This window comes from Burkholderia sp. MSMB617WGS (assembly GCF_001532025.2).
GTDB classification, from domain to species: domain Bacteria; phylum Pseudomonadota; class Gammaproteobacteria; order Burkholderiales; family Burkholderiaceae; genus Burkholderia; species Burkholderia savannae.
On record NZ_CP013458.1, the window covers coordinates 57,672 to 173,014 of the forward strand.

A 115,343-nucleotide genomic window follows, 5' to 3' on the forward strand; every position below is an offset into this window, starting at 1 on the left:
GTGAATCCGAGAGCGCTGTCGCAACTGAATCTGCGCGAGCCGCCGTTCTGACGCGGCGAGCGAGGCCGTTTGAGTTTCATCGCGCCGATCGCGATCGGGCGCGCCGGCAGACAGGCCGGCCACCGTTGCGGGCCAGGTTCCGAATCCGCTGCGCGAGCGCCGACGCAAGGGCTGCCGTCAGACGCGGCCGGCGCGATTCGCGCCGCACTCCGGCGCGCCGATGTCTGCGCGGGTCGTGGCGAACGGCGCTCATGCCGTTCTCGCGCGGCCCGAGAGCGCCTCGGTCGGCTCGGCAATGCGCGCGTGACACGCGCGGACGTTCTTCGGGCTGGACGGCGCGGGCAGCCGCTTTGCCGGCAGCGCCCGGCATGCGAGCCCGAATGCCGCGTCTCGCGCACGGCGAGCGCAAAGGCTGGGCGATTCGACTTTGTCGCGCGCCTGGTCGCGCGCGGCGAGCCGCGTGGAATCCGGATGCCGCATCAGCGCCGCCGCGCGACATCGTCGCCGTTGCCGCGCGAGCGGTCCTTCGGGACCGGACACGGACATCGCGGCGGCCCTGGGCGGCGCGTCGCGGGCCGCGTCGTGGTCGGCTCGCGCCGGATCGCCGCCGAATACGCCGCTCGGCGCGCGCAATGCAACGCATGCGGGCCGCGACGAAAGCGCGCACGAGCACGCCGCGTGCGCATCGTACGACAAGGCGCGCCGCGCGGTCGCTCGCCGCATCCGAGCTTCGAAGATCCGGCCGCTCGGCAACGGCGCATCCGGCACCGGCGCGTGTTCCCGCGCTTGCAGGAAGTGCGGCGTGGCGTGATCGAAGCGGCCCGCGCGCGGCGCGATGTCGCTGACAAGGCGATATGGGTCCGGGGCTGACCCAACGCGGGGCCTCCCGGCCGCTCGAATGCCGTCGAGCCTGCCTGCGAGTTCGCATGCGATGGATGGGCGCAATGGCGCGACCGGCGAACGTTCGATGAGGTCCGTGCTCATTTTCCTGTCCTTACTCCATACGGTTGAACGGCGGATTCGCTCCCGCCGATGTCGGACGTTTCCGCCGAAGGCCGGGCTTGCGTTCGCGCCGATGTCCTCGGCGGTGCGTGGCGCGACGGCGTGCCGTTTGCAATCGGCACGAGCCGGCTCGTCCGGTGCTGACGAAAGCGAAGTGGCGGCCGGCGGCCCCGCGCGTCGGCCGCTCGACCCCACGTCGACGCAGCTCGGAGAGGCGGATGCGTTGCCCGGCCGCTCGCCGGCGACGCGGCGCGTTGCCCGCCGCGCACGCGCTCGACGCCGCTCGACGAACGCGGCCGTGCCGAGCGCGAACCCATGAACAGACATTGCCTTTCTTTTCTTACCGCGGAAATCGCAATTGTTAGAGACGCGGCCTCCATGTCGCCGCGCGTTCGCGATTTCGTCGTTGGTTGCTGCGTTGACTGTCGTCGGACTTGTCGGCCGCGCGCGTCGTGCCCGTGGGGCCGAAATTTCTAAGAACTCTGATTCAACGGTCGATTCGCGATCGGTACAGTCGAATGAATCCGGATAGGCGATGCGGGTGCGTTGCGCGATTTCGCCGATTGCCGCGACGGCGCGGCGTGTCGGGCGCGTTGCGTTTCGTGCGTGCTTGGGCGCCATCGACGGGAAACACGCGGATGCCGCGCGATTCGTCCGCGAGCGCATGAGCGCAGATGGGCGTGCGTTGCGGGTTGCGGGCCGTCGCGTTCGGCAGCTTCCCGTGCATTACGCGGCAACTGATTTCCCGCGCCATCATTCATCGGCGTTCGCCATGGAGCCGCGCGATACGCGCCGTGCCGACGCTTCCGGCACGGCACGTTCGCAAGCCCGTTATCAGCGTGAAAAGGCCCTGGCCCAATACCGGCACGTGATCGCGGCAGCGGCGGCGTGGCTTTCGGCCGGTTGCTGCAGTTTTGGCGCTCCGGTCCGCCCACACGACGAGACGCAGGGCGAGTGTGCCGCGGCTCGATACCCGCCGGCACGCCCCCTTGTCGCCGCTTCGTTCGTGCTCTCGCGAACATCCGCATGACTCGGGGCCGCCGTGGCGGGCCGCGCCTTCGGCACGCGTTTTTTTCATTCACGACATCTCGTCGGTCTCGACCGACACGCAGGAGGGCACATGCCGTCAGTAGTGGTCGCATACGCACCGAGGAACCGCGATGCCCGGCATTCTGATTGTCGATGATCATCCCGCCATCGGTTTGGCGATCCGTACCGTGCTGTCCGGAAGGCAGGAGTTCGGGCCGATCCGCGAAGCGGCCAACGCAGTCGATGCGATGGCGCTCCTGCGCGAGCACCCCATCGAGTTGGCCATTCTCGACATCGAGATCCCGGGCGGCGACGGTTTCCGTTTGTTGAAGCGGATTCGTGCGGAAGGGCTGAAAACCCGGGTTTTGATTTTTTCCGCGATGGACGAAAAGATCTATTCGGTGCGGGCGAGCCAGGCCGGAGCCAACGGCTTCCTGAGCAAGCGAAACGACATGGCCCAGATCCTCAACGCCGTGAAGACCATCCTGTCCGGCTATCTGTTCTTCCCCGCCGAGGCCGTTTCGGCGCTCTACCACGATCGCGCGCAGGAAGCCGCGAACAGGATCGGCGGGTTGACGAATCGCGAGCTGACGGTGCTGCGCGGGCTCGCGCGCGGATCGTCGAACAGGCAGATCAGCGAGGATCTGTGCATCAGCAACAAGACGGTCAGCACGTACAAATCCAACATATTCGAGAAGCTCGGGGTGTCGTCGGTCGTGGGCTTGGCCGATTACGCGAAAAAGAACGGTCTGATCTGAGAACGATTCGCGGCAAGCCGCACCGCCGATCAATGGCGCAGGCGAGCCTCGTCGACATGAATACGATGTCATCCTGCATTTGGTCGAAGATCGGCCGCGCCGGGCGCCGCAATGCCGTCCGGCTGTCGGCCATCTTGTGTTTCGCGTCGGTTGGCGCTCATGCGGGCACGGCGAACCCGGAATATCCGCCGCGCAAACTGCAGTTGCACAGCATCGAGGACGCCAATCGGCACTTGTCCGCGGAGCCCGGTGATCGGAGCCGACCGCATTTGCCGAGGACGGTGCGGGTGGCGGTCGCGCGCGACGGCGGCGTCCCGTACAACCTGTATCGCGATCGCGACCTGTACGAAGGCGTGACCGCGGATTATCTCCACGTCATCCAGCATGCCGGCGCGCTTCGCTTCGAGATCTGGATGTTCGATACGCGCGCGCAGGCTCGAGCCGCGCTGATGAGCGGCTCGGTCGATCTCGTCGGCGGCGTTCGGCTGGACGCCGATCGGCACCTGCTTCGGTCGCGCCCGTACTTCACGGACCGGCGGGTCGAAGTGCGTGTGCTCGGAGAAAAAGGCCGGATGGATTCCGCGTCGGCGCCGCCGGAAAGCTATGCCGTGACGGCGGACGATTTCGGCAACGCGGCTTTTCGCGCCCGCTACCGGCACGAAAAGATCACGGCCTATCCGACGGCGCTCGGCGCGCTGCAAGCGGTGGCCTATCGCACGGCCGACGCGTTCATCGGCCAGGCCACCGAAGCGAACTACCTGATCGACCAATTGCAGTTGCCGCTGTCGATCACCAATTTCGCCGACGTGGACGCGCCGCCGTTCGTGTTCGCCGCCCGCGCCGCGGACACGGACCTGATCAACCATATCAACGCGGCGCTGCGAGCCATTCCGATTCGCACGGCCGGCGAAATCCAGCGACGCTGGTTCGGTTCGGCGAATCATTTCAAGATCCGTCGAGACCTCGTGCTGACGGAGGAGGAGCGCGAGTACGTGAGGACGCATCGCACCATTCGCTATGCGAGCGCGATCGATCTGCCGCCCTATATGTTCGTCGAGAGCGGCCGCGGAAAAATCACGGGCCTGGGCGTCGACGTCATGGACTTGATCGGCGAGCGCACCGGGCTGAGTTTCCAGCCCGTGTCCTTCGGCACTCAGCGGGAATGCCTCGCGGCGCTCGCGGACGGCAGGGTCGATTTGCTGCCGAACGTCGCGATCGGCGACGCACGCGAGAACTGGATGACATCGACCGCGCCGTATGCGCAGACGCTCTGGGTCATCCTCGTGCGCGCGGGCGATGGCGCTGTCACCAGCACCGCGCATCTTGGCGGCAAGCGTATCGGCATCATGCCCGAGACGCGCGGGTTCCAGCGGTTCAATCCGGAACCGCTCATCGGCGAGCCGCAGCTCGTCGAGGCGCGCGATATCCCGACGCTGTTCCGCATGCTTCTCGACGGCAGAGTCGATGCGATTTCCCTGCCCGGCACCACCGCCAACTATTTCATCGCGCAGTACGAGCTCGCGAGGCTGGTGAAGGCGGTGACGACGGTCAACGAGTCGGTCACCAGCATTGCGATGGCGGTGCGGCGCGACAACGAGCTGTTGCTCGGCATTCTCGACAAGGTGTTTCAGGCAACGCCGCCGGAGGATCTCGACGCCTTGCGGCGCGACCGGATGCGCTACCGCCCGACCAACGTGATCGCCGGTTGGTCCACCATGCAGCGGCAGCGGGTCGTCAAGGCGCTCACGGCGCTGTCCGTCGTGCTGAGCTTGAGCGCGGCCGCGCTCGGCGCGATTCGCTACGGCCAGCGACGCCGCGCGCGCGAGCTGCGCGAGAGGATCGCATTGCAGGATGCGCTGATCAACGCTTTGCCCTTCGCGGTCTACCTGCGCCAGGCGGACGGGCGCGTGGTCAGCTGCAATGCATCCTTCGCCGAGGCCTACGGGTTGCCGCGGGATGCGCTCGGCGACGCCGACGCGCTGCCTGCGTCGACCCTCCGGCAACAGGCATTGAACGCGATGCTCGATGAACTGTTTCAGGCCACGCTGACGGAGCGCCGGGCGCAATTCGCCGACAGAACCTTGGCGGACAACGGCGGCGATTCGGATCTGTTCGTCTGGACGGTTCCGCTCGGGTGTTCGAGCTCGGGCGCCGGTGCCGTGCTCGGCGGCTGGATCGACATCACGCTTCGCAAGCAGACCGAGCGCGCGCTGAAGCAGGCGACGCTCGAAGCGGAGACCGCGAACCGGGCCAAGAGCGCGTTTCTCGCGACAATCAGCCACGAAATCCGTACGCCGATGAACGCGATTCTCGGCTTGCTCGAACTGGAGCTCGGCCTTCCAGGCGCGCCGAACCGGGACACGATCTGGACGGTGCGCGAAACCGCGCAGTCGCTGCTGCGCCTCATCAACGATTTGCTCGACACGTCCAGGGCCGAGTCGGGGCAGCTTCAGCTCGATCCCCGGCCGACCTGCGTCGTGAGCTGCGTCGAGCGGCTGTTGTTGATGTATCGGCGGCTCTGCGCGGAAAAAGGCCTGGCGCTGAACGCCGAAATCGATCCCGGCGTGCCGCAGACGCTGCAAATGGATGGCTTGCGGGTGCGTCAGGTGATCGGCAATCTGCTGGGCAATGCACTGAAGTTCACTGACCGCGGCGGCATCAGCCTGAGCCTGCGATGGCAATCTCGCGACGATTCCCGCGGGACGCTCGAGATCGTCGTGCGCGACACCGGCGTGGGAATACGCGCGGAAGACCAGGCCCGGCTATTTCAGCCTTTTGAGCAGGTGACGGGCGCCGGGGCCGGCCTCGACGGCTCCGGCCTCGGGCTCTGGATCTGCGGTACGCTGGTGGCTCAGATGCGCGGCCGGATCGCGCTGGAGAGCGAGTTCGGCGAAGGCACGCAGGTGCGCGTTTCGATTCCGCTGATGCGAGCGTCGTCGGACGATGCAATGCCGCCGGCGCTGCCGACACCGCGAGACTGGGCGTGCACGCTGCGCGCGCTCGTGGTCGACGACCACGCGCCGAACCGCATGCTGCTGGTGCGCCAGCTGCACGCGCTAGGCTTCGAGGAAACGTTCGAGGCCGGCGACGGCGAGCAGGCGCTCGAACTGCTGGAACGGGAAACGGTGGACGTGATCCTCACCGATTGCTCGATGTCGCGCATGAGCGGCTATGCCTTCACCGCCGCGGTGCGAGCGGACGAGCGATGGCGTGATTTGCCGATCTTCGGATGCAGCGCCGACGCGCGCGCCGAAGCGCATGAGCAGGCGTTGTCCGCGGGCATGACCGCGTTCCTGGCCAAGCCGGTCGGCCTGCTGGATCTGGCGCATGCATTCGATGCACATCTTCGCGGTGCGGTGCTCGTCGCCCCCCGCGCCGCGGAAGCGGCCGCGGACCCGACATCCGATGCGATGGCGCTTGCCGCGCGCCACGCGCTGTATGCGATCGCCGGCAACGACATCGACGCGCGCAACGCGTTGATCGACACGCTCGTGCGGAGCAACGACGCCGATATCCGGGCCTTGCAGCAGGCGATGGACAACGGCGACGTCGAAACCGCGATCCGGACCGCGCATCGCATCAAGGGCAGTTCGCAGATCGTTGGCGCGGCGGAACTCGAGCATGGCTGCGTCCAACTGGAGCAGCGTCTGCGAGAGGACGACACGGCGGCATCGAGGGCGCACGCTGCGCGCGTCGTCGCGCTGTGCGCCGTCTTGCATGCGCATCTGCGCGCATTGCGGCAGCGCGCGATCGCATGAAAGGGCCTGCGCAGGGCAGGACGCCGATCTGACGCCGCGGCTGCATCGACCGAAGGCGCAATGCAGCGCGCCGCGTCGCTCGCTTCGTTCGTCGCGCTGCAATCATGAATCGGCGGCGAGCGGCACGTCGTGTTCGCCGCGTATTGCATCGAATCGCATCGAATCGCCACACGATCCTTCATACCCGAATGCGCGAACCGGTCGCGACGATCGCGGCGATCGCGTGCAGCAATCGCGTTTGCGCGAGATCGTCGCGGCGCGCCGCCGCGCGTCGCGTGACGAAACCACGTTCGATGCGATTCGGCCGGCGCTGCGAAGTTCGGCGACGAACGCGCCTGCGCCCGACGCAATCGGCAACGTGCCGGCCTCGCGCGCGGCCTCGCCGCGCATATCGCGAGCCTGCAGCCTGGAGCGTTGTCGCTCCATCCGGATTTCCGGGCGAGGTCCGGCTGGCCGCTCCGCGTGACGACAATCGATTTCTCCATTGAACGCCGTCGCACGGCGGCCCGCCAGCCGGGCAGATCCGAACAGATTCCATCGAGCCGTGCGGGCAGGACGGCCTTGACCCGAGCCCGGCGACGCCCCGGAAAATTCCGATGCCGTTCTCGGAAAAGCGTCGTCGCGTCTTCCGACGCGGCCTATCGCGTGCGACGGGCCTGAAGAAAAGAATAACGTCCGAGCCATTCAGCACCTGCGCCGACATCGACGGGCATGTGGGACAACCGCTCATTTCACGCCGGCCCCGAATTGGCCGGCGGCACGACTCACACGTTCCTTCATCCGGGATCTCACATGGCAGGCATCACGCTATCGATCGCCGACGATCATCCGATCGTCCTGCACTCGATCAAGCTGCTCGTCGAACCGCAGCCGTTGCTGCAATTGCGGCACGTGTGCAGCAGCGGGCGCGAACTCCTTTCCGCGTTGACTCGCGAACCGACTCATCTGGTGCTGACCGATCTCACCATGCCCGCGCAAGGCGGCTCATACGACGGCCTGGCACTGCTGCGCGCGGTGCGCGCGGCGGCGCCGCGCAGCAGAGTGATCGTCCTGACCGCGCACAGCAACGCCGCGATATTGACGAAGGCGATGCAGCTCGGCGCGCGGGCGCTGGTCGGCAAGGCCGACCCGGCGCACGAAATCATCCGCGCCTGCATGCACGTCCACGCGGGAGCGACGCGCCATTTGTCGCCGGTCATGCGCAGGAACATCGAAGACGGCCAGTCCGCGCACATGCGCAATTGCAACCTGACGCAAAAGGAGCTCGACGTCGTGCGTCTGACGGCGACCGGGCTTTCGTTGTCGGAGATCGCGCTGCAGTACCGGCGATCGGTCAGCACCGTCGCATCGCAGAAATCCACCGCGATGCGCAAGCTCGGCATCCATTCCACGGCGGACCTGATCCGCTACGCCACTGAAAACGGATTGACATGAAAGCGACTCCGAACGCCGCGGCGGCGCGACGCGGCACATCGGCATCCGAAAAAATGGACGAATTGCGATTTTCACCGCGCGCAGCGACGTTCAGACTGCGTGCTTCGAGCGATGCCGACGCAGGCATGAGCGCCGCCGCCGTTTCGCGTTTCTTGCCGCGAGGGCGCTGGGCGCTGCTGTGGTTCGCGTTCGCCGCACCGGCGCCGAGCGCGCATGCGACGACGCTGCCGCAGGCCGTGGCGGCCGCGCGCACGTTCGATGCGGCGATCTCGGCCGCGCGTCACGGCGAGCGGGCCGGCGCGCAGAAGCGTTGGGAAGGGCTCGCCGGGCTGCTGCCGAAGGTGCAGCTCGAGGGCGCGTATACGCGCCAGGATCAGCCGAGCGCGTCGTACGCAGCCGGCGTGCGGCGCCATTACTACGCGATCACGCTGACGCAGCCGCTGTTCGACCTCGGCCGCTATGCCGACTACCAGCGCGGCGCCGCGCAGGCGAGCGGGGCGGAGGTGGAGCTCGCCAGCGCGCAGCAGCAGCTCGTGAGCAACGTTTCCGATGCGTTCTTCGAGATCCTGTATCAGCGCGAGGTGCTGCAGGCCACGCGCGCGGCCAAGGAGACCTTCGGTCAACAGCTCGAGCGTGCGCGCCTCGCGCTGAACATCGGTGAGGGCACCCGGACCGACGTCGACGAGGCTCAGGCCAATTACGACGACGCGCAGGCGCGCGAGATCGGTGCGCTCAACGATCTCGAAACCGCCGGCGGCGCATACGAGCGGCTGACCGGCCTGCGTGCGGCCGAGGTCGATCCGCTTGCCGGCGTATGTCGCTCGCCGCCTTCGATGGCCGAACTGGAGCCGATGCTCGCGCGTGCGGAAGAGGACAACCTCGAAGTCCGCGCGGCCGCGTTCCAGCTCGACGAGGCGCAGGCCGACGTGACGACGGCGCGCGCGAGCCATTTGCCGGTGGTGAACCTTCAGGGCAGCTACGGCGGCAACTGGAGCCGCGCGCAGAACGGCAACGCGCTCGACGAGCTGTTCGGCACGACGTCGAAAACGCGAACGTCGATGATCGGCATCACGGTGACGATCCCGCTGTTCGCCGGCGGCGCGGCGGTGGCCACGTCGCGCGAAGCGTACAGCCGCCGCGCGCAGCGCCGCGATCAGTTCGAGGATGCGCGCCGGCGCGCGCGCCAGGATGCGCGCGCCGCGTTCCTCGGCATCGTCAACGGCGCGGCCAAGCTCAGGGCGCAGCAGCGCGCGGTGGAATCCGCGCGCAGCCGCGTCGAGTCGACGCATTACGGCCGCGAAGTCGGGCTGCGCACCAATGTCGACGAGCTGACGGCGCAGCAGAAGTATTTCGAGGCGGCGCGGGATCTTGCCGATGCGCGCTTTCGCTATATCACCGCGCGGCTGAAATTGTCGGCCGTGCTGGGCACGATCGCTCAGGACGACCTGAACGAATTTGGATGTTTGACCGTCGGCTAGGCGCATGCGGCCCGAGGTTTCATTGATGGATTGTCATGTCTGACTCACTGTTTCGCCCCGAGGCGCTCGAAGCCGGCAAGGGCAAGCTGATCGGCACGGTTGCGCTGTACTCGCCGCCTTACCGCTGGTTGCTCATCGCCATCGTGGCGGTCATCGCCGTTTCCGTCGCGGCGTTCATGGCGCTCGGCACGTATACGAAGCGCGAACGCGTGATGGGGCAGATCGTGCCCACCGCCGGCGTGCTCAATGTCAGCCCGCCCGTCACCGGCACGGTGGAAAAGATCGAGGCCCGCGAAGGCCAGCGCGTGCGCGCAGGCGAGCCGCTAGTCACGGTGTCGGCCGAGGTGACGACTTCGTTGGGCGACGCCCGCGAGATGGTTCGCACCCAGCTCGAGACGCAGCGCGAGCGGCTCCGGAGCGATCTGAGCGGCCAGACGGTGCTGGCCGAGGAAGCGATTCGCGGGCTGAAGGATCGCGCGGCGACATTGGAGGGCCAACTGCGCGAACTTCAACTGCAGCACGCGCACCGCGTGCGCCAGGTGGAGCTCGCCCGCAGCCAGCTCGAGAAGCTGGCGATGATGCGAACTCAAGGCTATGCGTCGAATTCGCAGGTCGATCAGCAGGAAGCCAGCGTGCTCGACGCGGAGGCTCGCCTGCAGGATTCCGTGCGCGCGCGGCTCGACGTGCAGGGCCAGTTGATCCAGGTGCGACAGCAGTTGCGCGAGCAGCCGCTGAATGCACGGCAACGGCGCAACGAAACCGGACGCAAGCTGGCGGAAACCGAACAGGCCATCGTCGAGAACGAAGCGCGCCGCTCCGTCGTGCTGCGCGCACCGGCCGACGGCGTGGTGGGGGCGATGCTGTTCAAGGTCGGCCAGATCGTCAGCGCCGGACAGACCGCGGTGTCGGTGCTGCCCGCCGACGGCAAGCTCGAAGCGCAACTGATGGTGCCGAGCCGCGCCATCGGCTTCATTCATCCGGGGCAGACCGTGGTGCTGCGCTACGAGGCTTATCCCTACCAGAAATTCGGCCAGCAATTCGGCCGGGTGTCGGGCGTGTCGCGCAGCGCGCTGTCGCCGCAGGAAGTCGCGGCGTTGACGGGCCAACCGAACGTGCAGGAGCAGCACTACCGGCTGACCGTCGCGCTGGATCGTCAGGACATCGCGGTCTACGACCGCACGGAGCGCCTGCGTCCCGGCATGGCGCTCGATGCCGATCTCCTGCTCGACCGTCGCACGCTGATCGAATGGGTGCTGGAGCCGATCTACGCGCTCGGCCGTCGCGCGAGCGCCTGAAACCGAACTGTCACGAACCACCGGCTTGCCGCTCGCGGCGCGCATGCCGGCACTGAAATCCGAACGATGAGTATTCTGAATGCCTTGCGCTTTGGCTGGGGACGCCGGCTGCCAGTGATCCTGCAAACGCAAGCGGCCGAATGCGGGCTTGCCTGCGTGGGAATGGTGGCGGGATTCTTCGGCCACGATATCGACATGATGCATCTGCGTCAGCGCTTCACCACGTCGCTCAAGGGCGCCACGCTCGGCGACGTGATGCGCATAGCCCAGCGCCTCGGGCTGGCGTCGCGCGCGCTGCGGCTCGAGCTGGGCGAGCTCGGCCAACTGCGGCGGCCCTGCATCCTGCATTGGGAGATGAGCCATTTCGTGGTGCTCAAGCGCGTCGAGCGCGATCACATCGTCATCCATGATCCCGCGCGCGGCGCGCGCAAGGTGCCGATGGACGAAGTCTCGCGCTGCTTCACCGGCGTCGCGCTGGAATTGCTGCCGACCGCCGCGTTCGAACGCAAGCGCGAGCGCGAATCGATTTCGATGCTGCGGCTGATCGGCAGCGTGCTCGGTGTGCGCTCGGCATTCGTCCAGGTGCTGACCTTGTCCGTCGCGCTGGAGTTGTTCGGCATCCTGACGCCGTTCTACATGCAGTGGGTGATGGATCACGTGCTGGTTTCGTCCGATCGCGATCTCCTGACGCTGCTCGGCATCGGCTTCGCGATGGTGGCGCTGTTCCAGACCGCCATCACGGCGCTGCGCTCGTGGGTCGTGACATGGTTCTCGAGCCTGCTCAGCGTGCAATGGAGCGCCAATGTCTGCGCGCATCTGCTGCGGTTGCCGATGACGTATTTCGAGCAGCGCCATATCGGCGACGTGGTGTCGCGCTTCGGTGCGGTGGGCACGATCCAGAGCACGCTGACCTCGCGTTTCGTCAGCACCTTGCTCGACGGCGTGATGGCCGTCGTCACGCTGGGCATGCTGTTCGTCTACAACCGCACGCTGACCTGGCTCGTGATCGCGCTGTTCGCCGCATACGCGCTGCTGCGCGCCGTCGCGTACCGTCCGTTCCGGCAGGCCAATGAAGACCAGATCGTCTACGCGGCGCGGACCGAGACTCAATTGCTGGAATCGATCCGCGGCGTTCAAGCCATCAAGCTCGCCAACAAGCAGGACGAGCGCGTGGCGATCTACGCCAATGCGATGGTCGAGACCGCGAACAAGGGAATCGCGATCCAGCGCTTGTCCATCGGTTTCTCCGCCGTTCACGGACTGGTTTCCGGTATGGGCCGGGTCGCGCTCGTGTGGCTGGCCGCGCAGCAGGTCATCGACGGCAGCTTCTCCGCCGGCATGCTGGTGGCCTACATCAGCTTTGCGGATCAGTTCATCGGACGCGGCTCCGGCCTGATCGACGCGCTGATCGATTTCCGCATGCTGCGGCTGTACGGCGAGCGCCTCGCCGATATCGTGCTGACGGATGTCGAGGCCGACATGGAAGGGAGCGTCGCGCACATGCCGAGCACGCAACGGGATGCGCCGCCCGCGATCTCCGTTCGCAATTTGCGCTATCGCTACGCGGAAGGCGAACCGTGGGTGCTCGACGGCTGCTCGTTCGATATCGCCGCCGGCGAATCGGTGGCCATCGTCGGCCCCTCGGGGCAGGGGAAGACCACGCTGGCCAAGCTGCTGCTGGGGCTGCTCGAACCTCAGGAGGGCACGATCGCGGTGGATGGCGTCGACATTCGCCACATCGGCTTGCAGCACTACCGCGACCGCATCGGTTGCGTGATGCAGGACGACATTCTCTTCGCGGGCTCGATCGCGGACAACATCGGCTTCTTCGATCTCGAACCGGATCTGGCGCGGATCGAGGACGCGGCGCGGCTCGCGCAGATCCACGACGACATCGCCGCGATGCCCATGGGCTATCAGAGCCTGGTGGGGGACATGGGATCGTCCCTGTCGGGCGGGCAGTGTCAGCGTGTGCTGCTGGCGCGCGCGCTGTATCGGCGTCCGGACATTCTGGTGCTGGACGAGGCCACGAGCCATCTCGACGTCGCACGCGAACTCGCGATCAACGAGGCCGTCAGCGCGATGCCGATCACGCGCATCCTGATCGCCCATCGCCCCGAAACCATCCGCAGCGCGCAGCGGGCCTTACTGCTGGAAAACGGGCGCGCCGCGTTCGTACCGTTGCCCGTCGCGACGCGGTGAGGCGCGCGTCGGACGCGCGTCGCGCATCGGTGCGCATCGGCGTGCGACCGACGAGCCCGCTGACGATTCGAGCCGCCGGCGAACCGGCCTTTCTTTGTTCGCCAATCCACTATTTCAAAAGGAGTATTTCAATGCGTGAACTGACCGTGATGGAACTGGAGCATGTCGCCGGCGCAGGCTTCTGGTCGAGTCTGGGTGCCAGCGTTCTCGGTGCGCTCACGGGCTTCGGCACGGGCTTCTTCAAGGGCGGCGTGACGGGCGGCAGCACGGGCGGCATCGTGGGCGCGGGCATCATTTCGGCCGGCGTCGGTGCAATCGCCGGTGCGATCGTCGGCCTCGTGGGCGGCGCCATTTACGGCCTCATGAACGACTGGGCCCCGACGGCGTCGTGGTTCAACGAGAACATGAACAGCCTGCTCGATCCGACCTATCCGGCACTGAAGTAAATCCGGCGGCCGTCTTGTCCCGCGCGGCGCGACCGCTGCACGCCAAGTGCCGGGGACGAGACGGCTCCGTGCCACAACGTCGGAGTCCAGACGATCCGACGCTAACGAAGGAGCTGAAAATGCGCGAACTCAACTACATGGAAACGGCGAACGTCGCAGGCGCGTGGAGCTGGTCGGATATCACGACGAGCTCGATCATGGCGATGTTTCGTCCGGCGTCGAACGCCGAGCTCACCGTGAGGGAGCCGCCGGAGTTGACGGGCGGCGCGGCCGGATTGGGCGACACCTTCGGCAAGGTTGCCGCGGCGCTGCTCGTCGGCGGCGTACTGCTTGCCGGCGGCATCGGCGCGGGCTTGCTGTCGCTCGCACGTCGCTGATCCGACGGCCTGTCCGCATCGTCCCCCTCGCGCCGCGGCACGCGAGCGCGAGGGGGCATGACGCTGTCGCCGCCGCTGTCTTCTGCGTTGCGCATTTGGACGTTTTGCGATTTAAGGACTCCGAATAATGGAACAGAATGAATCGTTGTCCGCAATGCCACGCATGGCGCGACAACGATCAAACCCTGTTCAATCAAACGGAAAACGTAAATCGAATGAACCAGAAAATCGCCTTCGGCATTCTTTCCGCCGCTCTCGCACTGCCCATGGCCGCTCACGCATCGGACGGCACCATCACGTTCAATGGCGCAATCGAGGCGCAGACCTGCACGATCAGCGTGAACGGCGGTAACCAGGACGCCACCGTTCAGCTTCCGACGGTGTCGGCAAGCACGCTGAGCACGAAGGGCAGCACGGCGGGCGCGACCAACTTCACGATCGCGCTGAGCGAGTGCTCCGGCGACGCCACGCAAGTCCGCGCCTTCTTCGAGGCGGGCCCGAACGTCGACGCCACGAGCGGCAACCTGAACAACAACGGTTCCGCCACGCAAGTGCAGGTTCAACTGCTGAACGCGGACGGCGTCGTGCTGCAAGCGGGCGACGAGTCGCAGCGCAGCAATGCCGCTTCCGCTCTGACGGACGGCGCGGCAACGCTGGTCTACGGTGCTCAGTACTACGCGACCGGCGCCGCCACCGCGGGTGACGTTCAAACTTCGGTGACCTACTCGATCGACTATCTGTAAGCACCGTCGGCGAGGCTCCGTCGTCTGCATGGAGCCTTTTACGACAAGGGGGGCTATTCCAGCCCTCCTTCGTAGGCTGGAATTCACTATGCTCTCATTCAGAACGCCGAAGCGCGGCCGCTCGCGGTTGCATCTCTTCGTCCTTTCCCTTGCCCTTGTCGTCAGCACCGAGGCGGCAGCCAACATCGTTCTGTTCGGCACGCGCGTGATCTATCCCGAGGGGCGGCGCGAAGTGTCCGTGCGCATGAACAATCGGGGCGATCAGCCCGCACTGGTTCAGGCATGGGTCGATCGCGGCGACACGACGGCGACGCCCGACAAGGCGGACGCGCCGTTCGTCATCACGCCGCCGATTTCCCGCGTCGAGCCCGGCAAGGGGCAGACGTTGCGGCTCTCCTTTCTCGGCGACGACGTGCCCGAGGACAAGGAATCGCTCTACTGGCTGAACGTGCTCGACATTCCGCCCAGGCCGAAGGCCGTCGAAGGTGAAAACCTGATGCAGCTCGCCATCCGTTCGCGCGTCAAGATATTCCTGCGGCCCGCGGCGTTGACCGACGAAGGGGCGATGGCCGCCGCGCAACAGGTGCGATGGCAGGTGCAGCGCGACGGCAACGGGCGCGTTCAAGGCGTCTTGGCGAGCAATCCCAGCGCTTACTACGTCAATATTGCGACGGTCGAGATCGGCCCCGAAGGCAAATCCGTCATTGCCGGCGAGGGGGCGATGATCGCGCCGGGCGCGACCCATCTGTTCCGTTTCGCCTCGTCGCTTCCGGCACAGCTCGAGAAGGCGCGCGTGGCGTTCGGCTATATCACCGACTACGGCGGCATTGCACGCGGCGAAAGCACCCTCGGCACGCCCTGACACCCCCGGTTTCGCTCCGCGCCGCGCCTTGCCCCACAGCCGGCGGCGGCGCCCGGCGCGACGCACTTCAACCTTCAGTCACCATGGATATCAATCACTCGGCCCGTGCGAGGGCGGGGCGCGCTCGCGCGCGCCTGCCGGTTCTCAAACCACTTCCCGCAGCGGCGTTGCTGGCCAGCATGAGCGTGGCGCAGTGCGCGTCGGCCGCGAGCGATGGCGCATCCGCTTCCGCGCCGCGGCGCGAGCCGACGGCGACGCTCGCCAGCGCGAGCTTCGATCAGAATTTCCTGCGCTCCGGTTCGGGCGAGACCGTCGATTTGTCCCGGTTCGCCAACGGTAATCCGCTGCTGCCCGGCGAGTACCGCGTGGACGTCTACGTGGCGGATCGCTTCATCGGCCGAGAAACCGTTACCGTCAAGCAGGGCGACGGCTCCGACGGCGGCGCCGCGCGCGTCTGCGTGTCGCGCACGCTGTTCGACCGCCTGGCCATCGACCCCGCACAGGTGCCCGCGGACACGCTCGCGCGGCTGGCCGACGCGGCCGGCTGCGTCAGCATCGAGGCGCTGTCCGACGATGCGCGCGCCAGCCTCGACACAGCGGAGCTGCGTCTCGACGTCAGCCTGCCGCAGGCGTTGATACGCCGCCATGCGCGAGGCTACGTCGATCCGGCGCTGTGGGATTCGGGCGTCACGGCGGGCATGCTGGGCTACAACGCCACCTTTTACCGCAGCGAATCCGGCAACCTGACGCAGCAGTCGGCTTACGTCGGCATCAATGCCGGCTTCAACGTCGGCGGCTGGATGTTTCGCCATAGCGGCTCCTACCAGTGGCGCGAACGCGAACCTTCACGCTACAGCTCGATCCGGACCTACGTGCAGCGCGACATCACGCCGCTGAAGGCGCGCGTGACGTTGGGCGAATCCAATACCAGCGGCGAAATCTTCGACACCTTCGCGTTCCGCGGCGTGCAGCTCGCCACCGACGATCAGATGTGGCCGGAGTCGATGCGCGGATACGCGCCGGTCGTGCGCGGCATCGCGCAAACCAACGCGCGCGTGACGGTGCGCCAGGGCGACGCGGTGCTGTACGAGACCTCGGTTGCGCCGGGCGAATTCGTGATCGACGATCTGTACCCCACCGGCTACGGCGGCAACCTCGACGTCACGGTGACGGAGGCGGACGGCCGCGTGCAGCAGTTCAAGGTGCCTTACGCGTCGGTCGCGCAACTGCTGCGCCCCGGCAGGACGCGCTACAGCGTGGTCGCCGGTATGGTGCGGTACGGCGGGTTGAGCTATCTGCCGAGGGTGATTCAGGCAACCGTGCAGCGAGGCTTGTCCAACAGCTTCACCGCGTATGCGGGAGCCCAGGTCACGAACGACTATGGGGCCGTGCTCGCGGGCGGCGCGTTCAGCACGCCCTTGGGCGCCTTCGCGCTCGACGTGACCAAGTCGTGGGCATCGGCCGCCGGCTTCAGGCGCAACGGCACCAGCGTGCGTGCGACGTACAGCAAGCTGATCACCGCCACCAACAGCAATTTGTCGGTGGCGGCGTACCGCTTCTCGTCGTCGGGCTACATGGACCTGCAAAACGCGCTGCAATACAGCGATCAGGCGCGGCGCGGCACGCTGAGCGATACCTCGTGGGTGACGAGCAGGCCGCGCAATCGCCTGTCGGTCACGGCAAGCCAGGGCTTCGGCTCGCGTGCCGGCAATCTCTACGTCAGCGGCTACAGCCAGAACTTCTGGGACCGTTCGGGCAGCGATACGCAGTTCCAGATCGGCTACAGCAACAATTTCCGCGCGCTCGGCTATACGGCTTCGATCAGCCGCAGCCGCACGTCGCTTGGGCGGATGGAAAACCTCTACATGCTGTCGCTGTCGGTGCCGCTCGGCGGCAAGTCGCGCGCGCCGACGCTCAACATGGCGGTGACCAACGGATCGGACGGCACCAGCGTGCGTTCCACCGTCAACGGCACCGCGCTGAAAGACAGCTCGCTCGATTACAGCGTCGGCGTGACGCGCAATTCGAGCCGCGACGTCGGCGCCAACGGGTCGGTGCTGTACCGCTCGCACTACAGCGCATTGCAGGGCAGCTTCGATGTGGCCGATCGCTACCGCGCGATGTCCGCCGGCGCGAGCGGCATGCTCGTTGCCGATGGCGGCGGCGTCACGGCCTCGCCGTACAACGCGCAGTCGATCGCGATCGTGGAAGCGCCCGCGGCGGCCGGCGCGCGCGTGCTCGGGTATTCGGCCATCGTGCTCGATCGCAACGGCCATGCGGTGGTGCCGTACCTGAATCCGTACCGGCTCAACGAAGTGTCCATCGATCCCAATGGGCTGCCCGACGACGTCGAACTGCTCACGACGCGGCAGCAGGTTGCGCCCCGGAACGGCGCGATCGTCAAGGTTCGCTACGGCACCGTGGTCGGCCGGCCGGTCCTGATCCGGGGAACGCTGCCTGGCGGCAGCGTGCTGCCGTTCGGCGCGTCCGTGGCCGATCCGGACGGCAACGTGGTCGGCACCGTCGGTCAGAGCGGGCGGTTGTACGCGCGCCTCGCCGACGGGCTCGAGAAGCTCGTCGTCAGATGGGGCGAGCGAGACCGCAATGCCTGCACGCTTGCATTGCCCGAGCAGGCGCCCGACGCGCCCGACGGCAAGACCGGTCCGCTGAAACATCTGCAGCGTTTCGACGCGGTGTGTCAGCCGTTCTCGACGGACGCCGATCAGGCCGCATCGATGCACCCGCGCGCGGCGACGCGGACATCGGGTTGACCGTGCGCTCCCGCGGCGGAGATTGCCGCGCGCATGGCGTTTTCTCACGATGATGAAAGGACGATTGTGATCAAGGAATACACACTGAAGCTTGGGCGCACGTCGATGCGGCGCCTGCTGCCGTGGGTGGCGCTGAGCCTGCTCTGCGCCGGCGCGGCGCACGCGACGCAGAACTGTTCGGTAGGCAGCGGCGAAAGCGTCGTGCTGCTCGATTTGACCCAGAAAATCCTGGTGCCGGAAGACGCGCCGATCGGCACCGTGCTGATGAGCGCCCACGGCGTCAGCCGTACGGCTCAATGCATGCTGAACGTCACGTATCCGTTGACGAGCGAGTACGCGTACGTGCGTCGTCCCGATCTGACCACCAGCAACAGGATCGGCAGCGGCCTCGCGATCTACGTGACCTACAACGGCGACCGCGGCAATTCCGCGGCCAACTGGAAGACCGACGTGCTGGTCGACTCGGCGGTCAAGAGCGTTTCGGTGCCGTTCACGGTGGACATCGAACTCGTGAAGATCGGGGAGACGCCCACGAGCTCCGACACCAAGCTGCCGAGCAACTACGTGCACGTGCTCAGCGTGGCGGACCCGAACCAGAACTTGCTGGCCCAGGGCGGCAACGCGATGTACTTCATCAGAGGACTGCAAGATGTCGTGGTGTTTACCAAGAGCACGTGCTCGGTTGTCGGAGACGCCAATCCCGTCGTCAATCTCGGCACGTTCGCGGCCAATGGCCGCTCGGGCCTCGGCTCCGGCATCGGTTCGACATCGCCGTCGCGGGATTTCATGCTGGAGCTCGACTGCAAGCAGGGCAATACCGGCGCGTTTTCGGTCGCGCTGACGTTGGACGGCCAGACCGCATCAGGCTATGACAGCGCCGGCGTGCTGGCGCTGTCGGCGCAGGCGGGCGCGGCGACCGGCGTCGGCGTGCAGGTACTGAAAGGCGATTCCGGCTCTCAGGCGGCCGTGCAGTTCGGTTCTGCCTGGGACGTCACCTCGCGATGGCAATCGGACGGACGAATCCAGCTTCCGTTTTCGGCGCGCTATTACCAAACCGCCGACACCATCACGCCCGGCCCCGCCAACGCCACGGCGACTTACACCATCAGCTACATGTAGCCTCCACGCCCTTCGCCGCGCTATCCGGCGACGTGGTCGGATAGCCGCGGCGGCGATAGGCAGGCCGCGTTTTCGACGCGACGGAGCGCGCGTAATCACATCGCCGCCGCGTGAGCTTCTTTCGCATTTGGGCTGCTTTCGGAGAAGAACCGGTCATCCCTCGTTTCCCCGTCATGCCGGACAAGACGAGAACGCATGGCATCCGCCCATCCGCCCATCCGCCCATTCGAGCGCGAAGCGGTACGGCCGTGCAATGAGCGGCAGGCTTGACGGCAAGGTCCGCCAGGGAGGATCGGATTTGTATTCGCCTGTACCGAACATTACAATTTGGGACCGACTCCAGCTCGGCTTTCGCATTGTCCGGGTGCGAAGCGCCGGGTGCGCGCACGGTCCGATTCCGTAATTGGACCGTGATTCATGCATCAATTCGCTCTGCGAAGCCTATGTCCCATTCATCGAACATGATGCGTCGATTCCGAATGGCTCGAGCCGCGCGCTTCGTGCTGCTTGCTCTCGCCCTGCTGGCCGCCCTGCTCCTCGCGCTGCGCGCCTACGATGTTCGCAACGGGCCCGCGCTCGAACCCTGGCATACCTTCGTGCCGGACGAACTCGACGTCGAGCAACTCGACCGGAGCGGCTGGGACGGCTATTTGCGTCGCGAGGACGCTCTGTTCGAACAAGTCAAAACGCAAGTGAGCGAGCGCTTGCCGCCGGAGGCGCGCGTGCCTTCGAATCGTTATTTCGAAGGCAGTCCGATCTATCCGCCGCACTTCGAGCACGATTGGAACCGTTCTTACGAAATGCTGCCGGCCGGCAAGCCCGTCGGCGCGGTCGTGTTGCTGCACGGCCTGACGGATTCGCCATACAGCCTGCGCCACATCGCGCGGCATTATGTCGAGCGCGGTTTCGTGGCGGTGGGCATCCGGCTTCCGGGGCACGGCACGGTTCCCGCGGGCCTGTCGAACGTCGATTGGGAAACGTGGATGGCGGCGACTCGGCTTGCCGTGCGCGAGGCGCAGCGCCGCGCCGGCCCCGGCAACCCGATTCATCTCGTCGGCTTTTCCAATGGCGGCGCGCTGGCGATGAAATATGCGCTCGACAGCCTCGAGGACAGTCGTCTTGCCCGTCCCGCGCGCATCATCCTGGTTTCGCCGATGATCGGCATCACTCGCTATGCGAGGTTTGCCGGTCTCGCGGCGCTTCCCGCGCTGCTGCCGCCATTTGAGAGGGCCGCGTGGCTCGGCATCGTGCCGGAGTTCAATCCGTTCAAGTACAACTCGTTTCCGGTCAACGGGGCGCGCCAGTCGCATCGCCTCACCAGCGCGCTGCAGCAACAGATCGCGCGCCTCGCGCGCGCGGGCAAGCTGGACGGACTTCCTCCCGTACTGACTTTCCAGTCGGTGCTTGATTTCACGGTCAGCACCCGGGCGATTGTCAGGCGGCTCTATGCGATGCTTCCCGACAACGGCAGCGAACTGGTGGTGTTCGACGTCAATCGGCGCGCGAAATTCGGCGCGCTGATCGATCCGGCATCGACACGGGAACTGTCCAGGATACTGCCGACGTTGCCGGTGAACTACCGGCTCACGACGATCGGCAACGCCGCGGACAAACCGGAGGCGGCGCATGGGGGCGTGGTCGAGCGCACCGTCGAGCCGGGCGATATGGGAGATGCGGGAGATGCGGGAGATGCGGGCACGCACTTCCGTGATCTGGGGCTCCCCTATCCGCCGCAGATTTTCTCGCTGTCGCACGTGGCGCTGCCGTTTCCGCCCGATGACGCGCTTTACGGCTCGCAACCGGCGAATGCGGACAACCCGCGATACGGCGTTTCGCTCGGTGCGCTCGTGCCGCGCGGCGAGCGGGGCGTGTTGACGATCAGCCTCGATTCCATGTTCAGGATTTCGTCGAATCCGTTCTTTTCCTATCTGCTTGCCCGCATCGACGATGCGATTGCCACACCGGCGCGCGTGATCGGCGTTCGGCCCGACGCGACACGGCGCGCGAAAGCTCCGAACGCGATCGCATCGACGGAGCCGGACCCGGACCCGGAATTCGAGGACATGCAGCGACGGGTGGTCGACCTCGAACTGGAACCCGCGACCATTCCCTGATCGCGCGCGGTCATGCGGCGGCCGTCCTGCACGGGCGAGCCGCCCGGCGCTTCCGCCACCTGAATGCACAAGAGACTCGGCGCGATGAATCCGAGCGTCATTTCCGCGCATGCCGAGGCGATTGACGCCCTGTCGCTATCGACCTGCGTCGCGATGGTGATGTTCGCGCTCGGCAAGCCGAGGGTTGGTGCCGTCGCGCTTTTCTCGATCGCCGCGCTACCGTTTCGCATGGAGCTCGCCGCGCCACACGGCGCGGCCCCCCAACGTGCCGAATCACGATGCGTCGGGCGCAGCGAGCGAACGAAGTTGACAGTTGCTGCGTACCTTTTTTGAGCGTTCCTTGGGGCGTGCAGCCCGGTCGCGCGGAGCCTTCGTCATGAGGAACGCATACCGTCAATCTTCGGGCAAGCGAACCGACTTTTTCGAAATACTTCGATTCTCGAATTTCTTACATTTGAATAACCTAGGCTGGGTTCACGTCGTCCAGGTCGCGATCGTCAGGCGGCGGCTACGCGCCGTACGACCGCAATCGGCAAAACTCTTCCGGGCTTCATCTCGACCATCCATCTTGCTTCGAACCGGGAAGGCGCGGCGTGCGAGCGCACCGCCGGGCAAATGGTGCGAGTTTGGCGCTGCGTTTGACGACATGCGACATCTCGCCACCGTATGACGCGAACCAATTATCTTGCCGCCGAGATGAAATCTCGTGGGAGATGGATTGTCATCGGGTTATGGAAAACAAGGCGGGGTTTGAAAAATCAGAGTGTGACGAAATGAACGCGTATCAACGATTTAAAGAGCTGAAAATCGAGCTCGAGGCACGTTTGGCCGAGGAGCGAGCGGCGGCTAGAGAGGCTGTTCTCGCGGAGATAAGGTCTTGTGTCGGCGAGTTTGGTTTTTCCCCGGACGACATATTTTCCGCTGACGGGCAACGTGGCAGGCGAAAGATTCGGGCCAGATATTATGACCCCGTCAGTGGAGCGACATGGTCGGGAGCAGGGCGTGAGCCAACGTGGATTCGCGGCAAGGATCGAACGCAATTTGAATTGCGGTGCAGCGGTACCGATGGGCAAGACGCGTCTTGAATCCGCGCGTACACGCGGCCTGATGCACGATGCAGATCTCGGAGCCGCCGCCGGCGAACACGTTGAATCACGCCGCCCGATAGGGGTGATGCCGCCGCTGGCGGCGTGACGACGCAGTTGCAGGAGCGCATGGCCGGCGCATTCCGCGCATGCCGAAAGAGCAGCGAAATCGGCGCGCGACTCGCGCGTCAAGCGACCGATGCGGCAGTTGATTCCTGCCTTCCTGTACACGCGATGTGCGCGACACGCGACGGCGATCCGGACTTGAGGCGACTTTCACCGGAAGTCGACGGCGAATGATGTCGATGCGCGGCGCGCGCCGTCGAGGCCGCTTTCGCCGCTCTTCGTCAAGCGTGCGCCGCGGCCACGCGGGCTTCGGCGGCGAGGCCGTCCGCGGCGGCGCGCCATCCATGTGCGAGCCGGCAAGCGATCATCAGGAAGAGCACGGCCAGCGCGCGCGCGGGATTGCGAATGCACGCGTCGACCTGTTCGCTTCGGCTTTGCCCGAACACGCACCACAAACAGAAGTGCTCGCAATTGTTGGAGAGCAGCCGGTAATCGCGCTCCCCGAGGCGCGACGTCGCACGATCGACGACATCCGGGCCGGCATAGGCCGCCGATGGATGCGACACGACTTCGACGCCGAAGCCCGCCGCGAATTGCTCGATCGACACGATCTCGACGGGGCCGCCGCGGAGTTTGCCGGAAAGGCCGGCGTAGTGAACCACGTCGCCGTTTCCGATATAGATGCCGTGGTGCGCATAGCCGACGCGTTTCGTCACCAGATGCGCGCCGCTCGGAAGACCGAGTTCGGCCGCGCCGCCTGCGGATTTCGGTCGAATGTGCTGGCTCATCGCGCGCTCCTGACGATCGCGAAGCCGTTCGTCGCGGCCGACGCGGCGGCCGGAACGTCAGCCCGACGCCGCGTGAGCGCCGAACGCTTCGCTTGCTGTCACGGTTTCAGTATTGGCGGCGCGGCGGCGCGTCTCAATCATCCTGGTCGGAGATCGTTGTCCGATGAGTGCGCGAGATGTCGGAAATATCCGACATCGGCGAGAGGATTCGCCGACACTCGAACACGTGTCGGACATGCGCGGCGAGAATCGGCGAATTGCATTGCATGGGTTCGGCCGCGCACGGTTTCGCCGGAGGCGGCCGGCGTGCTTGCACTTGCCCGACCGCCCCGGCGGATGGAGGCAGGCAAGCGAATCGAGCCCGATCGATATGCTTCGCGTCGTGACGATGCGCCCGGGTCCCGCGCGTGCGCGCGACGAGCGACGGACGACGCCGGGCGCTTCCGTGCCGACCCCGCCGCCGAGATTCGTCACGGCGATCGTCGATTGCGCCGGCACGGCGCCATGCGGCGAGCCGATCAAGCGCGCAAGTTCTGCGCACCCGATCGGTGGCGATACGGCAAGCGCGGCGCGTGCGCCACGCGCCGGCGATTCAGAACGCAACCTGCAGCACGACGTCGAACGCGAGCACGAGCGCCGAGCAGATGATGCCGAGCGTGAGATTCGACAGCCGATGCTCGACGTCCGGATGCCGGCCGATCCACGCGATGATGAAGAACAGCCCGTCGAGGACGACTTGCAGCGCGAACACGATCAGCATCAGCGTGAATTCGTAGCCCGCCTGCGACAGCTCGCTGAAATGCCAGCCGTGCCGGCTGACCCAGTATGCGACGCGGTACGCTTCGTAGCCCGCGAGAAGCAGCGGGAACAGATAGGAGACGAAATAGGTCGGCACCGTCGCATGCCGGAGTTCGGGAAAGAAATGATGTCCGGTCCGCATGATGGCCTCCGATCCGTGAATGCGCGCGCATCCCGCGATGCCGCTCACGGTTTCAGCGTATGCATTCCGACAAAGCGCTGATTGACGTGCGTCAATCGGCCGCCGCGGCCGCGCGTGCGCGCGCATCGGGTGGGTTCGGCGCGTTGCCCGCAGACGGGCTGCATCGTCGGTCGCAATCCGCGTCGTGCGGCCTGCCGTGCGCCGCAACGCTTGCGACGCGGGACGAATGCGCGCGAAGAGCGGCGGGCGGGCGATGCCCGCCCGAACGCGGCGTTCGCGAGCAAGGCGCTTGCCTCGGGGCAGGGCATCGGCCGGGACCGTGCGATGCGCGTCGTGTGCGTGCTCGGGCGGCGCGCCGAATCGGCGGTCGAGCCGAGTGCGAGGCCGCGCGAACGGCGGCGGCGGCCGTCGTCGGGCATCTCATTCGTTCGGACCGCTGCGCGACGAGTCAGTCGAGCATTTCGTCCGCATGCATATAGGCGCGGCCGAGCGCGCGGGCGACCGCTTCGTGCGTGACGTGGCCGTCGCAGACGTTCAGTCCGGCGCGCAGATACGGATCATCGGCGAGCGCGCGCTTCCAGCCTTTGTTCGCGAGCGCGATCGCATGGCGAATCGTCGCGTTGCCGAGCGCGAACGTCGACGTGCGCGCGACCGCGCCGGGCATGTTCGCGACGCAGTAATGAACGACGCCGTCGACGACGTAGGTGGGCTGCGCGTGCGTCGTCGCGCGGGACGTTTCGAAGCAGCCGCCCTGATCGATCGCGATGTCGACGACGACCGCGCCGGCGCGCATCTTCGAGACCATCTCGCGCGTGACGAGCCGCGGCGCGGACGCACCGGGCACCAGCACCGCGCCGATCACGACGTCCGCGTTGCGCACCGCATCGTCGATCGCATGCGCGTTCGAATGGAGCGTCGCGATTCGGTTGCCGAAGATCAGGTCGAGCTGGCGCAGGCGATCGACGCTGGTGTCGAGCACGGTCACGCGCGCGCCGAGCCCGACCGCCATCTGCAGCGCGCAAGTGCCGGCGACGCCCGCGCCGAGCACGACGACGTGCGCGGCCGGCACGCCGGGCACGCCCGCCATCAGCAGGCCCATCCCGCCGCCGGGGCTTTCGAGGTGCGCTGCGGCGACCTGAATCGACATGCGTCCGGCCACCTCGCTCATCGGCGCGAGCAGCGGCAGGCCGCCGCCGGGCGCGGTGACGGTTTCGTACGCGATGCAGACCGCGCGCGACTTCACGAGCGCGGCGGCCTGCGCGGGATCGGGCGCGAGATGCAGGTAGGCGTACAGGATTTGCCCGCGCCGCAGCATCGCGCATTCGGCCGGCTGCGGCTCCTTGACCTTGACGATCATGTCGGCGCGCGCATAGACGTCGGCCGCGTCGTCGGCGAGCATCGCGCCGGCCGCCGCGTAATCCTCGTCCCGCAGGCCGATCGCCGCGCCCGCGCTGCGCTGCACAAGCACCTGATGGCCGTGCAGCGCAAGCTCGCGCGCGCCCGCCGGCGTGAGGCCGACGCGATATTCGTAGACCTTGATTTCCTTCGGCACGCCAATCAGCATGATTCGTCTCCTCGGGTGATCGCCCGGCGTCGAGCCGCTGAGCTCGTTACGATCGTCTTGTCCGTGTCGCTGCGTCGATTTCTCGCGGATCGCCGTGCCGTTGCGCGCAGGCCGCAACGGCCGGCGTGGCCGCCGTCGCCGGCCGTTCGTCGTCGCGAAGCGCGGCGGCGGGATTGCCGCGGACATCGCTCGAATGCGCGGGCCGAGGCAACGAATGTTTCGTTGCCGCCGCCGCGCGATTTATCTGCATTCCCGACGAAATGCCGCCGAGGGTCGGCTTGGCCGCCTATGTCCAACTGGCGTTCGGTGCGGCCTGACGTGAGGCGCGCCGCCCGCGCGTTCGCGCCGCGACGGATGCCGCACGCCGCCGGCCGATTCGACGCCGGATTGCGCACATGAATCGTCAACGCATCAATAACGGATTCTAGGTCGAAACGGACGGAAACCTTGCCGCTGCCGCATCGAACCTCGATGCTCGGCCCGACCGCTTGCTTTGCTTCTCGGCGCGCCTGTTTCGCGTTTCGACGGCGGCTCGTCGCCGGCACGGATGCCGCTGCGTCAGGCCGGCTTCGCTTTCAGGCATCGCGAGGGAGCGCCGTCCGGAACGCGCACGCGATTTCGCGTGATGGGCGTTGGACGGCGCGGGCGGCCGATCGGTCAGATCGGTCCGATCGGTCCGATCGGCGACGGAACGATGCGCGTGCCCCGCATCGGCGGCCGCCGCGTCGGGCGGACTCGCGCCGACGACGTTGCCGATCGCCGGTGAACGGCCATGGTTGCCGTCGTTCGTCGACATCGATGTCGATCATCCGTCGCGCGCGACGATCGATGGACGCCGGCCTGCGTTCGATGCGCGGCGCGTCGGCCCGGACGCCGGCAGCGCCGCGACGCCCGGCTTCGACCGTTTCGTCGATGTCGATATCGACATTGGCGCTGGTGGCGGCGTAGGCGCCGGCATCGGCGTCGAGTCCGATCGACGTCGCGCCCATTCGCGCCGCCCCGGCCGCCCTCCGATATCGACGCCCCTTCGCGACGCTCGCGCCGAATTCGTTTCGCTCGACGCCATCTGACGTATAACGAATGGTGGTGTCTGCTCTCCGGGAGGGAGACGATGGACGAAGTCCTTTTCGCAACGGATGGCGCGGTGTGCACGATCACCCTCAACCGGCCCGAGCGCCGCAACGCCGTCGACGGCCCGACCGCTTCGCAGCTGAGCGACGCGTTCGCCCGGTTCGAGGCCGACGCCGCACTTGCGGTGGCCGTTCTGACTGGCGCGGGCGGCAACTTCTGCGCGGGCGCCGACCTGAAGGCCGCCGGCGATCCCGCGCGGCGCAACGCGCTCGACGCAACGGGCGGCGGGCCGGGGCCGATGGGGCCGAGCCGCATGGCGCTGTCGAAGCCGCTCGTCGCGGCGGTGTCCGGCTACGCGGTCGCGGGCGGGCTGGAGCTTGCGCTGCTGGCCGACATTCGCGTCGCGGAGGAGGGCGCCGTCTTCGGCGTTTTTTGCCGGCGTTGGGGTATCCCGTTGATCGACGGCGGCACGGTCAGATTGCCTCGCGTCGTCGGCATGGGGCGTGCGATGGACATGATTCTGACCGGACGTCCCGTCGATGCGTCGGAAGCCAGGGAGATGGGGCTCGCCAACTATGTCGTGCCGAACGGCGAAGGGCTGGCTCACGCGACGCGCCTTGCCCGGCAGATCGCGCAGTTTCCCCGGCAATGCATGTTGGCGGACCGGCGTTCCGCCTACGAGCAGTGGGATTTGCCGCTCGCGCAAGCGCTGCGCCGGGAAGGGGCGGGGGGCGTCCCGGTCGTGCTGGCGGAAGGCGTGGCCGGCGCCGCGCGCTTCGGCGCCGGGCAGGGGCGGCACGGCGCGTTTTCCGACTGAGGCGCGTCGCCGTCCAGCGTCGATAAAGGGGCGGCGATCGAACCGCCGGCGCGCTTTGATACCCGTTCATCGGGCAGGGAGGCGAACATGCCGAGGATTGCGAGAGAGCGTTTCGTCGCGGCGGCGCGCAGGGTGCTCGGCAGCGGGCCGGCCGCGTCGCTCGCGGCGTGCCTGGCGAGCGCGATGCTCGCCGTGGGGGCGGCGCGGGCGCAGCCGCCGTCGTTCGATTCGTACGCCGTCCCGGCCGGCAGCGCGCCGCACGATGTCGCGCCCGCGCCCGACGGCGCCGTGTGGTACACCGCGCAGGCGCGCGGCGCGGTGGGCCGCCTCGATCCGCGCGGCGGCAAGTCCGACTGGGTTCCGCTCGGCGAGGGAGCCGCGCCGCACGGCGTGATCGTCGGCCCGGATCGGGCGGCATGGATCACGGACGGCGGCCTGAACGCGATCGTCCGCGTCGACTCGAAGACGCTCGCCGTCACGCGCTTTCCGTTGCCGAAGGAGCGGGCGAACGCCAATCTGAACACGGCCGTCTTCGACACGCGCGGGCATCTGTGGTTTACCGGGCAAAGCGGCATCTACGGCGAGCTCGATCCGGCGAGCGCCCGCATGCGCGTGTTCGATGCGCCGCGCGGGGCCGGGCCGTACGGCATCTGCGCGACGCCTGACGGCAGCGTGTATTTCGCGTCGCTGGCCGGCAACTATCTCGGCCGCATCGATCCCGCGAGCGGCGCGGCGCAGGTGATCGAGCCGCCCACGCCGAATCAGGGCGCGCGCCGCGCGTGGGCCGATTCGACGGGGCGCGTGTGGATCAGCGAGTGGAACGCCGGAAAAGTGGGCGTGTTCGATCCCGCGACGCACCGATGGCGGGAATGGCGGCTGCCCGGTGAGCATCCGCATGCGTACGCGATATTCGTCGACGACCGCGACATCGTCTGGCTCAGCGAATGGCGCGCGAACGCGCTGGTGCGCTTCGACCCGCGCGCCGAGCGCTTCGACGTGTTGACGCTGCCGCGGCCGCACGCGAACGTGCGCCAGATGATGGGCCGTCGGGGAGAGGTCTGGTTGTCCGAATCCGGCACCGATCATCTGCTGCGCTACCGGTCTCGCGCGGCGGGCGACGGAAGCGACTGACGGCGTGCGCCGCCGCCGGAACGGCGCTCGATCGAGTCGCGGGGGCCCTGTCCGGGCTTTTGCGATGCTCGACGGCAACCCGGCCGCTCCCCGGCCGCGCCATGTGCCGACGTTGCCGCGCGCCGCGCATCGCTCGGGGCGACGCGCGGCTTCGCATGAGCATGAGCATGGATGCGTCGGATCGCGGATCGCGCATCGACGATTCTCCCGGCGCTGCATGAAGAGCCGGCGGCTCGCGGAGCGCGAGACGGCCAAACGCTGGCGGCGCGATGAACCCGCGCCGATCTCGACCCGCCCCGTCGAGAACGCGCAGCGCGAAGCCGGCCACGCGCACCGGCCTCCGCCTCGCACAAGACTTTCCACAAAAGCGAACAAACTTGTTCCGATTATTTCGCTTTCTGCGTCGGCTTGCTCCTCTTACCCTTGCCGTACCCGATTGCGCGCCGTCGCCCGCCGCCGGCATTCGCACGCGCAATCGAGATGACAATCGAAACCGGAGACATCACGTGTCGCAAGCCCGCCCCCTTGCAACTGCCCCCTATGCCCGGCCGGCCGGGACCTTCGCCCGCCTTCGCTCCATCTTCAGCGGCTCGGTCGGCAACCTGATCGAGTACTACGACTGGTACGTGTATTCGGCGTTTTCGCTGTACTTCGCCAAGGTCTTCTTTCCGGCGGGCAGCCAGACCGTGCAGCTCCTCAACACGGCGGCCATCTTCGCGGTCGGTTTCGTCATGCGGCCGATCGGCGGCTGGCTGGTCGGCCTGTACGCGGATCGCAAGGGGCGCAAGGCCGCGCTGCTGATCTCGGTGCTCGCGATGTGCGTGGGTTCGCTGATCATCGGCTTGACGCCCGGCTATGCCACCATCGGCATCGCGGCCCCGGTTCTGCTGGTTCTCGCGCGGCTGCTGCAGGGGTTGAGCCTCGGCGGCGAATACGCGAGCTCGGCTACTTACCTGAGCGAAATGGCCGACAAGACGAACCGCGGCTTCTATTCGAGCTTCCTGTTCGCGACGCTGTCGCTCGGCCAGCTGCTTGCGATGGCGGTGCTCGTCGCGCTGCAGCAGTTTTTTCTGAGCGCCGCGCAACTGGAAAGCTGGGGCTGGCGCATTCCGTTCCTGATCGGATCTCTGGCGGCGGGCGTCGCGATCTTCCTGCGCCGCAACATGGAAGAAACGGAATCGTTCGAACAGCATCGGCTGGGCAAGCGCAGCCGCACGCCGGTCGCGGAGCTGTTCAGGCACAAGCGCGAATGCCTGATCGTCGCGGGCCTGACGCTCGGCGGCACGGTCGCGTTCTACGCGTACACCACGTACATGCAGAAATTCCTGGTCAACAGCGCGGGGATGAGCAAGGCGGACGCGTCGATGGTGTCCGTCATCAGCCTGATCGCGTTCGTGCTGATGCAACCGGTGTTCGGCAGCCTGTCGGATCGGGTCGGCCGCCGTCCGCTGCTGATCGCCTTCGGCGTGCTCGGCTCGGTGTGCACGGTGCCGATCTTCAACGCGCTGACGACGGTCTCGACCATGGGCGGCGCGCTCATGCTGATCTCGGCCGCGCTCTTCATCGTCAGCCTGTATTCGTCCGTCAGCGCGGTCGCCAAGGCCGAGCTTTTTCCGGTCGGGATTCGCGCGCTGGGCGTGGGCTTGCCTTACGCGATCACGGTGTCGCTGTTCGGCGGGACCGCCGAATACATCGCGCTGTGGACCAAGAGCATCGGGCACGAAACCTGGTTCTTCTGGTATGTGTCCGCGTGCGTGCTGGTGTCGCTGCTGTGTTATCTGTGGATGCCCGATCCCAAGCAGGTGTCGCGCATCGATCAGGACTGAGTCGGGCCGCGGCGCATGTGATGGCGCGAGCGCGACGAATGTCCGCACCGGATTTCGCCGCTCGCGCATCACGCGGTTTCGATGCGCCGCGAGGGCGATCGCGGCGGACTCACCCGAGTCGGCGACCGTGAAGCGGCGCGGCGGGCAACGGGCGCGCCCGGCGACTCGGCCAGCCGACGCGCACGCGCGACGGGTTCCGCCCAGCTTGCGCAGGGTTCTTCTCACGCAACGAGGACGTAGCGATGACCGGACTTTCCCGCTTTTCCACCGCATCTGCGTGCGCGGCGCCGCTGCCGGATATCGAGCCGCCGCGCTTTGCAATGCCGCGCGGCGCGGTCGACACGCATGCGCATGTCGTCTCGGCCGACCCCGCCTACCGGATGGTCGACGATCGCAGCTACACGCCGCCGCCCGCGCCGGAAGAGAAGTATCTCGCGATGCTCGACGCAACCGGGATGACGTACGGGGTGCTGGTGCAGATCAGCGTGTACGGCACCGACAACCGCTACATGCTCGAGGTGCTCGGCCGGCATCCGCGGCGATTGCGCGGCGTCGCGGTGGTCGCGCCCGGCGTGTCCGACCGCGAACTGGAGGCGATGCATGCGGCCGGCGTGCGCGGCCTGCGCATCAACGTGCTGTTCGGCGGCGGCATCGGCTTCGCGGCGATGGAGACGCTCGCGCATCGCGTGAACGATCTCGGCTGGCATCTGCAATTCCTCATGGACGTCAAGGCGCTGCCCGAACTCATGCCGCGCATGATGAAGCTGCCGGTGACGGGCGTCATCGATCACATGGGCCATACGCCCGTGGCCGACGGTCTGTCGGCGCCGGGCTTCGTCGCGTTGCGCCATCTGGTGACCGAGCACGGTTACTGGGTCAAGCTCTCCGGCGCGTATCGCATCAGCGAGCGATTCCCGGCCTTCGACGACGCGGCGCCTTTCGCGCGAACGCTGATCGACGATGCGCCCGAGCGCATGGTGTGGGGCAGCGACTGGCCGCATGTGTCGCTCGCGCCGCAGCGCATGCCGAACACCGGCGGCCTGCTCAATCTCGTTGCCGATTGGGCGCCCGACGAGACCGCTCGCCACAAGATCCTGGTGAGCAATCCGGCCCGTCTGTACGGCTTCGCGTAAGAGCGCCCGATAACGGGGGCATGGAGCCATGGAGCCATGGAGCCATGGAGCCATGGAGCAAATGGGGCAATGGGGCAGTGGAGCAAATGGGGCAGTGGGCCGACGGGCCAATGATTCACTGAGGCAATGGGGCCGTGAGGCCACCGGGCGCTTTTCATGCGCCAATCGCCAATGAGGAGGAGACAACACATGAACGGCAACAGCCAGGTGTCGGCGGCCGGCGAAGAACGCTGGTTCGCACGGATGACGGTGGTCGAGAAGCGGACGTTCGTCGCCGCGTTCGGCGGCTGGGCGCTCGATGCGCTCGATTTCATGGTGTTCACGTTCGTCATCGCGACGTTGATCGACGTATTTCACATCGACAAGGCCCAGGCCGGCATGCTGGCGACGATCACGCTGCTGTTCTCGGCGATCGGCGGCTGGCTGGCCGGCATCCTCGCCGACCGCTTCGGCCGCGTCCGCATTCTGCAGTTCACGATCCTGTGGTTTTCCGCGTGCACGGTGCTGATCGGCTTTGCACAAAACTTCGAGCAGATTGTTGTGTTGCGGGCGCTTCAGGGGCTCGGCTTCGGCGGCGAATGGGCGGTCGGCTCGGTGCTGATGGGCGAGATCGTGCGCACCGAATATCGCGGTCGCGCGGTCGGCACGGTGCAAAGCGGCTGGGCGATCGGCTGGGCGGTCGCGGCGATCCTGTACACGCTGTCGTTTTCCATGCTGCCGGAAAATTACGCGTGGCGCGCGCTGTTCTGGGCGGGCGTCGCGCCGGCGCTGCTCGTCGTGTTCATCCGCAGGAAGGTGCCGGAGCCGGAGCTGTTCCAGCGCACGCGCAAGCGCGAAGCGGCAAGCGCGAATCCGATGCCGGCCTGGGCGATCTTTTCTCCCGCTCTCGTCCGGACGACGGCCCTGAGCGCGCTGCTCTGCACGGGCGTCCAGGGCGGCTACTATGCGGTCACGACATGGCTGCCGACGTTCCTGAAGACGGAGCGCCACCTGTCGGTGATCGGCACCGGCGGCTATCTGCTCGTCATCATCGCGGGCTCGTTCGCCGGATACCTGACGGGCGCCCAACTGACCGACCGTCTCGGCCGCCGCGCGAATCTTCTCGTGTTCTCCGTGCTGTCGGGCGCGTGCGTGTTCGTCTATACGCAGCTTCACCTGTCGAACCAGCAAATGCTGCTCCTCGGATTTCCGCTCGGCTTCTCGGCGTCGGGGATCTTCAGCGGCATGGGCGCGTATCTGACCGAGCTTTTCCCGTCCGCGGTGCGCGCGAACGGGCAAGGGTTCGCGTACAACTTCGGACGCGGCATCGGCGCGCTGTTTCCGAGCCTGGTCGGCTATCTCGCGAAAACGGGCGGCCTCGGCACGGCCATCGGCATGTTCGCGGGCGGGGCCTATGTGATCGTGCTGATGGCGGCGCTGCTGCTGCCCGAGACGAAAGGGCGCGAGATTTCCTGACGCGAGCCGCCGTGCGCCCGCTCAGCGAAAATCCGCATGCCGCCGCACCAGCGCCAGCATCGACGGAATCAGCCCGCGCATGTCGCCGCGCCGCCACTGGAACGCATAGTTGAGCGGCGACAGCGGCGGCTCGCTCGTCAATTGCACGAGGCCGCCGCCCGTTCGCGCATCGGCCCAATCGGCGGGCAGGAAGCCGATGCCGACGCCTTCGCGCAGCATGCCCGCCACCGCGCTCCAGTTGTTGCAGGTGATGCGTCGCGGATGGTCGATGCCGCAGGCGAGCAGCCATTCGTCGAGGATGCGCGTGACGCCCGAGCCGGAAGGCAGAATGACGAGCGCATGGCGCGCGATCAGCTCGGGCGTCAACGTGCGTTCGCCGTCGACCAATTTCTCCGCGGCCATCCACGCGAACCGCGCTTCCGCCACCGGCTGCGACAGGATGCTGCCGCGCGACGAACGGCCCGCGACCACCGCGAAATCGAGTTCTCCCGCATCCACTTTCTCTTCGAGCGCCGCGCCGACGTCGACATACGGCTCGAGGATCAACTGCGGATGCAGTTTCTGAACGGCCGCGACCAAGCGAGGCAGCCAGGTCAGCGCCGACAGCTCGCCGACGCCGAAGCGCAGGCGGCCCGTCAATCCCTTGTCTTCCGCGAACGCGTCCTGCAACGCCGCGACGGCTTCCAGAACGCGAACGGCGGCCGGCAGCAGCGTTTCGCCGTCCTCGGTCAGCACGGCGCGGTGGCCGCTGCGGTCGAACAGCGTGCGTCCCACAGCCTGCTCCAGTTCGTTGATCCGCTTGGACAACGAAGAGATCGACAGGTGAAGCCGCTGCGCCGCCGTCGAGAAATTGGCGCAGGTCGCCGCCCAATAGAAGGCGTCCAGTTGCTTGAGCGTCGGAGTTGCCATGGTTCTTCGCTTTTATCGAACGATTTCGTTTGAAGATTATCGCTTTTTATCGATACATCGGCTGCATAGAATGGCAGCGTCGCATCAGGAAAGCCCATAGATGAGCACCCTTACCTCTCCCATCGCGGAAGACGGCCGGCCTGCGGCCAGCACCGGCAAGCCGCCGCGCGTCCTGCACGACGTGCTGAGCCTGCAAGACTTCGAGGCCAAGGCGCGCCGCGCGCTGCCGCGCCCGATCTTCGGCTACGTCAGCGGCGCGGCGGAAGACAACCGCACCCGCGACGACAACCGCGACGTGTTCGACGAATACGGTTTCGTCACGCGCGTGCTGTGCGACGTTTCCCGGCGGCAGCAGACGGTGGAATTGTTCGGGCGGCGCTATGCGTCGCCGTTCGGCATTGCGCCGATGGGCATCTGCGCGCTGTCGGCCTATCGCGGCGACGTCGTGCTGGCGCGCGCCGCGCAGCGCGCGGGGATCGCGTCGATCATGAGCGGCTCGTCGCTGATTCCGCTGGAGGATGTGGCCGCCGCCGCGCCGGGTACGTGGTTCCAGGCGTACCTTCCGGGAGATGCCGAGCGCATTCGCGCACTGCTCGAACGCGTGGCGCGCGCAGGCTACCGAACGCTCGTGGTCACCGTCGACATTCCCGTGTCCGCGAATCGCGAAAACAACGTGCGCACGGGCTTTTCGACGCCGCTGCGCCCCGGCGCGCGCCTGCTCTGGGACGGGCTGACGCGGCCGCGCTGGCTGCTGCGCACGTTCGCGCGCACGCTGCTCGCGCACGGAATGCCGCACTTCGAGAATTCCTTTGCGACGCGCGGCGCGCCGATCCTTTCCGCCAACGTGCTGCGCGATTTCTCCGCGCGCGATCACCTCAGCTGGGCGCACGTGCGGCAAATCCGCGAGCAATGGCAGGGCGACCTGGTGATCAAGGGCATTCTCAGCGTCGAGGATGCGCTGATCGCGCGCGACGCGGGCGCCGACGGCGTGATCCTGTCGAACCATGGCGGCCGGCAGCTCGATGGCGCAGCGTCGCCGCTGCGGATCTTGCGCGACGTCGTGCAGGCCGTCGGCGACGATTACCCGGTGATGATCGACAGCGGCTTTCGCCGGGGATCGGACGTGCTGAAGGCGCTGGCGCTGGGCGCGCGCATGGTGTTCGTCGGGCGGCCGTTCAACTATGCGGCGGCCGTGGCGGGCGAGGCCGGCGTCGCGCATGCGATCCGCCTGCTGCGCGAGGAAGTGGACCGCAACATGGCGATGCTGGGGGTGAACGGCTGCGGCGAGCTCACGCCCGACGTGCTGATCCGCAAGCGCTGAGCGCGCCGGGGCACGGCGGGCTGCACGGTCGCATCCGCCGTTACGTCGCACATGATGCGTGCGGCATGGCGGAATGCGACGGCTCGCGGCGCTGCGTGCCGTGCCGTGCCGTGTCGATTCTCACACTGCCGCCGCGATCGCGATTCGATCGTCGGAATTCGGCACAATGCCGCGTCGCATGCGATTCGGCCGCATGCGCCGCCGCTCGGCCTGCGACGTCGCGATCTTTCGGTCGCGAACGCGCCGGGCTGCATCGCTCATCGAGCGTGCCGCGCCGCCGCCGATCGCGCGGCCGCCGCCCAATTCGGATCGAAGGATGAGTCAACCGGCGAATATCGAGACGAACCGTCTGATTCTGCGCCGTTGGCGCGATGACGATGCGCGCGCGTGGGCGGCGTTGAATTCGGACGCCGAAGTCATCGCGTGGCTCGGGCGGCGCGCGCCGATGACGCTCGCCGACGCGCGCGACGACATCGGCCGCTTCGACGCGCATTTCGATGCGCACGGCTTCGGCCCGTGGGCCGTCGAAACGCGGACCGACGGCGCGTTGATCGGCCTTTGCGGGCTTCGTCGCGTGCTCGAGGGCGGGCATCCGATGGCGCCGTGCGTGGAAATCGCGTGGCGGCAAGCGCGCCTTGCGTGGGGGCGCGGATACATGACGGAGGCGGCCCGCGCGGCGCTCGCGGATGCGTTCGGCGATCATCGGCTGGCCGAAGCATTCGCATGGACAGCCGCCACGAATCTTCGATCGCAACGCGTCATGACCCGGATCGGCATGCAGCGCGCGGCCGCGCGCGATTTCGACCATCCCGCGCTTCCCGAAGGACATTCGCTGCGCCGGCATGTCGTGTATTGCATTCGGCGCGAGACATCGCATGCCTGACGGATGCGCGCCGCGGCGCAAGTCACGCCCTGGCGCATCGAACTTCTCGATTCAGCCGACATTCAGCCGATATTCAGCCGATATTCAGCCGATATTCAGCCGATATTCAGCCGATACGAGGCGCGTGCGCGGCCGATCCTGCACGCACGGCTTCGTTCGCGCGCGAGCGCCGCTCGCTGCGCATTGCGCGACCCGGCGCGCGCAGCCGCGCCGTCACCTCAATTGCACCGCGGCGAGAAACAGCACCATGCCGCCGATCGCGCCGTCGAGCACGCGCCATGCGAGCGCCCGCCTGAACCACGGCGCGAGCAATCGCGCGCCGTAGCCGAGCGCGACGAACCAGATCGCGCTGACCGCCATCGCGCCGATCGCGAACGCGCTGCGCGCGCCTTCCGGTTCGCGCGCGCCCGCCGTGCCGATCAAGAGGAACGTGTCGAGATAGACGTGCGGATTGAGCCACGTGAACGCGAGCGTCATCAGCACGATCGGCCATGCGCGCTGCGCGGGCGGCGCGACGGCCGCGCCCGTTGCGTCGAGCGTCCCGTGCCCGGGCTTGAACGCGCGGCGCAGCGCGCTCAGGCCGAACCACGCAAGATACGCGAGGCCGACGTACAGCACCGCGTGAACGAAGGTCGGATAACGCTCGACGAGCACCGATGCGCCGCCGACGCCCGCGCCGATCAGGAGCATGTCCGACAGCGTGCAGAGCAGCACGATCTTGCCGACGTGCGAGCGCATGATTCCTTGCCGGAGGATGAACGCGTTCTGCGCGCCGATGGTGACGATGAGCGATGCGCACAGCATCGCGCCGTGGGAAAAAGCGATCCAGTTCATGTTCGTTGCTGATTCAGGCGATGGACTAATGGAACGAGAGGCGCTAGTCTGCGGTGATCGCCTGAGTAAGAAAAGCTAAATCATCTAATGCGGATTAAGGAAAACTGATGCTCGACTACGCGTTGCTCGATGCGCTCGCCGAAGTGATCCGCCACGGCTCGTTCGAGCGGGCGGCGAAAGCGCTCAATGTGTCGCCTTCCGCGGTGTCGCAGCGCGTGAAGCTGCTGGAGGAGCGAGTGGGCAGCGTGCTCGTCAAGCGCGGGCAGCCGTGCGTCGCGACGACGTCGGGCGCGCTGCTGTGCCGCCACACCGAGCGCGTGCGCATGCTCGAAGCCGAATTGTCGGCGCACGTGCCCGGATTCGCCGGCGCGGCAACGGGGCCGTGGCCGACGCTGCGCGTCGCCGTCAACGACGACAGCGTCGCGACCTGGTTCGTCGATGCGGTCGGCCCGTTTTGCGCGGAGAGCGGCACGCTGCTCGATCTCGTGATCGACGATCAGGACTACACCGCCGAGCGGATTCGCGACGGCAGCGTGCAGGGCGCGGTGACGGCGCTCGCCGAGCCGATCCAGGGCTGCCGTTCGACGCGCCTCGGCCGGATGCGCTATCACGCGGTGTGCTCGCCCGCGTTCCACGCGCGCTATTTCGGCAACGGCGTCAACCGCGACGCGCTGCGGCACGCGCCGTGCGTGATGTTCAATCCGAAGGACAGCCTGCAGGCGCGCTTCATCCGGCGCGTGACGCGCGTGGATCTCGATCCGCCGCAGCACTGGATTCCGCACGTCGCGGGCTACCTGCGCGCGTGCGAGGCGGGGCTCGGCTGGGGCATGTGTCCGGAGCGGATGGTCGAGCGTCAGATCGCCGCGGGCGAGCTCGTCGATTTGTCGGAGGGAAGAAGCATCGACGTCGAGCTCTACTGGCAGAGCTGGCGATTGTCGATCGGCTGGCTGGACGAGTTCAGCGCGGCGCTCAAGGCGAGCGCCGCGCAGTTTCTGGATTGATTCGGCGCGAGGAAAGGCGCGACGGCGGGCGCGGGATTACAGGCGATGCAGGCCGTCGAAATCGACGATGCGCACCGTCCGGCCCTGCATCTCGATCAGGCCGCGCTTGTGGAACTTCGACAGCGTGCGGCTGACCGTCTCGAGCGTCATGCCGAGATAGCTGCCGATGTCCTCGCGCGTCATCCGCAGGTTGAATTCGTTCGGCGAATAGCCGCGCTTCATGTAGCGCGACGACACGTCGAGCAGGAACGCCGCGACGCGCTCCTCGGCGTTCAGCGAGCCGAGCACCATCGTCTGCGACGTTTCGCGAACGATCTGCTCGCTCATCAGCTTGTGCATGCGCAGCTGCATCGTGCCGGCTTCCGAGCACAGCGTCTTCAGCGCGCTGTACGGGATCACGCAGACCGAGCTGTCCTCGAGCGCGACCGCGGTGCGCGGATGCGCGTCGTCGCAGATGCCGTCGAGGCCGAGGGCTTCGCCCGCGAGGTGCAGGCCGGTGACCTGTTCGCGGCCGTCATGGCGCGTCGCGATGGTTTTCAGCGATCCCGAGCGGACCGCGTACAGGTTGTCGAACGAGTCGCCTTCGCGGAACAGCGTCTCGCCGCGTCGAACCGGGCGGGCGCTGCAGATCACGGATTCGAGGCGCGCGAGCGCTTCGGGCGCGAGCCCCTGGGGCATGCAGAGGTGGCGCATCGCGCACGTCGAGCAGTGTGCGGCCTGGCGCGGCGCCCACGTGCTGGTGGCATGGACGGGAGCCGCGGCGGCGGCGGGTCGGGCGACGGGCGTAAGCATGATGGATGACTCTGAGGTTGAATCGGTAAAGCCATTGTCCCATCGCGGGCTAAGCCTGTTTAGCGACAAAACGCCGCGACTCCCCGTGCGATTTCCTTGTTCGGCCGCAACGCGTGGTTGCGGCGAAACATCGCAGCCGTTGCGTTCGATCAGTGTTCCCGATCTTCCGGATGCGCGGCGGCCGGGATCAGCAGCACGGGCAGCGCCGAGTGCCGCACGCACTGTTCGGCGACGCTGCCGAGCACGAGCCGCTTGAAACCGCGGCGGCCATGCGTGCCGAGCACGAGCAGGTCCGCGCCGAACGCTTTTGCGCCTTCGGCGATGAGCGACGGCACGTCGGCGAGCGACGTCGCCTCGCCGATCTTCAGCGCGCCCTTCACGCCGGCTTCGTGCATCTTCTGCGCGAATTCCTTCGCCAGATCGTTGCCCTGCTGAAGCAGTTGCGTGCGCAGGATCGACGGATCGTAGCCGGGCACGTTGTAGTAGATCGCGGCGTTCTCCACGACGTAGAAGGGCTGCAGCTCCGCGCCGCTCGTCCTGGCGATGCCGAGCGCCGCGTCGAATGCGTGGCGTGCCGTTTCGCTGCCGTCGACTGCGACAAGAATGCGCTGATACATGATGTCTCCGTGGTGCGGTTGAGAAAAGATCGGCCGTTCGGCCGGCTGGGTTTGACGACGTCTTTTTACAAAGTAAACGATTACTGACCAGGGCGCAGCGAACTCGATACGCAGCGATCCGGCGCGGCGAAGTAAACGCGGCGCCGGACTTTTCAGGATTCCGTCGGTCGCGGCGGATTTTTTGCGCGCGATCGGCGTATCGGCCGGATCGGTTCGCGTCGCGTGTCGCGGCGCCGTAATAGACTTGGCCGAGCCCCGGGCACGTTCGCCGAGCGGCGCGAATCGATGCTGGTTTGAAACGCGTCGGGCGAGAGCGTTCCCGACATTTCTTACGAGGATCGACGAAGGCCGCGTGCGAGCGCCGAGGCCGCATGCGCAAGGGCGCGGCCGTCGCGCCCGTCCGCCGCCCGTTTCGTTCCGTTTCGTTCCGTTTCGTCCAACCGGAAAAGGAGGACACATGCCGTATGTCGCGCTCGAGGTGTTGACCGAAGACGCCAACCGGTACGCGCTGCCGGACCTGATCGGCGTGGGCGGCGCTTCGCCCGATGTGCCGCATGTCTGCGAGATGCTGCTCGCGGACGCCCAGTGGCCGACGATTCAGGCATATCTCGATCGGCAGGAGCTGCCTTACAAGTTTGCGCGGCCGAGTACCGGGCGCAGAGTCGGGAGGAACAATCCGAGCTGGTAGGGCGGCGGCCGCGGCGAAGCGGGCCGATCGCCGGCCGGTGCGGGCGATGCCGGCGGCGGCGCGGGTGTCGTCGCCGTCGCCGTCGCTATCGCTCGCGCAGCCGATGGGCGGCGCGCCGTCGGCGCAGGACGTATCCGCAAATCGATTCACGCCGGCGCTTGGCGGACGAGCGTCGATCGTCGGCATTTGTTCGGGCCGGCTTCTCGTTCGCCGAGAATCCCGGAAAGCGTTGATTTCCGAAAACGCGCGTGCATTCCGCGGCATGCGCTCATGTCCGCGATTCGCCGTGGCAGATGCCGTTCGCGTCATGTGAACGGATCGTATCCGTCGCGCCACGTCGGCCCCGGGAACCTGCTGCATCGCTTGTTCGCCGCGATGGCGGCGTGCCGCGCCTTATCGTTGCGCGCGGCCTATCCCGCGTTCGCATGCCGGACTCGTTCGCCGCCGGCCCAGCCCGCTCCGCCTGTCCGCGCGCCGATTCGAGCGAAGCGGCGCGCCGCGCCGTCTGGCACGATAATGCGATTCGCGTGTACCCGATCGGCGCGGCCCGTCGAGCCGCCCGATCGCACTGACTCGTCCGATTCACCCGATTCACCCGATTCGCCTGCGGGCGGCGCGCGCGGCATCGCGCCGCCCGCCGCCCTCGGCAGATTTTTCAATCCGGAGGAAGCATGCAGATCACTGGGGAGATGTTGATTGGCGCGACCGCGGTGCGCGGCACCGAAGGCACGATGCGCGCATTCGATCCGACGCACGACGTCGAGCTCGAGCCGGCGTTCGGCGCGGGCGGCGCGGCCGAAGTCGATCGCGCGTGCCGCCTTGCGAGCGCCGCATTCGATTCCTTTCGCCAGGCGCCGCTCGAGACGCGCGCGCGCTTTCTCGAAACGGTTGCCGAGCGCATCGTCGGGCTCGGCGATCAGTTGATCGAACGCGCGCATGCGGAATCGGCGCTGCCCGTCGCGCGTCTCGAAGGCGAGCGCGCGCGCACGGTCGGCCAGTTGCGGCTCTTCGCGTCGGTGGTGCGCGAAGGCCGCTGGCTGAGCGCGACGCTCGATTCCGCGCAGCCCGAGCGCAAGCCGCTGCCGCGCGCCGATCTGCGCTTGCAGAAGATTCCGGTCGGCCCCGTCGCCGTGTTCGGCGCGAGCAACTTTCCGCTCGCGTTCTCGGTAGCGGGCGGCGACACCGCGTCGGCGTTCGCGGCCGGCTGCCCGGTCGTCGCGAAGGCGCATCCCGCGCATCTGGGCACGTCGGAGCTCGTCGGGCGCGCGATCCGGCAGGCGGTCGCCGATTGCGGTCTGCACGAAGGCGTGTTCTCGCTCGTCGTCGGCGCGGGCAACGCGATCGGCGAGGCGCTCGTCGCGCATCCGGCGATCAAGGCGGTCGGCTTCACCGGCTCGCGCGGAGGCGGCATCGCGCTGATGGGCGTCGCCGCCCGGCGGCGCGAGCCGATTCCGGTCTTCGCGGAAATGAGCAGCGTCAATCCGTTCTTCGTGCTGCCCGGCGCGTTGCGCGCGCGCGGCGCGACGATCGCCCAAGGCTTCGTCGAATCGCTGACGCTCGGCGTCGGACAGTTCTGCACGAATCCCGGGCTCGTCGTCGCGCTCGACGGGCCGGACCTGAAGGCGTTCGCCGACGCGGCCGCGCAGGCGCTCGCGCAAAAGGGCGCGCAGACGATGCTGACCTCGGGCATCGCGTCGTCGTACGAGAGCGCGGTCGCCGCGCGCCGTGCGGCGACGGGCGTGAGCGAAGTCGCGCAGGGCGTGCGCAGCGACGCGCGCAACGCCGCGCTGCCCGCGCTGTTCACGACGACGCAAACGCAGTTCGCCCAGGACCCGCGGCTCGAAGCCGAGATCTTCGGGCCGACGTCGCTTGTCGTCGTGTGTCGCGACGTCGGCGAGATGATCGCGCTCGCCGAGCACATCGAAGGGCAGTTGAGCGCGACGCTGCATCTCGAAGACGACGATGTCGAGCTGGCGCGCAAACTGTTGCCGACGCTCGAGCGCAGGGCGGGCCGCATCGTTGCGAACGGGTATCCGACGGGCGTCGAGGTTGCGCACGCGATGGTGCACGGCGGGCCGTTCCCGGCGACCTCGGATTCGCGCAGCACGTCGGTCGGCGCGCTCGCGATCGAGCGCTTCCTGCGGCCCGTCTGCTATCAGGACTTGCCCGCGGCGCTGCTGCCGGCCGCGCTCGCCGACGCGAATCCGCTCGGCCTCTGGCGCTTGCGCGACGGCCAGCTCGGCAGGGAGTGAACGCGATGCGCGAAATCGAATCCAGGCGCTATCCCGATCCGGCCGTGCGCGTGCTCGATCCGCGTTTCGACGCGCTGCGCATCCGGTCGGCGTCCGTCGAATGCCTGTTTCAGGGCGCGCGCTGGGCCGAGGGGCCGGTGTGGTTCGGCGACGGGCGTTACTTGCTGTGGAGCGACATCCCGAACAATCGGCTCCTGCGCTGGGACGAGCAGAGCGGCGCGGTCGGCGTGTTCCGCCAGCCGTCGAACAACGCGAACGGCAACACGCGCGATCGCGCGGGGCGGCTCGTCACCTGCGAGCACCTGACGCGCCGCGTCACGCGCACCGAGTACGACGGCTCGATCACGGTGCTCGCCGAACGCTTCGAAGGCAGGCGCCTGAATTCGCCGAACGACGTGATCGTGAAGTCCGACGGCTCGATCTGGTTCAGCGATCCGGACTTCGGCATCCAGAGCTTTTACGAAGGCGAGAAGCAGGAGCCGGAATTGCCCGAGCGCGTTTATCGGATCGATCCGCACACGAGAGAGCTCGAAGCCGTCGTCGACGGCGTGCCGGGGCCGAACGGCCTCGCATTTTCGCCGGACGAATCGATACTCTACGTCGTCGAATCGAAGGGCCGGCCGCGCACGATCCGCGCTTACGATGTTGCGAGCGACGGCAAATCGGTGCGCAACGAACGCGTGCTGATCGATGCGGGAGAGGGGACGCCCGACGGTTTTCGCGTCGACGCGCACGGCAACCTGTGGTGCGGCTGGGGGATGGGCGCCGACGAGCTCGACGGCGTGCGCGTGTTCACGCCGGAAGGCGACGCGATCGGGCACATCGCGTTGCCCGAGCGTTGCGCGAACGTCTGCTTCGGCGGACGGCACAGGAACCGGCTGTTCATGGCGGCGAGCCATGGCTTGTATTCGCTGTACGTGAACGCGCAAGGGGTGGCGGGCGGTTGAGCGCGGGCGCGTCGCGATGCGCGTGGCTCGCGTCGCGGGGCAGCGCGGTTCGGCCTCCTGCGTTCGGGCGTTGCGCATGCGTTGCGTTGCGTCGCGTCGCAACGCCGTAGGTTGCGCCGCGCCGACGCGCACCGCGTGCAGGTCGGCTCGAGCGCGGCAGCAGGCGGCGCGGCGGCCGTTGTCGAAATCCGGATCGACGCTATCACCGCTTTCCGGGGCAACCGCACATCGATATCGACGCTGGTACCGGTACCGATTTCGCCGATGCCGCGAAAACCGATGACGCCGCATCGACGCGCGCGGCAACTGAGGGCGCGCATGTGCGTTTCGCGGTGAAGCACATGCGTTTCGTGAAGCGTGGTGAAGCGATGCGGCAGCGGCGATCGGCGACGTTTACCGTTCGTTACGCATTGCAAGCCGCGCGAGCGCAACTCCGTTGCGTGCGCGTCGGCTTATCTCGAAAAGATTCGGCATGCGCCGACCGGCGAAAACGCTATGCGTCGCGCCTGCGTGCACATTCAAACGCCCGAATCAAACGATCGGCCCGATTGAATGCGCAGTCGAGCGGGTCTCTTGGCATACGAATGCGAACGCGGCCGAACGGCGCGCCCGTCATGCGGCGGTGACGATCGCCCGGCTTGCGAGCCGATGCCGCATCGGCGGCACGCATCGGCGGCACGCATCAGCGCGCGCCGGCACGCACGCAACGACAACGCCGACATGCACGTCGACATCAACACCGACATCAACGCGGAATCGGCGCGAACTCGACGATGCGACCCGGCCGGCGCGGCGGATGATAAGGCAGCGCAAACTCGTCGGCCGCGCGCGCATCGCGCGACGCGGCGGCGTCGAACCCCTTGTCGACGACGGTATAGCCCGAGCGCAGCGCAAACTGCGGATGATTGCCGGCGGGCCGGCTGTCGAAGCCGGCGAAGCCGTCGGGCGTCTCGGGCATCGCATTGACGAGCGACGCGTTGCTCGTCGTGATCTGGTCAGGAGAAATCGGCCCGCCGCTTGCAATGCGGGCGGCCTCGCGGTTCTTGCCGTCGGTGTCGACGGTGCTGTCGTGCGTCGCGTCGTTGTACAGCTCGACGCTGCGCGGATGCGCGCGGCCGGCGTCGGCGGGCGCCCTGCGTTCGAACGGATTCATCGCGATCATCCTCGCGGCGCGACGCCCGGATCTTGCAAGACCCGTTCCGGGCAAGACGGAAAAGGACGCGCGTGCGAGCGCCGCCGTCGCGCCGCGTGTCACGCTTTCCAAATAATTATTTCAGCTAGAAGACGCGTTTTCTACAGAGTATGATTCTTTTCCGACAAAGCGGTGCGCGACATTTGGCGCACCCGCTTTCGCCCGCATCGGGCGCCGCGGCATCCTTAACGGACGGGTAGCGAAGAAGAAGGTAAAGGGGACTTAAGGTGGGCGGACTTATGCACTCTACGACTACGGCATTCACGCATCGCGGGTACCTGCTGAACTGTGCGCCGGCGCGCTCAAGCGACGGCTCGTTTCAGCCTTACGTCGTCATCTCCCGATCGAGCGACGGCGAGCTGGTCGCGAATCGTTTCTTTCCCTCCGATCTGCATTTCAACGACGAAGACGCGGCGATCGCGCATGCGCGCGATTGGGCCGTCCGATGGATCGACGCGAGCAGTCTCACGATTTAGGACGGCGCGGCGAAGCGCGCGGCGGCGTGCACGCCGCTGACGCGGCAAAAACGCGGTAATCTTGCGGAACCCGTCACTTTTATTGGACGGCCGTGCGCCGAAGCGCGGCCGTACGTTTTTGCCCATGTCGAAATCCGCCCGAAACTGGGACCTCGAACACATCGTCGCCGAGCTGCGCGAATCGCGCGAGAAGCTGCACCGGACGCGCCATCCGCGCGGCATTCGCGAACTGCCTTCGCGCGACGCGATCTGCACGATCGTCTCGGGCCTGCGCGCGTCGATGTTCCCGACGCATTACGGCGCGCCCGATCTGACCGACGAGACCGTCGACTACTACGTCGGCCACACGCTCGAAAGCACGCTGCGCCTGCTCGCCGAGCAGATCCGCCGCGCGCTGCCGTTCCTCCCCGAGCACGCTGACACGCCGCCCGCCGCGCTCGCCGAACGCGCGTTCGGAATCGCGCGCGAGCTGGGCACGCAACTGCCCGGCATCCGCGCGCTGCTCGTCAGCGACATTCAGGCCGCGTACGCCGGCGATCCGGCCGCGCAGCACATCACCGAGATCCTGCTCTGCTATCCGGGCGTGCTCGCGATGATGCACCACCGGCTCGCGCACGCGCTGTATCAGCTCGGCGTGCCGCTGCTCGCGCGGTTCATCAACGAGATCGCGCATTCGGCGACGGGCATCGACATCCATCCGGGCGCGCAAATCGGCCCGAGCTTCTTCATCGACCATGGCACGGGTGTCGTGATCGGCGAGACAGCGATCATCGGCGAGCGGGTGCGGCTCTATCAGGCGGTCACGCTCGGCGCGAAGAGCTTCCCCGCCGACGGCGACGGGGTGCTCGTCAAGGGCAACGCGCGGCATCCGGTCGTCGAGGACGACGTCGTGATCTATGCGGGCGCGACGATCCTCGGCCGCGTGACGATCGGCAAGGGTTCGGTGATCGGCGGCAACGTGTGGCTCACGCACAGCGTGCCGCCCGGCAGCAGCGTCGCGCAAGGGAAGATCCGCGAGAGCGACAAGGAGCAGATCGAGAAGGATTGAGCGGATGGCGCGGTTGCCGCTTGACGGCACCGCCGCGCTCGCTCACGCTGATTGCGGCTTGCGGCTTGCGGCTTGCGGCTTGCGGCTTGCGGCTTGCGGCTCGTCGGCAACCGGTTGCCGCAGTCGCCCTTGCCGGATCAATGCTCACCGGCCGGCGAACGATGCTTGTACAGCACGTCCTGATCGACACGGATCAGGTTCTGTCCCGCGTCGACGACGAAATCGGCGCCGTTGTAGGCCGGCCCGGTCAGCAGCAGGATCGCGTCCGCGACGTCGTCCGGCCCGGCGATCCGCGCGAGCGGCGTCGATGCGCGGCTCGCGTGCTCGAAGTCGGCCTGCGTCTGGTCGTCGCTCGGCAGCATCAATCCCGGAAACACGGCGTTCACGCGCAGCACCGGGCTCGCCGACAGCGCGAGCATCTGCGTGAGATTGCCGAGCGCCGCTTTCGCGACCGTGTAGCTGAAATGGTCGCGATGGAAGTTTTCCTTGATCTTCTGATCGACGACGTTGATCACGACGCCCTGCGCGCCCGCCGCCTTCGCGCGCTCGTAGTACGCGCGCGTGAGCAGGATCGGCGCGCGGCAGTTGATCGCCCACGCGTTGTCGAACGCAGCGAGATCGAAGCTCGGCAGATGGTCCTGCCAGAACACCGACGCGTTGTTCACGAGCACGTCGAGACGGCCAAAGCGCGCGTAGACCGCATCGACGAGACACGCGATCGCATCCGCGTGCGCGAGGTCCGCCTGCAGCGCGACGGCCTCGCCGCCCGACGATTCGATTTCGCGCGCGACGGCCTGCGCGGCATCGGCCGAGCGGTCGTAGTGCACGGCGACGCGATAACCGCGCGCGGCGAAGCGCAGCGCGAAGGCGCGGCCCGCGCGGCGAGCGGCGCCCGTCACGAGCACGACGGGTGCGGTGGCTGGATTCAAGCTCGACTGCATTACGTATTCGTCAGGTTGACCGAGGAAGGATTCGCGACGATCGACAGGAATTCGCGGCGCGTAGTCGGATCGGTGCGGAACGTGCCGAGCATGCGCGACGTCACCATCTCGACGCCGGGCTTGTGGATGCCGCGCGTCGAGATGCACTGGTGCGCGGCCTCGAGGATCACGCCGACGCCCTTCGGCTGCAGCACGTCGAACAGCGTGTCGGCGATCTGCACGGTCATCTTTTCCTGGATCTGCAGGCGTTTCGCGAATGCGTCGACGAGCCGCGCGAGCTTCGAGATGCCGACGACGCGATGGTTCGGCAGATACGCGACATGCGCGCGGCCGATGATCGGCACCATATGGTGCTCGCAATAGCTTTCGAAGCGGATGTCCTTCAGCACGATCATCTCGTCGTAGCCGTCGACTTCGCTGAACGTGCGCGCGAGGATGTCGCGCGGTTCGAGCGCGTAGCCGGAGAAAAATTCCTCGTACGCGCGCACGACGCGCGCCGGCGTGTCGGCGAGGCCCTCGCGCGCCGGATCGTCGCCTGCCCAGCGAAGCAGCACGCGAACGGCCGCTTCGGCTTCGTCGCGGCTCGGCCGGGGCGTGGCCGGGGGAAGCGTCGCGGGCTTGCGAGCCGCGTTGCGGGCCGTCTGCTTGCTCGCCGTTTCGTTCGTCTTGTTGGCCGCCGCCTTGCGTACGGTCGGGGCCGCGCGCTTGCTCGCGGTCTTTCCTTTAGCCATATCCTCTGAACTCCGTGAAGACCGCCGATGCTGCGGCCGGTCGATCATTGTTTCATGCTTTCGCTGCGTGCGTGCGCTGTGGTTCGCTTTTGCGAACGACGGGCGTGTGTTGCCGCACGCGCGGCTCTGCGCGGTCATTTCGGTCATTTCGGCCATTCGTCGAGCGCGTCGTTGAATAGCCCGGCGACGACGCCGCGCAGCCACGCGATGCTCGGATCGTTGTGGAACTTGCGATGCCAATGCTGCTTCAGGTCGAAGCGCGGCAACGGCAGCGGCGGCTCGACGAGCGTGATCGATGCGTGCTCGGTCGCGTACGCGTAGCCGATCGCGTGCGGGACCGTCGCGATCAGGTCGGTGCGGCTCAGGATGAACGGCAGGCTCATGAAGTGCGGCGTTTCGAGCACTGCCCGGCGCGCGAGCCGCCGCTTCGCCAGATGCCGCTCGAGCACTTCCTGGCTGCGGCCCTCCGCGTGCACGACCGCGTGGCCGCACGCGAGAAACTGCTCGAGCGTGAGCGGCCGCTCCGCAAGCGGATGGCCGCGCCGCAGCAGGCAGATGAAGCGGTGCGTGAAGAGCCGCTGCTGAAAGAAGTTGGTGCCGCCGAGATCCGGAAAGTAGCCGATCGCGAGATCGACGCGGCCGTCCTCGAGCGCGTGCCCGACCTCCGCGTGCGGCAGCGAAACCGAACGCAGGTTCGCTTGCGGCGCGCGTTCCGCCAGCGCTTGCAGCAGCCTCGGCAGGAACACGATCTCGCCGACGTCGGACAACGCGATCGCGAACGTGCGCGCGCTCTTCGCCGGATCGAAGTCGTGCGGCGCGACGAGCCCGCGCTCGATGCTCGCGAGCGCGTCGCGCGCGGCGGGGATCAGCGCGAGCGCGCGCGGCGTAGGCTCCATGCCGCGCGACGTCCGCACGAAGAGCGGATCGCCGAAGTGCTCGCGCAACCGCCCGAGCGCGGCGCTCACGCGCGGCTGGCTGACGCCGAGCAGCTCGCCTGCGCGGCTCACGTTGCGCGTCTCGTGGAGCGCGACCAGGTACGGAATGAGGTTCAGATCGAGTTCGGGCATCGCGTCGCTACTATTGAAAATCCGTATACAACTTATCTCCTGAATTGCGTTGCCGCATAGTCGGGATAGCGCCGACAATCGGTTCGCCATTCGAATCAATGTTCACATTTCATGCAGCCGGTGCAAGCGCCGAAGCGCTGACTCCGGTCGACACAGGAGACGAACAATGCGCACGCAAGTCGCGATCATCGGCGCCGGTCCGTCCGGGTTGCTTCTTTCCCATCTGCTTCGCCTGCAAGGCGTCGAATCCGTCGTGCTCGAAACGCGTTCGCGCGAATACTGCGAGAACCGCATCCGCGCCGGCGTGCTCGAGCAAGGCACCGTCGACACGCTGAACGAAGCCGGTCTGGGCGCGCGGATGCGGCGCGAGGGCCTCGTTCACCATGGCGTCGAGCTGCTGTTCGGCGGCCGCCGCCACCGGATCGACTTCGGTGACCTGACACCCGGCCGGGCGATCACCGTCTACAGCCAGCACGAGGTCGTGCGCGATCTGATCGCGGCCGCGCTCGAGCACGGCCAGCCGACCCATTTCGACGTGCGCGACGTCGCGCTGCACGACGTGGCGACCGGGCGGCCGTCGGTGACGTTCTCGCATGCGGACGGGCGCACCGAGCGCATCGACTGCGACTACGTCGCCGGCTGCGACGGCTTTCACGGCATCGCCCGCCGGACGATTCCCGCCGAGCGGCTGCGCACGTTCGAGCGCGTGTATCCGTACGCTTGGCTCGGCATCCTCGCCGAGGCGGCGCCGTCGCTCGACGAGCTCGTCTATGCACATCATGCGCGCGGCTTCGCGCTGTTCTCGATGCGCTCGCCGACCGTCACCCGACTGTACCTGCAATGCCGGCCCGACGAGAACCTGGCCGAATGGCCGGACGAGCGGATCTGGGGAGAGCTGCGCACGCGCTTCGAGAACGACAGCGGCTGGATGCCGAGCGAAGGCCGCATCACGCAGAAGAGCGTGACGCCGATGCGCAGCTTCGTGTCCGAGACGATGCAGTACGGGCGGCTGTTCCTGGCGGGCGATGCCGCGCACATCGTGCCGCCGACGGGCGCGAAGGGGATGAACCTCGCGGTCGCCGACGTCCGGGCGCTGTCGCGCGCGCTCGGCGCGCGCTACCGCGACGGCCGCGACGACTTGCTCGACGCGTACTCGTCAACCTGCCTGGAACGGGTATGGCGCGCTGAGCATTTTTCGTATTGCATGACGAACATGCTGCATCCGTGCGCCGACGATTCGCCGTTCGTCAATCGGCTCAGGCGCGCCGAGCTCGAGTACGTCACGCGTTCGCGCGCGGCCGCGCAGTCGCTCGCGGAAAACTACGTCGGCTTGCCGTTCGACGACGCGTCGCGCGCCACGCCTTCCTTCGGCGCGGCCGCCGCCGCGTGAGCGCATCGCGCGGAAATCGCGCAAGGCAGGCCCGCGCGCCGTCGTCTTGACAATTCTGCGCGCGCGCCTCTATGATCGGCACACCGTTCGCTAATCGAATCTGAGTTCGTAATTCGAACAAATCGGATCGCCTGGCGAAGCGCGCAGCCATGCGCGAACGCGTGCCGCAGCGGGCGGCGCGCGCGGATTCGCACAGGAAGAGACATGGTCAACAAGATTTTCGATTCCCTCCAGTCGGCGGTGGCCGACGTCCACGACGGCGCGACGATCATGATCGGCGGCTTCGGCACGGCCGGGATGCCCGCCGAGCTGATCGACGCGCTGATCGCGCACGGCGCGCGCGAGCTGACGATCGTCAACAACAACGCCGGCAACGGCGAGACGGGCCTCGCCGCGCTGCTGAAGGCGAAGCGCGTGCGCAAGATCATCTGCTCGTTCCCGCGCCAGGCCGATTCGCAAGTGTTCGATGCGCTGTATCGCGCGGGCGAGATCGAGCTCGAGCTGGTGCCGCAAGGCAATCTCGCCGAGCGGATTCGCGCGGCGGGCGCCGGCATCGGCGGATTTTTCTCGCCGACCGGCTACGGCACGAAGCTTGCCGAAGGCAAGGAAACGCGCGTGATCGACGGCAAGCATTACGTGTTCGAAACGCCGATTCACGCGGATTTCGCGCTCGTGAAGGCGTACAAGGGCGACCGCTGGGGCAATCTCGTCTATCGGAAGACCGCGCGCAACTTCGGCCCGGTGATGGCGATGGCCGCGAAAACGTCGATCGTGCAGGTGTCGCAAGTCGTGCCGCTCGGCGCGCTGAATCCCGAGCACGTCGTGACGCCCGGCATCTTCGTGCAGCGCATCGTCGAAGTGCCGCAGGCCGCGCATGCGGCCGAGCTGGCCGCCGAGCGCGCCGCGAGCGCCGCCTGAATCCCCGAGGAGAGCACGATGAAACGACTGACCCGCGACGACATGGCCAAGCGCGTCGCGCAAGACATTCCCGAAGGCGCGTACGTGAACCTCGGCATCGGCGTGCCGACGCTCGTCGCGAACCATCTCGATCCGCGCAAGGAAATCTTCCTGCACAGCGAGAACGGCCTGCTCGGCATGGGCCCGGCCCCCGCGGCGGGCGAAGAGGACGACGAGCTGATCAATGCCGGCAAGCAGCACGTGACGCTGCTCACGGGCGGCGCGTACTTTCATCACGCGGATTCGTTCGCGATGATGCGCGGCGGCCATCTCGACTATTGCGTGCTCGGCGCGTTCCAGGTATCCGCGAAAGGTGATCTCGCGAACTGGCATACGGGCGCGCCCGATGCGATTCCCGCGGTCGGCGGCGCGATGGATCTCGCGATCGGCGCGAAGCAGGTGTTCGTGATGATGGAGCACCTGACGAAGCAGGGCGAAAGCAAGATCGTCGCGCAATGCTCGTATCCGGTGACGGGCGTGCGTTGCGTCGATCGCATTTACACCGATCTCGCGGTGCTCGACGTGACGAGCGACGGGCTCGCCGTGCGCGAGATCTTCGCCGGCATCTCGTTCGACGAGCTGCAGAAGCTCACGGGCGTGCCGCTCGTCGACGCGACGCAGAAGGCCGCCGCATAACGCGGCGGCGCGCGGCGCCGCACGCGTTTGTTTCGCCCGGCCGCCTGGCGTGTCGCCGAGGTCGGCCGAACGGACGAGCGCGCGCCATTCGGCGCTTCGGTGGACAATAAGCGCAATCCGTTTTTTTCCGATCGATCCCATGCTCGAAGACAGCGCCCGCCTGACCTCCCTCATCTGTGCGAGCGAATCGCTGAATCAGATCTGGTCGCCGCGCGCGACGTTGCAGCGCATGCTCGACGTCGAAGCGGCGCTTGCCCGCGCGCTCGCCGCGCACGGCGTGATTCCGGCGAGCGCGGTGCAGCCGATCGAGGCGACGTGCACGGCCGACGCGCTCGACGCGCAGGCGCTGATGCGCGACGCGGCGCTCGGCGGCAATCTCGCGATTCCGCTCGTCAGGCAGTTGACCGCGCGCGTGAAGGCGCGCGACGCCGAAGCGGCGAAATTCGTGCACTGGGGCGCGACGAGCCAGGACATCATCGACACGGCGACGGTGCTGCAGCTGCGCGACACGTTCGACTGGCTCGAGCCGCTGCTGCGCGACACGTGCGCGACGCTCGCGACGCTCGCCGCCGCGCATCGCGCGACGCCGATGATCGGCCGCACGTGGCTGCAGCAGGCGCTGCCGATCACGCTCGGATTGAAGTTCGCGCAATGGCTCGACGCGCTGCTTCGTCATCGCGAGCGTATCGCCGCGTTGCGCGAGCGCACGCTCGCGCTGCAGTTCGGCGGGGCGGCGGGCACGCTCGCGAGCCTGCGCGACGCGGCGCCGGCGGTTGCGCGCGCGCTCGCGGACGACTTGCGGCTCGCGCTGCCGGCCGTGCCGTGGCACACGCAGCGCGACCGGATCGCCGAGACGGCGGCTTGCTTCGGGATGCTGATCGGCACGCTCGGCAAGATCGCGCGCGACGTTTCGCTGTCGATGCAGACCGAGATCGGCGAACTCGCCGAGCCTGCCGCGGCCGGCAAGGGCGGTTCGTCGACGATGCCGCACAAGCGCAACCCGGTCGGCTGCGCGGCCGTGCTGACCGCGGCCGTGCGCGCGCCGGGGCTCGTCTCCACCGTGTTCGCCGGCATGGTTCAGGAGCACGAGCGTGCGCTCGGCGGCTGGCAGGCCGAATGGGACGCGCTGCCCGAACTCGCGCGGCTCGCGGGCGGCGCGCTCGCGCAGGTCGCGCAGATCGTCGCCGGCCTGAACGTCGACGTCGCGCGTCTCGCCGCGAATCTCGACGCGACGCACGGCCTCGTGCTCGGCGAAGCGGTGATGCTCGCGCTCGGCGACAAGATCGGCCGGCTCGACGCGCATCATCTCGTCGAGCGCGCATCGAAGGAAGCCGTGCGCAGCGGCCGCCCGCTGTACGACGTGCTCGCCGCCGATCCGGACGTCGCGGCGCACATCGCGCCCGACGCGCTGCGCCAGTTGCTCGATCCCGCTCATTACGTCGGCGAGGCGCATGCCTACGTCGACGCCGTGCTCGCGCTCCATGCGAGCCGCCACTAAGGAGAGATTCCCATGCCTTTCGCATCAGTCAACGGAGTGCGGCTGCATTACCGGATCGACCGCGCGACGCGCGCCGGTGCACCGTGGCTCGTGTTCTCGAATTCGCTTGGTGCGGACCTGTCGATGTGGGCGCCGCAGATCGGCCCGCTGACGGCGCACTTCAACCTGCTGCGCTACGACACGCGCGGTCACGGCCACTCCGACGCGCCGGCCGGCTCGTATTCGATTGAGCAACTGACGGGCGACGTGATCGGCCTGCTCGACCACGTCGGGATCGAGCGCGCGCATTTCTGCGGAATCTCGATGGGCGGCCTCACGGGCGCGGCGCTCGCCGCGCGCCATGCGAGCCGCATCGATCGCGCGGTGCTGTCGAATACGTCCGCGAAAATCGGCTCGCCGCAAGTGTGGGGGCCGCGCGCGCAACAGGCGCGCGCCGAAGGAATGGCGGCGCTCGCCGACGCGGTGCTGCCGCGCTGGTTCACGGCCGCGTTCTTCGAGCGCGAGCCGCGCCTCATCGACGTGATTCGCGACACGTTCAATCACACGGACAAGGAAGGCTACGCGGCGAATTGCGACGCGCTGAACGCCGCCGATCTGCGCGACGAAGTGAAGGGCATTCGCGTGCCGACGCTCGTCGTGACGGGCGCGCACGACATGTCGACGCCGCCCGACCAGGGCCGCGCGCTCGCCGCCGCGGTCGCGGGGGCGGAGCACGTCGAATTCGACTGCGCGCACATCTCGAACATCGAATGCGCGGACGGCTTCAATCGCACGCTGACCGATTTCCTGACGGCGTGACGCGAGGGCATCGAGATGAATGACGACCAACGTTACGAAGCGGGCATGAAGGTGCGCCGCGCGGTGCTCGGCGATGCGCACGTCGAGCGCTCGCTCGCGAATCGCACCGAGCTGACCGAAGAGTTCCAGAACCTGATCACGCGCTATGCATGGGGCGAGATCTGGACGCGCGAAGGCCTGCCGCGCCACACGCGCAGCCTGCTGACGATTGCGATGATGGTTGCGCTCAATCGCGGCGAAGAGCTCGCGCTGCATCTGCGCGCAGCGAAGAACAACGGCGTGACGCGCGACGAGATCAAGGAAGTGTTGCTGCAGACCGCCATCTACTGCGGCGTGCCTGCAGCGAATTCGGCATTTCACCTCGCGCAGCGCATCTTCAGCGAAGACGACGCGGCCTGACGCCGCGCGGCGCAAGAGACAAGCGAGACGCTAGCGACAAAAGAGACGCGAGAGACACAAGAGACACGAGCAAGAAACGACACACCGCACGGGCGGCGCGCCGAACGGCCGCCGCCCGTGCGCGACGACATGCGCCGGCATCGCATCGGCGCGGGACGCGAACGCGTCGATTACAAACCCAACGGAGACAGCAATGACCCACCTCGCGCGCCAGCTCGATGTGCAGCAGTTCATCGACGAACGGCGCTTTTCGCCCTATCAGTGGCTGATTCTGATCCTGTGCTTTTTGATCGTCGCGGCGGACGGCTTCGACACCGCCGCGATCGGCTTCGTCGCGCCCGCCCTCGGCCAGGAATGGCACGTGGCGAAGGCCGCGCTCGGCCCGGTGATGAGCGCGGCGCTCGTCGGCCTCGCGCTCGGCGCGCTCACGGCGGGGCCGCTCGCCGACCGGATCGGCCGCAAGCGCGTGCTGGTCGGCTCGGTCGTGCTGTTCGGACTCTTCAGCATCGGCTGCGCATTCACGCAATCGGTGACGGAGCTCGCGGTGCTGCGGCTGTTGACGGGGCTCGGACTCGGCGCCGCGATGCCGAACGCGACGACGCTGATGGCCGAGTACGCGCCGCACGCGAAACGCTCGTTCCTCGTCAACACGATGTTCTGCGGCTTCACGCTCGGCTCGTCGGCGGGCGGCCTCGTCGCCGCCGCGCTGATTCCGGATCACGGCTGGCGCAGCGTGTTCGTCGTCGGCGGCGTTGCGCCGCTCCTGCTCGGCGCGCTGCTGATCGCGCTGCCGGAGTCGATCCGCTTCATGGTGTTGCGCGGCGCGCCGCACGAGCGGATCGCCGCGGTGCTGCGCAGGATCGCGCCCGGCACGACGTTCGACGGCGTGCGCTTCGTGCTGCCCGACGAACGCGGCGAGCAGCGGCGTTCGGGGGCGGCCGTCGTGTTGTCGCCGCGCTATCGCGCGGGCACCGCGATGCTGTGGCTCACTTACTTCATGGGGCTGCTCGTCTACTACCTGTTGACGAGCTGGCTGCCGACGCTGATTCGCGACACCGGCTTCACCGTGCGCGACGCGGCGCTCGTCACCGCGCTGTTTCCGCTCGGCGGCGGCATCGGCGCGATTGCGACCGGCTGGCTGATGGACCGCTTCGAGCCGCATCGCGTGATCGCGTTCACGTATGCGCTGACGGCGCTGTTCGTATGGATGATCGGATTGCAGGCCGGGCATCTCGCGCTGCTGGCGACCGTCGTGTTCGTCGCGGGCGTTTGCATGAACGGCGCGCAATCGTCGCTGCCGGCGCTCGCGGCGGCGTTCTATCCGACGAGCGGACGCGCGACGGGCGTAGCGTGGATGCTAGGCGTCGGGCGCTTCGGCGGGATTCTGGGAGCGTTTTCGGGAGGCTTGCTGCTGCAGGCGCAGCTGGGATTTGGCACGATTTTTTCGATGCTCGCCGTGCCGGCACTGATCGCGGCGGGTGCGCTGATGGTCAAGCGCGCAGCGGCGCTGCGCGACGTAGAGCCGGACGCGCCGGCGCGTTCGGCATGATCGGCGCGAGCCGCTGCGAAGATCGACGGGGCGGCGTGTTCGCGCCCCGTCATTCTTCGGCGTCGTGGACCTTCGCGAAGTGGCGAAGGTACGCGCGCAATGCAGCTTCGCGGCTGCGGTGATCGGCGGGCGTCGATGCGCCCATCTCTTCCTCGTCGCCGAACAGCGCGGACGGCGCGCCGTAAGTGCCCACTTCGACGCGCTCGCGCAGCACGCGAATCAGGTGCACGCGATGGCGATACTCCGCGACCCAATGCAGGCCTTCGATCCGATCGCCTGCTTTCAGCAGTGGCTTCATCTGCGTTCTCCCGGCCGGGACGGGTTCGCGGGGCAGCGAACCGACGTCCGGAAAGAAAGCGTACGCTTTACCGGATCGGATCACAACGGGCGAGGCGTTTCAGTGGCTTCAGTGGCCGGCCACCTTGGCGAGTATCGGATAAAGCGACAGAACGAGCAGCGCGGCCATCGTGATGTTGAACGCGCGCAGCCAGCGCGGATTCGACAGGAAGCCGCGCAGCCCCTGACCGAACGCGGCCCAGATGCTGATGCTCGGCAGGCCGACGCAGACGAACACGAGCGCCATCCAGACGGCGTTGCGGCCGTAGTCCGCGGAGAGCTGGATCGTCGTCGCGGCGGTCAGCACCATCATCCATGCTTTCGGATTGACCCATTGGAACGCGATCGCCTCGACGAACGTCATCGGGCGCGACTTGCCGTGGTGAGCGCGCACTTCGCCTGACGTGCCGATGCGCCATGCGAGATACAGCAGGTAGACGATGCTGGCGGTTTCGAGGAGCGCATAGAGCACGGGGATTCGCTTGAACGCTTCGCCGAGGCCGAAGCCGACCGACAGCATCAGAATCGCGACGCCCACGCTGATGCCGAACATGTGCGGCAGCGTGCGGCGAAAGCCGAAGTTGACGCCGGACGCGAGCAGCATCGTGTTGTTCGGGCCGGGGGTGATCGAGGTGACGAGCGCGAACAGCATGCCGGCGGGCAGCGCACTGACGGTGAGGTAGTTCATGGTGGTGCTCTCTTCGTCCGGGACAAAGCAAGGATGACGAAGCGAGTTTAGTGGACGATGGCAGTACAGTACCGATACAGTTTGCGGAATGGTTGCCAGTACGGGGCGGGTCATTACAGGTGCGGACTATCCCATCCGATGATGATCGGATGGCATTGCCGCCTGAAGACGGGGTTTCCGCGGCGGACGCGAGCTTCGCCCTATTCCATTCACGTCGAACGAATCTGCGCGCCGACGCCGTCTCACGTCACGGTGCTCCCGCGGGCGACGCAAACAGAGCGGCAAGGCAGCCGTACGCACAGCCCGGCGCGCGGGACGAGCCCGGCGCGCGACTCACGATCGTTCGAACGCCTCATGGCATCCGCCGCCGGGCTGCCGCCCTCGCACGGCTTGCAGCAAGTGTTGCGCGCACGCGTATCCCACGTTGAATGCCATGCGAGCATCGACGATGTCGACGCCCGGTTGCGTTGATGCCCACGCTCGTCCGATCTCGGCGGAGGCGAAGAAATGCACCCGGCAGCAGAACGCCGCTCGGATTGGGCCGCTGCCGCACGGCGACACGAGCGACACGGCCGCGCCGGCCGGCTCGACATTTAGCAAGCCACCCTGCTTCGCGGCGACGGTCAGTGTGACGGGCTCGCCGGTTGCGGCACAGCGCGAGACGACGTGCGCCGTTTGGCCGATCAACATCGGGAAAAAAAACGCATCGAATGCGCACCACGTGTACAGGCGCCGGCCGCCGACATCGAGCGCGTGCGCTGTTTGTCGCAGCGTGAGCCCGTACCCGACTACGTTGCCGTCATCGTCCCATTCCATATCGACGGCGTGACCCAGCATCGCCGCGACGCGCTCGCGAGGCCATGCGAGCGCCGCGGCAAGCGCGGCGGGCGATACGGGACTTCCCTTCGCCAGCTCGCGCAAGAGCGCGACGAATAGCTGGCCGAAGCCTTCGGGCCGATCGGCCTGCGTCAAGCGATCGATAAGGTCAGTCGCATAGCGATCAATATTCACGATTGCCTCCCGGTCATCCGGCGCAGCACGAGAGTCGCGCCACGTCCTTGGCGAAGGCCTGGGCCGCGAGCTTCAGGGCCTCCACCATCGTCAGGTAGGGGAACAGCTGATCGGCCAGTTCCCGCACGGTCATCCGCGACCGGATGACGAGCGCCGCGGCCTGAATGAGTTCGCCCGCTTCGGGCGCGACCGCCTGCATGCCGAGCAGCCTGCCGGTACGGGCCTCGGCGACGAGCTTGATGAAGCCGCGCGTGTCGAAGTTGACCAACGCGCGCGGCACGTGCTCGAGCGAGAGCGTGCGGCTGTCGGTCGCGATGCCGGCTCGGCGAGCGCGCGCTTCGTCGTAGCCGACGGTCGCCATTTGCGGGTCCGTAAACGCGGCAGCCGGCAAGATGTCCAGATCGAGCGCCGCATCGCCTCCCGTCATGTTGATCGCCGCCCGTGTGCCGGCTGCCGCCGCGACATAGACAAAGCGCGGCTGGCTGGTGCAATCGCCGGCCGCGTAGATATGCGGGACACCAGTGCGCATGCGCTCGTCGACCACGACGGCTCCTTGTGCGTCGACGGCGATGCCGGCCGCTGCCGGCGCGAGTTCTTCGGTATTCGGCGTGCGACCGGTTGCGATCAGCAACCGGTCGGCCCGCAGCTCGCCGTTTTCCGTGCCGAGCACGAATTCGCCGTTGGCATGGCCGACGCGATCGACATGCGTGTGCTCGCGCACGTCGATTCCTTCGGCGCGGAATGCATTCGTCAACGCTTGCCCGATCGCAGGATCTTCGCGAAAGAACAGCGTGTGGCGCGCGAGGATCGACACGCGACTGCCCAGCCGGGCGAAGGCTTGCGCAAGTTCGACGGCCGCCGTCGACGAGCCGATGACAGCGAGCCGCGCCGGAATGGCGTCGCTCGCGAGCGCATCCGTCGAGGTCCAGTATGGCGTGCCGGCCAGACCGGGAACGGCCGGAATCGCGGGGCGCGCGCCCGTTGCGATCAGACAGCGGTCGAACGGCACTTCGCGCTCGCCGCCTGCATTCAGCCTGACCGCCAGGCGGTTTCCATCGAGGAATCGGGCTTCGCCTTGCAGCACCGTGATATCCGGATGACCGTCGAGAATGGTCTCGTATTTTGCGCGCCGCAGTTCGTCGACGCGCGCCTGCTGCTGAGCCAGCAGCCGATCGCGCAGAATGGCCGGAGATCCTGGAAGGATGCCGCTGTCGAACGGGCTTTCGCGCCGCAACTGCGCGATATGCGCCGCGCGGATCAGGATTTTCGACGGCACGCAGCCCACGTTGACGCAAGTGCCGCCGATCGTGCCGCGCTCGACGAGCGTCACGCGAGCGCCGCGCTCGACGGCCTTCAGCGCCGCGGCCGTCGCGGCGGCGCCGCTGCCGATCACGGCCACGCGCAGCGCGTTTTTCATTGGGATCATGCGTACCCTCCTTCTTCTTGCGATCAGGGGCAAGGACGTTCGCGCCGCTTCAATCAGCCACGTCGGTCCGAAATCTCGAGGCTCCCAGTTTCGTGGCGTGCCGTCGGCGAGACGATGCGCCGAAGCGCGCGGGATCGATGACGCTCGGGCATGCCGCCCATGTTCCATGAGGCGCGGGCAGCATGACGGCTTTCGTCGCGGACCGGGACGGAGTGTCGATGGGCGCGGCCGGGACCGACGATCCATCGAGGTTTTCTCATCGCCGGCACGTTTCGTCGCCTTTCGCCGCCTTTCGCGCGCGGCGATGCGCACACGTCGCTCGACTGGAGACCGGCGGGCCTGGGCCGCACGGAAGATCCATCGCGAAGCGAGGGACAACACATGCGGCGCCATGTCGACGAATAGCGGGCGATGCGACATCATCGCGGCCCATCGGTCGCGCCACGCGCCTGGAACGTTCAGCGCCGCGGATGCCGGCGGGCCGAGGCCACTCGTCGACGCGAGCAGGACCGCGATTGCGCCGGACGCCGGCGCCCCCGCGACTGCGACTGCGACCGCGACCGCGACTGCGACTGCGACTGCGACTGCGACCGAGGCATGCGACTACTCCTATTCGAATTGTCTTCCGATGGTGTAAGGTTAGTTCCGTACTTAAGTACGGAGTCAACGGGCATGGGGACTGAAACGGGGAATCTGACGATCGGCGCTTTCGCCGCGGCGGCGGATGTCAGCGTCGAAACGATCCGGTTCTACCAGCGCAAAGGGCTGCTGAATGAACCCGACAAGCCATACGGCCGCATTCGCCGCTATGGCGCGGCCGACGTCGCGCGGGTTCGGTTCGTGAAGTCGGCCCAGCGGCTCGGGTTCAGCCTGGACGAGGTGGCCGAACTGCTGAAGCTCGACGACGGCCCGTATTGCGCGGAAGCGAGCCGCCTGGCCGAGCGCAAGCTCGACGACATCCGGGCGAAAATCGCGGATCTCGCACGCATGGAGGTGGTCCTGGCGCAATTGGTGGGGGCCTGCCATGTGAACGAGGGCAACGTGTCGTGCCCGCTGATCGCGTCGTTGCAAGGGGCAATGTGACGTGAACTCGGGCCGATCGGGCCGGCCGCCGACCAGCGCCGCGGGCCTTGCCTGCGCGAACCGTGCGCCGAACTGAATTCATCGCGACTTCGCCGGTGAGATTGTCGACGCGGCGCGGCTGCCGACGCTGTCTGCGTGACAAGGCAAGCCGGCACTTTTATGTGTCGGTCCGCGCCGGGCGCGCCACTCACGGGTCGATCAGGGTTGGTTCGTCGCCCGTGAGCGGCGCCGAGATTTGGCCGTCATTCGGCGCGTGACCCCGACTTCACGGCGCTCGCCGCGCAAGAGCCGGCTGGGCTGTCGCCGCGAACCTGTTGAGGGCCGGCCCGGCGGAAAGCCGGCCTCGGCCTGAAGGTCGGCGTGTCCGGCCGCGTCTCGATGGCAAGCGGATGCCGATGCATCCCCGACATGCGCCCGGAGTCAGCAGGTTGCCGCACCCAACCGCGCGCGGCCGGCTTCGCGATGCGCGGCGGTGCTTCCGCGATGCCGCACGGCACGCACGTTTATTCGCCGATCAGATGCAGCACGATGTCGCGCCGATGCGCGGCGCGGCGATGCTCGAACAGATAGATGCCTTGCCACGTGCCGAGCACCATGCGCCCGTGCTCGACGGGAATCGACAGCTGCACCTGAGTCAGCGCCGCGCGTAGATGCGCGGGCATGTCGTCCGGGCCTTCGGTTGCGTGTTCGTAGCGCGAATCGTCCTCGGGGGCGAGTTCGGCGAAGTAGCGTTCCAGGTCGCGCTGCACCGACGGGTCCGCATTCTCCTGGATCAGCAGCGAAGCGGACGTGTGCCGGCAGAACACGGTGAGCAGGCCGGTGCGGATCGACTGCTGATCGACGAACGCGCGCGCCTGCGGCGTGAACTCGACGAGGCCGCGCCCGCGCGCCTCGACGGCGATGTGTTGAATCGACTGTTGCATGATGATTGGGTGCCGGTGGGCTCATTCCAGCGCGGCGAAGCCGTGGGATTCGATTTGCTCGGCGCTGACCGGGCGAACGACGCGCGCGACCTCCACGCCATCGCGCAGGAACACCAGCGTCGGCCAGAGCTTGATGCCGAACGAGCGGCCGAGCGGGCGGCCGGGGCCGTCTTCGATTTTCAGGTGGCGGACATCGGGGTGCGGCAAGAACGCATCGCGAATCGCGGGCTGTGCGCCCGTGCAGATGCCGCACCAGTTCGCACCGAACTCGATGACGGTGGCTCCGGCGAGCGAGTCGACTTCCGGGCGTGTGGGCGCGTCGGCGGTATAGGCTTGTGGAGGGTTCATCATGGCTCCATGTGCTTGATGAAAGCGTCACTGCGTCGTGGCCGTATTCGAGGCCGGTGCTTTTACTGTAGCGGAAACTGTAGCGGAAAAAGGGTGCGATGGCGTCGGGCAATTCGGCTTGCCGCCGCGAGCCGCGACGAATCGAATCCGTCCTGCAAGAGGCGAACTCTCCGAACAGTTGATCGACGGCGGCGCGCATCCGTTCAAAAGGCGGCTATTCCAGCGATGTAGTCGGCCAAGGACATCTTGTCCGGAGCGGCCCCGCGGAGCACGTCAGGTACGACTGGCGTCTTGTCGACCGACGCTGGAGAACCACGGCTCGCCACGCTATTGCGACAGCCTACGGCAGTCGTTGGTTCTCGGAAAAGGCGCACGCGGCGTCGATACGTTGCCGTTGAACCCGAGCTCGCCGTTTCGGCGGTTGCTTGCGGCCGTCGCATCGTACGGAAATCGCCGATACGGCGGCCGCTCCGCGCGATGCGACGGCGAACGTGGAATGCGAATCCGGCGTCGCGGCGCGTTGGCGCCGCGCGTGGCAAATCTAGCACGGCCATTGCGATTGCCCGGCTGCGCCGGCGCCTCGTGGAGCGAGCGCAAGATACGGTCACGATCGAGATCGGCGCGGCGAGCGCTTTCTCGACCCAGGACCTAGAATTGGACGTAGCGCCCGCTTCCCGGCGCGAAACCGGTCGACTTTTCCTCCTTCTAGCGACTGCAGCGGCCATGAACATTCACAATGCGCGCGTCATTCGCCCGGCGCTGGGCGCACTTTGCGTCGCATCGCTTGCAACGCTCCACGCGTGCGGCGGCGAGGCATGTTTCGGTTTCGACGGGTGTTTCAACAATAACGGCGTGCAGACCGTCACGCTGTCCGGCACCGCCGCCACCGGCCGGGCGCTCGCGAGCGCGGCGGTCAACGTCGACTGCACGCAGGGCTCGGCCGCCACGCTGTCGGACGGCGGCGGCCACTACAGCATCACGTTCGATGCGACGCTTCCTTGCACTATCACCGTGACCTCCGGAGGCACGAGCCTGCACTCGCTCGCCTATGCCGGCGGGACGTTCAATACGACGCCCGAAACCGAGTTGCTGCTCGTCTACCTCGCTGCGCAGCTCGGCACGAATACGGCCCGCCTGATCGGGGATCTGCCGAACAACTCGCGCTTCCAGCAGGTGCTGGAGAATCAGACGGACGTGCTGGCCGCGCAAACGGCAGTCGTCGCGAATCTCCAGCAGCGCTATGCGGTTGCGTTCGCGACGCCGGCGTTTTTGACGACGCCGTTTTTCGTCGGACAAGCGGGCGTCGACGGCGATCTCGGCGCGCTCGCGGGTGCGGGCGCGATCGACCCCAACGGCATGCCCGATCCGGTCGCCGTGTCGCTGTTGCAACAGGCAGGCGCCGCGCACCCGCTTTGAGCGGCGTACGCGGCAGCGTTCCAGGTGAACACGGACTGATTCGATTGTCGAACTCGCCATTGCGAGCCGCGCGATCGTCGAGTCAAGCCGGATCGCGCGGCGGCCGTTCAGGGCGCGCGGCATCGACACGCGGCATGCGCCGCTTCATCTCTGCAAGCGCCAGATTCACCTCCCGCACGACGCACCGCCGTTGCGCGAGCGTGACGTGCTGTCCGACGGAGGCCGCCTCGCCTCTGTACCGAATCCGTATCCGGGGATCGCGTTCGTTGTCGAGCTCCACGGTCGCCCACAGCGGATTCGATTCGTAACGTCGAAGTTCGGCGCCGCAGCGTTGAATCACTTCGAGACGGTGCTCGGTCAGCGCGATGCAATCGTAATCGACCGCATGGCGCGCATACAGCAGGAAGCAGCCGCCGATCACGACGATCTCGGCGATCGCGCACGCGAACACCGCCCATGCGCCGGAGATCGCGAACGGCGTCGCGACCGCCAGCGTGAGCGCGGCCAGGAGCCCGATCGACAGCAAGGACTGGCGCGGCGATAGCGCGCAGTTGCGCCGCAGCATCCAGACGTGGCGGCGCTCGGCTTCGAGCGGCGTGCGTCGAGGATGCGCGAATGCGTCGGAGCACGGCGCAGGGCCGCGATCGGACCGATCGCGCCGCGCGCTCGCATCGCCGCGCGGATGCCGCCACGCCGATGAGCGGGTGGTCATTTCACCACGGGCGGCGTTTCGAACGAATGGTAGGGCGCCGGGCTCGGCAGCGTCCATTCGAGACCTTGCGCGCCGTCCCACGGCTTCGCGTCGGTGCAGCGGCGCGTCTTGCCCATGTACGTCGGCAGCGCGACCCAGAACAGGAAGTACACCTGCATCAGCCCGAACGCGAATGCGCCGATCGTCGCGATCTGGTTGAAGTCGGTGAATTGCGCGGGATAGTCCGCATAGCGGCGCGGCATGCCCGCGAGGCCGAGGAAGTGCATCGGGAAGAACGTCACGTTGAACGAGATCATCGATCCCCAGAAGTGAATCTTGCCGCGCCGCTCGTCGTAGAAGTAGCCGGTCCACTTCGGCACCCAGAAATACCAGCCCGCGTAGATGCTGAACAGCGACGCGGCGACCATCACGTAATGGAAGTGCGCGATGATGTAATAGGTGCCGTGCAGCGCGACGTTCAACGGCGCCATCGCGAGCGTGACGCCGGTCAGGCCGCCGATCAGGAATACGAAGATGAATCCGATCGAGAACAGCATCGGCGTTTCGAACGTCAGCGAGCCGCGCCACATCGTCGCGACCCAGTTGAACACCTTCACGCCCGTCGGCACCGCGATCGTCATCGTCGCATACATGAAGAACAATTGCCCGGCGACCGGCATGCCGGTCACGAACATGTGGCGCGCCCAGACCATGAACGACAGGATGCCGATCGATGCGGTCGCGTACACCATCGACGCATAGCCGAAGAGCGGCTTGCGCGCGAACGCGGGAATCACCTGCGAGATCATTCCGAAGCCGGGCAGGATCATCACGTAGACCTCGGGATGGCCGAAGTACCAGAAGATGTGCTGATACAGCACCGGATCGCCGCCGCCCGACGCATTGAAGAACGACGTGCCGAAATGCCGGTCGAACAGCACCATCGTCACCGCGCCCGCGAGCACCGGCATGATCGCGATCAGCAGGAACGACGTGATGATCCACGTCCACGCGAACATCGGCATCTTCATCAGCGTGAGGCCGGGCGCGCGCATGTTGACCACGGTCACGACGATGTTGATCGCCCCCATGATCGACGACGCGCCGGCGATGTGAATCGCGAAGATCGACAAGTCCATGCCCGGGCCCATCTGCGTGGAGAGCGGCGCGTACATCGTCCAGCCGGCGGCCGGCGCGCCGCCCGGCACGAAGAACGAGCCGATCAGGAGCGCGCTCGACACCGGCAGCAGCCAGAAGCTGAAATTGTTCATTCGCGCGAATGCCATGTCGGACGCGCCGATCTGCAGCGGGATCATCCAGTTCGCGAGGCCGACGAACGCGGGCATGATCGCGCCGAAGATCATGATGAATCCGTGCTCCGTCGTCAGCTGATTGAAGAATTCCGGCCGCATCAGCTGCAGGCCGGGTTCGAACAGCTCCGCGCGGATCATGAGCGCCATCACGCCGCCGATCATCAGGTTGATGACCGAAAACAGCAGATACAGCGTGCCGATGTCCTTGTGATTCGTCGCGAACAGCCAGCGGCGCCAGCCGGTCGGTATGTGATGCGCGGCGTCGTGGACGTCCGTCACGTTCGTGGAGATTTCGCTCATCGTGTCCTTGTCTCGTTCTCGAAAATCCGGCAGGCGAGGCCGTCGCGCCAACTGACGACGACGTGTCGCGACCGCGATATCCGACGCGCTTGCCATAGGCAACTGAACATCGTGCCGCGCATGTCATCGGTCTGAGCGACGCGCTGCGTCTCGTGAAGACGAAGCGAGTGGTGTTCGGCCAGCCGCCGGGCACGGCGTGAACGAGATTTCACGCGACGCGTCATGGATCGCTTGGCCGTCGCTTGATTCGACGCGCAGCCGATGCCGGGCAAATCCTCTGTTTCGATCAGCCGAGGTTAATTCGCGCGGCTTTTCGTCTCAAGCAGCAGATGACGCGAAAAATCGTGAAGCAGATGACGGGTAGCGTTCGGGAGAAATGCCGCTCGGGAGCCGTCGACCCGGCGACGAGTGGTTGTCGGCGACGAGTTTGATGCAAGGCGTGCGGTGAAGCACGCATGTGTCGCGTCGGTTCGCGGCGAATCGGCCATTCGGCGCGTCGACGTGCGACTGGTGGGCGTTGCCGCCGCATGCGCCGCGTATCGGCGGATTGCATTTGGCGCGTGGCGCGACTTTCAATCGCGATTCGGACTTCGGTCGCTCTCACACCGGAAAAGGCGGGCGATTTCATTTCGCGCGCTCGACGCATCTGCAAAAAGCGGTAGGCCATGACCGCGTGCAGCCTGCGCGGCGCTTGAAGGAAATGATTGTCGTGCCGACGGAAGGTAGCGGAGACGGATTCTCCATACACCGAATGACCGCGATGCCATGCGAGATGTCGATATGGTGCGCAGAACGACTGGCGTGGCCGCATGACCGAAGAAAAAGCCCCGCGTCCCTTGCGGAGACGCGGGGAAAGCTAGAGACAACGAGTGTGCCGTGACCAAGTGGTGCACGGAGTTTTACTCTGCACGAAAATGAGAGACATGGAAATCGGACGAGTTCAATTTATTCGCCTTCCTACGCTTTATGGAGGGTTCGCGAAATCTCCAACTCCCACGATATGGCGACGCATGTGTGACGTCCCATGCATGACGGGAACGAATCGTGGAAAAAAGCCCTCACGTCCAGCAGGCGTGAGGGCAAACGGATGGAAACGGCCAAGGGCGAGCGCTTACCCTTGGCGCGGCCACCTCAACCCGAAGGTGGCCCGGAATTGATCTTGCGTGAATGAGAAGCGCCGATCAATCAGATCGGTCTGATTTTGCTCTTGCCATTCCGCTGCGATTGCGCGCTTGATCTTCTGTCGCCGCGAGAGCCGGCCCGATGCCGGCCATCGGCATGAGGCGTCGCGGCGCGCGGATGGTCGATCCTGCTGCGCCGACGGGATGCCGCCGTCGCGGCACGATTCTCAGTGCATGCGCGTCTCGTCCGATGTCGCAAATGCACCGGGGAACAGGTCGCTCGCGAATCGGCGAAGAAGGGTGAACCGCCTGGAATCCTCGTCCGAATCGACGTGATTCGACGCTTGCGGCAAGGCGATCGGATTGACGAACGCGGTCGGGCAATCACGATCACGTTCGCGCGCGTTGTCGTACGCGGTGCGTGCCGATCGCGCAAACTGCTCCGTGACGAGCATTTCCATTCCGGAGCTACCGAAGGCGATAGCTTGCGCATCCGTGGGCGGCGCATCGAATCCGCGCGGCCGGTTGCAGACAGCCGCGACGTGCTCGTCGGCCGATTCGAAGTGAGTGACGAGCGTCGATTCGGCTGGCTCGATGTTCGAGTCTGGCGTGGAGTCCGTCTTTGTCGATTGAGCGCCGGAAGACAACGCATCTGTGGGTGCGGGTGGCGGCGCGCTATCGTTTTGCCCATCCAGCTCGAATCGCGGCATATCGGCATGGGCCTCATCCGGCTCGTTCCATTGCGCCAGATCGAACGGCTCCGCTTGCAGCGTTGCATCGAATGAGGCGACGTATGGCGCAGCAGCAGTTTGCATCGACGTCGCAGGGAGTTCGCGGGCGAACAGGTTCGTCCACGCGATGTCCACTGCCTGCCGCGTCCATAGGCGCGGCGCCGATGGCGCGCGTTCGTATGCGATCGACGAGTACATCGAAGCAGTCAACATGTCGGCATAGAAAATCGGCGCATTCGTATCGATGGAGGCGTCACGCGATTCTGCGGGCGTGCTCGCCGGCGCCGTGGCGTCCCAGCGTGGTTTCACGATCACGATCGCATCGTGCGTTGCTTCGTCCATCGCTTGCGCGACCATATCCGCATAAAAGGAGGGCGGCGTGTCGACGGACTCGCTCAGTCGCGGCCTGCCTGCATCGGACGGCGTGCCGTCGAGTGTGCGCGTATCGATACGTGCTTGTATCGGCGAGGGCGGCGCTGATATCGGCAGCCCGACGTGGCTCGACGCTTCGACGCCCAGCTGAAATGGAAAAGGGGAGAAGCTCGTATCGGGTAGAGGGCCGGGAGGAAGCGGGCCGCTCGGCAATGGCTCGTCGTCGCCGATGCTGGCAAGATGCATCGGCAATTCATCAAGGCGATCTGCCGGAGGCCGGGCTGGATCGATGCGGCGATGTATATGCGTCCGGTCGACATCGGACACGCTCGGCGTCTCCGCAGACTTGGCGTGGAATGCAGCCGTTTCTTCAGGTGCGGGATTCATTTTCTTGTCGACGCTGACGCTCGTCTGGACCGTATACGTGAGCGGTCCCGACATCGCAAGCATGAACGCGAACACGAAGCCGACAATCCAGATGTGCGTTTGACGTATCGACATGGATGCCGAAGTCCTCCGAGGTAATGGCGGGCCGTGGATCTATTGCGACGGCGAGCGTCGGCGCCGGGGCGACAAGCCAGGCAGAAACCCGCGACGTCGCGCCGTGATGTGACGCATTCTTCCTTGACGAAATTGATGCGGCGAATCGTTTTAGGCCGAGCCGCGCATGCATCAGGACTCGATCGTCACGCGGATCGCGGTATGTCCGAAAAACCGCCGTGCCCGGAATCGCGTGGGTGCTTCGTTATCGAGTGAAGAGTGGGTGGGCGTCGGTTTGTTCGATGAAATTTCGCAGACGCACGCAGACGCTTCAATCAAGCTGCATTTGGGCAAGGAACTGCTCGCGATCGAAGGTCAATCTCAGCGAGCGGCTTTGAGCGCTCCACATCAGAAGTCGACCGGGTTCGCGAAGCCACTGCCCATTGCTCCGGAAAACCCAGGTGACGTAGCCTCCCGGATGCTCGACAGTCCGATGGGGCGGGCCGAGATGCCAACCTACATGCGTCATCGGCGTGCCGAGGGGCAGCAGGCGCTCCAATTCGTTGCGTGTCTTCCAAGCGAGAAGGTCGTCGCACTTCCGTGTCGTGATAAGAGCGTGCAGGCGCGCCGACAGGCGGTGAACAAGCGATTTCGATTTTGGGGAATTCGTCGAGATGGATGTATTCATGATGCAGGGCTCATGCCGGCCATTCGTGTTTCGTCGGTCAACGCCAACGGCCGTCTGTATTCGAGGTGTCGAACGGCCTCGCGCCGTCGGTGGATGAAAAGTGTCCCACGTCCTCCAGCGTAAGGCGATCGGACGGGTTCGAAAGGTGGTGTTCGTCGCGATGGGGAACAGGTATTTCTCGTCTGCAGGGAATCGATAAAAAAAAGAAGTGCGCGATTCGTGTTGCGTTGCGGATTCCGGATGAATAGTGGGGCCAATGAGGCTGATTTCACTGATCCAAAACCGAACTTGTCTTATGTCTTCGCCGAATTTCTGTCGTTATGATGCGATCGATCGGCTCTAACTCGTTTGATTGAAGAAGTCGGAATGTCGGCAGTACGTCATGTGTCGTGCGAATGAGGTTCCGATTTTTTCTGCGAGATGGACAGGCACTCGATCGAGAGGTGCGAGAAATTGCATTTAGTTTAGTTATGCAAATTGTATGGCAGCGTGACTTATCGAGGCGAGTCGCCTTACTCATGGTGGGAACCATTAAGCGCCAGTAGTGACGGGACGTTTCGCACGCGCCACGCTCGTTGCCGCCGGCGCCTGCATCACCCGATGCCCGTGATTTGCAAATGATGTGTCGCGCCGGATCGACTGCGGTGGAATGACGACGGGGTTTCGTGACGCCTCGGCACATGCGGATCGTTCGATTGCCCGATCAAGCAGTACGGGGAATTGGATAGATCGACTCTATGACTAATTCAGTAAAACTAAAGGATTGAATCGTGAGCTACAAGATTGATCGACGCGGAAATAGTACGGCGAGCCGACGAGGAAGGCGAAAGCCTTCGCGGTCCGTCATGACGCAGCATGCGGCGCTCGTCACGCTTCTTCTCGCTGCATGGTCCGCGCCGAGCGTCGCACAGACGTCGACCCATCCTGGATCGGGCGCGCAGAGTGTCGAGGTAGGGGCGGGGTCGAACGCATCGGGCTCGCAAAGCACCGCGCTGGGTAACAATGCGCAGGCGTCCGGCAGCCAAAGCGCGGCAACGGGGCAGGGCTCGAAGGCGACGGGCAGTAGTAGTACGGCGACGGGTCAAGGCTCGCACGCATCGGGTAGTAACAGCACGGCGACGGGTCAAGGCTCGCAAGCGACAGGTGACAACAGTACGGCAACGGGCCAGGACGCCACCGCGTCGGGCGAATCGAGCACGGCAACGGGTCAAGGTTCGCAAGCGACGGGTGACAACAGCACGGCGACGGGTCAGGACGCCATCGCGTCGGGCGAATCGAGCACGGCAACGGGCCAAGGTTCGCAAGCGACGGGTGACAACAGTACGGCAACGGGTCAGGACGCCAAGGCGTCGGGCGAATCGAGCACGGCGACCGGCCAAGGCTCGCAAGCGACGGGTGACAACAGTACGGCAACGGGCCAGGACGCCACCGCGTCGGGCGAATCAAGCACGGCGACGGGTCAAGGCTCGCAAGCGACGGGCGACAACAGTACGGCGACGGGTCAGGACGCCAAGGCGTCGGGCGAATCGAGCACGGCGACAGGCCAAGGCTCGCAAGCGACGGGCGACAACAGTACGGCAACGGGTCAGGACGCCAAGGCGTCGGGCGAATCGAGCACGGCGACCGGCCAAGGCTCGCAAGCGACGGGTGACAACAGTACGGCAACGGGTCAGGATGCGACCGCGTCGGGCGAATCGAGCACGGCGACGGGTCAAGGCTCGCAAGCGACGGGTGACAACAGTACGGCAACGGGCCAGGACGCCAAGGCGTCGGGCGAATCGAGCACGGCGACGGGTCAAGGCTCGCAAGCGACGGGTAGTAACAGTACGGCAACGGGTCAGGACGCCACCGCGTCGGGTGAATCGAGCACGGCGACGGGTCAAGGCTCGCAAGCGACGGGTGACAACAGTACGGCAACGGGCCAGGACGCCACCGCGTCGGGTGAATCAAGCACGGCAACGGGTCAGGGCTCGCAAGCGACGGGTGGTAACAGTACGGCAACGGGTCAGGATGCCAAGGCGTCGGGCGAATCGAGCACGGCGACGGGGCAAGGCTCGCAAGCGACGGGTGACAACAGTACGGCAACGGGTCAGGACGCCACCGCATCGGGTGAATCAAGCACGGCGACGGGTCAAGGCTCGCAAGCGACGGGTGACAACAGCACGGCAACGGGCCAGGATGCCACCGCATCGGGCGAATCGAGCACGGCAACCGGCCAAGGTTCGCAAGCGACCGGCAGCAACAGCACCGCGAACGGCGTCAACGCAGCGGCGACCGGTCATCAAAGCACCGCACTGGGTGCCGGCGCGCAGGCCATCGGCTCACAAGGCGTCGCGGCCGGCTGGAATGCAAATGCGTCGGGGGATCAAGGTGTCGCAATCGGCGGGAATGCTTCGGCGCAGGGCAATCAAAGCATCGCACTCGGAGCCAATGCATCGGCGACGGGTGAGCACAGTATGGCGTTAGGCGCCGGCTCGCAGGCGGCGGGCTCGAATTCGGTCGCGCTGGGGCAGGGGTCGATTGCGGACCGCGACAACTCGGTGTCGGTTGGTTCGGACGGCGGTGAGCGCAACATCACCAACGTGGCGAATGGATGGCACGACACCGATGCCGTCAATTTCCGGCAGCTGCGCGAAGTCGCCCGTTACGCGTACAGCGGCATCGCGGCTGCCACCGCGCTTGCAATGATTCCGGACGTCGACGCCGGCAAGACGTTTTCAATCGGCGTCGGGACGGGCGGCTATCTCGGATATCAGGCCGTTGCAGTCGGCGCGTCGGCTCGCATCGGACAGAATCTGAAGGTTCGGTTGGGGGCGGGCATCAGCGCGGCGTCGACGACGTGGGGCGCAGGCGCGTCGTACAGCTGGTAGCGCGCCAGGAAGCACCGGGCGAGCAGCGGCAGGCAGATGTCGATCGACTTCTGCTTGCGCCGCTCGGCTCCGAAATCATGAGTGTGTATCGCGACCGGGTAACGTTCGGCAGCCGTCGCCGATTTGCGGAGGAGCCGCGTTCGGGTAGCCGTCGCCGAGAATATACGTCTGGCTCGTCGCGATGAATCCGTCGTCGAATGTCGCTTCGACGAAGTAGGCGCGCCATCCGCTTGCCGGCCGAGCGAGAACCAACTGCTGCGATGGGGCGCCGGCCGTCGCGATGGGCGACGACGCATAGCGGATGCCGCACGCGTAACGAAAATCGCGCGCCTGTGGATTCGTCGCTTGCCACAGCAGCAACTGCCTGGGTCGTTCCGACGTGCGCAGCCGAAGTATCGTTTGACCGTTCATTTCGGTCTGCACCGCATCTACTTGCGGCAGGGGCTTGCCGTGCTGAATGCGTTTAACGAAGGGGATGAGCGAATCGCGCGTGGCACGGCGAATATCGGAGTGCGAAGAATTTGGCACCATGCGTAGTGCCTTCGTGCCGGGAAGCTTGTCGAAATAGAGACGCGAATTGTCCGGCACGAAAAAATCGTCGCCGCTTGCGTTGACGATGTACTTCGGAACGGTCAGGCGTGAGCCATGCCGCGTGCCTAGATACGACAGCGGATCTTCGATCTGCATCAGCGATCCGAACGCCCGGCTGTCGAGAGTTTGATCGATACCCTCGGCGTAATACGGATAGAAAGCCAGCGGCCAATTCCCGCCGTACGACCGATACATGTTGTCGAGCGCTTCGCGCGTCGAGAGCAGATCGATCGCGAAGGGGGCGATCGCATCGATGCGCTTGTCGCCGATGAGCGCGAGCCAGGTGGTCCAAGCACGTTTCGAAATGCCCGAGACGATGAAGCGACGAATGCCGAGCGCGGTCAGTTCGCGTTCCGCGAGCGACATCGCGCGCCAGACGGACGCCGCCATCGGCACGTGTAACGGCATGGCGGCGCGCGTATGCGGCGACTGCATGAAAAGAGTCCAGCTGTGCGCCACGCTATCGTCTTCCGCTCTCGGCTTGCCGTCGTCCGTGTAGGTCAAAAGCTGATTGGGCACATCGCTCACCGAAACGACTACCGCGCGCGTGTTCCTGGCGATATCCGTCAGCGTGTCCGGCAGGAAATCGTTTGGCGCGATGGGCTCTTTCCCGGCACCGGAATGCCGCGTACCGTTATTGGCGACCACGAGCGCGCGATGCGGCAGCGCGTCCTGAGGGATGTACAGCGTGACATCGTGCAGCCACGCGTCGGGTTGCACGAGCTGCTCCGGCGACCACGATTGCGAAACAAGCCGGTACGTTCGCTGTTCGACCCCGGGCAGTTGCACGATGCTCGTCATCGTATAGTTCAACGGCTGGCTTTCCACCGTTTGTCTGTAACACGCGAGCGTGTCGGTTAAATCGCGATGCGCGTCGGCTCGACACGGAACGGCCATCGACGCGGCCTCGGCGTGCGAATAGACGATCGACAATGTCGATAGGGAAATTGCAACGACAATCTTCTTCATGTCCGGTTCCTCCGGGTGGAAACGATGTGATTCCGAGGGCGATCTTCGACGAAGCATAGAGCGCGGTTGGCGTCTTCAATCGGGAATGTCGACGACTGTTCGAGCCGCTCGCGTCTCTCTTTCCTACGCCGCACACGAGGCGACAAGACGAACAGCATGCCGCTTCCAGCGGGGACCGGCGTGCGGGATGCTTCGCATGCCTATCCGTTCGATGGGCGTGCCCATCAAAATGAAAACCCGGCCGCGATGTACGGGCCGTTCGTCAAACGGGTGTTCTGCGCGCCGTTGCGCCCCTTGAGTTCCTCGTAGCGCCATCCCGCCTCGAGATTGATCGGCTTGAACGCCCAGCGAACGCCTGCCGAGGCTTGTGTGTAGGCGCCGAGCCCTGCGTTGAAAGCCGAGCGAGGCGTGTAGAACGCTCGCCCGACGAGCGACAGCGACGGCGTGGTGCGAATGCGGGCGATGACGCCGACGGGAGTCGCCAACCCGCTTCGACCATCGGCGGATCGGACATAGAGGGCCTTGCCGGCGGCCGTCAGCGAAACGGCGCCCAGGGGAACCCCGAAACTCAGGCCCGGGCCGATTGAATAGGCGCCGCCGCTGCGCGTTGCGTCGAATAGAAAACCGAATCCTGGGCCTGTCGGCGTACGGGACAGGCCTTGATAGCCGTCTCCGATGGCGACGTTGTAGTCGCTTGCGCGAGCGTGAGACACGAACGCCGAGACGACGGCGATCGACGACGCGACAAGCATGATTTTCGAGAAAACGCGCGGCCGGCTCGATCGGATTGCAAAAATTAACGATTCAGTTTGATTCACGGAATTTAGGCTATTCCAAATATAAAAAAATCATTAAATGATGAATGGTGAATTTGACGCGGCCGGCGTTTTTTGAGCGGGACTCAATATTTTTCGGGTCCGCCGTGCGCGCGGTTTCATCCCGGAAGAATTGATCAAAGTTGCAGCGCCAGTGGTGCTTCCTGTTGCGAGAACGAACGGAGCGCAATCCGGGCTGAAGCTCTGTAACGAGGGGCGGCAGACGGGAGCCTCGTGGCGCGCGCGCTCGCAGCCGCAAGGACGATGGCGTCTCGTCCGCCCTCTGCTCCAGCACAGAGCGAATCGAATGGGACAAGTCAGGAAAAACGAAATCATTGATGACTTGCATGGCGTGTGGTGGTGAGCCAATTTCGACATCGAATGTTAAAAAAGTTCCATTCCGAGAATGGAAATTTCGCTATTTATCCCGTTTTGAGACTTGTCAGATACCGCATTGAGGAGGCGATCGCTAACATCGTCGGGGATTCTGTTGGGTCCCGATGAGATTCCGTCGTCATTCGACGTGCCATCTCATGGATTGAGCCGACGAGGTCGGCGTACTTTCATTACTTGAGCAGGAGTATTGAGTGAAGAAGAAGGTCGTAAGTTTCGCTGCTGCGGCATTGTTGGGTCTTGTCGCGGCGCAGAGCGCATTTGCGGAGTTTGCGCAGTCGATCGATCAGGGGAAGGTCAATTTCAAAGGTGAACTGACCACCAACACGTGCACAATCGACGCCGACAGCAAAGACCAAATCGTGCAACTGCCGAGAGTTTCTACGAGCGCACTCGCGGCGCGAGGAAATGTTGCTGGTTCGACGTCCTTTGAAATCAAGGTTTCGAAGTGTGCTGCAGAGGTCAACAAGGTCGCCGCTCACTTCGAAATGGAAAACGTAGATCCCGACACGCTCACGCTGAAAAACGAGGCCGCGGGAGATGGCGCGGCTACGAATGTGTCGGTTCAACTGGTCAATTCCGACGGCACCGCGCTGCCGGTGGGTTCGACTGGTCGTTTCTTCGATGTCTCCGGAACGGAAGACGCTCGTGGGGCGACCATGATCTATGGCGGCCAGTACTACGCATTGGATAAAACCACTGCCGGTAAGGTCGAGTCGCACGCGCTCTTCACGCTCGCCTACGAATAAATAAAACGAACGGAGATCCAGGGAACCAGGCGTTCCCTGGAAATGCAATCAATCACGGGAGGTATGCGTGCGGTTATGGAAAATGAGCGTCGCCGCGGCGACCATGGCGTGCTGCCTCGCTTCGACATTGTCCCACGCTGCAATTGTCATCACCGGAACACGCGTCGTTTATCCGGAAAGCAGCCGCGAGGTCAACGTTCGGCTCACCAACGTCGAGCAGTCGCCGGTGTTGGTGCAGGCGTGGATCGACGACGGAAATGCGGGCGCGAGTCCGAACGAAATCAAGGTGCCGTTCGTCCTCATGCCGCCCGTGTTTCGCGTTGAGCCCAAGAAGGGGCAAACATTGCGCGTCATGTATACGGGCGACGATTTGCCGAAAGATCGTGAATCTGTGTATTGGCTGAACGTTCTGGAAATTCCTCCGAAGCCGACCGAAGCGGCCGACCAAAACCTGTTGCAGCTCGCGTTTCGCACGCGCATCAAATTGTTCTTCCGTCCGTCGGCGCTGGAAGACGGAAACGCAGCGCAGGCGCGCGAGCAGCTTACGTGGAAGGTGGTGCGCAACGACAAGGGCGTCAGCGTGCTGCGTGCGGAGAATCGTTCTCCTTACTACATCTCGATTAGTCAGGCGACCGTGAAAAGCGGCGACAGGAGCGTGCGGCTCGATCCGGGCATGGTCGCTCCGTTCGGCAGCAGGGAATTCGTGAGCAAGCAGGACATCTCGAGGCTGTCCGCGCATGCCGAGATTTCCTACAAGCTGCTCAATGACTACGGAGCGGAAGTGGCGGGTACGGCAACCGCGGAATAAGCGGCCGGACGAACAAGGTTCGACAAGGGGGAACGAGTGGTCCGAGCAGCAAGTGGAGGAACGTCGGCGGATGATCGCGGCGGCGAGTCGCGACTGTCATGTCGCCGCCAAATGATGATCGCCGCCGGGGCTGTTGCATGCGGCGTTGGATCGCTGTGTATTCAGGCCAACGCGGCGGAATTCGACGGCATGCGTGCTGGCGACCATTTGCGGCCGGATGCGGCGAGCGCGGCGTCGCCCGACCGAGCGCCGCTGACGAACGACCGGAAGGCATTGCTGGTCGCTTCGCATGCGTCCGCTTCAACCGCCGCGGCCGTGACTTTCAATTCGCGCCTGCTCATGGGCGGCGGAATCGATCTGTCGCGCTTCGAGCGGGGCAATCCGGTGGTGGCCGGCATCTACCCGGTCGACTTGACGGTCAACGGAGAAAGACGCGGGAGGCTGGACGTCGAGTTCCGCAACGTGCACGGCAGCGACAGCGCGGCGCCATGCTTTACGCGCGCGACGCTGGATCGGCTCGGCGTGGACAGCGACCTCGTCGCGAAACGTCTCGATGCCGCGCGCGTCGCGACGGATGCGGAACCGGGCCGGCAACCGGCGATCGCGGAGAACGCGTGCATCGGCTTGCGCGATGCGCTGCCCGACGCGACGTATACGTTCGACGGCGCCGAGCTCACGCTCGATCTGACCATTCCGCAAGTGGACATGCGCAAGACCGCACGAGGCTACGTGGACCCGTCCCGTTGGGACAACGGCATCAATGCCGGCCTGCTGCAGTACAACCTCAGCGGCTATGCGAGCGAAAACAAATTTTTCGGGAGCAATACGAGCAGCCTTTTTCTCGGCCTGCAAGCCGGCGTGAACATCGGGGCCTGGCGCGTTCGCCAACGTTCGAACTTGATGTGGGGAAACCGCAGTGCTGGCATGAGCTGGCGCAGTCTCGAAACCTACGTTCAACGGGACCTCACGGCGCTGCGCAGCCAGATCACGCTGGGCGACAGCTACACGACTGGCGAGATCTTTGAATCGTTCGGCGTGCGCGGCGTGCAGCTGGCAAGCGATGATCGGATGTTGCCGGTGTCGCTTCAATCCTACGCGCCGACGGTTCGCGGCGTCGCGGACACGAATGCGCGCGTGGCCGTGCGGCAGCGCGGCAGCGTGATCTATGAGGCCAGCGTCCCGCCCGGGCCGTTCGAATTCGACGATTTGCCGCCGACCGGATACGGCGGCGATCTCGACGTGACGATCACCGAATCGGATGGCAGGACGAAGCATTTCACCGTGCCGTTCGCATCGGTGAGCCAACTTTTGCGGCCGGGCATGCAACGTTTCAACGTTACCGTCGGCCAGTATCGAGACGCGCTGTCGAACGGCAAGCCGTGGGTCGCGCAGCTGACCTATCAGCGCGGCATGACGAATCTGCTGACCGGCTATGCGGGGCTGCTGTCGTCGACGGGTTATGCGTCGGGCTTGATCGGCGTCGCGCTGAACACGCCGATTGGCGCTTTCGCTTTCGATGTCACGTCTGCGCGCACGAACTTGCCTGGACAAGGCGCGCGCAGCGGCTTCAGCTCGCATGTGTCGTACGGCAAGATGGTGCCGTCCACCGGGACCAATTTTTCCGTGGCAGCTTATCGATATTCGACGTCGAATTACTACAGCCTTGCCGACGCCGTCATGGCGCGCTATGGCTACGACGCGCAAGAGCGCTCGTGGCGAAGCGATTATCGGGCGCGCACCCGCTTGCAGCTGAACGTCAACCAGAGAATCGGCGATCGAAGTTCCGCCTATGTTTCCAGCAGCCTGCTGAACTACTGGAACGGCCGAGGAAGGGATCTGCAGTTTCAGGCGGGATTTTCGAGCACCTTCAAACGCGTCTCGTATACGGTCTACGCGCAGCGCAGCCGCTCGAGCGACGATCGCGACGTGACCCAGGTCGGCGTGAATCTGTCGGTTCCGCTCGGCAGCAACGCTTATACGAAGAGAAATGCGTTCAGTTCGCTGATGACTTCGCTGTCTCGCGCGTCCAACGGCGACAGTTCGGTTCAGGCGAATCTGTCGGGCAGCACGGCGCACGCGGTGCCGATCGACTACGGCGTCAACGTGTCGCGTTCGGTCAGCAGCGACAGCAATTTCGCGTCGCTCGGGGTGTACGGCACATATCGCTCGCCGTTCGGCACGTACAACGGTAACGCGTCGGTCGACAATCGCACGCGCCAGGCATCGTTCGGTGCGAACGGCGCGGTCGTCCTGCATCGCGGCGGCGTGACTTTGAGTCCGCCGCTCGGGGCGGCGGCAGCGCTAGTCGAAGCGAAAGGCGCGAGAGGCGGCAAGCTGATCAACGGGCAAGGCGCGTCGATCGATCGCTTCGGCTACGCGGTGATTCCCTCGTTGATGCCCTATCGGGCCAACACGGTCGCCATCGATCCGTCCGAACTGCCGGACGACGTCGAGCTCGCGAATACGAGCGAGGAGGTCGTGCCTCGCAATAATTCGATCGTGTTCGTGAAGATGGAAACCAAGCGCGGCAGGCCGGTATTCGCGGCGACGGAAACCGAAGACGGGAAGCCGTTGCCGATGGGCAGCGAACTGTTCGACTTCGAAGGCAAGTCGCTCGGCGGTGTCGGTCAAGGCGGGATGGCGTTCCTGCGCGGTATCGAGGGTGCCGGCAATCTGGTCGCGAAGTGGGGGGCGGGTTCCTCCGAGCGATGCACGATGCCTTACATGGTGCCGGCAGCCGAAATGGAAACGAAAAAGTCCCGGGCGATCGTTCGCATCCGTTTGCGTTGCGAGCCGCGGTTGCATGACGAGACGAGCCAGGCGTCATCCGACGACAACGGAGCACGGAATGACTGAAATGACCGCCCGGAAATTCATGAGAAGCGCGACGCGCCGATGGTCGGCGATCGCGGCCGCCGCAACGTTCGCCTGCTCGGCGGCCTGCGCCGCGCCACCGTCCCCGACCGTGACGATCAAGTTCAACGGGCGCTACAACCCGGTGGCGTGCACGGTCGTGGACGGCAACGAGAACAAAACGGTGACATTGCCGACCATCTCGACGTCGGCGCTGACGAACGCGGGACAAACCGCTGGCGCGACCGCGTTCGACATTTCCGTGCTTTGCGACGGATACGCGGGAAACGTAGTGACTTTTTTTGAGAATGGACCCACGACGAGCGAGAACGGCAATCTCGACGTGGAAGACCCGAGCGACGGACAGAGCGCCACCGGCGTGCAGATTCAGCTCGTGAACGGCGACGGCTCGCCGATCAAGGTCGGCGACGTGTCGACGATGAAGGGGGTGTCTGTCCAAGCGTCGACGCCAACGCCGATCCCCTTCTTTGCGCGCTACTACGCAACCGGAAAGACAGGTGCGGGCAAGGTGCGCACCTATGTGACCTTCGTGATCCAGATGCACTGAGCATTCGAGATCCGTTTATTCGAGTCGAGACATGTCGATTGAAATGCCCGCGCAATCGTTGCGCACGCTGCTGCAGGACACGATGCTCCACATCGCGCTATTGACGGAGGGTGCGCGCATTTCACGCGTGCATGATTGGCGCGCGCGCTGCATCGCGCTCGTCAAGCAGTTCGAGCAGGCCATGCAGGATGGCGGCTATCGTGGCGGCGTCGCGAACGAATTGGGACTCGCGCAATGCGTGTTGCTCGATGAAATCACGATGCGCAGTCTGTCGTCCGAACAACAGGACGAGTGGCTGCGCGAGCTCCTCCAGTTCCGCTTCCATTCCACTCGGGATGGGCTAAGCAAAGTGCGCGCGCGAGTCGATCGTCTGCTGAAGATGCATTCGGCGAACGCCGAACTGCTGGAGATGTATTCGCTCTTCTACGAGCTCGGCCTTCTGGAAGACAAGAAAGGGATCGTGCTTGCGGACGATCCGGCATCCGAAGCGAAGCCGATGTTCGGCAAGAAAACGCCGGGAGCGGGCGAGGTTTGGAATGAGGGGGGGGTATCGCACGAGGCAGCGCGCGGGCGGTCTTGGCGAATCGTAGGCAGTTTGCTCGCGTTCGCCGCGCTCATGACGATGTGGCTCGTCATCGACGAGCGCTTGAGTCATGAGGTGGAGCAGGTGGGAGTCACGTTGGCGGATGAAGCAACGATTCATCGGGAATCGGGAGATTGAGCATGTCGCATCAGATTCGATTTTGGCTCGTATGGGGCGCCATTCCTGTCGTGGTGTTCGCGAGCCTTTGCCTGCCGTTGAACATGCAGCCTGAGTGGCCTCATGTGCTGACCATCGTTCTGATCATTGCCGCCGTCGTGCTGGCGATCGAGATATTCGAACGCATGCGTGCGACGGGAGAAGATCGAACGGTCGAAGCCGACATCGACGATCACGAACTGGCGGTGATCGTCGTGGCCGGCCCTCACGCCTCGTCGCTTTTCGACAGCAAAGGAGACGATGCGATGCTGCGACGCGAAGCCGGTGCACTGTGGCTGCGCGCCGATACCGTCGAGCAACTGCGAGACGCGATGGCGCGCATCAAGGCGTCGCGAGGTCGCTTTCCTGACGCGGCCGTGCTGCCGCTCGTATCGGAAAGCGATGACGAAAGCGAAATGAGGCAGACATTCGCGAAGTGGCGAGCCGAGCTTCGCGAATCGCTTTGCTACCCCGATTCGGAATACGTTCTGCCGTGCTATCTCGCCGTCTACACGTGTCTCGGATTCAAGGGCGCCGACGGCGCGCGCCCGAAGTGGGTGGGCGATGCGATAGAAATTGGTGTGAGGCAGGCGAATGCCGCGTCGAAAGCAGGCGAGCTGCTCGCGACGGTCCGACAACAGCTGCTTCGGCCGTCGCGAGCCGGCTCGTCGGCGCACAGCGCGCTGGGGCTTGCGGTGTTCGACTGGCTCGACGCCACGGCGTTGCTGTCGTCGATGTCCACGCTGGCGAACACGCCGCCGTTCATGCTGAAAGGACTGACGCTCGCGGACGTCGGCAGGCAGCCGATACGTCCGGGAGCATGGACGCGGTGGCTGACCGTTCGAACCGGCCTTCATATCCGCACGACCAAATCGTCGGCTTCGCCGCTTCCCGTGCCGCGTGTGGCGAAGGTCGCCGAAAGCGGTATTCGGGAGGGATGGAGCGGTGCGCGCGATATCGTTTCCTGTCGCGCAAGCTTGGTGCCGGCTCTCGTGTTTTCGACCGTTTCGACGCTTGGCATTGCCGTTGCGGTATCGGCCTGGATGAATTACCGCATGATCCAGCGCGTGGCGAGCGACATGGCCGAATATCGGAGCGCACCCGACGAGTGGATCGGGAAAAAGCGTTTCGTGCAGGCTCGCCTCGAGCACGATCGCTCGACAATCGTGCATACGTTGCTCAATGGGGTGCCGGTCGGGGTCGGCTGGGGGCTCTATCGAGGACAGGAGTTGCTGGTCAAGCTCGATACGGCGCTGGTTTCGCGGCGCGCGGAGTCGGTCGCGATGCGCATCGACACGGTGTCGCTGTTCGCGACCGGTGAGGCGAAGTTTTCTCCGGGCGCCGCGCGGCGTGAGTTACAACATGCATTGCGGTTGATTCTCGCCAATCCGGAGCAGCGCGTTCTGATCGTGGGTCATTCCGATAGTGCCGGATCGGAAGCGAACAATTTTCAGTTGTCCAAAGCGCGTGCGCGCGTGATTCGCGACTGGTTCGTCGATCAAGGCGTGCTGAAGACGCGCTTCATCGTGCAAGGGGCGGGCGACACGCACCCGATTGCCGGAAACGAAAGCCCCTGGGGGCGCGCACAGAACCGACGTGTCGAGATCTTGCTGATTCCGGATGTCGCGTCGGACAAGAAAGCGATAGACACGGAACTGTAGGCGCGGCCGCGCGATGCGGGCGGCGCGGGAACGCCGCGACGGCCGGATGCGCGCCGATCGCTCAATCGAATAGTGACGAGGTCCGAAAAAGGCGGCTGACGAGAGCCCGCCTCGGCGTCGCACGCGCTTTGCAAGCGCGGCTCGGCGCGCGCATTCACGAATCGATTCGGAAACTTTCAAACTTGTCTGATTTTGAACCGCCTTTCGCTAAAGGAGAATTTGATACGACGTCAACGCCATTAAGAGGGGAAATTGAAGGCGTGACGTTCGGCGAATTTCTATTGCGCGGGCAATGCAGAGGAATACTTGTTCGTTGATTTTCATTCCGACTTCAAGCTGGAGAAGATATGGCTATATCCAATAGTTCACAGAAATTTATCGCGCGCAATCGCGCGCCTCGCGTCCAGATCGAGTACGACGTCGAGATCTACGGTTCCGAAAAGAAGGTCGAGCTTCCTTTCGTGATGGGCGTGCTTGCAGACCTGTCCGGCAAGCCGATCGAGCCTTTGCCGGCAGTCGGCGATCGCAAGTTCTTCAACATCGATATCGACAATTTTGACGAGCGCATGAAGGCGATGAAGCCGCGCGTGGCGTTCTCGGTGCCGAATACGCTTTCGGGCGACGGCCAGTTGATGGTCGACATCACGTTCGAAAGCATGGACGACTTTTCCCCCGCGGCGATCGCCAAGAAGGTGGACGCGCTGTCGCAACTGCTGGACGCGCGCACGCAGCTTGCGAATCTGCAGACCTACATGGACGGCAAGTCGGGCGCGGAGAACCTCGTGAGCAAGGTGCTCAAGGACCCCGCGCTGCTGAGCGCGCTCGCGAAGGCGCCGAAGCCCGCGGCGGACAAGGCGGAAAGCAGGGAATCGAAGGAAAAGCACTGATTCCCGAAACCGGAATCGATTCATAGGAGAGAAAATGGCTGCACGTGAATCTCAGGCGCGCTCCGCCGATGCGCAGATCGCTACGCAATCGGACTTCAATGCGCTGCTGTCGCGCGAGTTCAAACCGAAGACCGAGCAGGCGCGCGAGGCGGTGGAACACGCCGTCAAGACGCTGGCCGAGCAGGCGCTCGCCAATTCGGCGACGTTGTCGGACGACGCGTACAAGAGCATTGAAGCGATCATCGGCGAGATCGATCGAAAACTGTCCGAGCAGATCAATCTGATCCTGCATCACGACGATTTCCAGAAACTGGAAAGCGCGTGGCGCGGTCTTCATCACTTGGTGACGAACACCGAGACGGACGAGAAACTCAAGATCCGCTTCATGGACGTCTCGAAGGACGATCTGCGCCGCACGATGAAGCGATACAAAGGCGTGGCCTGGGACCAGAGCCCGTTCTTCAAGCAGATCTACGAAGAAGAATACGGCCAGCTCGGCGGTGAGCCGTATGGGTGTCTCGTGGCCGATTACTACTTCGATCACACGCCGCCGGACGTCGATCTGCTTTCGTCGATCGGCAAGGTGGCGGCCGCCGCGCATGCGCCGTTCATTACCGGCGCATCGCCGTCGGTACTCCAGATGGATTCGTGGCAAGAGCTGGCCAATCCGCGCGACCTGACCAAGATCTTTACGCAGAACCTCGAATATGCGCCCTGGAATTCGCTGCGAAATTCCGAGGATGCGCGTTACGTCGGTTTGGCGATGCCGCGTTTTCTTGCGCGTTTGCCGTACGGAATCGGCACGAATCCCGTCGACGAATTCGATTTCGAGGAATCGACGGACGGTTCCGATCATCGCAAGTACGTATGGGCGAATGCCGCGTACGCAATGGCGGTCAACATCAACCGCTCGTTCAAGCATTACGGCTGGTGCACGCTGATTCGCGGCGTCGAAAGCGGCGGCGTCGTCGAGAACCTGCCTTGCCATACGTTCCCGACGGACGACGGCGGCATCGACATGAAGTGCCCGACCGAAATCGCGATTTCGGATCGTCGCGAAGCGGAGCTCGCGAAGAATGGTTTCATTCCGCTGATCCATCGCAAGAACACGGACTACGCGGCCTTCATCGGCGCGCAATCGCTGCAGAAGCCCGCCGAGTACTACGACCCGGATGCGACGGCGAACGCGAACTTGTCCGCTCGCCTGCCGTACCTGTTCGCATGCTCGCGCTTTGCGCATTACCTGAAGTGCATCGTGCGCGACAAGATCGGTTCGTTCAAGGAGCGCGAGGACATGCAGCAGTGGCTCAACGAATGGATCATGAACTATGTCGACGCCGATCCGGCGAATTCGTCGCAGGAGACCAAGGCGCGCCGTCCTCTGGCTGCGGCCGAAGTGGTCGTCGAGGACGTGGAAGGCAATCCGGGCTACTACCAGGCGAAGTTCTTCCTGCGTCCGCACTTCCAGCTGGAAGGGTTGACCGTATCGCTGCGTCTCGTCGCGAAGCTGCCCTCGGTCAAGGAAGCGGCGTAACGGATGCCGTCCGGACGATCGTGACGGCGGGCGTACGCGGCCGCGTCATGCACGCCATTGTCGCGGGCGTACGCCACCGGGCGGCGCAAGAGCAAGCCGAACGGCGATGACCGTTGTTCGGCGGAGCGATGGGCAGGCGCTCGTTAAATCTCTCTGGCTCAGTAGTACTGAAAATTAACGCAATAAGAAGGAGTATGCCATGTCGCACGACATTTTCCTCAAGATCAACGGTATCGACGGTGAGGCGGAAGACACAACCCACAAGGGTGAAATCGAGGTCTTGAGCTGGTCGTGGAACGTCAGTCAGCAATCGAACATGCACCTGGGTTCGGGGGGCGGCGCGGGCAAGGCGACGATCGATGATCTGCACTTCGAACATTACATCGATCGCGCGAGCCCGAATCTCGTTCAGTACTGCTTGCTCGGCAAGCATATCGACGAGGCTCGGCTCGTGGTGCGCAAGGCGGGCGGCAGCCCGCTCGAGTACGTCAAGCTCACGATGAACGATGTGCTCGTTACCCAGGTGAGCCCGTCCGGCGTGGCTAAGGACGAGTCGCGCCCGCGCGAGGTCGTTCGGTTGTCGTTCTCCCGCCTGAAGCAGGAGTACGTCGTTCAGAACGCGCAGGGCGGCAGCGGCGGCGCAATCACCGCGACTTTCGACATCAAGAAGAACGCGGCTTAACCCTCAACGCCGGTTATCCGGAACGGGCCTCGTCGGCAACCGGCGAGGCCCGGAGGCTGCTGTCCATGGCGCTCGCGATACGGGCGCCACGAACAGCGGCTTGCCCCGGTGCGACAGGATCATCCAGATGGTTTCCCAATTTTTCTTTCGCCGCGAAGCGGCCAGGCGAACCGCTGTCAGGCGGATTGCGGCGGCAGCTGTGTGCGTGTCGCTCGCGGCTTGTGCCAGCGGGCCGGCACACAAGGAATCAGCCGATCTGACCGTGAAGATCAAGGTGAGCGACGGATCAAACCCGGATGAGTACGAACGCCCGGCACCCGTGATGGTGCGGCTGTACGAACTGAAATCGGCCGGTGCATTTGAAAACGCCGATTTCTTTACGCTGCAGAGCGACAGCCGGAAAGTGTTGGGCGACGACGCGATCGCCGTGGATGAATTCGTGATGCGCCCGGGCGACACCCGAGACGTTCATCGACGCGCCAATTCCGCAGCGACGTCGATCGGCGTGCTGGTCGGTTATCGAGAACTCGGCAAATCGGTGTGGCGGGCGGTTCATAAGCTACGGCCGGTTCCGGAGGACGCATGGTACCGGGCATTCATGCCGAGAGCGAAGGTCAAGTTGAACGTCGATGTCGGGCAGCGGACCGTATCGATTACAGAATTGGAATGATTGCGATGAGTTGGCATAACAAGGTGGTGTGGAACGAGGGGCTATTTCTTCTTCCCCAGCTGTTTCAGCAACAGGAACGTTACTTCGAATACTTCGCACACAAGCGAGCCGCGGCCCTCAGCCCGTTTTTCTGGGGATTCAGCCGCTATGAAATCGATCAGGAGTCGCTATCGTTCGGCAAGCTCGTCTTCAAGAGCGGGACGGGAATATTTCCCGACGGAACGCCGTTCGATGTGCCGGGGCACACGCCGCCGCCGCCGCCCTTGACGATCGCTCCCGAGCATCAGGACCAGGTGATCTATCTCGCGGTGCCGCTGCGTTTGCCGAATACGGAGGAAACCGCGTTCGGTGAACAGGCGGGATCGCTTGCGCGCTATTCGGCGTTCGAGATCGAATTGCGCGACAGCAATGCGATCGGCCAGGGGCCCAAGCCCGTGCAGCTCGCGAACATGCGGCTTCGGCTGATGCCTGAAAAGGAGCTGACCCAATCCTGGATCGGCATCGCGTTGACGCGCGTGAAGACGCTGCACGCGGACGGTTCGGTCGCGCTCTACGACGGCGATCACATCCCGCCGGTCAGCCAGTATGGGGCCAGCCCGCTGCTGCGCGAATGGGCGACCCAGTTGCACGGCCTCGCGAAACTGCGCGCCGACGCGCTCGCGACACGTCTGTCCGGCAGCGACGGCCGCGCGGGCGCGGCGGCTGAAGTGGCGGATTACCTGTTGCTGCAGGTGCTGAACCGGTATGAGCCGCTGCTCGAACACATCTGCAGGATTCGCGAGATGCCGCCCGTGACGCTCTATCGCGAGCTGTCGATGCTGGCGGGCGAACTGTCGACGTTCGTGCGTCCGCAAACGCGCCGGCCGCGGCCGACGCCCGGCTACGATCATGCGCAGCTGTACGCGAGCATTCGTCCGCTGGTCGACGAAGTGCATTACCTGTTGAACCAGGTTCTGATTCGCGGCGCTCAGCCGATTCCGCTCACCGAGCAGCCGCACGGCATTCGCGTGGCCACGATGCTGCCGTCCGAGCTTGCGGGCTATTCGAGTCTCGTGCTCGCGGTCGGCGCGCAAATGTCTCCGGACGTATTGCAGCAACAGTTCGCATCTCAAACGAAGATCAGCCATCCGCAGCGGCTGCCGGAGCTTATCCGCTCTCATCTGCCGGGCATGACGATGATTCCGTTGCCGGTGCCTCCGCGGCAGATTCCATTCAACTCCAGCTATATCTATTACGAGCTTTCCCGCACGGGGCCGTTCTGGGAACAAATTGCGCAGCAAGGCGGACTCGCGATGCACATCGCGGGCCATTTCCCTGAACTCAAGCTCGAACTTTGGGGAGTGCGTCACAAATGAGCTCGGGCGCCTTTGACGAAGCCGCGTTCGATTTCCTCACGTCGGACGAAGGCGGTGCGAGCGCCGCCGCGGATCGCGCGCGATCCGCGCCGAAGGCGGCTGCTGCGGAGCCGGTGCGCGACGGGACGGCTGCGTCGGTCAACGTTCAACATCGTCTCGACGAAGTTCGCGCGGCCGCGAATCCGCTCCTCGAAGCAGGGAATCCCTTGCTGAGGATGCTGGCCGACATGCCGGCGACGCTCGACACGTCCGAAGCCGTCGCGAGCCTTCGCACGCTTCTCGTGCGCGAGGTGGCCTTGTTCCAGAACTTGTGCGAAAAGGCCGATCTGCCCTGGAAGCACATGGCGGTCGTGCGTTATTGCCTGTGCACGGCGCTGGATGAGGCGGCCAATCGCACGCGCTGGGGCGGCGGCGGCGTGTGGGCTTCGCAAAGCTTGCTCATCACGTACGAAGGCGAGGTCGACGGCGGCGAGAAGTTCTTCCTGCTGATCGGGCGCATGGCGACCGATCCTCAGGAGTACGTCGACATTCTGGAAATTCTCTATCGCGTGCTAGGTCTCGGGTTCGAGGGGCGCTACAGCGTCGTCGCGGACGGCCGGCGGCATCTCGAACAGATTCGCCAGCGTCTGTGGACGCTCATTACCGGCGCGCGCGACGCGCTTCAGCCGGAATTGTCGCCGCATTGGCGCGGCGCCGAGCCCGGCAAGCTTGCGCTGTTGCGCAGCGTGCCTGCGTGGGCGACGAGTGCGTTCGTGTTTCTGTTGCTGTTCGGTTTCTTCGCGTTCTATCAGTATCGGCTGCTCACCGAACGCAACGCGCTCGAAGCCCGCATTCTGGCGATCGCGAAGGGCGAGCCAACGGCGCCCGCGCAGCGCTTGCGCCTGTCGGTGTTGCTCAAGAACGAGATCGCGCGCGGCCTATTGACTGTCGACGAAGACGATAGGCGCAGCGTCGTGATCTTCAGGGGAGACTCGATGTTCCGTTCCGGCGAGAGCCGCGTGCTTCCCGAGATCGAGCCGATTCTCGACAAGGTTGCGCAGGAAGTCGCGCGCGTCGGCGGCAAGGTCACGGTCACGGGGCACACCGACAACCAGCCGATTCGGCGCGCCGATGTCCCGAACAATCTCGTGCTGTCGGAAAAGCGCGCGGCTTACGTTGCGCGAATCCTGGTTCAGCGAGGCACGCCGGCCGATCGTATCCGCTCGGAAGGCCGGGGCGACGCGCAGCCCGTTGCGGATAACGCGACGCCTGCCGGCCGATCCCGCAACCGGCGCGTTGAAATCGCGGTCACGCTGTAACGCAGGAGTCCGGCATGTCTTACCTGAAACGTTTTTTTAAGTTCGTCTTTTCGTGGCAGATGCTCGCGTGCATCGCGGTGCTGTTCGTCTCCGCCGCCGTATGGTTCGTCGGCCCTTTGCTCGCGTTCGACGAGTTGCGCCCCCTTGCGGGCGTCGTGGTGCGCGTCGCCGTCATCGTCCTGCTGGCGGCGCTCCTGGCGTTCCGGCTGATGCGGTGGCCGCTCAGCCCCGTCGGCGTCGCCGCGGTGTGCCTGTTGATCTGGCAGGCCGGGCCGCTCTTCGCGTTCGGCGATCGTCACCCGTTCGCCCCGGTATGGGTGCGCGTGCTGATCGTCGCCGTGATTCTTTTCTGTTACGCCGCGTATGGCCTCTACCGCCTGTGGCTGGCGGTGCGGACGAACGACGCGTTGCTCAAGCGCATTCTCGATCCGGCGGCGGGCAAGGCCGACACGGCGGGGCGAGCGGAAATCCGTGCCGTGAACGTGGCGGTGTCGAAGGCGATGGGTCAGTTGAAGCGCCTGCGCGGCGGCGCGCTCGGCTGGCGGCGCTTGCTCGAAAGCGGGCGCTATCTGTATGAATTGCCGTGGTACATGGTGGTCGGCGCGCCGGGTGCGGGCAAGACCGCGGCGATCGCGCGTTCCGGTCTGAAATTTCCGCTCGCGGATCAAATGGAGGCGTCGTCAGAACGCGCGCGCGGCGGCACCGTCAATTGCGAATGGTGGTTCGCCAACGAGGCCGTGCTGATCGACACGGCGGGCCGTTACGTCCGGCACGACGTGCCCGGCGACGAGCAGGCGACGGCCGCCAACGAAGCAGAGTGGAAGAGCTTTCTCGGTTTGCTTCGCAAACATCGGCCGCGTGCGCCCGTCAACGGCGTGGTCCTGTCGGTCAGCGTCGAGGATCTCGTCGCACGGACGCAGGCCGAGCGCACCGCGCATGCGGCCGCGCTGCGCACCCGCCTCGGCGAGTTGCATCAGGAACTGGGCATTCGCTTTCCCGTATACGTGATCGTCACGAAGCTCGATTTGCTGCCGGGCTTTCCCGAGTATTTCCAGTCGTTGACGGCCGAGGGGCGAACGCAGATCTGGGGGTTCACGCTGCCCTATGACGCGGACAGCGGGAAGAGCGCGACCGGCGTTCTGCGCGAGCATTGCGTCGATGAAATGAAACGACTGGAGAGGCGTATCGACGCCGGGCTGAATAACCGGCTGCTCGAGGAATACGAAAACGATCGCCGCAAGAGGCTGTATGCGTTGCCGCAGGAATTCAGGAGCTTGTCGGCGGCGTTGACGGAAATGCTCGGCCTCGTGTTTCTCGATTCGCGTTACGACGACGCCCAGTTGCAGAATACGCTGCGCGGCGTCTATTTCACGAGCGCCGAGCAGACGGACCAGGTGGTGGCCGCCGATCGCGAAACCATCCTGCAGCGCTTGAAGCGCCAGCTCGGCAGAATGCTCGGCGGCGACGCAGGCGGGCAGGCCCGCGGCCATGGAGCGACGACCGGCAGCCGCAGCTACTTTCTGCGCGATGTGTTCCAGCACGTGATCGTGCCGGAGGCGCATCTGGTTCGGCCGAACGTAACGTGGGAGGTGCGCTTTCGCCTGATGCGCTGGGCGGGACATTTGCTCGCCGTGGCGCTGTTCGTTTGGCTGGCGAGTTCGCTTGCGGTGAGCTTCGACAACAATCGCGGTTATCTCGACGCGATTTCGGAGAAGACGACCGCCCTCGCCGCACGAGTCGACGCCTACAACAAGGTGCCGAAGCCGGCAGCGGTTGCGGGGGTGCTGGACGGTTCCCGCGATCTTCCGCGATACCGGGATCTCGATCTCGATGCGCCCGGCGCGGGTTTCCGCTACGGCCTGTACGTCGCGCCCGGCATCGTCGACGCGTCCGACGCGACCTATCGGAGCCTGTTGCGCCGGATTCTCCTGCCGCAGATCGTGCGGCGCGTCGAGAATGTGCTGAGTGCGCAGATCGATGCGAAGAATGCGGACGAGGTCTATCGCACGCTGACGATCTACTTGATGCTCGACGACGCCGCGCGCCATGACGCGAAGGCGGTGAAGGATTGGGTCATGCGCGACTGGGAGCGGTCGGACAGCGCGGCCGAGATGGGCGGACGCAATTTGATGGCGCGGCACCTGGATGCGCTGTTCGTCGACGGCAAGCCGTTCGAGCCGAGCGGACGCCAGAACGCGGCGCTCGTTCAGCGCGCCCGGCTTTTTCTCAACGCGAATCCGGCGCCGAGGCGGCTATACGAGCGCGCGATGGCCGCGATCGAGAACGAGGCGCCGGAGAACTTCACGCTCGCGCGCGCGGTCGGGCTTCAGGGTGCGGGGATCTTCAGGCTCGTCGACGGCTCGCGATTCCAGCGTGGCGTGCCCGGCTTGTACACGTACGATGGCTACCATCAGGTGTTCAGCGCCCGGCTGCCCGAATTTCTCGCCCAAGCGCAAAGCGACGATGCATGGGTGATGGAGAGCGCCGGCTCCGCCGCGCGGTGGGACGACGCGATCCGCAACGCGAAGGTCGTCGCAGGGCGGTCGTCGCTGGCCGACGACATTCGCCGCCAGTACCTGACGGATTACGGCAACTATTGGCAGCAGTATCTGGCGGACATTCGGCCCGCGTCGTTCGGCGAAGACGGCGCGGGCGGCACGCTCGCATTCGATTTGGCGACGCTGCGCGCGCTCGCCGCGCCCGATTCGCCGCTCGTGAGACTGGCGCGCGCCGTCGTTCGCGAAACATCGTTGTCGGTCGTCGATGCACGGGAAGATGCGTCGCTGGCCGACACGGCGCTTTCGGCCCTCGGGCGACGATCCGGCGCGGCGAAGGAAGTTGCCGACGGCGCGCGGAAACTCGCGGCGCGGCGGCCGGAACAGCGCCTCGAGAAGGAACTGGTGGACAACCGCTTCGCGGCGCTGCGCGAGGTGGTGACGGGGCAGGCGGATACGGGAAGCGGCCCGACCATGACGGACGCGCCGATTTCGCCGGGCGGCAAGGCGCTGCAGCTCGACGCAATCCTCACGCTGATCAACGAACAGTACACGCGCCTCGTCGTGGCCGACAACGCGCTCTCCTCGCAGAGCATGCCGCCCGCGCTGGACATCGGCACCACGTTGCAAATGGAGGCGGAGAAGCTGCCCGCGCCGCTGCGAACGGTGCTGGGCGGCATCGCGGCGCAAGCGGCCGACAAAGTCGGGCGCGAAGCGGGTTCGCTGCTCGCGATGCAGGTGGATTCGAGCGTCGGCAAGGCGTGCCGCGCCACCGTCGAAGGCAAGTATCCGTTCGCGCGGAGCAATCAGGAAGTCGACATCGAGGATTTCAACCGCCTCTTCGCCGCGGGCGGCCTGTTCGACGAGTTTTTTCAGAAGGCGCTTGCGGCGCACGTCGACACCAACTCCAAGCCGTGGCGCTATAAGGCGCTGAATCCCGGCATGCCGCCGATTCGGGGGCCGAGCCTCGAGCCGTTTGAGCGTGCCGCCGCGATTCGCGACGTGTTCTTTCGCGAACAAGGCGCAAAGCGGATGGCGTGGAAGATGGACGCGAAGGTGGCGTCGATCGACCCCGAGATCACAGAGCTGATCGTCGACGTCGACGGCCAGTCGCAGCGCTATGTGCACGGTCCGGTCCTGCCGTTCTCGGTGGGCTGGCCCGGCCCGCGCGGCGGCGCGATTGCGGAAATCACCGCGAAGCCGCGGATTCGGCCCGATACGTCGACGATCGCAACGACGGGGCCCTGGGCGCTGTTTCGCCTGATCGAGCGCGGACGGTTGACGGGTACCACATCGGCGAGCCGGTTGATGCTGGATTTTGATTTCGACGGCCGGCGCGCGGCCCTCGAACTCAGAACGAACGCTCAGATGAATCCGTTGACGAGCGGCTTGCTGACGAATTTCCGCTGCCCGGGGAGCATCAGTTGAGCCGATGCGGCGCGAAGCGCGCCATCGGCCGCGCGTGCGTGGGCGGTGCGCATCGTCGCGGAGCCGCGATGCCGAGCGCGCGGGGTGGCCGGCGGCGCGAAAGCGGGATGCACGGAGCATTCCGCTGTGAAGCAGAGCAGGGTTTTCATGACGTTTGCACACATTCATGAACATACGAAACGCCGACATCTACACCTACACGTTTGACAAGCTCCCGAGCCGCCACGAATTCTCCACGCAGGCGCTCGAGCGGGCAATCGCGTCGAACTGCACGACACTGCGCACGCGAATTCGCGAGTATCGCGAGATCGTCGCGTTTCGTCGGCAGCCCCATTCGAGAAAGCTTGCGCGAGCGTTATGGATCGCCGCGTGGCGCATGCCGGACGTCGACGGCGAAATGGTGGCCGCGTTGAGCAGCTGCGGCAACCTCGCGACGATCGCCGGCGTCCTTGGCGAATGGCTCGGCGCCCACGCGACGCCCGTCGGGCGGGTGGCCGCGATCGATCCGCCCGGAGCGGGTGACGAGATACCCGGGCCGCGGGCGGTCTACTGCATGCGATGCGTGGTCGAGTTCGGACGGAAGGTGGTCGACGCCCGCGTGTCGATCGATCTCGATCTGGCTGCGGACCATCTGGTCGACGCCGCGTTGAGCATCGGCGCGAATCTGCTCGTCGACGTGCTGCTCAGACGCGCTCGTGTGCGCATCAGACATCCGTCGAGCGTAGGCGGAATCGAATCTTGAACGGTGCATCGAATCGGTTCGGCAGCGGGCGACGCATCGGTGCGGACGCGCGCCTCGGTCCGGACATTTGTTTTTAGGTAAGTGGGAGCTAGAAGACTGCATGTCAAACCATCTTTCGAAGGGACGGACGAATCAGAACCGCACGGTGATGATCCGCAGCGGCGCGATGCCGCGGCTGCTCGGTCAGCCGGCGCTCGAGTTCCTGTCGTTGCGCGGTGAAGAGCACCTCGGAAAGCTCTACACGTACGAACTGCTCCTGCGAACGCCTGACGATTTCCACGTTCCGCTGGCCACGAGCGCGAATCTCGACCTGAAGGCGATGATCGGCACGGAGATGACCGTCGGCATTCAGCTCGACGGAATCGGAACGGGCGCGCAAGGGGGCGTTGGCGCGGGAGCGCGCGAAATCAGCGGTCTCGTGGTCAAGGCGGGCTTCCTTCGCGGCGAAGGGCGCTACAACGTCTATCGTATCGAGCTGCGGCCCTGGCTGTGGCTCGCGACGTTGACGAGCGACTACAAGATTTTTCAGGACAAGAGCGCCGTCGAGATCATCGACATGGTCTTGCACGACTACCCTTACCCGGTCGAGAAGCGGCTCGACATCGACAAGTATTCGGTGGCGGGCGAGAGCGCCCGAAACGAGCCGCGTGCGTTCCAGGTGCAATACGGTGAAACCGATTTCGACTTCATCCAGCGATTGATGGAGGAGTGGGGGATCTATTGGTTCTTCGAGCATTCGGACAACAAGCATCGCCTCGTCTTGTGCGATCACATCGGCGGGCATCGCAAAGCGCCGAGCGAGGCCTATCACGAGATCGCGCATCATCCCGAAGGCGGGAAGATCGACATCGAGTACATCAACTATTTTTCGACGGACGAAGCGTTGCGGCCGGGCCGCGTCGTGATCGACGACTTCGATTTCACGCGTCCGCTCGCGAGCCTCGTGACGTCCAATCACCAGCCGCGGGAAACGAACTGGGGGGAAGGCGAGCTGTTCGAATGGCCGGGCGACTACACCGATAGCAAACATGGTGACCTCATTAGCCGCGTGCGCATGGAGGAGCGCCGCGCTACCGGGTCGCGCGCATACGGCCGGGGCAATGTGCGCGGTCTCGCATGCGGCCATACGTTCGTGTTGTCGAAGCACAAGCACGACGACGCGAACCGCGAGTATCTCGTCATCGAATCGGCATTGATGTTGACCGAGGTTGCGGACGAAACGGGCAGCGGTTACCGCTACGAATGCGACAACGAATTGGTCGTGCAGCCGTCGAACGAGGTGTTTCGGATGCCGCGCGAAACGCCGAAGCCGACGACGAGCGGGCCGCAGTCCGCGATCGTGGTCGGACCGCCCGGCCATGAGCTATGGACCGACGAATTCGGCCGCGTGAAGATCCGATTTCTGTGGGATCGCTACGCACGCAACGACGCAACGGATTCCTGCTGGGTGCGCGTGAGTCAGGCGTGGGCGGGCGTGAATTTCGGCGGCATCTACATTCCGCGGATCGGTCAGGAAGTGATCGTCGGATTCATGAACGGCGATCCTGACCGGCCGCTGATTCTCGGCAGTCTCTACAACACCATTACGCCGCCGCCTTGGGATCTGCCCGGCGACGCGACGAAGAGCGGGTTCAAGAGCAAGTCGATCACGGGTGGCCGCGAGAACTACAACGGCATCCGTTTCGAGGACAAGCTGGGCGCCGAGGAATTCCACATGCAGGCGGAAAAGGACATGAACCGCCTGACGAAGAATGACGAGTCGCACACGATCGGCAAGAATTTTTCGATCGGCGTCGGGCTGACCCATACGCGAGCGGTGGGCGCCATGTTCAGCAGCATCGTCGGCGGAGCCGCGAGCTACGCGGTGGGCGGCGCGGAATCGACGATGATCGGCGGTGCGTATGCGTTGAACGTCGGTGGGGCGCATGCTGTCGCGGTGGGCGGCGCATCGTCCGTTTCCGTTGGGGGCGCATACGCGCGTAACGTCGGCGGTGCGTATGCGCTGACAGTCGGCGGCGTGTTGTCGATCGTCTGCGGCGCGTCTTCGCTCACCATGACGGCCGATGGCACCATCAAGCTCGTCGGCACGAAGATTCGCATCATCGGTAGCGATGAAGTCGTCGTGCAAGGCGCGCCGCTGCAACTGAATCCGGGCGATTCGGATTGCTGCGGCGGAGGCGGAGGAGGCGGTGGCGGCGGCGCGATTCCGCCGATTCCGGTGCCGTCGTTTTTCCTCGATATCACGAAGCCGATTCTTCCGCCGCCGCCACCGCCGCCGACGGAGGTGCCGCCGCCAAGCGAAGCGCCCCCGCCGACTGAAGAGCCGCCTCCGACCGAGGAACCGCCTCCGACCGAAGAGCCGCCTCCGACTGAGGAGCCGCCTCCGACTGAGGAGCCGCCTCCGACCGAGGAACCGCCTCCAACCGAAGAGCCGCCTCCGACCGAGGAACCGCCTCCAACTGAGGAACCGCCTCCGACCGAAGAGCCGCCTCCAACTGAGGAACCGCCTCCGACCGAAGAGCCGCCTCCGACCGAAGAGCCGCCTCCGACCGAGGAACCGCCTCCAACTGAGGAACCGCCTCCGACCGAAGAGCCGCCTCCAACTGAGGAACCGCCTCCGACCGAAGAGCCGCCTCCGACCGAGGAACCGCCTCCGACTGAGGAACCGCCTCCGACTGAAGAGCCGCCTCCAACCGAAGAGCCGCCTCCGACCGAGGAACCGCCTCCGACCGAAGAGCCGCCTCCGACCGAGGAGCCGCCTCCGACTGAGGAGCCGCCTCCGACCGAAGAGCCGCCTCCAACCGAGGAACCGCCTCCAACCGAAGAGCCGCCTCCGACCGAGGAACCGGGCGAGTCGTGGGCGTAATCGAGTTATGGCTGCGCTTCATGCAAGCGCAGCGCACGAATGCACTTGTCATTCTCATTCCTGCAGGAGATTTACGAATATGAGCAATCCAGCTGCCCGAGTAGGCGACGCGATCGGCCACGGCGGCGCGATCGTCACCGGCTCCGGCGACGTCTTCACGAACGGGATTTCGGCCGCGTACGTAGCGGGCAGCGTTGCCGTATGCGCGCTGCACGCGTCCGCGCAGGCGATTGCTGCGGGATCGGGAACGGTATTCATCAACAACCTGCCTGCGGCATTCGTCGCCAGCGTGACCTCATGTGGCGCGCCAGTCGTCTCGGGATCGGGCGACGTCTTTATCGGCTCGTGAAGGGGGCGCTGACATGAGTGGTATTGGAGGGTTGGCCGGCGTGCTGGCTGGTCTCGAAGGCAACTTGATGGAATCGGTGGGCGTCGCTCCGGCAATCGGTCGCTATCGGCATCAGCCGGGGAACTGGGGGGCGCGCCATGGCGTCGAGCGTGCGCTGTCCGGGCTGCTGTGCCGCTCCGTCGACATGAAGTCGGGCAACAAGGTTTGCCTCGCGGACGATGAAATCGACTTCACTTTGCCCGGCCGGTTGCCCATCTCATGGGCGCGCTTTTACTCGAGCGCACTGAAGGAATCGGGGCCGCTCGGTTGCGGCTGGCGCACCGGATGGGAGGTCACGCTGCGCCGAGACGGAGAGCGGCTGATCTATACCGACGATCAGGGCCGCATTTTGACGCTGCCGATGCCGCGCTGCGGCGCACAGATCATCGTGTCGTCCGAGCAACTGCACTTCGCGCATTTGTCCGATGGGCGAATGGTCGTTGCCGACCTCACGCCGCACTACCGCGTGTTCGGTGAATTCGACGAGGAGGGCGTCGCGCGGTTGAAGTACATGGAAAATCTTCGCAAGGAGCGGATCGGTTGCATCTGGGATACGCACGGCCGCCTGCAGCGCATGCGAGGTACATGCGGTCACGAACTGAAGATGCACTATGATCGCAACGGCTCCCGACTGACCGGCATCGAGTGTGTCGACGGAGGCCCGACCGGTTTTCTTGTCCGGTACGGCTACGACGACGATGGCCGCTTGACCAGCGTGCGTAATCGTATCGGCGACGTCGTGCGCCGCTTCGCATACGAGAACGATCGGATCGTCGAAGAGGTTGGCTCGCTCGGACAAACCACCCGTTATGCATGGCAGACGATCGACGGCACGCCACGAGTGGTCGAGCGAATGACATGCCGCGGCGCCCATGAGCGCTGCACATACAATTTCGACGAGCCTGACAGCCAGGCAACCGACGTGTTTGGTCACACGGCTCATTGGCAGTTCGGAGATCATGGGCTCGTGCTGGCATATGTCGATTTCGACGGCCGCCGCCATGCGTTCGGCTATGACGGCGCCGGGTGGCCGACCGAGCTTGAATTGCCGGGCGATCGTCGAGTTCGCATGACATTCGACAACCTCGGCCGCATCACGCGAGAAATCGATTCGCTCGATCGCGAGCGCTCGACGATCTATGCGTTCGCGACGCGCGAGCCGATCACGATTCGCACGAGTAATGGTCAGCTGTGGCTGTGGCGGTATGACGATCTGCTGCGCCCCGTTTATCGGCAATCACCGTCGCGAGGGGCCACGCAAATTGCTTACGCGGAGCACGAAGACGGCGAGATTCACACATATGCATCCGGGCAGCATGGCGCGGTCACCGTCGAATACGACCGATGGGCGTGCGTGATCCGCCAGGTTGAAGCGCACGGTGGCGCGACGATCTACCGCCGCGACGAAAATGGCCATGTCGTCGAAATCGTCGATCCGCTCGGTGGAACGACGAAGATCGAGCCCGACTTGCTCGGGCGTCCGCTGACCGTGACTTTGCCCGATGGCCGCTGCGAGCGCCTGGTCTGGAACGCAGGCGGGCAAGCGACCCTGTTGACGGGGCCCGACGGCCAGACCAGATATTGGCATCGCGACCAGCACGGCTGCGTTGTGCGCGCGACCGACGAGGAGGGGAACGTGACTGCACACGAATACGATGCGCACGGCCGCAGAATCCGGACCGTGAGCGGGAACGGCGCGGTGCAGATGCTGGCGTGGGACCCGATCGGCCGGTTGACGTCGATCATCGATGCGGATGGCGTAACACGCACGTTCGACTATACGATGGCCGGCTGCCTCCAGCAGATCACGACCAATGCCGGTTCGTCGACTCGTCTCGAATCGTTTGCACATGACTCGGCGGGTCGCCTGATCGGCCGCGAGACCGAGCATGCGCGCTATCGCTACGCTTATACCAGCAAGGGGTGGCTCGAGACCGTCGGCTGCCTGCCGACCGACGCGGGCGAAGCGATCGGCGTCGAGCCGGATACGATCCGTTTCGAATACGATCAGTCAGGACGACTGACGGCGGAGCACGGAGCGAGCGGTACGCTTCGCCATGAACGCGACGAGGCGGGCAGGCCCGGCGCCGTGATTCTGGCGCACGGGCATGTCGTGAAGCTCGAGCGCGACGATGCCGGGCGCGTCGTGTTGATTGGTTTGGCGAGCGGCAGCGAGAATCGCGGGATTGCCGCGTTACGTTATGACGAGCTGGGGAGACAAGTATTGCGTTCTCAGGGCGAGCTGTACTTGCGTTCGGTTTTCACGCCGACGTCCTCGCTCGAGCGCTGGTTCGCGATGACGGTTATCCGGACGCCCGACAACGAAATGCGGGCGGGCGAAGTCGAACGTTGGCGCGAATTCCGGTACAGCGTCGCCGGCAATCTCGTTCAGGCGGACGATCGCTTCGACGGACGGACGTACTACGATTATGACCGTCGCGGCTGCTTGCTCAGGTCGGTGTCGGACGAGCTCGGTATCGAATATTTTACGTGGGACGCAGCAGGGAATCTGCTCGAAACGCCGCGTGTCGGATGGGAGGCCGTCGTCTATCCCGATCACCGTCTGCGCGAATGCCGCGGCTATCGCTACGAATACGATGTGTGGGGCAACGTGACCGGCAAGCAGGGCGCGGCGGACGAGCAGTCATTCACGTGGGACGCCGACGGCAGGCTGATGGAAGTCCGTGGGCGGCAGGTGTGCGTGCGGTTGCGATATGACGCGCTGGGGCGCCGTGTCCGCAAGTGCGTCGAGCACTTGCGGACAGATCCGCTCCGCTCGGAGCCGCGTACGGTCGACACGCGTTATGTCTGGGAAGGCGAGCGCCTGTTGCAGGAATCGACGCAGGCAGCGGTCCGGACCTATCTGTATCAGCCGGCCGACGACGGCCTCGTCGGCTATGCGCCGCTGGCGTGCGCGGACCAGAAGCGCAACGAAGACGGCACGCTTGAACCGATGCGCGTGTACCACTATCAGACGGATTCTGCAGGTACCGCCGTTACGCTGACCGACGAAGCGGGCGTGCTCGCGTGGAGCGGCCGCTATAAGGCGTGGGGTACGTTGGCTCCGCCGACCGCGCTGCAGCCCCAGGTTCGCCAGCCGCTACGGTTCGCAGGACATTACGCGGATGACGAAATCGGTTTGCATCTGAACGGGACACGATACTACGATCCCGACGCCGGCCGCTATTTGAGCCCCGATCGTGCCGCGGAAGCTGGGACGAGCCCGTATCGTTACGTGTCCAATCCGCTGATCGCGTGCAATCCGACGGGGCGCGCGGTGCCGCTGACCCGCCCGCCGGCGGGTCGGCACACGGCGTCATGCTCGGATCGATCGCTTGATCCGTCGAAGCAACTGACCGGAGGCATCGAAGAAGTCGATCAAGTAATCCGCCGGGAGCCGATTCAGTTCGGTCGTGAATACTAGGTGCCGATCGAACCATTCATGCGATTGATGTCGGCGGAATTCGCCTGCATCAATCGTCTCGGTATGCAAGGGGAATTCGTCCGTATCGCGTGCGGATATTTCACAGCGATGGAGTCGTGGCAAGACGTCGCTGAACCGGCTTTGGTGCGCCCAAGTACGAATGTCGTGTGCCCGTTTGAGCGTCGCTTTCCATTCCTCCTCGGATGCGTAAGCGGTCGCGCCGTGCTCGGGTATGAGTCCATCGATGAGCGCTTGCTGAACGCCGCGATGCGCGAAGCTGACGCCGGCGTAAGCTTCGTAATCGCGGAGCGTGCGTGCCGTGCCGAAGTCGTACGGTTCGAATTCGATGCCGTTGCGCGGTGTGCCGTCGACGCCGAGTAGCGCGCGGGTGCGCGCGAGCGAGCGAAAATCCAGTTCCTCCCAGTTCTGCTTGACCGTTCCATTGGCCATGGTTTCGGCAGTATGGTCTTGCCAGAACCTTGGGCGTTCCTTGCGCGAGTACTCATGCCATGCGATCACGCGATGCGGATGATACAGGTCGTATCCATGCGTAAACGCGCGTGCCGCAATGGAGATTTCCTCGCCGAGGAAGAACAGGTGGGGATCGTGTTGCACCGCCGTCGAGAAATGCCCGTCGGCGAATGCGAAATGCGCGCTGTAGAAGCGCGCCGGAACGGGATGTCGCCTCTTCTCCCAGTTCGGAATGGCTTTCGAGCGAAACAACACGATGCCTTCCGGGGTGAAACGGTGCAAATACATGATCCGCGGCGCCTCGTGAGGGGTGACGACCGTTTCGCGCGGTTTGTCGGGCTGGTAACCCGGCAGATAGGCGGTGAGAACCGGCTTTCGGCTGAACGGACGGAGCGATTCGATCATCTCGATCACTTGGTCATCCCATCCGTCCACGAAACAATGATGCGAGTCCAGCTGCAGCGTGTAGCGCTCGTCGTTGTAATGTTGCTGAATCAGGTTGCGCGCCCAACAGGCGCCTTGTGATTCGTGGTGAGGTACGTCGATGAGTTCGATCGATGCGCCGGCATAAGTCAGTGTGTGGATCGGATATCGACCGCTCGTGTCGGTGCGCCATTGCGAAAAGCCGTGCGCAAAAAATTCTCCGACGGTTTCATGCAACGTGTATTGTCGGCACACGACGATACGCAATGCTTCCGGGCGAACCGCTCGTTCGATCAAATCGACCAGCGTCGGGATCAGTTGAGGATCTCGATAGCTCGCCATTTGGACAAAAATTGACTGGTCCATGGTGTCGTGTCTGCTTATTGCTGATGTCAGAGAATGGTGAGCGTGATAACGGAGGTTGCGTCGATCTTCCCCGCAGTGGGTGCTTGAGTACCGGTGCGCAGCACGGTCGCCTCGAGATCGAAACTGTGTTCCATTGGAGCATCGGGCTTGACTGGGAACCCGCTGTTGGGATCGTTCGGCTTCAGGATGTATTGGGTCGCCCTGTCGCGCAGACGGATTCCCAGGTGCTGCGCGCCCGTGTTCTGGATCAGGCTCGGGTCGTCGCTGTCCGGGGTCGCCTGCAATGTGGCGACGATCGACTCGGGAGGCGTCGGCCCGGAACAAAGCACTTTGAATTGCACCGGTTTCGTCGGGCCCTCCCCATCTTTGATGTCACGCGGGCCGAATTGGCCGAAGTCGACGTTGAGCGTCCTGCTGTCGACTTGGCAGCTAGGGAGCACCCGAAGGAATACGTTACGGCCCATGATGCTGATGACCGCTTGACCATCGTCGCCCGAGACGCGGCCGATATTCCCGCTGAGTTGAACTTCCGAGAAACTCGGAATATCGTTGCTCGTCTTGATCAGTTGAACTCGAAATATGGCTCCCGGCGGCATCGAGATATAGTTGTCCTTTACATCGCTCCAAGGGTTCTTATAGGGCAAATGCGATTCGGGCGGGCTGCCGACTACGCGAACTTGAGTGAGACGGAACCCGACTCCCGGAACATTGGTTTGAAAAACGTGATCCGCTATTTCCGTAGACGACGATGTCAGATCGAAGTTGATCGTGCCGGACGGTACCGTGCACCAGATGAACGCGAACGCGTTGTAGGATTCGCTCTTGCCTTCGGCGATGATCTCGCCGATCGCAAGATCGGGATCGACGTCGATAGTCGTTGAACCAAAGGAGACGTTGTACGTCGTGTGTTTTCTTGCGTCTCTTCCGTTGTTCTGGATGTCTTCGATATTTTTATCGCTGAGAACGCGGCAAGTTGCGAATGCCTCGGAAGAGGAGGCAAGAATCGTGACGAAGAGAAAAAGTGCCGAGAGTGATGTTTTCATGCAGTGAACGAGAACAAGCCTGGAAGAGGGGGAAGCAAAGCCGACAGGTCTGGCTGCCGACTTACACGTCGACCGCATCCCACCGCGCGAGCAGTTCGGCGGGAATCGCATTGGCGATTTCCGAAAAGCGCTTGCCGACCATCCGCTCCGACTGGCGCAGCAGCACGATCACCGGGCTGCTCGGCTCGTTCTGCTCGAACCAAAGGCGCGTCGCCTGAATGGCCGCCAGCGCGCCCCAGCGATCCATTGGCGGTTGCGGGCTTGCGATCGGCGATGCAGTGGGCGCTTGCGTGCCGGCATCGCCTGCCGGGCCGAACGTATCGGCGGCGCGCGAATGCGCGGCGTCGCCGTTCGCCGGCTTCGCATCGCCTTGCGGTTGAGCGGCGTTCGCCGAATACGGCGATTCCAGTTGCGCCTGTGCAAACGGATACAGCAGTTTCGCGATACCGGACAGGTCGGGCGCGTCCTCGCCGAGCGATTCACGGGTCGAGGCGCTCAAATCAGCCACGATGCGCTGGGCTTCGGCGAGCGCGACGATCGTCTTGTCGCGCCGGTTCCACCATTCCTTGAGTAGCCGGCTGGCCGATTCGGGCGCGAGTGCGTCTTTCACGCGCGTCACCGCGAGCGCCTTCTCGATGTCGCGCAGCTGCAACTGCAGGCCGCTTGCCTTGGGCAACTGAATTTCCCGGATATCCGCAAGCGTTGCATCGGGGTCAGCGAACGTTGCGATCGCATTCGCATAGACCACGGGATCGCGTTCGCCTTCGAAGAACGGGACAGGGTGTAGCGCTTCGCCGTAACGTGCGAGCATCTCGTTGAGTAGCGCGAGGCCGTCGCGCAGCCCCTCCGCGCCGCTCTGCCGGATTCTGCATCGCGTCAGGATCACGACGAGCCGAATGTCCTTCGTGCGCAGCAGCAGCGCGCGGCAATCGCGTTCGGCCTCCGCCCAGTTTGCGGGCTGAGGCGCTTCGACGAACTCGCCATATTGCGCGTCTTTCTTCGGTGCGATCGCGGATTGCAGCATCACGAACGCCGGATCGTATTCGAGGTCCGGCCCGCAGGGCGCGTCCTGCGAAACGGGCGCGAGAAGATCTGCGTAGCGCAGCGTTGCAGCGGATATGGTGGCATTCATCGAGGAGCAATCTCCAGATCAGGAACAGTATTTTTCCGGCTCGAACACCATGCCCACGACCGGCTTGCCGTCCCTCGATTCGCCGAGCCAGGTCGAATAGCCGAGACGGTGCGTGGTGTCCGTGCGTGCGGGCGGTGCGGCGCGCGGCTTGACGAGCAGCTTGATCTCCCAGTCGTATTCGTGGCCGATGAAGGCGCGCACCCAATCGACCAGGGTAGGCAGATCGTTGCCGTGCGGCGTCAGGCGAAGATATTGGTCGAGATCGAGCGGACCGATGACCAGCCGGAACTTGTGCTGACAATCGGGAACCATGTCGCCGAGCAGCGCGCCCTCGCCCATGACGGTCGATGCGGCGCGCGCGCCAAGCAGGCAACGCTCAGGCTCCGCAATCCGGATCCAGTGGAAGACGTACTCGTCGACGACGATCGGCACGCCGAAGTAATGCGACAGCGTAGCGGCCACTCCGTCCGGATTGCGCGCCTCGCGGACGAGATGCGCGCATGCGGCGTATCGCGCGTGCGTGGGCGGGTGCGTGCGCGCGGCTTCTTCGGGATCGGTGCCCATCAGGCTGCCGATATAGAACGAGAACGTTTCGCGCTCGGCGCGATCGAGCGATACGGTTGCTTGTGACGACGCCCACGCGCGATAGAACAACGCGAGCGCGCGGTGGTGAAAGAGATTGGAGAAATGCGCGATCGCGTGATCCTGATAGCTCTCGGCGCGGTTGTACGCGAGCTCGGTCATGTGAAGCGGCAACGGCCCTTGCGGCCCCCACAGGCCGAGACCGAACAGCTGAATGTCGAGACGACCGCGCTGCACGTCGAGCGATGCGATCTCGCGCGGCGCGAAGGCCATCGACGGACGTTGTCCGATGCGAAACGGCTCTTCCCTCGGAAGACACGCGGTTCCGGGCAGAGGCATTCGCGCATCGCGCGCGGCGATTGCGCGCAACAGGCTCAGGAAGCCGGCGCGCCACGGCGCTTGCGGATCGAACCATGCCCGCAGTGCATCCGGATGCAGCGGCGAGCGGGCGTCGACGGGCTGGGTGGCGGGCGGCTGAGCCGTCATACCGCGCCCCTTCCGCCCATTCGCGGTTTCCATCGCGTGACAAGACCACGTTGCATCGAGCGAAGCTCAGTCTCAGTGAAAACATTGATCGAGACGTGGCGCGTGAGGTACTGCTCGAGCACGAGACCGAACAGGTATGGGCTCAACCCCGAGAAGCCGCTTTCGTCGACGGTCAGTTCGCATCGGACGCCGCGCCCGTAAACCAGTAATCCGTGACCGGGCAGACGCCGGACGACCGGCTCCGTGCGCGCGCCGACCAGACTGTCGATCTGCGTGGCCTGCTCGCGTTCGCTCGTGCCGACGAAGAGGCGCAACATGTTGCGCAACGCTTGCCCGCCGTCGCGGTGGTCGAGCTCGGCAAGCGGCATGTAGTTGAAGCTGAGCTGGCGAATCAGGCGCCATGCGGTTTCACCTGTCGCGTATGGCTCGCGCGGCGCGCTCGGCGGGTGAACCAGGCTCACGCCTTCGATCGGTACGGAGTCTTGCATCGTCAGATCGTTGACGCCATTGCGCGGGATCAATCGGGGAAGGTCGCGGTTGGTGACCCATGCGTCGACGGACAGGTAACGAATGTCGTCGGCGTACGGCGCTTCGGCTTGGTCGACGAGCGACACGTAGACTTCCGTTCCGACGTATGGCGTGCGCGTTCCATACTTGCGCGCGTTGGTCGACGTCGTTCTGGGTTCGCGCAGAATCGAGAAATACCGGCCGTAATTGCCGATGTCGCTATGCAGCGTCTGATAGAGCGGATTGAAGGTGACTTCCGTCGACGTTTCGGCTTTTTGCCCGAACACGCGCGATACCGAGAACACTTCATAATCGAGCGGGCGGGTGCGGTCCGGTATCAGGTGGAAAGCCGTTTGGGCGCGATTGATTTCCACACGGTCGGTTCGCTTCGGGAACAGATTGACGATGGGTGCGCAGAATAGGAGAAAGCGCGCGGCCTCGACGTGCGTGACGAGCTCGTCAGGCAAGCGATCGAGCAACAGCACGATTTCGGCTTCCTTTCCGTCGACGCGCGACAAGCCGGCGTTCAATTGCGTCAGCGCGAAGAAATAGAAGCGCTGACGGCAGGTGAAGTATTCGTGCAGCAGATTGTGCCCATGGAACGTGTTCCATACGAGCGGCAACAAGCTTTGATCGGGCGACAAGCCCTCGAAATCGACCGCGTTCTTCGCAACGACGACGCCTTCGCCGCGCGCGGCGCCCTGCGCGCGCACGACCGACGCGACGCTGCTCGCGTGAATCAATTCAAAGAGATGGGAGGCGATGCGTTCGTCGCCGCCGATATACAGCGAGAGGCGATCGAGTCCCGTAATTTGCGAAAACTTGATTTCGCCGACGGTGCGCACGCGCAGCCGGAGCGCGCCGCGCAGCCTCGTGTGCGGCAGCAGGCTGCGCTGAAGATCGGGAAGATCGGGCGGCACGGCGGTCAGCGTCGCGCCGGCGATCTCGATAGGCCAGAGCGTGATGTCCTGGCCGGTGCGGAATTCGCATGCGGTCTGCTCGCCGGGCGGGATCGACGAGCGCAGCATGCTGTGACGCGGAACCTTGAACCCCTTGCTGAAATCGCCCTCCCGCAAGCTTGGACGCAGGCGCGCGACAGCCATCGACGGCGTCGGCGCAACGTAATTCGGATAGGTGACTTCGAGCAGGCGTTGCGTGAAGCGAGGAAACTCGGCCTCGAGCTTGAGTTGCGTGCGTGCGGACATGAAGCAGAACGCCTCGATGAGTCGTTCCACGTATGGGTCCGCCACTTCGATGCCTTGCATGCCGAGCCGGCGTGCGATCTTCGGGTGTTGCGCCGCGAATTCCGCGGACAACTCCCGCATGTAGGTCAATTCGCGGTTGTAATGATCGAGAAACTGCGGGTCCATATCATTTTCCGTTGAGCGTGGTCTTGTCGAGCGTGACTCGATTCGACTCGAGGTCGAATGTGCTCTGGATGCGCAACTCCAGCGGATACGGCGACCATTGCACGAGCGCGCTGATTTCGAACGTCAATTTGTTGTAGCTGGCACCCTGTCGCGCTGCGAGCGGCCTGATCGCCAGGGAGTCCGCGATGAGGCGCGGCTCGAAATGGACGATCGCTGCGCGCACGAGGCGATCGATCGCTTCCCGGTTCCGGTCGTGCAGGTAGCTGCCCGACAACGGCGGCACGCCGTAGTTGACGACAGACGCCGAAACGAGCGGATAGCGGCCGGCATCCACCTCGTCGTCCAGATTGCTCGTGTTGAGCAACAGGCTCAGATCTCGCTGGACGATGCGACGCATTTCGTCGGCGCTCGGCGCATAGGCGTCGGGCGATTCGCTGAAGGAATGCGGCGCGTCGTCTTGCAGCCGGTCGAGCAGCGAGGGAAGGTATGCGGCCCGATGCCGTCCTTCAGGATGCCGCATCGTCGCCTTCGCCCGTGAAGCGGCATCCGCCGATCTGGAGCATGCCCCAGTCGCCCTGGTCGGTGGTCCACGTTCTTTGTCCGAGAGCGACGACGTTGGTGATGCCGATGTCGCTCCAGGTCGTCTCGCTGGCCAGACGGATTGCGGTCGTGCCGCTTTCCGATCCCGGATAGCGGGTCGGCGCATAGCCGCGGAGAACCGTGGCATCGAGCATGAGTGCCGTGACCGGACGCCAGACCAGGTCGGTCAGCGTACCGGCGGGCGCAAACGTGATCGACTTCAGCTGTTCGAACGGAATCCACCGATAGCCGCCCGCAACCGCTATTTCGAAGATCGGACCGAGACGCGAGTCGCTGTCGGTCAGCCATGCGAAGCGGCCCATTTCGGCGCTTTCCCCGCAGGTGACGGGTGCGGAATCGAACGCGGCCTCGCGCAGCGCATCGGCGGCTGCGACGTCGCCTGCGCCGAGCTTCGCATTGGCTTCGAGGAGCGTATCGACCCAGGCGGGCTGCGCGTCGATGAACCCCGGCGTTCGCTTGCCCGCAAACACGTCGGCCCGGAACATTTCGCATCGGATCAAGCCGCGATGCAGTTGCGCACGCGCCTCGCCCTGCGGTTCGAGTTGAGCCCAGGTCTGCAGTTGCTTGAGCGCGCGATCCCATGCGCCGTCGATGCAAAGCAACTGAAACAATAGCCAGCGTTCCCGCGTGTCGGATGGCTGCTTTCGGACCGCTTCGACGGTACGCGCCTTGATTTCTTCGAAAGACCGGGTACGCAGCGCGTCGTGCAGCAATTCGTCGTGCAGATCGGAGTTATGCGGAGATTCGGATCGATTCGTCATGCGGTTCTTCCTGTTGGATGTCCGTTTCGGCGGTCAGCGTCGGAAAGTGACTGTCCACGCTCATCAAGTGATGCTCGTGCCTGGCAAGCAGCGCCGCTTGCGGGAAATGTGCTTTCTTCCTTCGTAGTGGCGCGAGCAGGAGCAGCACGTCGTGTCGCTTTTCTTCGGCAAACAACTCTTCGGCGCGAAACGGATTCATCTCGTCCAGCACGTAGTCGATGTTTTGCCGATTGCCCAGCAGATCGCCCAGCAACGATCCCTGGCGGTAGCGGCCCGGCGCGTCCAGAAATGGGTCGTCGGGAACGGGGGCGGCAATGTGGGGACGCTCGATCGACTTGAGCTCATGGGCGTATGAGCGCTCGTGATGGATCAGCGCGTGCCGGTATTCAGCCAGCAAATGCGCCAAAGGATCGATGTCCGTCGAATCGAGCGCGGGCGGCGCCGGGTCGCTGAGCGCTTCTTCGTCGAGAATGACAAGCGGCGCGGCGCCGCCCGCCGATGCGCGGCCATACGGATGTGGCGCTACGGGCAAATTGGCCAATTCCGCGAGATCCGCGAAATGCGCCGGTTCGCTTCGCGGCAACGCGTTGCCGAGCGCAATCAGATCGACGGGCGGCGGCTGGGACGCAGGCTGCTCGCTCGAGCGTGCGCCGCCTTGAATGGTCAATTCGGCGGCGGCGACGGCGATGACGTCGCCATGCTCGAGATGCCGGCCGGCACCGGAAGCGACGGCCTCGCCATTGACGCGACAATCGACTTGAGCGCAATGGTTTTCCATCCGGAGCGAGCCATCGGGATCGGCTGCGAATACGATGCTGTCGTTCAGGATGCCGATGCATGCATCCGACGCGGCGAATCGGTTCGTCTGCACGAAATAGGCGCAGCCGGCTGCGCCAATCGCATGTTGCTGCAAAGGCGAGACATCGCGCCCGTCGTGGCGTGCGAGCGTGACGAGAGGCGTCGATATATCCGATTCTTCGTGATGCGCAAAAGCGTGTCGCGAGCGATCCGATTCCAGTGGTGAGCCGTTTTTCGACATGACGATTGAGCGGCGGGCGCGAGCTGCCCGATTGGCGGCTTGTCGGCGCGCATCCGATTCATGCGGGATGCGCGGTCCTGGGTATCAAGCGAGACACGACGATCTTATCGTGGGTCGAATTTTCAACATATGAGAATAGTTCTAAAAGCGGGTGATTATCGAGATTGCATTTGCCCGGACGTTGCATACGTTTGAAAAGGAGCGAAGCATGCGCGGCGCGAGATCGCGCTGCTGAAGTCCGGATGCTTGTGACGGGCGGTCACCGCGGGCCTCGCGCCGGCACCGGCGCATCTGTTGCCATGACTTCAATGAGTGAGAAGAAGCTCGAGATTTAATACTCGTCTCATTGAGCTTCATCGTCTGTCGCGATTAATGTCGTGCCTTTCCCGGCGAGTGCGCTTGCACGAGACGGAACCGGAAGCGGGACGCGATTTTCCGGTTTTGCATGCAGGCTTCGCATATTCACGAATTCACGATCGAGACATGACAGTTTCAAGACAGGCACTTTTCGGCAAGCTCGGCCATTCGCTATTTCGCAGCATCGAGTCGGCGACGGCGTTCTGCAAGCTTCGCGGCAACCCCTACGTCGAACTGGTGCATTGGCTGCATCAGATTCTTCAGGCCGCTGACGGCGATATTCAGCGAATCGCTCGTCACTGCGACATCGACATCGGCGCACTGGATCGCGACATGGTGCGCGCGCTCGATGAGTTGCCGGCGGGCGCGAGCTCGATTAGCGATTTCTCGCACCATATCGAGGCGGCGATCGAGCGCGCGTGGGTGCTGGCGACGCTGGACTTCGGTGATCGCCGGATTCGAGGCGCGTGGCTGCTGGCCGCCTTGTTGAAAACGCCGGAGTTGAGGCGCGTGCTGTTATCGATTTCGCCGACGTTCGGCAAGATTCGTGTGGACGATCTCGACGCGATGCTGCCTGCGTGGATCGACGGTTCGCCGGAAGCGAGCGAGACGCCGTACGACAACAGCGATTTCGGCGCGGTGGCCCCTGGCGAGGCGTCAGGCGCGCTGCAGCAGAAGGGAGCCGGTTCCCCGCTCGAGCAGTATTGCATGGACCTCACCGCGCGGGCGCGAGCGGGGCAGATCGATCCCGTTGTCGGCCGCGAGCTGGAGATTCGAACGATGATCGACGTTCTGTTGCGCCGCCGCCAGAACAACCCGCTGCTGACAGGCGAGGCGGGCGTGGGCAAGACGGCCGTCGTCGAAGGGCTCGCGCGCGCGATCGCCGATGGCGATGTGCCGCCGAAGCTAGCCGATGTGCGTCTGCTGAGTCTCGATGTGGGCGCGCTTCTGGCAGGCGCGAGCATGAAGGGAGAATTCGAGGCGCGCCTGAAGGGCGTGCTGGAAGCGGCAACGAAGGCGACGCAGCCCGTCATTTTGTTCGTCGACGAGATTCACACTTTGATTGGCGCGGGCGGTCAGGCGGGCACCGGAGACGCCGCGAACCTGCTCAAGCCCGCGCTAGCACGCGGCACGCTTCGAACGATCGGCGCGACGACGTGGGCGGAATACAAGCGGCATATCGAAAAAGATCCGGCGCTTACGCGCCGCTTCCAGGTATTGCAGGTTCCCGAGCCCGATGAGGCTGCTGCGGTCGACATGGTTCGAGGACTGACGCGAACCTTCTCGCGTCATCACGGCGTTGTCGTGCTGGACGAGGCGATTCGCGCGGCGGTCAAGCTGTCGCATCGCTACATTCCGTCCCGTCAGTTGCCGGACAAGGCGATCAGCTTGCTCGATACGGCATGCGCGCGCGTCGCGCTGTCGCAACATGCGCCGCCGCGCGAGCTGCAGGACGTCCGTGGAAGATTGGAAGCGGCGAGGGTGCGGCTCGAATTGCTCGACGGCGAGCAGCGCATCGGCATTGGCGACGAGATCGCGCTCGCAGCGTCTCGCGAGGAAATCGCCGCGCTCGAAGTGCGAGAGCAAGCGATCGATGCTTGCTGGCGGCAGCAGATCGGCGCGGCTCAGGCTCTGCTCAGCGCACGCGAAGCGGCGGGCAACGATGCGGACCGGCCGATCGACACGCTGCGCGAGCTGGAGCGGGCGCTCTCGAATTTGCAGGGCGATTCCGTGTTCGTTTTCCCCGAGGTCAACGAAGCGATCGTCGCAGAGATCATGTCCGACTGGACCGGCATTCCGGTCGGCCGGATGGTGACGGACGAAGTGTCCGCGGTGCGTGCGTTGCCCGATACGCTCGCTGCCCGCGTGATTGGTCAGCCGGATGCGCTGCATCAGATTTGCGATCGGGTGCAGACGGCGCGCGCCGGATTGACGGACCCGAAGAAGCCGCTCGGCGTGTTTCTGCTCGCGGGGCCGTCGGGCGTCGGCAAGACGGAGACGGCGCTGGCGCTGGCCGAGGCGCTGTACGGCGGCGAGCAGAATCTCATCACGATCAACATGAGCGAATATCAGGAGGCGCATACGGTATCGGGGCTGAAGGGGGCGCCGCCGGGTTACGTCGGATATGGCGAGGGCGGCGCGCTGACCGAGGCCGTGCGCCGGCGTCCCTATTCGGTCGTTCTCCTCGACGAAATCGAGAAGGCGCATCCGGACGTGCACGAGATGTTCTTCCAGGTGTTCGACAAGGGCTACATGGAGGACGGCGACGGCCGATATATCGACTTCCGCAACACGACGATTCTCCTCACCAGCAACGCGGGTTCCGAACTCTTGGCCGGACTGTGCTCGGACGAGGCTTGCGTTCCCGATGCGGACGCGCTCTGCGCCGCACTCGCTCCGGAATTGCTCAAGACGTTTCCCGCCGCCTTTCTGGGCCGCGTGACGCTGGTGCCCTACCGTCCGCTTGCACAGGAGACGCTATCGCGCATCGTCAGGCTGCATCTCGATCGCGTAGTGGTGCGAATGGTCGAGAATCAGGCGGTCCGCCTGACTTACTCGGACAACGTCGTCGATTACATCGTCGATCGTTGCCTCGTGCAAGAAACGGGTGCTCGCTTGCTGATCGGCTTCATCGAGCAACATGTGTTGCCGCTGCTCGCCAAGCACTGGCTGGATTCGCTGTCGTCCAAGCGCGTGCTGGCGAGCATCGATCTCGGAATCACCGATCCCGGTGCGGTTCCTGCGGAAGCGTTTGCCGTGCACGCGCTTCACGGCGACGCGCAAGATCGGTAGATCGGTAGATCGGCGCGGCACACGCCGAGCGAGATGCTCGGCGTTAGGTTGCAAGCACTTGCTTCGTCGAACGAATCGAACCCGGAGAAAAAATGACGGGTTGGCGGGGCTGCCAACCCGTGTCTCACCGCTGACGATTCATTGCCCAAGCTGCGCCGTCGATGCGGGGAGCGGTGCGACAGGACGTGTACGCGGCGGGTTGCACGGCTAGCATGTCGAGGGCGTTCGCGCGCAATCTTGTCGGCAGCGGTGTCGTGCGTTCAGCCGGTCGTTTTCGGTGTCGCGCGCAATGAAATCGAACGTCGGCGCCGCGCGCTCCGGGTCGATCGCGGGTCGATCATGCTCGCGCGGTGCGTGCCGGTTGCGGCCGGCGTGGCGCATATGCGGGGCAACCATCGTCCTACAAGCGCTCCAACGCATCCAAGAGCAAGGATTCCAGCGTTCGCCACGCCGCGCGCAGCGTGTCCAGATCCTCGATTTCTGCGATCTCCTCGGCGGCGGAACAGCGGGCGATGAGAAAGCGGTTTCCGGTCAGCGCGAACCCTCCCTTGATCGAGTGAAGTTGCTCTCGGACCGTTTTGAAATCGCGCGATGCGAGCGCTTGACCGATCTTGTCGATGGACTGCAACGTTGCGGTGCGCAAGGCCGCCGCGACCGCCGGCGGCAATGTGCGCATCCGCAGCTCGGCGTTGACCGGAGCGGACGCGGTGTCGGCGCGGATTTCCGCTACCGCCGTGCGCGCGGCGTGCCGTTGCAGCACCTTGTCCAGGGTGTTCAAGGACAAAGGCTTCAGGACGATTTCCGCGATGCCGACTTTCTTCGACCGCTGATAATCTTCGGCGGTCGCGTGAGCGGTCATCGCGATGATCGGAACGTCGGCGCGCATCTTGTTGGCGAACATCGCGAATCCGAAGCCGTCGAGCTCGGGCATGCCGAGATCGGTCAACACGGCGTCGTACTGATGCTCGCTGAACGCGCGCAAAGCGTCGCGTCCGTTTTCGACCACGTCCACCCGATGGTCGAGCGCCTCGAGCTGATCGCGCAATAGCGCGCGATTGGCCGGATGGTCCTCGGCGACCAGGACGTGCAGCGACGCGCGAGCGTGCGTTGACGCATTGCGGCGCGGCGCGGTCGGCATATTCGGCATGGCCGCCGCTTGACGGGCCTCGTGCAAGGGCAGAATCACCGTGGCCGTGGTGCCGAACTCCGGCAGGCTATCGATTTCGATCGAGCCGCCCATGATCGTTGCAAGTCGCTGGCATAGCGGCAATCCGAGGCCCGACCCGCCGAAGCGACGATGAATCGACGCATCGGCCTGCGTATAAACGTCGAACAACGTTGCGATGCGGTCCGGCTGGATTCCGATGCCGGTGTCGCTGACCCAGATCTCGATGGCGGAATTGCCCGGCCCGGCCTTCGCACGATGGACATCGATGGAAATATGTCCGCTATCCGTGAATTTGATCGCATTCCCGATCAAATTCGACAGTATCTGGCGGATGCGCGTCGGGTCGCCGGAGTAGTAGTTCGCGACGCCCTCGCCGACGCTCGAAAGCAGTTCAAGGCCCTTCGACTCGGCGAGCGGCGCATATGCGTCGACGATATCCTGCAGGAGCGCGTGGATATCGAACGGAATGTTCTCGAGCGTCATCTGGCCGGATTCGACCTTGGAAAGATCGAGTATGTCGTTGATGATGTGCAGCAAGGCGTTCGAGCACGATTCAACCACCTGAAGGCGCTCGCTCTGCTGCATGGAAAGCTGCGACCTGCGCAGCAATTCCAGATTGCCGATGATCGCATTGAGCGGCGTTCTGATTTCGTGGCTCATCGTGGCCAGGAACGTGGACTTGGCCTTGTTCGCCTGGTCGGCCGCGATGCGTGCTTCCTCCAGCTTCAGCTCGCTTTCTTTGCGCAGGGAGATGTCCAGCAGCGTGCAGAGCTGAACGTTCGCGCCGCGATAACGGGCGGCGACGACATTGGCTTGCAGGTAGATCGGATTGATTTCGTCGCGCTCGATGGCGAGATCGTGTTGCAGCAGCGCGCCGTCCTCGCTGTCGGGGCGGCCGGTCGCGTATCGATAGGCCTTCCAGAGCCGAATGTGCAGCGGTTCGCCGCTCGTGCGCGCCGAAAGTTCGAGCATCGCGTTGTTCTGCAGCAGAACGCTGCCGTCCTGGGCGGAAAGCAGGCCGAGCCCGACGGGCGCGGTGCGCAGGATCGTACGATTGAGCACTTCGCTTTCCAGCAGTCGCTGGGCGCGGCGGTAATTGGGAACGAGGCCTTTGCGATCGAACTGGATCGCGAAGAGCCACAGCATGCCGATGATGCCGGCTACGAGCCCTGTCATGAGCGCGAAGCGGGGCATCATTGCGGCCGCGATCGTCTTCCACGAATAGGCGTGGACGAGCACCCAGTCGGTGCCGGGCAACTGATCGCTGGTCACGAACATGCCGTCTTGGTAACGTTCGACGAGACCGTCGAATCCATCGCCGAGCGACCGGATGCTCAACGCGGAATCCGTCACGCCGCCGTTTGCGCCGGACTGGTTCGACGAACCGATGATGACGTTGCCTTTGCGATCGACGATGGTGAACGTGCTGCCGGCCGACGCGTCGTTCAGGTTGCTGTAAAACATGTCGAGCGGCAGGCTGCGCACATAGATTGCGAATAGTTTCCCGGTCGCGTCGATGGCTGGCTGGACGATGCGGATCATGGACTTGCCGGTGAGCGGATCGGGGTGCGGCGGCAGCCAGACGGTGCGTCGATCCGCGCGCAGCGGGATGATGGCGCTTGCGTCGCGAAGATAGCGGATGTCGCGCATCGCGTCGCCTATCACCATGGACGCCGAATGCGATTCCAGAAATGCTTCGGGTGACTGATCTTCGCGGGACCACAGAAGCGAGAGGTAGGTGCCGTCGGGCGAGAACGAGTAGCCTTCGACCCGGTCGTCCGGCAGCGGCGATTGACCGTCTCCCATCAGCAGTTGCGTTTCCAGGAGCGCGAGGTACGGCGCAAACGTGCTCGCCGGGCGATCCGGCGCCGGTATGCCGAGGGCGAGCGCAGCCGGCGCGCCTTGCGGCGTGTACAGGACGGCATGGCCTTGGTGCGCGTCGAAGCTCGAGAGCAATTCCGGCGACGGTTCGATGTGTCTGTTCCACAGGCCTTCGGCATGCATCACCGCACGCATGAGCGCCGTACGTCGAATTTGTAATTTTATTGTAAGTTTAGATTGCTGGATCAGAAATTCGTAGCGTGCGTTCGACACGTAGTCCATCGCCTCCATTCGGATCGCGAGCAGCAGGCAAAACAGGATGAAAACAGATACTCCGAGCGCGCCGCCATAGGTGAGTAGACGTTGATACGTCAGCATCTTTCGCGGGTCGAACAGCGCTTTGCGGTGACTCAGCTTGAATGGCTGGATCAGCAGTTTCTTCAGTTTTCCTGGCATATCGAGGCGTTGACTTGGGCGTGCGAGACGAGATCGGGAATGCGGATACTCGATTGAGATTTTTTG

95 protein-coding genes and 1 pseudogene (1 of these 96 only partly in view) are annotated in these 115,343 nt (G+C 65.2%); 60 read left to right on the forward strand and 36 right to left on the reverse strand.

The window, feature by feature from the left end; translation table 11 throughout:
* Positions 1-51, forward strand: partial view of an EAL domain-containing protein gene (locus WT60_RS20290; protein ID WP_052145062.1) — the 3' portion only. It extends 696 nt beyond the left edge of the window; only the last 51 of its 747 coding nucleotides appear in the window; its start codon lies beyond the left edge, outside the window; the stop codon is at positions 49-51.
* Positions 52-249: 198 nt separating this feature from the next.
* Here WT60_RS20290 and WT60_RS33835 read toward each other — a convergent pair whose 3' ends face one another.
* Entirely contained in the window at positions 250-1,623 is a 1,374-nt protein-coding gene (locus tag WT60_RS33835) for a hypothetical protein (protein ID WP_145986836.1), read from the reverse strand.
* Between WT60_RS33835 and WT60_RS33840 the strand changes: the two genes are divergently transcribed.
* The 17 genes from WT60_RS33840 (at position 1,613) to WT60_RS34590 (ending at position 22,582) form a co-directional block, all read left to right on the forward strand.
* The gene (locus tag WT60_RS33840; RefSeq protein WP_145986837.1) at positions 1,613-2,032 is read left to right on the forward strand and encodes a hypothetical protein; all 420 of its coding nucleotides are present in this window, start codon (positions 1,613-1,615) and stop codon (positions 2,030-2,032) included. The two genes, WT60_RS33835 and WT60_RS33840, sit on opposite strands and share 11 nt — an antisense overlap.
* A gap of 130 nt (positions 2,033-2,162) precedes the next feature.
* Positions 2,163-2,789, forward strand: a complete 627-nt coding sequence (locus WT60_RS20305) for a response regulator (protein WP_059576955.1) — start codon at positions 2,163-2,165, stop codon at positions 2,787-2,789.
* A 56-nt stretch (positions 2,790-2,845) separates the two neighbouring features.
* Positions 2,846-6,547, forward strand: a complete 3,702-nt coding sequence (locus WT60_RS20310) for a transporter substrate-binding domain-containing protein (protein WP_186448642.1) — start codon at positions 2,846-2,848, stop codon at positions 6,545-6,547.
* A 792-nt stretch (positions 6,548-7,339) separates the two neighbouring features.
* Positions 7,340-7,981, forward strand: coding sequence for a response regulator transcription factor (locus WT60_RS20320; RefSeq protein ID WP_060356424.1), 642 nt, complete (start codon positions 7,340-7,342; stop codon positions 7,979-7,981).
* Positions 7,982-8,106: 125 nt separating this feature from the next.
* Positions 8,107-9,459 carry a TolC family outer membrane protein gene (locus WT60_RS20325; protein ID WP_236860904.1) on the forward strand — a complete coding sequence of 451 codons (1,353 nt, stop codon included), beginning with the start codon at positions 8,107-8,109 and terminating at the stop codon, positions 9,457-9,459.
* 35 nt (positions 9,460-9,494) lie between these two features.
* Complete coding sequence (locus WT60_RS20330) at positions 9,495-10,754, forward strand: HlyD family efflux transporter periplasmic adaptor subunit (protein ID WP_060356425.1); 1,260 nt, start codon at positions 9,495-9,497, stop codon at positions 10,752-10,754.
* Between the two features lie 66 nt (positions 10,755-10,820).
* Positions 10,821-12,956: a peptidase domain-containing ABC transporter gene (locus WT60_RS20335; RefSeq protein WP_060356426.1), complete on the forward strand. Its 2,136-nt coding sequence runs from the start codon at positions 10,821-10,823 to the stop codon at positions 12,954-12,956.
* A gap of 131 nt (positions 12,957-13,087) precedes the next feature.
* Positions 13,088-13,402 carry a hypothetical protein gene (locus tag WT60_RS20340; protein ID WP_038747431.1) on the forward strand — a complete coding sequence of 105 codons (315 nt, stop codon included), beginning with the start codon at positions 13,088-13,090 and terminating at the stop codon, positions 13,400-13,402.
* A 119-nt stretch (positions 13,403-13,521) separates the two neighbouring features.
* A complete protein-coding gene (locus WT60_RS20345) occupies positions 13,522-13,779 on the forward strand; it encodes a hypothetical protein (protein ID WP_038747434.1) in 258 nt (85 codons plus the stop codon).
* Between the two features lie 215 nt (positions 13,780-13,994).
* Positions 13,995-14,522 carry a fimbrial protein gene (locus tag WT60_RS20350; RefSeq protein ID WP_038747437.1) on the forward strand — a complete coding sequence of 176 codons (528 nt, stop codon included), beginning with the start codon at positions 13,995-13,997 and terminating at the stop codon, positions 14,520-14,522.
* An 88-nt stretch (positions 14,523-14,610) separates the two neighbouring features.
* Positions 14,611-15,384: a fimbria/pilus periplasmic chaperone gene (locus WT60_RS20355; RefSeq protein ID WP_052145059.1), complete on the forward strand. Its 774-nt coding sequence runs from the start codon at positions 14,611-14,613 to the stop codon at positions 15,382-15,384.
* 179 nt (positions 15,385-15,563) lie between these two features.
* Entirely contained in the window at positions 15,564-18,155 is a 2,592-nt protein-coding gene (locus WT60_RS20360) for a fimbria/pilus outer membrane usher protein (RefSeq protein WP_236860939.1), read from the forward strand.
* A gap of 33 nt (positions 18,156-18,188) precedes the next feature.
* A complete protein-coding gene (locus tag WT60_RS20365) occupies positions 18,189-19,274 on the forward strand; it encodes a fimbrial protein (RefSeq protein WP_082754699.1) in 1,086 nt (361 codons plus the stop codon).
* A 479-nt stretch (positions 19,275-19,753) separates the two neighbouring features.
* On the forward strand, positions 19,754-21,388 hold the full coding sequence (locus WT60_RS20370; RefSeq protein ID WP_236860905.1) for an alpha/beta hydrolase: 1,635 nt from the start codon (positions 19,754-19,756) through the stop codon (positions 21,386-21,388).
* Positions 21,389-21,472: 84 nt separating this feature from the next.
* Positions 21,473-21,721: a hypothetical protein gene (locus WT60_RS20375; protein WP_145986838.1), complete on the forward strand. Its 249-nt coding sequence runs from the start codon at positions 21,473-21,475 to the stop codon at positions 21,719-21,721.
* Between the two features lie 440 nt (positions 21,722-22,161).
* Positions 22,162-22,473, forward strand: coding sequence for an H-NS histone family protein (locus tag WT60_RS20380; RefSeq protein WP_038747569.1), 312 nt, complete (start codon positions 22,162-22,164; stop codon positions 22,471-22,473).
* A complete protein-coding gene (locus WT60_RS34590) occupies positions 22,391-22,582 on the forward strand; it encodes a hypothetical protein (RefSeq protein ID WP_186448672.1) in 192 nt (63 codons plus the stop codon). The genes WT60_RS20380 and WT60_RS34590 overlap by 83 nt, the downstream gene beginning before the upstream one ends.
* Before the next feature lie 238 nt (positions 22,583-22,820).
* Here WT60_RS34590 and WT60_RS20385 read toward each other — a convergent pair whose 3' ends face one another.
* From WT60_RS20385 to ald, 3 genes are all read right to left on the reverse strand, one after another.
* Positions 22,821-23,327 carry a lecithin retinol acyltransferase family protein gene (locus WT60_RS20385; protein WP_059576942.1) on the reverse strand — a complete coding sequence of 169 codons (507 nt, stop codon included), beginning with the start codon at positions 23,325-23,327 and terminating at the stop codon, positions 22,821-22,823.
* A gap of 592 nt (positions 23,328-23,919) precedes the next feature.
* Positions 23,920-24,267 carry a hypothetical protein gene (locus WT60_RS20390; protein ID WP_038747449.1) on the reverse strand — a complete coding sequence of 116 codons (348 nt, stop codon included), beginning with the start codon at positions 24,265-24,267 and terminating at the stop codon, positions 23,920-23,922.
* A 448-nt stretch (positions 24,268-24,715) separates the two neighbouring features.
* Positions 24,716-25,831, reverse strand: coding sequence for an alanine dehydrogenase (ald, locus tag WT60_RS20400; RefSeq protein ID WP_059577044.1), 1,116 nt, complete (start codon positions 25,829-25,831; stop codon positions 24,716-24,718).
* A gap of 749 nt (positions 25,832-26,580) precedes the next feature.
* Between ald and WT60_RS20410 the strand changes: the two genes are divergently transcribed.
* The 6 genes from WT60_RS20410 (at position 26,581) to WT60_RS20440 (ending at position 33,264) form a co-directional block, all read left to right on the forward strand.
* Positions 26,581-26,901 (forward strand): hypothetical protein, encoded by a 321-nt coding sequence (locus WT60_RS20410; RefSeq protein ID WP_145986839.1) that lies wholly within the window; start codon positions 26,581-26,583, stop codon positions 26,899-26,901.
* Positions 26,902-26,942: 41 nt separating this feature from the next.
* A complete protein-coding gene (locus WT60_RS20415; protein ID WP_059642207.1) occupies positions 26,943-27,719 on the forward strand; it encodes a crotonase/enoyl-CoA hydratase family protein in 777 nt (258 codons plus the stop codon).
* An 87-nt stretch (positions 27,720-27,806) separates the two neighbouring features.
* Positions 27,807-28,850, forward strand: coding sequence for a hypothetical protein (locus WT60_RS20420; RefSeq protein ID WP_059642210.1), 1,044 nt, complete (start codon positions 27,807-27,809; stop codon positions 28,848-28,850).
* A 506-nt stretch (positions 28,851-29,356) separates the two neighbouring features.
* Positions 29,357-30,676 carry an MFS transporter gene (locus WT60_RS20430; RefSeq protein ID WP_038747463.1) on the forward strand — a complete coding sequence of 440 codons (1,320 nt, stop codon included), beginning with the start codon at positions 29,357-29,359 and terminating at the stop codon, positions 30,674-30,676.
* A gap of 242 nt (positions 30,677-30,918) precedes the next feature.
* Complete coding sequence (locus WT60_RS20435) at positions 30,919-31,809, forward strand: amidohydrolase family protein (RefSeq protein ID WP_060356431.1); 891 nt, start codon at positions 30,919-30,921, stop codon at positions 31,807-31,809.
* A gap of 189 nt (positions 31,810-31,998) precedes the next feature.
* Positions 31,999-33,264, forward strand: a complete 1,266-nt coding sequence (locus WT60_RS20440) for an MFS transporter (RefSeq protein WP_060356432.1) — start codon at positions 31,999-32,001, stop codon at positions 33,262-33,264.
* Between the two features lie 21 nt (positions 33,265-33,285).
* Here the strand turns inward: WT60_RS20440 and WT60_RS20445 are convergent, their stop codons facing one another.
* Positions 33,286-34,173, reverse strand: coding sequence for a LysR family transcriptional regulator (locus WT60_RS20445; RefSeq protein ID WP_060356433.1), 888 nt, complete (start codon positions 34,171-34,173; stop codon positions 33,286-33,288).
* 100 nt (positions 34,174-34,273) lie between these two features.
* Between WT60_RS20445 and WT60_RS20450 the strand changes: the two genes are divergently transcribed.
* Positions 34,274-35,494, forward strand: a complete 1,221-nt coding sequence (locus WT60_RS20450) for an alpha-hydroxy acid oxidase (protein ID WP_060356434.1) — start codon at positions 34,274-34,276, stop codon at positions 35,492-35,494.
* 120 nt (positions 35,495-35,614) lie between these two features.
* Here the strand turns inward: WT60_RS20450 and WT60_RS20455 are convergent, their stop codons facing one another.
* Positions 35,615-35,797: a hypothetical protein gene (locus tag WT60_RS20455; RefSeq protein ID WP_038747475.1), complete on the reverse strand. Its 183-nt coding sequence runs from the start codon at positions 35,795-35,797 to the stop codon at positions 35,615-35,617.
* Positions 35,798-35,810: 13 nt separating this feature from the next.
* Here WT60_RS20455 and WT60_RS20460 point away from each other — a divergent pair, with 13 nt between their 5' ends.
* The gene (locus tag WT60_RS20460; protein ID WP_060356435.1) at positions 35,811-36,377 is read left to right on the forward strand and encodes a GNAT family N-acetyltransferase; all 567 of its coding nucleotides are present in this window, start codon (positions 35,811-35,813) and stop codon (positions 36,375-36,377) included.
* 213 nt (positions 36,378-36,590) lie between these two features.
* On the opposite strand, the gene WT60_RS20465 is transcribed toward WT60_RS20460, so the two are convergent.
* Positions 36,591-37,211, reverse strand: coding sequence for a LysE/ArgO family amino acid transporter (locus WT60_RS20465; protein ID WP_060356436.1), 621 nt, complete (start codon positions 37,209-37,211; stop codon positions 36,591-36,593).
* A 107-nt stretch (positions 37,212-37,318) separates the two neighbouring features.
* On the opposite strand from WT60_RS20465, the gene WT60_RS20470 reads away from it, so the two are divergent.
* Positions 37,319-38,212, forward strand: a complete 894-nt coding sequence (locus tag WT60_RS20470) for a LysR family transcriptional regulator ArgP (RefSeq protein WP_038747484.1) — start codon at positions 37,319-37,321, stop codon at positions 38,210-38,212.
* 36 nt (positions 38,213-38,248) lie between these two features.
* Here the strand turns inward: WT60_RS20470 and fnr are convergent, their stop codons facing one another.
* Both fnr and WT60_RS20480 read right to left on the reverse strand, forming a co-directional pair.
* Positions 38,249-39,004, reverse strand: a complete 756-nt coding sequence (fnr, locus tag WT60_RS20475; RefSeq protein WP_038747485.1) for a fumarate/nitrate reduction transcriptional regulator Fnr — start codon at positions 39,002-39,004, stop codon at positions 38,249-38,251.
* Positions 39,005-39,153: 149 nt separating this feature from the next.
* Positions 39,154-39,621 (reverse strand): universal stress protein, encoded by a 468-nt coding sequence (locus tag WT60_RS20480; protein ID WP_038747488.1) that lies wholly within the window; start codon positions 39,619-39,621, stop codon positions 39,154-39,156.
* Positions 39,622-40,078: 457 nt separating this feature from the next.
* Between WT60_RS20480 and WT60_RS20485 the strand changes: the two genes are divergently transcribed.
* The 3 genes from WT60_RS20485 to WT60_RS20500 all read left to right on the forward strand — a co-directional run bounded on the left by WT60_RS20485 (position 40,079) and on the right by WT60_RS20500 (position 43,508).
* Complete coding sequence (locus WT60_RS20485) at positions 40,079-40,309, forward strand: hypothetical protein (RefSeq protein ID WP_038747491.1); 231 nt, start codon at positions 40,079-40,081, stop codon at positions 40,307-40,309.
* Positions 40,310-40,980: 671 nt separating this feature from the next.
* Positions 40,981-42,561 carry an aldehyde dehydrogenase (NADP(+)) gene (locus WT60_RS20495; protein ID WP_060356438.1) on the forward strand — a complete coding sequence of 527 codons (1,581 nt, stop codon included), beginning with the start codon at positions 40,981-40,983 and terminating at the stop codon, positions 42,559-42,561.
* 5 nt (positions 42,562-42,566) lie between these two features.
* Positions 42,567-43,508 (forward strand): SMP-30/gluconolactonase/LRE family protein, encoded by a 942-nt coding sequence (locus tag WT60_RS20500; RefSeq protein ID WP_038747578.1) that lies wholly within the window; start codon positions 42,567-42,569, stop codon positions 43,506-43,508.
* A gap of 745 nt (positions 43,509-44,253) precedes the next feature.
* On the opposite strand, the gene WT60_RS20505 is transcribed toward WT60_RS20500, so the two are convergent.
* Positions 44,254-44,670, reverse strand: a complete 417-nt coding sequence (locus WT60_RS20505) for a DUF3005 domain-containing protein (protein ID WP_038747502.1) — start codon at positions 44,668-44,670, stop codon at positions 44,254-44,256.
* 269 nt (positions 44,671-44,939) lie between these two features.
* Between WT60_RS20505 and WT60_RS20515 the strand changes: the two genes are divergently transcribed.
* Together WT60_RS20515 and epsC are read left to right on the forward strand one after the other, a co-directional pair.
* A complete protein-coding gene (locus WT60_RS20515) occupies positions 44,940-45,176 on the forward strand; it encodes an HlyU family transcriptional regulator (protein WP_038747504.1) in 237 nt (78 codons plus the stop codon).
* A gap of 124 nt (positions 45,177-45,300) precedes the next feature.
* The gene (gene epsC, locus WT60_RS20520) at positions 45,301-46,224 is read left to right on the forward strand and encodes a serine O-acetyltransferase EpsC (protein ID WP_038747507.1); all 924 of its coding nucleotides are present in this window, start codon (positions 45,301-45,303) and stop codon (positions 46,222-46,224) included.
* Between the two features lie 137 nt (positions 46,225-46,361).
* Here epsC and WT60_RS20525 read toward each other — a convergent pair whose 3' ends face one another.
* The 3 genes from WT60_RS20525 to WT60_RS20535 all read right to left on the reverse strand — a co-directional run bounded on the left by WT60_RS20525 (position 46,362) and on the right by WT60_RS20535 (position 48,963).
* On the reverse strand, positions 46,362-47,165 hold the full coding sequence (locus tag WT60_RS20525) for an SDR family oxidoreductase (RefSeq protein WP_059671346.1): 804 nt from the start codon (positions 47,163-47,165) through the stop codon (positions 46,362-46,364).
* On the reverse strand, positions 47,165-47,896 hold the full coding sequence (folE, locus tag WT60_RS20530; RefSeq protein WP_081989521.1) for a GTP cyclohydrolase I FolE: 732 nt from the start codon (positions 47,894-47,896) through the stop codon (positions 47,165-47,167). The genes WT60_RS20525 and folE overlap by 1 nt, the downstream gene beginning before the upstream one ends.
* 143 nt (positions 47,897-48,039) lie before the next feature.
* Positions 48,040-48,963, reverse strand: coding sequence for a LysR family transcriptional regulator (locus tag WT60_RS20535; RefSeq protein WP_038747514.1), 924 nt, complete (start codon positions 48,961-48,963; stop codon positions 48,040-48,042).
* Positions 48,964-49,129: 166 nt separating this feature from the next.
* Here WT60_RS20535 and WT60_RS20540 point away from each other — a divergent pair, with 166 nt between their 5' ends.
* From WT60_RS20540 to WT60_RS20570, 7 genes are all read left to right on the forward strand, one after another.
* Positions 49,130-50,353 carry a 4-hydroxybenzoate 3-monooxygenase gene (locus tag WT60_RS20540; RefSeq protein WP_060356440.1) on the forward strand — a complete coding sequence of 408 codons (1,224 nt, stop codon included), beginning with the start codon at positions 49,130-49,132 and terminating at the stop codon, positions 50,351-50,353.
* A 204-nt stretch (positions 50,354-50,557) separates the two neighbouring features.
* Positions 50,558-51,271, forward strand: coding sequence for a 3-oxoacid CoA-transferase subunit A (locus WT60_RS20545; RefSeq protein ID WP_059576896.1), 714 nt, complete (start codon positions 50,558-50,560; stop codon positions 51,269-51,271).
* Between the two features lie 18 nt (positions 51,272-51,289).
* Positions 51,290-51,946, forward strand: coding sequence for a CoA transferase subunit B (locus tag WT60_RS20550; RefSeq protein WP_038747523.1), 657 nt, complete (start codon positions 51,290-51,292; stop codon positions 51,944-51,946).
* A gap of 139 nt (positions 51,947-52,085) precedes the next feature.
* Positions 52,086-53,444, forward strand: a complete 1,359-nt coding sequence (locus WT60_RS20555; RefSeq protein WP_060356441.1) for a 3-carboxy-cis,cis-muconate cycloisomerase — start codon at positions 52,086-52,088, stop codon at positions 53,442-53,444.
* Positions 53,445-53,456: 12 nt separating this feature from the next.
* The gene (gene pcaD / locus WT60_RS20560; RefSeq protein ID WP_038747529.1) at positions 53,457-54,242 is read left to right on the forward strand and encodes a 3-oxoadipate enol-lactonase; all 786 of its coding nucleotides are present in this window, start codon (positions 53,457-53,459) and stop codon (positions 54,240-54,242) included.
* Between the two features lie 15 nt (positions 54,243-54,257).
* Positions 54,258-54,641: a 4-carboxymuconolactone decarboxylase gene (pcaC, locus tag WT60_RS20565; RefSeq protein WP_038747531.1), complete on the forward strand. Its 384-nt coding sequence runs from the start codon at positions 54,258-54,260 to the stop codon at positions 54,639-54,641.
* A 193-nt stretch (positions 54,642-54,834) separates the two neighbouring features.
* On the forward strand, positions 54,835-56,190 hold the full coding sequence (locus WT60_RS20570; protein ID WP_038747535.1) for an aromatic acid/H+ symport family MFS transporter: 1,356 nt from the start codon (positions 54,835-54,837) through the stop codon (positions 56,188-56,190).
* A 49-nt stretch (positions 56,191-56,239) separates the two neighbouring features.
* Here the strand turns inward: WT60_RS20570 and WT60_RS20575 are convergent, their stop codons facing one another.
* The 4 genes and pseudogenes from WT60_RS20575 to merA all read right to left on the reverse strand — a co-directional run.
* Complete coding sequence (locus WT60_RS20575) at positions 56,240-56,488, reverse strand: hypothetical protein (RefSeq protein WP_059576888.1); 249 nt, start codon at positions 56,486-56,488, stop codon at positions 56,240-56,242.
* Between the two features lie 108 nt (positions 56,489-56,596).
* Positions 56,597-57,214, reverse strand: a complete 618-nt coding sequence (locus WT60_RS20580; protein ID WP_059671351.1) for a LysE family translocator — start codon at positions 57,212-57,214, stop codon at positions 56,597-56,599.
* A gap of 333 nt (positions 57,215-57,547) precedes the next feature.
* Positions 57,548-58,225 (reverse strand): organomercurial lyase MerB, encoded by a 678-nt coding sequence (gene merB, locus WT60_RS20585; RefSeq protein ID WP_186448643.1) that lies wholly within the window; start codon positions 58,223-58,225, stop codon positions 57,548-57,550.
* 13 nt (positions 58,226-58,238) lie between these two features.
* A pseudogene (gene merA / locus WT60_RS20590) lies at positions 58,239-59,630 on the reverse strand (mercury(II) reductase); the annotation flags it as partial.
* A gap of 693 nt (positions 59,631-60,323) precedes the next feature.
* Here merA and merR point away from each other — a divergent pair.
* A complete protein-coding gene (gene merR, locus WT60_RS20600; protein ID WP_038747543.1) occupies positions 60,324-60,734 on the forward strand; it encodes an Hg(II)-responsive transcriptional regulator in 411 nt (136 codons plus the stop codon).
* A 503-nt stretch (positions 60,735-61,237) separates the two neighbouring features.
* Here merR and WT60_RS20605 read toward each other — a convergent pair.
* Together WT60_RS20605 and WT60_RS20610 are read right to left on the reverse strand one after the other, a co-directional pair.
* Positions 61,238-61,657 (reverse strand): secondary thiamine-phosphate synthase enzyme YjbQ, encoded by a 420-nt coding sequence (locus tag WT60_RS20605; RefSeq protein WP_038747546.1) that lies wholly within the window; start codon positions 61,655-61,657, stop codon positions 61,238-61,240.
* A gap of 21 nt (positions 61,658-61,678) precedes the next feature.
* Positions 61,679-62,005, reverse strand: a complete 327-nt coding sequence (locus WT60_RS20610) for a thioredoxin family protein (RefSeq protein ID WP_038747585.1) — start codon at positions 62,003-62,005, stop codon at positions 61,679-61,681.
* 723 nt (positions 62,006-62,728) lie between these two features.
* Here WT60_RS20610 and WT60_RS20615 point away from each other — a divergent pair.
* The gene (locus tag WT60_RS20615; protein WP_060356442.1) at positions 62,729-63,421 is read left to right on the forward strand and encodes a hypothetical protein; all 693 of its coding nucleotides are present in this window, start codon (positions 62,729-62,731) and stop codon (positions 63,419-63,421) included.
* An 82-nt stretch (positions 63,422-63,503) separates the two neighbouring features.
* On the opposite strand, the gene WT60_RS20620 is transcribed toward WT60_RS20615, so the two are convergent.
* The 4 genes from WT60_RS20620 to WT60_RS34595 form a co-directional block, all read right to left on the reverse strand.
* The gene (locus WT60_RS20620) at positions 63,504-64,190 is read right to left on the reverse strand and encodes a DUF2244 domain-containing protein (protein ID WP_082717467.1); all 687 of its coding nucleotides are present in this window, start codon (positions 64,188-64,190) and stop codon (positions 63,504-63,506) included.
* Positions 64,130-65,725 (reverse strand): cytochrome c oxidase subunit I, encoded by a 1,596-nt coding sequence (gene ctaD / locus WT60_RS20625; RefSeq protein WP_060356443.1) that lies wholly within the window; start codon positions 65,723-65,725, stop codon positions 64,130-64,132. The genes WT60_RS20620 and ctaD overlap by 61 nt, the downstream gene beginning before the upstream one ends.
* Before the next feature lie 1,348 nt (positions 65,726-67,073).
* A complete protein-coding gene (locus WT60_RS20635) occupies positions 67,074-68,450 on the reverse strand; it encodes a hypothetical protein (RefSeq protein ID WP_236860906.1) in 1,377 nt (458 codons plus the stop codon).
* Between the two features lie 310 nt (positions 68,451-68,760).
* Positions 68,761-69,117: a hypothetical protein gene (locus WT60_RS34595; RefSeq protein WP_156443865.1), complete on the reverse strand. Its 357-nt coding sequence runs from the start codon at positions 69,115-69,117 to the stop codon at positions 68,761-68,763.
* A gap of 845 nt (positions 69,118-69,962) precedes the next feature.
* Between WT60_RS34595 and WT60_RS20645 the strand changes: the two genes are divergently transcribed.
* Positions 69,963-71,987: a YadA-like family protein gene (locus WT60_RS20645; RefSeq protein WP_100185356.1), complete on the forward strand. Its 2,025-nt coding sequence runs from the start codon at positions 69,963-69,965 to the stop codon at positions 71,985-71,987.
* Between the two features lie 75 nt (positions 71,988-72,062).
* Here the strand turns inward: WT60_RS20645 and WT60_RS20650 are convergent, their stop codons facing one another.
* The 3 genes from WT60_RS20650 to WT60_RS33850 form a co-directional block, all read right to left on the reverse strand.
* Positions 72,063-73,547, reverse strand: coding sequence for a PhoPQ-activated protein PqaA family protein (locus WT60_RS20650; protein WP_059644826.1), 1,485 nt, complete (start codon positions 73,545-73,547; stop codon positions 72,063-72,065).
* Between the two features lie 224 nt (positions 73,548-73,771).
* Entirely contained in the window at positions 73,772-74,365 is a 594-nt protein-coding gene (locus WT60_RS20655) for a YfaZ family outer membrane protein (protein ID WP_231752818.1), read from the reverse strand.
* Positions 74,366-74,375: 10 nt separating this feature from the next.
* Complete coding sequence (locus tag WT60_RS33850) at positions 74,376-74,711, reverse strand: hypothetical protein (protein ID WP_145986840.1); 336 nt, start codon at positions 74,709-74,711, stop codon at positions 74,376-74,378.
* Between the two features lie 238 nt (positions 74,712-74,949).
* On the opposite strand from WT60_RS33850, the gene WT60_RS20660 reads away from it, so the two are divergent.
* Together WT60_RS20660 and WT60_RS20665 are read left to right on the forward strand one after the other, a co-directional pair.
* Positions 74,950-75,504 carry a fimbrial protein gene (locus tag WT60_RS20660; RefSeq protein WP_060356174.1) on the forward strand — a complete coding sequence of 185 codons (555 nt, stop codon included), beginning with the start codon at positions 74,950-74,952 and terminating at the stop codon, positions 75,502-75,504.
* 82 nt (positions 75,505-75,586) lie between these two features.
* Positions 75,587-76,312, forward strand: a complete 726-nt coding sequence (locus WT60_RS20665) for a fimbria/pilus periplasmic chaperone (protein WP_059644829.1) — start codon at positions 75,587-75,589, stop codon at positions 76,310-76,312.
* A 161-nt stretch (positions 76,313-76,473) separates the two neighbouring features.
* Here the strand turns inward: WT60_RS20665 and WT60_RS35280 are convergent, their stop codons facing one another.
* A complete protein-coding gene (locus WT60_RS35280) occupies positions 76,474-76,653 on the reverse strand; it encodes a hypothetical protein (protein ID WP_236860907.1) in 180 nt (59 codons plus the stop codon).
* On the opposite strand from WT60_RS35280, the gene WT60_RS20670 reads away from it, so the two are divergent.
* From WT60_RS20670 to WT60_RS20745, 15 genes are all read left to right on the forward strand, one after another.
* Positions 76,652-79,168: a fimbria/pilus outer membrane usher protein gene (locus WT60_RS20670; RefSeq protein ID WP_236860908.1), complete on the forward strand. Its 2,517-nt coding sequence runs from the start codon at positions 76,652-76,654 to the stop codon at positions 79,166-79,168. The genes WT60_RS35280 and WT60_RS20670 overlap by 2 nt on opposite strands.
* A complete protein-coding gene (locus WT60_RS20675; protein ID WP_082717463.1) occupies positions 79,161-79,733 on the forward strand; it encodes a fimbrial protein in 573 nt (190 codons plus the stop codon). The genes WT60_RS20670 and WT60_RS20675 overlap by 8 nt, the downstream gene beginning before the upstream one ends.
* Positions 79,734-79,764: 31 nt before the next feature.
* On the forward strand, positions 79,765-80,454 hold the full coding sequence (locus tag WT60_RS20680) for a DotU family type IV/VI secretion system protein (protein WP_059644836.1): 690 nt from the start codon (positions 79,765-79,767) through the stop codon (positions 80,452-80,454).
* Between the two features lie 2 nt (positions 80,455-80,456).
* Positions 80,457-82,133, forward strand: a complete 1,677-nt coding sequence (locus WT60_RS20685) for an OmpA family protein (protein WP_038745859.1) — start codon at positions 80,457-80,459, stop codon at positions 82,131-82,133.
* Between the two features lie 347 nt (positions 82,134-82,480).
* The gene (tssB, locus tag WT60_RS20695) at positions 82,481-83,020 is read left to right on the forward strand and encodes a type VI secretion system contractile sheath small subunit (RefSeq protein WP_038745861.1); all 540 of its coding nucleotides are present in this window, start codon (positions 82,481-82,483) and stop codon (positions 83,018-83,020) included.
* Positions 83,021-83,054: 34 nt separating this feature from the next.
* Positions 83,055-84,554, forward strand: a complete 1,500-nt coding sequence (tssC, locus tag WT60_RS20700; RefSeq protein ID WP_038745863.1) for a type VI secretion system contractile sheath large subunit — start codon at positions 83,055-83,057, stop codon at positions 84,552-84,554.
* Between the two features lie 199 nt (positions 84,555-84,753).
* Positions 84,754-85,236, forward strand: a complete 483-nt coding sequence (locus WT60_RS20705) for a type VI secretion system tube protein Hcp (protein ID WP_038745865.1) — start codon at positions 84,754-84,756, stop codon at positions 85,234-85,236.
* Between the two features lie 127 nt (positions 85,237-85,363).
* Positions 85,364-85,906, forward strand: coding sequence for a type VI secretion system lipoprotein TssJ (gene tssJ / locus WT60_RS20710; protein WP_081989447.1), 543 nt, complete (start codon positions 85,364-85,366; stop codon positions 85,904-85,906).
* A gap of 5 nt (positions 85,907-85,911) precedes the next feature.
* Positions 85,912-87,261, forward strand: a complete 1,350-nt coding sequence (gene tssK / locus WT60_RS20715) for a type VI secretion system baseplate subunit TssK (protein ID WP_038746267.1) — start codon at positions 85,912-85,914, stop codon at positions 87,259-87,261.
* Positions 87,258-88,559, forward strand: a complete 1,302-nt coding sequence (gene tssL, locus WT60_RS20720; RefSeq protein ID WP_060356172.1) for a type VI secretion system protein TssL, long form — start codon at positions 87,258-87,260, stop codon at positions 88,557-88,559. Before tssK ends, tssL begins: the two co-directional genes overlap by 4 nt.
* Positions 88,560-88,573: 14 nt before the next feature.
* Positions 88,574-92,482 carry a type VI secretion system membrane subunit TssM gene (gene tssM / locus WT60_RS20725; RefSeq protein WP_060356171.1) on the forward strand — a complete coding sequence of 1,303 codons (3,909 nt, stop codon included), beginning with the start codon at positions 88,574-88,576 and terminating at the stop codon, positions 92,480-92,482.
* A gap of 166 nt (positions 92,483-92,648) precedes the next feature.
* On the forward strand, positions 92,649-93,224 hold the full coding sequence (locus WT60_RS20730; protein WP_038745871.1) for a hypothetical protein: 576 nt from the start codon (positions 92,649-92,651) through the stop codon (positions 93,222-93,224).
* Between the two features lie 100 nt (positions 93,225-93,324).
* Positions 93,325-96,090: a type VI secretion system tip protein TssI/VgrG gene (tssI, locus tag WT60_RS20735; protein ID WP_038745873.1), complete on the forward strand. Its 2,766-nt coding sequence runs from the start codon at positions 93,325-93,327 to the stop codon at positions 96,088-96,090.
* A gap of 79 nt (positions 96,091-96,169) precedes the next feature.
* Positions 96,170-96,439: a PAAR domain-containing protein gene (locus tag WT60_RS20740; protein WP_038745875.1), complete on the forward strand. Its 270-nt coding sequence runs from the start codon at positions 96,170-96,172 to the stop codon at positions 96,437-96,439.
* A 13-nt stretch (positions 96,440-96,452) separates the two neighbouring features.
* The gene (locus WT60_RS20745) at positions 96,453-99,902 is read left to right on the forward strand and encodes an RHS repeat-associated core domain-containing protein (protein WP_060356170.1); all 3,450 of its coding nucleotides are present in this window, start codon (positions 96,453-96,455) and stop codon (positions 99,900-99,902) included.
* Here the strand turns inward: WT60_RS20745 and WT60_RS20750 are convergent.
* From WT60_RS20750 to WT60_RS20785, 8 genes are all read right to left on the reverse strand, one after another.
* On the reverse strand, positions 99,795-101,162 hold the full coding sequence (locus tag WT60_RS20750; RefSeq protein ID WP_038745878.1) for a GlcNAc-transferase family protein: 1,368 nt from the start codon (positions 101,160-101,162) through the stop codon (positions 99,795-99,797). The two genes, WT60_RS20745 and WT60_RS20750, sit on opposite strands and share 108 nt — an antisense overlap.
* Before the next feature lie 26 nt (positions 101,163-101,188).
* Positions 101,189-102,205: a fimbrial protein gene (locus tag WT60_RS20755; protein WP_060356169.1), complete on the reverse strand. Its 1,017-nt coding sequence runs from the start codon at positions 102,203-102,205 to the stop codon at positions 101,189-101,191.
* Between the two features lie 61 nt (positions 102,206-102,266).
* A complete protein-coding gene (locus WT60_RS20760; protein ID WP_038745882.1) occupies positions 102,267-103,337 on the reverse strand; it encodes a type VI secretion system ImpA family N-terminal domain-containing protein in 1,071 nt (356 codons plus the stop codon).
* 18 nt (positions 103,338-103,355) lie between these two features.
* Positions 103,356-104,405 (reverse strand): type VI secretion system baseplate subunit TssG, encoded by a 1,050-nt coding sequence (tssG, locus tag WT60_RS20765; RefSeq protein ID WP_038746270.1) that lies wholly within the window; start codon positions 104,403-104,405, stop codon positions 103,356-103,358.
* Positions 104,402-106,282 carry a type VI secretion system baseplate subunit TssF gene (tssF, locus tag WT60_RS20770; RefSeq protein WP_038745884.1) on the reverse strand — a complete coding sequence of 627 codons (1,881 nt, stop codon included), beginning with the start codon at positions 106,280-106,282 and terminating at the stop codon, positions 104,402-104,404. The genes tssG and tssF overlap by 4 nt, the downstream gene beginning before the upstream one ends.
* A 1-nt stretch (position 106,283) precedes the next feature.
* Complete coding sequence (gene tssE, locus WT60_RS20775) at positions 106,284-106,802, reverse strand: type VI secretion system baseplate subunit TssE (protein WP_038745886.1); 519 nt, start codon at positions 106,800-106,802, stop codon at positions 106,284-106,286.
* On the reverse strand, positions 106,789-107,595 hold the full coding sequence (locus WT60_RS20780) for a type VI secretion system accessory protein TagJ (protein WP_059576841.1): 807 nt from the start codon (positions 107,593-107,595) through the stop codon (positions 106,789-106,791). Before WT60_RS20780 ends, tssE begins: the two co-directional genes overlap by 14 nt.
* A gap of 19 nt (positions 107,596-107,614) precedes the next feature.
* Complete coding sequence (locus WT60_RS20785) at positions 107,615-108,610, reverse strand: TagK domain-containing protein (protein ID WP_186448662.1); 996 nt, start codon at positions 108,608-108,610, stop codon at positions 107,615-107,617.
* A gap of 555 nt (positions 108,611-109,165) precedes the next feature.
* Between WT60_RS20785 and tssH the strand changes: the two genes are divergently transcribed.
* Complete coding sequence (gene tssH / locus WT60_RS20790; protein WP_060356167.1) at positions 109,166-111,832, forward strand: type VI secretion system ATPase TssH; 2,667 nt, start codon at positions 109,166-109,168, stop codon at positions 111,830-111,832.
* A gap of 400 nt (positions 111,833-112,232) precedes the next feature.
* Here tssH and WT60_RS20795 read toward each other — a convergent pair whose 3' ends face one another.
* Positions 112,233-115,277, reverse strand: a complete 3,045-nt coding sequence (locus WT60_RS20795; protein ID WP_038745894.1) for an ATP-binding protein — start codon at positions 115,275-115,277, stop codon at positions 112,233-112,235.
* Positions 115,278-115,343: the final 66 nt, after the last annotated feature.

Coding starts and splice junctions, on each gene's coding strand:
- WT60_RS33835 (WP_145986836.1), bottom strand. CDS start 1,623: ATGGCGCCCAAGCACGCACGAAACGCAACGCGCCCGACACGCCGCGCC.
- WT60_RS20305 (WP_059576955.1), top strand. CDS start 2,163: ATGCCCGGCATTCTGATTGTCGATGATCATCCCGCCATCGGTTTGGCG.
- WT60_RS20310 (WP_186448642.1), top strand. CDS start 2,846: ATGAATACGATGTCATCCTGCATTTGGTCGAAGATCGGCCGCGCCGGG.
- WT60_RS20320 (WP_060356424.1), top strand. CDS start 7,340: ATGGCAGGCATCACGCTATCGATCGCCGACGATCATCCGATCGTCCTG.
- WT60_RS20325 (WP_236860904.1), top strand. CDS start 8,107: ATGAGCGCCGCCGCCGTTTCGCGTTTCTTGCCGCGAGGGCGCTGGGCG.
- WT60_RS20330 (WP_060356425.1), top strand. CDS start 9,495: ATGTCTGACTCACTGTTTCGCCCCGAGGCGCTCGAAGCCGGCAAGGGC.
- WT60_RS20335 (WP_060356426.1), top strand. CDS start 10,821: ATGAGTATTCTGAATGCCTTGCGCTTTGGCTGGGGACGCCGGCTGCCA.
- WT60_RS20340 (WP_038747431.1), top strand. CDS start 13,088: ATGCGTGAACTGACCGTGATGGAACTGGAGCATGTCGCCGGCGCAGGC.
- WT60_RS20345 (WP_038747434.1), top strand. CDS start 13,522: ATGCGCGAACTCAACTACATGGAAACGGCGAACGTCGCAGGCGCGTGG.
- WT60_RS20350 (WP_038747437.1), top strand. CDS start 13,995: ATGAACCAGAAAATCGCCTTCGGCATTCTTTCCGCCGCTCTCGCACTG.
- WT60_RS20355 (WP_052145059.1), top strand. CDS start 14,611: ATGCTCTCATTCAGAACGCCGAAGCGCGGCCGCTCGCGGTTGCATCTC.
- WT60_RS20360 (WP_236860939.1), top strand. CDS start 15,564: ATGAGCGTGGCGCAGTGCGCGTCGGCCGCGAGCGATGGCGCATCCGCT.
- WT60_RS20365 (WP_082754699.1), top strand. CDS start 18,189: ATGGCGTTTTCTCACGATGATGAAAGGACGATTGTGATCAAGGAATAC.
- WT60_RS20370 (WP_236860905.1), top strand. CDS start 19,754: ATGGCTCGAGCCGCGCGCTTCGTGCTGCTTGCTCTCGCCCTGCTGGCC.
- WT60_RS20375 (WP_145986838.1), top strand. CDS start 21,473: ATGAATCCGAGCGTCATTTCCGCGCATGCCGAGGCGATTGACGCCCTG.
- WT60_RS20380 (WP_038747569.1), top strand. CDS start 22,162: ATGAACGCGTATCAACGATTTAAAGAGCTGAAAATCGAGCTCGAGGCA.
- WT60_RS20385 (WP_059576942.1), bottom strand. CDS start 23,327: ATGAGCCAGCACATTCGACCGAAATCCGCAGGCGGCGCGGCCGAACTC.
- WT60_RS20390 (WP_038747449.1), bottom strand. CDS start 24,267: ATGCGGACCGGACATCATTTCTTTCCCGAACTCCGGCATGCGACGGTG.
- ald (WP_059577044.1), bottom strand. CDS start 25,831: ATGCTGATTGGCGTGCCGAAGGAAATCAAGGTCTACGAATATCGCGTC.
- WT60_RS20415 (WP_059642207.1), top strand. CDS start 26,943: ATGGACGAAGTCCTTTTCGCAACGGATGGCGCGGTGTGCACGATCACC.
- WT60_RS20420 (WP_059642210.1), top strand. CDS start 27,807: ATGCCGAGGATTGCGAGAGAGCGTTTCGTCGCGGCGGCGCGCAGGGTG.
- WT60_RS20435 (WP_060356431.1), top strand. CDS start 30,919: ATGACCGGACTTTCCCGCTTTTCCACCGCATCTGCGTGCGCGGCGCCG.
- WT60_RS20440 (WP_060356432.1), top strand. CDS start 31,999: ATGAACGGCAACAGCCAGGTGTCGGCGGCCGGCGAAGAACGCTGGTTC.
- WT60_RS20445 (WP_060356433.1), bottom strand. CDS start 34,173: ATGGCAACTCCGACGCTCAAGCAACTGGACGCCTTCTATTGGGCGGCG.
- WT60_RS20450 (WP_060356434.1), top strand. CDS start 34,274: ATGAGCACCCTTACCTCTCCCATCGCGGAAGACGGCCGGCCTGCGGCC.
- WT60_RS20460 (WP_060356435.1), top strand. CDS start 35,811: ATGAGTCAACCGGCGAATATCGAGACGAACCGTCTGATTCTGCGCCGT.
- WT60_RS20465 (WP_060356436.1), bottom strand. CDS start 37,211: ATGAACTGGATCGCTTTTTCCCACGGCGCGATGCTGTGCGCATCGCTC.
- WT60_RS20470 (WP_038747484.1), top strand. CDS start 37,319: ATGCTCGACTACGCGTTGCTCGATGCGCTCGCCGAAGTGATCCGCCAC.
- fnr (WP_038747485.1), bottom strand. CDS start 39,004: ATGCTTACGCCCGTCGCCCGACCCGCCGCCGCCGCGGCTCCCGTCCAT.
- WT60_RS20480 (WP_038747488.1), bottom strand. CDS start 39,621: ATGTATCAGCGCATTCTTGTCGCAGTCGACGGCAGCGAAACGGCACGC.
- WT60_RS20485 (WP_038747491.1), top strand. CDS start 40,079: ATGCCGTATGTCGCGCTCGAGGTGTTGACCGAAGACGCCAACCGGTAC.
- WT60_RS20495 (WP_060356438.1), top strand. CDS start 40,981: ATGCAGATCACTGGGGAGATGTTGATTGGCGCGACCGCGGTGCGCGGC.
- WT60_RS20500 (WP_038747578.1), top strand. CDS start 42,567: ATGCGCGAAATCGAATCCAGGCGCTATCCCGATCCGGCCGTGCGCGTG.
- WT60_RS20505 (WP_038747502.1), bottom strand. CDS start 44,670: ATGATCGCGATGAATCCGTTCGAACGCAGGGCGCCCGCCGACGCCGGC.
- WT60_RS20515 (WP_038747504.1), top strand. CDS start 44,940: ATGCACTCTACGACTACGGCATTCACGCATCGCGGGTACCTGCTGAAC.
- epsC (WP_038747507.1), top strand. CDS start 45,301: ATGTCGAAATCCGCCCGAAACTGGGACCTCGAACACATCGTCGCCGAG.
- WT60_RS20525 (WP_059671346.1), bottom strand. CDS start 47,165: ATGCAGTCGAGCTTGAATCCAGCCACCGCACCCGTCGTGCTCGTGACG.
- folE (WP_081989521.1), bottom strand. CDS start 47,896: ATGGCTAAAGGAAAGACCGCGAGCAAGCGCGCGGCCCCGACCGTACGC.
- WT60_RS20535 (WP_038747514.1), bottom strand. CDS start 48,963: ATGCCCGAACTCGATCTGAACCTCATTCCGTACCTGGTCGCGCTCCAC.
- WT60_RS20540 (WP_060356440.1), top strand. CDS start 49,130: ATGCGCACGCAAGTCGCGATCATCGGCGCCGGTCCGTCCGGGTTGCTT.
- WT60_RS20545 (WP_059576896.1), top strand. CDS start 50,558: ATGGTCAACAAGATTTTCGATTCCCTCCAGTCGGCGGTGGCCGACGTC.
- WT60_RS20550 (WP_038747523.1), top strand. CDS start 51,290: ATGAAACGACTGACCCGCGACGACATGGCCAAGCGCGTCGCGCAAGAC.
- WT60_RS20555 (WP_060356441.1), top strand. CDS start 52,086: ATGCTCGAAGACAGCGCCCGCCTGACCTCCCTCATCTGTGCGAGCGAA.
- pcaD (WP_038747529.1), top strand. CDS start 53,457: ATGCCTTTCGCATCAGTCAACGGAGTGCGGCTGCATTACCGGATCGAC.
- pcaC (WP_038747531.1), top strand. CDS start 54,258: ATGAATGACGACCAACGTTACGAAGCGGGCATGAAGGTGCGCCGCGCG.
- WT60_RS20570 (WP_038747535.1), top strand. CDS start 54,835: ATGACCCACCTCGCGCGCCAGCTCGATGTGCAGCAGTTCATCGACGAA.
- WT60_RS20575 (WP_059576888.1), bottom strand. CDS start 56,488: ATGAAGCCACTGCTGAAAGCAGGCGATCGGATCGAAGGCCTGCATTGG.
- WT60_RS20580 (WP_059671351.1), bottom strand. CDS start 57,214: ATGAACTACCTCACCGTCAGTGCGCTGCCCGCCGGCATGCTGTTCGCG.
- merR (WP_038747543.1), top strand. CDS start 60,324: ATGGGGACTGAAACGGGGAATCTGACGATCGGCGCTTTCGCCGCGGCG.
- WT60_RS20605 (WP_038747546.1), bottom strand. CDS start 61,657: ATGCAACAGTCGATTCAACACATCGCCGTCGAGGCGCGCGGGCGCGGC.
- WT60_RS20610 (WP_038747585.1), bottom strand. CDS start 62,005: ATGAACCCTCCACAAGCCTATACCGCCGACGCGCCCACACGCCCGGAA.
- WT60_RS20615 (WP_060356442.1), top strand. CDS start 62,729: ATGAACATTCACAATGCGCGCGTCATTCGCCCGGCGCTGGGCGCACTT.
- WT60_RS20620 (WP_082717467.1), bottom strand. CDS start 64,190: ATGGACGCTGCCGAGCCCGGCGCCCTACCATTCGTTCGAAACGCCGCC.
- ctaD (WP_060356443.1), bottom strand. CDS start 65,725: ATGAGCGAAATCTCCACGAACGTGACGGACGTCCACGACGCCGCGCAT.
- WT60_RS20635 (WP_236860906.1), bottom strand. CDS start 68,450: ATGTCGATACGTCAAACGCACATCTGGATTGTCGGCTTCGTGTTCGCG.
- WT60_RS34595 (WP_156443865.1), bottom strand. CDS start 69,117: ATGAATACATCCATCTCGACGAATTCCCCAAAATCGAAATCGCTTGTT.
- WT60_RS20645 (WP_100185356.1), top strand. CDS start 69,963: ATGACGCAGCATGCGGCGCTCGTCACGCTTCTTCTCGCTGCATGGTCC.
- WT60_RS20650 (WP_059644826.1), bottom strand. CDS start 73,547: ATGAAGAAGATTGTCGTTGCAATTTCCCTATCGACATTGTCGATCGTC.
- WT60_RS33850 (WP_145986840.1), bottom strand. CDS start 74,711: ATGCAAGTCATCAATGATTTCGTTTTTCCTGACTTGTCCCATTCGATT.
- WT60_RS20665 (WP_059644829.1), top strand. CDS start 75,587: ATGAGCGTCGCCGCGGCGACCATGGCGTGCTGCCTCGCTTCGACATTG.
- WT60_RS20670 (WP_236860908.1), top strand. CDS start 76,652: ATGGGCGGCGGAATCGATCTGTCGCGCTTCGAGCGGGGCAATCCGGTG.
- WT60_RS35280 (WP_236860907.1), bottom strand. CDS start 76,653: ATGAGCAGGCGCGAATTGAAAGTCACGGCCGCGGCGGTTGAAGCGGAC.
- WT60_RS20675 (WP_082717463.1), top strand. CDS start 79,161: ATGACTGAAATGACCGCCCGGAAATTCATGAGAAGCGCGACGCGCCGA.
- WT60_RS20680 (WP_059644836.1), top strand. CDS start 79,765: ATGTCGATTGAAATGCCCGCGCAATCGTTGCGCACGCTGCTGCAGGAC.
- WT60_RS20685 (WP_038745859.1), top strand. CDS start 80,457: ATGTCGCATCAGATTCGATTTTGGCTCGTATGGGGCGCCATTCCTGTC.
- tssB (WP_038745861.1), top strand. CDS start 82,481: ATGGCTATATCCAATAGTTCACAGAAATTTATCGCGCGCAATCGCGCG.
- tssC (WP_038745863.1), top strand. CDS start 83,055: ATGGCTGCACGTGAATCTCAGGCGCGCTCCGCCGATGCGCAGATCGCT.
- WT60_RS20705 (WP_038745865.1), top strand. CDS start 84,754: ATGTCGCACGACATTTTCCTCAAGATCAACGGTATCGACGGTGAGGCG.
- tssJ (WP_081989447.1), top strand. CDS start 85,364: ATGGTTTCCCAATTTTTCTTTCGCCGCGAAGCGGCCAGGCGAACCGCT.
- tssK (WP_038746267.1), top strand. CDS start 85,912: ATGAGTTGGCATAACAAGGTGGTGTGGAACGAGGGGCTATTTCTTCTT.
- tssL (WP_060356172.1), top strand. CDS start 87,258: ATGAGCTCGGGCGCCTTTGACGAAGCCGCGTTCGATTTCCTCACGTCG.
- tssM (WP_060356171.1), top strand. CDS start 88,574: ATGTCTTACCTGAAACGTTTTTTTAAGTTCGTCTTTTCGTGGCAGATG.
- WT60_RS20730 (WP_038745871.1), top strand. CDS start 92,649: ATGAACATACGAAACGCCGACATCTACACCTACACGTTTGACAAGCTC.
- tssI (WP_038745873.1), top strand. CDS start 93,325: ATGTCAAACCATCTTTCGAAGGGACGGACGAATCAGAACCGCACGGTG.
- WT60_RS20740 (WP_038745875.1), top strand. CDS start 96,170: ATGAGCAATCCAGCTGCCCGAGTAGGCGACGCGATCGGCCACGGCGGC.
- WT60_RS20745 (WP_060356170.1), top strand. CDS start 96,453: ATGAGTGGTATTGGAGGGTTGGCCGGCGTGCTGGCTGGTCTCGAAGGC.
- WT60_RS20750 (WP_038745878.1), bottom strand. CDS start 101,162: ATGGACCAGTCAATTTTTGTCCAAATGGCGAGCTATCGAGATCCTCAA.
- WT60_RS20755 (WP_060356169.1), bottom strand. CDS start 102,205: ATGAAAACATCACTCTCGGCACTTTTTCTCTTCGTCACGATTCTTGCC.
- WT60_RS20760 (WP_038745882.1), bottom strand. CDS start 103,337: ATGAATGCCACCATATCCGCTGCAACGCTGCGCTACGCAGATCTTCTC.
- tssG (WP_038746270.1), bottom strand. CDS start 104,405: ATGACGGCTCAGCCGCCCGCCACCCAGCCCGTCGACGCCCGCTCGCCG.
- tssF (WP_038745884.1), bottom strand. CDS start 106,282: ATGGACCCGCAGTTTCTCGATCATTACAACCGCGAATTGACCTACATG.
- tssE (WP_038745886.1), bottom strand. CDS start 106,802: ATGCGGCATCCTGAAGGACGGCATCGGGCCGCATACCTTCCCTCGCTG.
- tssH (WP_060356167.1), top strand. CDS start 109,166: ATGACAGTTTCAAGACAGGCACTTTTCGGCAAGCTCGGCCATTCGCTA.
- WT60_RS20795 (WP_038745894.1), bottom strand. CDS start 115,277: ATGCCAGGAAAACTGAAGAAACTGCTGATCCAGCCATTCAAGCTGAGT.